We start from the raw sequence: 115,343 nt of genomic DNA on the forward strand, positions 1-115,343 counted from the left end.
GGTCACCGACACGGGCCGCCTCGTCATCCACTGGCGCGGCGAGAAGATCGTCGACGTCGACCCGCGCACCGTCGCGGTCGACGGCCCCGTGTACAACCGGCCTATGCAGCGCCCCGAATGGCTGGATGCGCTCAACGCGGATTCCGCGCGCGCCCTGCCCCGCGCATCCGACGATTCTGAACTGCGCGCCCAGGCGCTGCGGGTACTCGGCGGGCCGAACCAGGCCGACGCGAGCCTCATCACCAATCAGTACGACTACTACGTCATCGGCAACACGGCGCTCGCGATGCCCGACGACGCGGGCATGATCCGCATCGACGAAGAGAGCGGGCTCGGCGTCGCCCTCGCCACCGACGCGAACGGCCGCTACTGCCAGCTCGACCCCTACGCGGGCGCGCAGCTCGCGCTCGCCGAGGCGTACCGCAACGTCGCGGCCACCGGCGCGAACCCGCGCGCGGTCAGCGACTGCCTCAACTTCGGCAGCCCCGAGAACCCCGAGGTGATGTGGCAGTTCGCTCGCGCCGTCGAGGGCCTCGCCGACGGCTGCCTCGAGCTCGGCATTCCGGTGACCGGCGGCAACGTGTCGTTCTACAACCAGACCGGCGACGTGCCGATTCACCCGACCCCCGTCGTCGCCGTCATGGGCGTCATCGACCACGTCGACCGCCGCCTGCCGTCGGGCTGGCAGGACGAGGGCGAGAACCTCTACCTGCTGGGCGTCACGCGCGACGAGCTCGACGGCTCGGCCTGGGCCGGCGTCGTGCACGAGCACCTCGGCGGGGTGCCCCCGCGCGTCGACCTCGCAGCCGAGAAGAACCTCGCCGGACTCATGGCCGCTGCCGCCGAGGAGGGCCTCGTCACGAGCGCCCACGACCTCAGCGACGGCGGGCTCATCGCGACGCTCGCCGAAGGAGTGCTGCGCTTTGGCGTCGGCGCCCGCGTGTGGCTGACCGAGCTGATGGAGCGCGACGGGATCGACGCGACCGCTGCGCTCTTCGCCGAATCAGGCGCCCGGATGCTCGTTTCCGTCGCGAGGGAAGACGACGTTAAGTTCCGCGGGCTCTGCGAGGGTCGCCTCGTCACCGTCACCCGTATCGGCGTTACCGACGGCGAGATCGACGGACTCGACGTGCAAGACCGCTTCACGCTGTCGCACGCTGAGCTGGCCGCCGCGCACCGCCACACGCTGCCCGAGCGCTTCGGCGCCGTCGTCGGGGGTTAACCCCCGGAATACCCAGCGGATGCCGTGACGTCACCGGGTCGAGAAAGCCTCGCCGGTAGGCTCGCGGCGTGACGAGCGAGAACGCCACGCCCTCTTCGGCTGCTCCCGAGCCCGCTTTTGCTGACCCCCGCGCGGCCGATGCCGCCGCGCCCGTGGTCCCGGCCGCGCGTGGCCTGAGCGAGGCCGAGGCCCGCGACCGCTTCGCGCAGGGGCTCGGCAACGCGATGCCGTCGAGCACCGGCCGCTCGTTTTGGCGCATCATGCAGGCGAACCTCTTCACCCTGTTCAACGGGGTGGTCGGGGGCTGCTTCATCCTCTTGCTCGTTCTCGGCTATTGGCAGGATGCGCTGTTCGGCGTCTTCGTCATCGCGAACGTGCTCATCGGGGTCGGGCAGGAGTTTCGCGCGAAGCTCACGCTGAGCAGGCTGGCGGTGCTGAATGCGCCGAACGCGACGGTGCTGCGCGATGGCGCGCCCACGAGCATCCCGATCGCGCGCATCGTCATGGATGACGTGCTCGTGCTCGGCGCCGGCGACCAGGTCGCCGCCGACGCTGTCGTCATCGAGGCGCACGGGCTCGAGGTTGACGAGTCGCTGCTCACCGGAGAGGCCGACGCCATCAACGCGCCCGTCGACCGCGAACTGCTGAGCGGCTCGACCGTCGTCGGCGGCCGCGGGCTCGCCCGGGTGATTCGCGTCGGCGCCAACTCGTACGCCGCCAAGATCACGGCCGAGGCGAAGCAGTTCAGCCTCGTCAACTCTGAGCTGCGGCAGGCGCTCGCCCGCGTCATCACGTGGATCAGCTGGCTGCTCGTGCCCGTCGGCCTCATCGCCATCAACGGGCAGATGCAGGCGCTCGGCGGGTGGGCCGTGGCGATCGAGACCGGCGCGTGGCGTGAGGCCAGCGTCGGGGCGATCGCCGGCCTCATCGCGATGATCCCGCAGGGTCTCGTCTTCATGACGAGCGTGTCGCTCGCCGTCGGCGCCGTGAAGTTGTCGCAGAAGCAGGTGCTCGTGCAAGAGCTCGCCGCCGTCGAGGGGCTCGCCCGCGTCGACATCCTCTGCCTCGACAAGACCGGCACCCTCACCGAGGGGCAGCTCGTGCTCGACGAGGTCGAGCCGGTGGGCCGAGCGCTCGCCGCGTCTGACCCCGACCTGCCCGCGTCGGGGCTCGACTGGCGACTCGCCCTTGCCGCCGTCGGCGCCGACCCCCAGGCGAACGCCACCGCCGCTGCGCTGCGCGAGCCGTACCCCGGCGCCGGCACCCCCGAGCCGGTCGCCCGCATCGACTTCTCCTCCCACCGCAAGTGGAGCGCCCTGCAGCTCGACGACGCGCGCGCCGCCGGCACGTGGGTCATCGGCGCCCCCGACATCGTGCTCGCCGACTCGGCGAGCGCCGAGCTGACGGCCGACACGCTCGGGCGCACGACGGCGCTCGCCGAAGCGGGCCGCCGCGTTCTCGTGCTGGCCCGCACCGAGCATCCGCTCGCCCCCGTCGACGACGGCGTGCAGCCGGCCCTGCCGGCGCAGCTCGCGCCGATCGCGATCGTGTCGTTCCGCGAGAAGGTGCGCGACGACGCCCCCGAGACGCTGCGCTTCTTCGCCGAGCAGGGCGTCGAGCTCTGCGTCATCTCGGGCGACGACCCGCGCACCGTCGCCGCGGTCGCCCGCGAGGCGGGCGTCGCGTTCGACGGCGAGGCGATGGATGCGCGCAAGCTTCCCGACGACCCCGCCGCCCTCGATGAGGTCATGGCCCACACCCGCGTCTTCGGCCGCGTCGTGCCCGAGCAGAAAAAGCAGATGGTGCTGTCGCTGCAGCGCCTCGGCCGGACCGTCGCGATGACCGGCGACGGAGTGAACGACGCCCTCGCGCTGAAGTACGCCGACATGGGGATCGCGATGGGCTCGGGCTCGGCGGCGACCCGCGCGGTGGCGCGCCTCGTGCTGCTCGACGGGCAGTTCTCGCGCCTGCCCCGCATTCTCGCCGAGGGGCGCCAGGTGATCGCGAACGTCGAGCGGCTGGCGAAGCTGTTCCTGTCGAAGACCACCTACGCGGTGATGTTCGCGGTCGTGTTCGGCGTGCTGCTGTGGGAGTTCCCGCTGCTGCCCCGCCAGTTCTCGGTGACCGATGGGCTCACGATCGGTCTGCCCGCGATCGTCTTCGCGCTGCTGACCAACACGCGTGTGTACCGGCCGGGATTCTTGACGCGGGCCGCGCGGTTCTGCGTGCCGAAGGGCCTCACGGTCGGGGTCGTGCTGATCTCGGTCGTCGGCTGGGCGCGCTTCACCGGCGACTACTCGCTCGCGCAGATTCAGACGGCGGCGACGATCACCCTGACGCTGACGGCGCTCTGGGTGCTGGTGACGCTCGCGCGACCATTCACCTGGCTGACCGCGCTCATTGTCGCGGGCTCGTACGTGGGGCTCGCCGTCGTGCTGTTCGCGCCGCCCGCCGTCGAGTTCCTGCAGTTCGAGATGCCGGATGCGCGCCTCGCCGCCGTCGCAATCGGCGCGTCCCTGGTCGGCAACCTCGTGATCGAGATCTTCCACCGCCGCGTGCCGTCGTAAAGGCCGCGGTCGCGGCGGTCTACCGGCCTGCGCGAGGTGCTGAAGGCGTGAAGTCGCGACCATTCCTGCCCGCCGCGTGCCGCGCATCCGTGCGCCGCCGGGCCAGATGTCCGCCAGACCGACAGTTCGTGGCGACTAGCGGCGCGTTCGCCGCGCCACGCCAAGCCACAACCCACCCTGTCGGTCTGGCGGACAGCCGTTCGACTGACAGCGGTCGGGCCGACAGCGATCCCACTGAGCCGCCCCCGCGCATCCGCTGCCATTGACGCTCACGAGCAGCTCGTGACGTATTGCAGGAAACCGGCCCTGCGCTGCCAGAAAACACCTGGGACTTACCGCCCCTGCCCGTCCCCTTTCCTGCACAGCGTCACGGGCGCAGCCGGAAGGGCCCTGCCTGCAGCAGCGCCGTTGCGGTCGGCCGGTAGCCTCGCACCCGCCCGGGGCACACAGCGCGCGCCCCGAACACAGAGAACGGGCCCCGCTACCACCGCGCGGGGCCCGAACTGTTTTCCGGGGAGGGCAGGCCCAGGCATGCCCGCCCACCCCGGAAGTGGGTGCGACGAGGGCGCTAGTGCGCCGTCGCCTTCTCGGCGCCGACTCCGGTGAGGGAGCGCACCTCCATCTCGGTCTGCTTGTCGCTCGACTCGCGGCGACGCTCGAGCACGCTGCCGAGCCAGCCGAGCAGGAACGCCAGCGGGATCGACACGATGCCGGGGTTCGACAGCGGGAAGATTGCGAAATCGGCTCCGGGAATCATCGAGCGCTCGCCACCCGAGACGACGGGCGACAGGGCGATCAGCACGATCGCCGTCGTCAGGCCGCCGTACATGCTCCAGAGGGCACCGCGGGTGGTGAAGCCCTTCCAGAACAGCGAGTAGACGATCGTCGGCAGGTTCGCCGAGGCCGCCACCGCGAAGGCGAGCGCCACGAGGAACGCGACGTTCTGACCGTTCGCGCCGATGCCGCCGACGATCGCGACGAGGCCGATGACGACCACCGTGATGCGGGCGACCTTGACCTCCTGCTGCGGCGAGGCCTTGCCCTTCTTGATGACCGAGGCGTAGACGTCGTGCGAGAACGAGGCCGCCGCGGTGATCGTGAGGCCGGCGACGACCGCGAGGATCGTCGCGAAAGCGACCGCCGAGATGATGCCGAGCAGCACCGGCCCGCCCAGCTCGAACGCCAGCAGCGGTGCCGCCGAGTTCGCGCCACCCGGCGCGGCAGCGATGGCTTCCGGCCCAATGAGGGCGGCGGCGCCGTAGCCGAGCACGAGGGTGAAGACGTAGAAGATGCCGATCAGCCAGATCGCCCAGACGACGCTCTTGCGGGCCTCCTTCGCGGTCGGAACCGTGTAGAAGCGCATGAGCACGTGCGGCAGGGCGGCCGTGCCGAGCACCAGTGCGAGTCCCAGCGACAGGAAGTCGAGGCGCGTCACATCGCTCAGCCCGTACTGCAGGCCGGGTTCGAGAATCGCGGGGTTTCCGGTGGTGGCGACCGCCGCATCCAAGAGAGCCGGGAAGCTGAAGCCGTTGATGGCGAGCACCCACACGGTCATGACTCCGGCGCCGGCGATCAGCAGCACCGCCTTGATGATCTGCACCCAGGTGGTGCCCTTCATGCCTCCGACGAGCACGTACAGAATCATCAGGGCGCCGACGACGGCGATGACGACCGACTGGCCGATGCGCTCGTCGATGCCGAGCAGCAGCGACACGAGTCCGCCCGCACCGGCCATCTGGGCGAGCAGGTAGAAGAAGCTGACGACGAGCGTCGAGATGGCTGCGGCGATGCGCACGGGGCGCTGCCGCAGGCGGAAGGCGAGCACGTCGCCCATCGTGAACTTGCCCGTGTTGCGCAAGAGCTCAGCGACGACGAGCAGTGCGACGACCCACGCGACGAGGAACCCGATCGAGTACAGGAAGCCGTCGTAGCCGTTGATCGCGATCGCGCCGACGATGCCGAGGAAGGAGGCTGCCGACAGGTAGTCGCCCGCGATCGCCGAGCCGTTCTGCCCGCCCGTGAACGAGCGGCCGGCGGCGTAGTAGTCGCTCGCCGTCTTGTTGTTACGGCTCGCGCGGAAGACGATGACCATCGTCACGGCAACGAACGCGCCGAAAATCGCGATGTTCAGAATCGGGTCGCCAGGCGAGGTGGATGCGGTGCTCGCCTGAACGAGGATCGCGGCGCTCATGCGCGTGCTCCGTTCGCGCCAGCGCCCGCGCCGGCCAGCACGGGCTCAAGCTCGGCGCGGATCTCGGCCGCCGCCGGGTCGAGGTGCTTGTTGGCGTACCAGACGTAGAGCATCGTGACGGCGAAGGTGGTCGCGACCTGCGCGAGACCCCACACCATGCCGAGGTTCATCGAACCGGCGACGGGCGTCGCGAAGACCTGGGGTGCGTAACCCGCGGTCAGCACGTAGGCCAGGTACCAGGCGAGGCAGAGCCCCGTGGCGGGCAGCACAAACAGCCGGTGCCGGCGCTTCAGCGCACGGAAGCGGGGCGAGTTCTGCACGGTGCGCAGCGCCTCAATGTCGGGTTCGGCGTCGGAGGCGACGTCGGGTCGGTCGTCCGGGGCGGCACTGCCCATGGAGTCTCCCATCTGCCACGACGGCGACCTCGTCGTCACCGTCTCGTGATCGCCTACTTTCGGCCAGTGGACCGGTCTGTCGGAAGCGAGCGCGCGCATCCTGTCGACGAGCGGTAGCGAGCGTGCGATAAGCGGCACCCGCGACCGTTCGTCGTCGCCTATCGTCGACTCTCATGAGCCCGTCAGCGTTGATCGCCTTCCTCGGCGGCGCGCTGCTCGGGGCGCTCGGCGTGCTGCTGCTCGCCGCGGGCTGGCGCGCGATTCGCGGGGGGCGGGCGCTCGCGACCCCGGCCGAGCGGGCGACCTACGAGACCCTGCACCTCGCCTCGCGCGCGGCCGGACACCTGCGCGGAGGCCTTGCCGCCGGCGACCCGGCCCGCGCGGCGAAGGCGCTGAGGCAGCTGCTCGACGCCGACGCGCTCGCGCTCGCCGACCCACACGGAGTGGTCGCGCTCGACGGCCCCACCTCGCTGCAGGCCGCGGCCGAGCGGCTGGCCCGCGCCGCCGCCGACGCGGGCTCGACGCAGTTGCTCACGGCCGACGCCTCGATCGACGGGCGGGATGCGGTGGCCGCCCCCATCCGCCTCCCCGGTCGCGAGGGCGCGGGTTCGGTCGCCGGGTCGCTTGTGGCCTTCGCCTCGCCCGTTCGCCCGCCGCTCGTGCGGGCGGCCGAGGAGGCCGCCAGTTGGGTGGCCGCGCAGCTCGAGCTCGCCGAATTGGACGCCAGCCGCGCCGCCCTCGCCGAGGCCGAGGTGAAGGCCCTGCGGGCGCAAATCAGCCCGCACTTCATCTACAACGCATTGACGGCGATCGCCTCGACGATCACGACCGAGCCGGCACGCGCCCGCGAACTGGTGCTCGAGTTCGCCGACTTCACGCGGTACTCGTTCCGGCGGGCGGGCGACTTCACGGCGCTCGCCGACGAGCTGCAGTCGATCGACTCGTACCTGCAGCTCGAGCGGGCCCGCTTCGGCGAGCGCCTCGCCGTGCAGCTGCGCATCGCGCCCGAGGTGCTGCCGACGGTGATCCCGTTTCTGAGCCTGCAGCCCCTCGTCGAGAACGCGGTGCGGCACGGCCTCGAGCCGAAGGAGGGCGGCGGCACCATCACCATCACGGCCGACGCCGAGGGCGCCTTCACGGTGGTGCGCATCGACGACGACGGGGTCGGCACCGACCCCGAGGCGCTCAGGGCCGCGCTCGCCGGCCGCCCCACCGTCGACCACGTGGGGCTGCGCAACGTGGATGCGCGACTGCGCCAGGTCTACGGCGACGACTGCGGCCTCGTCGTCGAGACGCAGGTGGGCGCGGGCACGCTGATCGTGATGCGGGTGCCGCGCTCGCAACCCGAGAACGACGTGCAGGGGGTGCGGCGATGAGCGGCGATGCTCCGGGCCCTGGCGCGGCCGGCGCGGCCGGCCCAACCGAGGCGATCAGCGCCGCTCGCCCCCCGCGCACGCTCCGCCTGCTCGTCGCCGATGACGAGCGCCCCGCCCTCGACGAGCTGCTCGCCTTGCTCGGGGCCGACCCCCGCGTCGGCGAGCTTGTGCCCGCGTCGACGGGCTCGCAGGCGCTGCGCATTCTGAGCGATGACGACGGCATCGACGCCGCCGTGCTCGACATTCACATGCCCGGGCTGTCGGGGCTCGACCTCGCCCGCGCCCTGACCCGCTTCGAGCGGCGGCCGCCCGTCGTCTTCGTCACCGCCGACGACGAGAGCGCCGTCGACGCCTTCGACCTCGAGGCCGTCGACTACGTTCTGAAGCCGGTGCGCACCGAGCGCCTCGCCCGCGCGATCGGGCGCCTCGTCGACGCCGTCGCCGATTCGCGCGCCGGGTCGCGCACCGATCCGCGCGCAGGCGAAGCGCCCACGACGGATGCGCGCGGCGTGTCCCCGACGGCGACGAGCGCCGATGTCGGGGCCGGCACCGCGCATCCGGCCGACGATGTCATCGCCGTGACGCTCGGAACGACGACGCGCATGGTGCGCCGCGACGCGATTCAGTACGCGGAGGCGCAGGGCGACTACGTGCGACTGCACACCGCCGAGGGCGGCTTTCTCGTGCGGGTGCCGCTCGGCGAGCTCGAGGAGCGCTGGGCGAGCGCCGGCTTCGTGCGTGTGCACCGCTCGTACCTCGTCGCGCTCGCGCACGTCACGCGGCTGCAGTTGGCGGGGGCCGGGTCGACCGTGACGGTGGGCGCCACCGCGCTGCCGGTGAGTCGGCGGGCACTGCCGGGGCTGCGCGAGCGGCTCGACGACATGAGGGTGCGGCGGGCGTGAGCGACGACCGTGCTTCCGAGAGTGCGCCTGCGCCCGGCGCTCCCGATGCGACGCCCGCGTCGGCGAACCCGGCCACACCGCCGAGGGCGGCGCGCGTACGCGTCGCGGCCCCGCGCGCCGGTGAGCCGCTCGCGCCCCGCGCGGCCGAGCCCCTCACCGGCGGCGCCCCGGCGAGCGCCGAGCGGGTGCTCGTCGCGAGCCTGATTCGCAGCCAGTTGCGTGTCGCGATCGTCTGCGCCCTCGGCTTCGCCTCCGCGCTCGCCGCCGTCGCGTTCGTTGCCGCCCTGCCCGCGCTCAACGACGAGACGATCGCCGGGGTTCCGGTGGGCTGGCTCGTGCTCGCGTTCGGCGCGTACCCGCCGCTCGTCGCGATCGCCGCGCTCGCCGTGACGGCCGCGAATCGCGCCGAAGACCAGTACCGCGCCCTCGCCGAGCGCGACGAGGACGACGCGTGAGCGACGCGAGCGTGCTGCACGCGCTGGCTGTCGCAGCCACGCGCATCCCCGACGCGGCCGGCGCCGCCGCGGCGGCGACGTCCGTGAGCGACGCGACCCCCGCATCCTTCGGATACGCGGCGATCATCATCGTGACCCTCACGACCGTGCTCGTCGGGGCGCTCGCGGTGCGCCTGTCGCGCACGACGCGCGACTTCTACGTCGCCTCGCGGACGGTGCCGCCGTGGCTGAACGCCTCGGCGATCGGCGGCGAGTATCTGTCGGCGGCGAGCGTGCTCGGGGTCGCCGGGCTGATTCTGCTGCAGGGCGCGGGCGGGCTGTGGTTTCCGATTGGGTACGCGGCCGGCTACCTGATGCTGCTGCTGTTTGTCGCCGCCCCGCTGCGCCGCTCGGGCGCGTACACGGTGCCCGACTTCACGGGCGCGCGGCTGCGCTCGCGCTCGGTGCGCCGGGCAACGAGCGTGCTCGTCATCGTGATCGGCTGGTTTTACATCGTGCCGCAGCTGCAGGGTGCCGCGCTCACGGTCTCGATCGCGACGGGGCTGCCGCCGTGGGCCGGGTCGGTCGCGGTGGCCCTCATCGTCGGCGTGATCGTCGCCGCCGGAGGCATGCGCTCGATCACTTTCGTGCAGGCGTTCCAGTTCTGGCTGAAGCTGACGGCGGTCGCACTGCCCGCGATCGTGATGCTCGTCGTAGTGGGCGGCCGCGACCTCGGGGTCGCCGCCGCGACTGCCTTCCCCGCCGCGCTCGGCCCCGCCGCCGTGAACCCGTACGCGACCGCGTCGCTCGCGATCGCCCTGCTGCTCGGAACCCTCGGCCTGCCCCACGTGCTCGTGCGCTTCACGACGAACCCCGACGGAGCCGCCGCCCGCCGCACCACCCTCATCACGGTCGCACTGCTGGTCACGTTCTACGTGTTTCCGACGACGATCGGGATGCTCGGGCGCGTCTTCGCCCCGGATCTCGCGACAGCCGAGCAGGCCGACTCCGTCGCCCTGCTCTTGCCGGGTCGCCTCGTCGACGGGCTCGCCGGTGACCTGCTGGGCGCGCTCATCGTCGCCGGGGCGTTCGGGGCGTTTCTGTCGACCTCGTCGGGGCTCGTGGTCTCGCTCGCCGGCGTCATCAGTCAGGAGGTCGCGGGCGGCACCGTGCGCGGGTTCCGAGTGGCGGCGCTCGCCTCGACGCTGGTGCCGCTTCTGGTCGTGCTGATGATCGAGCCGGCCGGGCTCGCTGGCAGCGTGGGGCTCGTGTTCGCGTTCACCGCCTCGACGCTCAGCCCGCTGCTCGTGCTCGGCGTCTGGTGGCGCGGGCTCACGGCCCGCGGAGCGCTCGCGGGGATGCTGACGGGCGCTGTCGCGTGCGCCGTTGCGGTCGGGCTCGGGGTGCTGCGGGTGCCCGGGGCGGGCGCGAGTGGTGACGGTGGCGACGGGTCAGGGGGGCTCGGCGAAGCCCTGATGGGCGCGGCTCCGCTCGCGGCTGACTGGGCCCCCTGGCTGCAGGCCGCCCTCGCCGCCCCGGCGGCCTGGACGATCCCGCTCGCCGTACTCGTCACTGTGCTGGTGTCGCGCTACGGCGGGGGCAGCCCGCCCGTCGACGTCGACCGCATCCTCGCCCGCCTGCACCTGCCCGAGCGCCGCCGCCCGAAGCCGCAGTAAGCCCGCGCCCACGCACGTCACACGCGTGCGCCGTGACGTATTGCAGGAAACCAGCCGTGCGCATCCACCTACAACCGCGCAATTCCGCGGTGGGCGTCTCTCGTTTCCTGCAATACGTCACGCCATCGGTGGGAACGCGCCCCGCGCATCCGACATTCAGCGGCGCCGACGCGGCAGGCGCAGCCGCCGCTGGGCGAGCAGGATGCCGACGAAGATCAGGGCCGCGCCGACCGGCTCGTTCCAGACGAGCACCTCGCCGAGGATGAGGATGCCGAGCGCGACCCCCACGACGGGCGAGATGTAGGTGACTGTTGCGGCGCGGGTGGCACCCCAGGCGCGGACGACGTTCTGGTTCCACGCGTAGGCGAGGCCCGTGCCGAAGACGCCGAGCAGCACGATGCTGCCGACGATCCAGATGTCGAGGGTGATGGGGTCGCGGCCGATGATCGGCGTCAGTGCGAGCATGATGACGGCGGCGATGCCGACGTTGAGCAGCGCGAGCATGACGCCCGAGAGCCCCGTGCCCTGCAGGAACCGGCGCAGGTACGCGAGGCTGAACCCGTAGCAGGCGGTCGCGCCCAGCAGCGCGAGCTGCGGCACGAGCCCGCCGCGCAGGTCGACGCCCGCCCACGGCGCGATGATGACGAGCACTCCGGCGAGGCCGACGACGAGGCCGAGCACCTGCTCGCGGGTGAGCCGCTCGACCCGAATCACGAGCCCCGCCATCAGCGCCGTCATGAGCGGCGTCGTCGCGTTGTAGACGCTTGCGAGCCCGCTCGACACCGACTGCTGCGCCCAGCCGAACAGCAGGTACGGGAAGACGCACAGGGTCAGCGCGACCACCGTCATGTGCGCCCAGATGCGCCAATTGCGCGGCAGTCGCTCGCGGGTGACGAGCGCGATGATGCCGAGAGTGAGGGCGCCGAAGACGGTTCGTCCGGTCGCGATCTGGGCGGGGCTCAACCCCTCGAGCCCGACCGCGATAAACAGGAAGCTCGCGCCCCACACGACGCCCGCGGCCGTGAACTGCAGCGCAATGCGCAGGTCGCCGGATGCACGCCCCGCCCCCGCCGGCTGCGCCGACTCGGCGGGCTCGGCCGGCCCCAGCGCGCCCGCCGCCGTCGCCGGTGCCGGCAGGGTCTCGGGCTGCGGGTCTTTCGGCTTCCCAGCTGGACGCGTGTCGCTCACACGCTGACGCTACTGCCGCGCGGGGCCCGCGACACACCGTCGGGCCGGGAGCGCGGCGTGTTGACCGAAACTCGCACCTGCGCCCGGCCTGCGCCTCTACTCGCCGTGCGGCGTCTGCCCGGCGATCTGCTCGTGGTGGTGGATCACCTCGGCGACGATGAACGTCAGAAACTTCTCGGCGAAGGCCGGATCGAGCTCGGCCTCTTCGGCGAGCGCGCGTAGCCGCGCGATCTGCACGCGCTCCCGCTCGGGGTCGCTCGGCGCCATACCGGTGGCCGCCTTCAGGCGCCCGACCGACTGCGTGCACTTGAAGCGCTCGGCGAGCAGGTGCACGAGGGCTGCGTCAATGTTGTCGATGCTTTTGCGAAGCGAGGCGAGTTCGGCACGGGCGGCGTCGTCCATACGCCGAGCCTAATCGCCCCTACCGCGCGGGCGGCACCGTGCGGAACCCGATCACCTTGTGTGTTCCGTCGCAGTACGGGCGGATGCTCGACGTCCCGCATCGACACAACGCCACGACGCGTCGTTCATCGCGTCGCGCTCCGCCGCCCGGGTTCTCGGCGTCGTCGACCTCGATCGCGATGTCGCCCCGCACGAGGAACGGCCCGTTAGGGCAGGCGAATACCTCGACGTGCTTGCGCGCCGGCTCACCCACCGTCACGCACCCGGCGGCGCTTCGACGGGATGCGCTTCTTCGGCCCCGAAACGAGCCCCCGGTGGGTGCGCGGCGGGGTCCGCAGGCCGCTGCGGCCCTCCGTCCAGGCGGCGAGCATGTGATCGGCGGCCCTGCCCTCGACGGCGAGACACGCGGCAGCGCCGAACAGTACGTCGGCGAGCAGCTCGGGCTCTTGCTCGACCAGCCCGCCCGCGAGGTCGCGTCCGGCGATCTGCTCGTGAACAGCATCCGCTTCGACGTGCTCGTCGTAGTAGTCGACGACGTCGTCGCCGTAACCGAGGCGGCGAAGGCCGGCGGCGATGCGCTGGCACGGCAGCGACGACGTCATCTCATAGGCGGCGAGGTGGCCGAGGAGTGCGCCGCGCAGGCGCCGGTGCAGGCCGAACATGCTCATGGTGTTGAGCGCGCACAGCGTGTGGGCGTCGATGACGTCGAGGTAGCTGCCGTAGTTCGAGTCGAGACCGGCGGCCTCCATCGCGCGGGCGTACAGCTGTTGGTGCATGCGCTCGGCGCGGCCGGCACCGTACTCATCCGACTGCACTTCGACGAGGGCCGACTTGGCACGGCCGCGTAACCGCGGAATCGCCCAGCTGTGCGGGTCGGCTTCCTTCAGCGTGTAGAGCGAGCGCGCGATCAGGAATTCGCGCGCCTGCTCGGGCGTCGCCTCCGAGCGGATGTAGTGGCTGAGCCTCTGCTCGTCGCCCTCCGCCGTGAGTGCGAACAGCGCTTGTGCGACATTCTCGGCATCCGTCTGTGCGGGGGGCGCGGGCACGTGGACGCTGTCCCGCAGCGCGGCCTCCATCGCGTGCTCGATGCTGGCGCGACAGGCCAGCAGCCCGGGCTGCCACTCCCACCGCTCATCGACGTCGGCGATGCCGCCGTAGTGCAGCTCGTACAGCCAGAACAGCGCGAGCTGCAGGTCGCCGTCGCTGAGCACGTCGACGCTCGCGCCGATGGCGCGGTCAATCTGGGCGGGAAGGTCGGAGACGATGGGCGGCTGGTCAACGGGCGAGCGCAGCACGACGGCGAGCGCGGCGGTCACGGGGCCGCGCGGCGAGCTGAGGCTCATGGGGCGTGTGAGACCCGACCCGCGGTTGTCGGCTCCGGGCCGCGACGCGTCGTCGGCCGTGCGGGAGTCCATGGGGGGTGCGATAGTCATCCGGCGACCTTAGGACGGCTGGGCCGTGCCTGTGGAGGGGTTGACAGACGCACCGACCGTCCGGTCTGCTATCGCGACATGCAGCCAGACACGTCCCTTCCGACGGCCCTCGACACCGGGCCGACCGAGGTTCCGCGCGGCGGGTCGACCCGCCCGATCGCCGACATCTCCATCGTGATCCCCGCCCGTAACGACGCCCGGATGCTCGCCCACTGTCTCGCGGCCATCGCCCGTCAGACGGTCGGGCCGCGTGAGGTGATCGTGGTCGACAACGACAGCAGCGACGGCACCGCGATCGTCGCGCGGCAGGCGAGCGCGCGCGTGATCACGCAGCGCGAGCACGGCATCCCGATTTCGAGCGCGACCGGCTTCGATGCCGCGACGGGCCGATTTATCGCCCGCCTCGACGCCGACAGCGAACCGCACGAGCGCTGGATCGAGACGGCCGTCGAATTGTTCGCCGCGCATCCTGAGGCCGTCGCCGTCACTGGATCAGGGGTGCTGCGCGAGGACGACGGCGAGCGCCACCCGCACCGCAGTCGCGGCTACCTCGACCCGTACTTCGCGCTGGTGCGCGCCGCCATCGCGCACGAGCCCGTGTTCGGTTCGGCGTTCGCGATGCGGCGCTTCGCGTGGGAGCGCGTCAGCGGCGCCGTCTGCCGGCACGACGCGCGGGTTCACGACGACATGGATCTCAGCATCCACCTGCCCCCGCAGGTCACCGTGATTCGGGATGCTCGACTCACCATTCCGATTTCGGCGCGCCCCATGCATTCCCCGCGCGGCATGGGTCGGCGTGCGTGGCGCGGGCTGTACACGCTCGCAAAGCACTACCCCCGCGAGTTTCCGCTCAACCGGTGGATGCGCCGCATCGCCGCCCACGCGACGGCGCGGCGCGCGGGCGAGCAGCAGGGAGGCTAGTCGAGCAGGTCGTGCCGCACGACGATCGCGTCGCGGCCGGGGCCCACGCCGATGGCCGAGATGCGCGCGCCGCTCATCGCCTCGATGGCGAGCACGTAGTCTTGCGCGTTCTTCGGCAGATCCTCGAAGCTGCGAGCGCCCGAGATGTCTTCCGACCAGCCGGGGAACTCTTCGTAGATCGGCGTCGCGTGGTGGAAGTCGCTCTGCGAGACCGGCAGCTCGTCGAAGCGCTGGCCGTCAACGTCGTAGGCGACGCAGACGGGGATGCGCTCGAGGCCGGTCAGCACGTCGAGCTTCGTCATGACGAAGTCGGTGACGCCGTTGATGCGCGCCGTGTAGCGGGCGATGGGGGCGTCGTACCAGCCGCAGCGACGGGGGCGCCCCGTGGTGGTGCCGAACTCGAAGCCGGTCTTGCGCAGGAACTCGCCCGACTCGTCGAACAGCTCGGTCGGGAAGGGGCCGGCGCCGACGCGGGTCGTGTACGCCTTGACGATGCCGATGACGCGGTCGATGCGGTTCGGGCCGATGCCGGAGCCGGTGGCGGCGCCGCCGGCGGTCGCGTTCGAGGAGGTGACGAACGGATACGTGCCGTGGTCAACATCCAGCATCGTGGCCTGACCGCCCTCGAACAGCACCGTCTCGCCGCGCTCGAGCGCCTCGTGCAACACGAGTGCTGTGTCGGCGACCATGGGCCGCAGGCGCTCGGCGTACGACAGCAGGTCGTCGACGATCTCGTCGACCGAGATCGCCCGGCGGTTGAACACCTTCACGAGCAGGTGGTTCTTCTGGTCGAGGGCCGCCTCAACCTTCTGGCGCAGGATGTTCTCGTCGAACAGATCCTGAATGCGGATGCCCACCCGGTTGATCTTGTCGGCGTACGTCGGCCCGATGCCGCGCCCCGTCGTGCCGATCTGGCGCTTGCCGAGGAAGCGCTCGGTCACCTTGTCGAGGGTGCGGTGGTAGTGCGTGATGACGTGCGCGTTGGCGCTGATCAGCAGCTTCGACACGTCGACGCCGCGGGCGCTGAGCGCCTCGAGCTCGCCGAAGAGCACCTCGATGTCGATGACAACGCCGTTGGCGATGACCGGGGTGACTCCGTCGGTCAGGATTCCGCTCGGCAGCAGGTGCAGCGCGTACTTCTCGTCGCCGATGACGACGGTGTGGCCGGCGTTGTTGCCGCCGTTGAACTTGACGACATAGTCGATGCGCCCGGCGAGCAGGTCGGTGGCCTTGCCCTTTCCTTCATCGCCCCACTGGGCGCCGATGATGACAGCGGCAGGCATGGCTGGTCCCTTTCAATAGACGGGGATGACTCCTGAGTCTATCGGGGATGCTCGGGGTCGCCGGGGCGGCAACTACGGCTGCGGGCACAGAGGCAAGAGCGTTTCGATTAGCTCATCATCGAGTTCGAGGTAGGGGGTCCATCCGCCACCGCTCTCAATGAAGAACTGTTCGGAGGGTGGATCACTGAGAGTCACACCTTGTGCCTCTATGCAGGCATGCGTGGCCACGGCCGCCGCGTATCCCGCGCGCAGCAAGTCAAGGCTCAACGAATACCCGTCAATTACGGCATCCTGGCCACTGGCGGCACTGCATCGTGCATCAGACTCTCCAAAGGCCGTCTCCTGCCCCTCGGGGAACCCGAAAATGGTGCCGCTGTCGGTCTCGCGAGACTCCCAACCTTCATCGATCATGCAACGCACATAAGACTCGCTGGCTCGCAGCCACTCAGGCGAACCGCCCCCTAACTCCGATACTCGCGCGTTGTCGATTGAAGGGTTCGTATGACCAGCTGATGGCGCTGTGGGATTGACGTCGCCCTCATTCGGGGCGGTGGAACATGACGCTAAGGCGAGCGCCGTGGCCGTGAGCAGCAGGACGAGCCGAGTACGCGCGGGTGCGGAGAGAGAGACGTTCACGGCATCGACGCTGCAATCGCAACAGTTGCGCTAAGGAGCGCGATCAGGACCGCAACCACAACTCCCCGCACCGATTGGTTTCGCCCCCGCGATCGCAGCGCGGTGACAACACTCACCCCGCCGACAAGCAGAGTGCCGACTACACACACCGCCGTGAGAATCACGTAATCGGGCTGCGGGGGCGTCGGATCCACCAGCGCGATCGGCAATCGCGTCGAACCGAGTGCGGCAAGTCCCGCGATGAGCGCGACCCCGACTCCGAGCGGAATCAACTTCTGCCGTTTGGGCACTGCCTCAACCACACTGTCCGAAACCACGACTCCACCGTCCGCTCGCTTGCACGGCCACATGTAAAGCCCACGGCCTGTCTTGAGCAATCAACATAAGCTCTTCCAGGCTCATGCGCGATAACGAATTTGAGTCAATGTCCAGGCACGGGGGCACATTTTTCATCGACGCAAACTGCATTGATGAACCTTTGGGTGGACGTAAAGAGCCACATGTACCCAAGCGAGGCCGCGTCATACTCGACGTAAATGCGTTTTTTCGAAGGGTGGGTTCTGGTGAGAACAGTTGCCATCGTCGTTCTTGCTGCCCTCGGCGCCGCAGTACTGGCGGGGTGCGTACCACCGCGAGATCAGGAACGGCTCCCCCCACCCTCGGCTATCGACTTGCCAGCCGTAAGTCCCGAGGTCGCGCTCGCAGAACTGAAAGCGTCTCTAGAACGAGCGATCACAGCCCGGCACCGCGGAATCGAGTTCCCAGAGGTGGAAACGGTGCGCTTGATCCTGCCGGAGGAGTGGGCCCCCACAATGAGAGGCTGTTTGGACTCTGAAGGGTTCACAGTCACAGAAACCCCAGATGGAGGGATCGTCTATCCAGAGATCCCCGAAGCACAAGCAGCCTCACTGGAACTGGCACGCTACGTGTGCGCACTGAAGCACCCGGTTGACCCGCGATACTCGGGTGAACTTACGGAATATCAGCAACAGTACTTGTACGAGTATTTCGTTTACGACTTGGTCCCATGTCTACGTTCTGAAGGTCAGGACATCTCTACACCGCCTGGCTTGCAACGGTTCCTCGAGACGTGGAACACGGAAGACGCATGGTCTCCGTATGGCGAAGTCAATGCGGGCTCGGATAGCGATTGGTACGCGCTCAATGAGACATGCCCCCAAAATCCAGAAGACCCATTCGGCTGAGAACCGCGAGCCTCATCGCGTTCCATGGACGCCGCGGCTTATCGAGTGAGCTCGATCACGCCTGCCGCCTGCTACCCGTAGTAGATGGGTTGCGGGCAGGTCTCGCGGAGGTTTTCGATCTGGCTGCTGCTAATGAGCCCGGCCTCAAAGAGAGCGATATGGGGACTCCAGTCGCCATTCGCATCAGTGAAGGCCTGCAGAGACGGACGGTCGTCTACAGCGAAGCCTTCATCAGCAAGACAGTCCGCGGCTTCGATAGCCAGCGCGTACCATTCGCCCCATTGTTCTGTCGTGAATGACTGGCGGTCCGGGGCCAAGCCCTCGCCGCATTCCTCGGAGTCTCGAACATAGACATCCATTTGATCTGCAGGGATTTCCGCCGCGACAGCGTTGTCCGGCGCAACGACGACATCCCATCCGCGCTCGGTCAGGCAGGCAGCCCGGAGTTCAGCAGCGTGCCGCTCGGAGGTAGCAACCGGCGCGGGCACAGTGTCGTCGCTCGCCGAGCAGCCCGTGACTCCCGCGAGCAGGAGCACACACGAGATAGCGAGTGTGCCGCGAATCCACTTCGTGGCGTGGGTGGCTAGCATCAGACGCCTCTTCATCAGTCGCACGGTACGCGAGATAGGAAACCCTGTCCATACGATTCCTCAGCTACTCGCTGAGCGTTATCCACGCCAGACCCCGCGAGTGCGAGTCGATCTGGACGCCTTGCGGCTAACCTGAGCGAATGCCAGAGCCGTCGCCCCGCATCGAATCTTCAGCTTCACCGCGACGCTCGCGGGGCGCCCGCGTCAGCGGCATCGCCCTCGGCGTAGTTCTCGTGTTGGCACTCGGTGCTGGCGTTGGCTGGGCAGTTGCCACGGCATTTTCCCCGCCCGAGGAGGTTCTCGACGCTCGTCCCTTCACGACCGTCGAGATCGTCGAGGGCGAAGTGGGGTCGTCGCTCGCCTTGAACTCGGTTGCCCAGTGGACGTCTCAGCCGCTCGGCGTGAATCAGGCGGCAGGGGTCATCACGTCGGTGTCGCTCACCCAGGGCGATGAGGTCGACGCCGGCGCGGTGTTGTTCGAGGTCGCGCTCCGGCCCGTCGTCATCATCGAAGGGCCCACTCCGTCATTCCGCCCGCTCGGTCCGTCTACCGCTGGGCCTGACGTCGAACAACTCCAGAAGTTTCTGCAGGGCGCAGGGTTTCTTGCATTCGAACCCGACGGCCGCTTCGGTGCCGCCACGGCCGAAGCAGTTCGGCAGTGGCAACGCAGCCTCGGCCTCACTGCGACAGGGACCGTCGAGACGGGCGATGTGATCGTCGTGCCAGCTCTGCCGACACGCATCACGTTCGATGCCGAGGTTGTGCAACCTGGTTCGACACTGACGGGAGGTGAGCGCCTGATTTCAGTGCTTCCTGTCGCGCCGCAATTCAGCATCCCCGTGACGGAAACGCAGGCCACGCAGATTCCTGCCGGAACCCGGGTGCTGATTTCGAGCCCCTCCGGAGCAGAATGGACGGCGTTTGCCACCAGTCAGGCAGCCGACGAGTTTGGCACCATCGTCGTGTCGCTCGAAGGTGACGACGGCGCGTCGATCTGCGCCGACGCGTGCGGCGAACTGCCGGTCACCGAGCAGAGCCTGCTGCGCTCGCAGATCATCACCGTCGAGTCGGCCTCCGGGCTCACCGTGCCGACCGCAGCGCTGAGGGCGACGGCGAACGCGGGCACCGTCGTCGTCGACGAGGCCGGCGGCACCTACCCGGTCGAGGTGCGGGCGAGCGCCCACGGGGTCGCCGTCATCGAGTCGAGCGACCCGGCCGTCGGTGTCGGGCTGCGCGTGCGCGTTCCGGCCGGTAGTGAGTAGGGGTTCGGCGTGAGTGAAGTCGGCACGCTGCCCCGACCGGCGAGACACGGCGCGCTGCTCGCCGCCGACGACGTCACCTTCGGCTACGACCGTGCGGCGCCCCTGCTCGACGGCTGGTCGCAGAGATTCGATGCCGGCGAGGTGGTCGCCATCACCGGGCCGTCCGGTCGCGGAAAGTCGACACTGCTCTACCTGCTCGGGCTCATGCTGAAGCCCTCCGCCGGCCACATCCTTGTCGACGGCGTGCCGGCGCAGGCCCTGCCCGACCGTGAGCGGGCACGCCTGCGCGCTGGCCGGTTCGGCTTCGTCTTCCAAGACGCAGCACTGGATGCAACGCGCACCGTGCTCGACAACGTATGCGAGACGGCGCTGTATCGGGGCGACGATCCGCGCGAAGCCCGGATGCGCGCATCCGCCCTCATGGAACGCTTCGGCGTGCAGTTGCGCGCCGCCGCAAAACCCGGCCAGGTGTCGGGCGGGCAGGCGCAACGCATCGCGCTGTGTCGGGCCTTGCTACATGCGCCGCGGATTCTGCTCGCCGACGAGCCCACCGGCAACCTCGACCCCGACTCGTCGCGAGTGGTCATGGGCGCCTTCCGCGAGCACGCCGCCAGCGGCGCCGCCGTGGTTGTCGTGACGCACGACCCGAGCATCGTCGCCCAGTGTGACCGGACGGTCGAACTGTGAGGGCGCGCTTGCGCGTCGTCGGCGCGATCCTGCGTGAAGCGGCGGCCAGCGCCTGGGCGCAACCGGTCGCCTCGCTTGTCTCGGTCGTCATCGTCGCCGCGATGTGTGCAAGCGTGCTGCTCACCACCGGTCGCACGGTCGGTGCCGAAGACGCGGTGCTGTCGACCATCGATTCGACGGGCACCCGATCCATCGTCGTGCGCGCGGAAGCCGCGTCGGGGCTTGACTCAACGGTGCTCGACCGGCTCGCCAACGTCGACGGCATTGAGGCCGCACTCGCTTTCGGGCCCGCCATCGACACTCGCGCGACCGCGTTCGCCGGTGGCGCGCCCGTACCCGTGCGCACGCTGTGGGGTGGCGGCCTTGTGGATGCTCGTGGCGCGCCCGCGATTATTTCGCCTGCGTGGGCATCCCCCGTCGCGATCGACGGCCTGGGCCTGCTCGACGGCACCGGAGGAGTCGCCTCTGACGACGGACGCGACTACAGCATCGTCGGCGAGCTCGCTGTGCCCGACTACCTGGCCTTCCTCGAGCCCCTCGTCATCGCTCCGCAGCCTGACGACAGCGTCGGGGCGGTGAGCGTGCTGGTCGTCATCGCCGACACCCCCGACCTTGTCGGCGCGGTTGCCGCCGCGACTGGATCGTTGCTCGCTGTTGATGACCCGACCACTGTGACGCTGACAACCAGCGAGGGGATTGCGCAGTTGAGGGCCATCATCGAGGGGCAACTGGGTACGTTCGGGCGCGAACTGGTGCTCGTGATCTTCGGCATCAGCGCCCTACTTGTCGCCGCGATTCTTTACGGCTTTACCTTGCTGCGCCGCAAAGATTACGGGCGCCGGCGCGCGCTCGGCGCATCCCGCAGTCTCATCGTCACCCTCGTGCTGCTGCAAATGACAATGGTCGCGATCGTCGGCGCTGCCTTCGGCACCGGCGCGGCACTAACTACGCTCGCCGCCACCGGCGATCCTCTGCCAGGCGCTGACTTCGCCGGCGCGGTCGCGGTTCTCGCCGTCGTCGTTGCCGTCATCGCTGCGCTGTTGCCCGCGACCGTCGCCGCACGACGGGAGCCGATCCGCGAGTTGCGGGTTCCGTGACGGCGTCCTCCCTCCTCGTATTCATTCTGCTTGTGGCGCCGTCGAGCCTTGAGGAGTTGGTAGGTGAGTGCTACTCTGCCAATCGACGGGTGGACAAAGCGGTCCACCATAAGCCGAGAACGACAAAAGTTCGCAGAATGCGGGTTCATGATCATGTCCAGGATGTCAATTCGAAACTTGATGATTGGCGGAGCCGCGGCGCTCGCCCTAGCGGTCAGCGCTGCGACCCCAGCTTCCGCGGCCGACTCACGCAGCGGCACCCAGAATTGCTTGAGCCACCAGCAGTACGGGATCACCAGCACCCTTTCAGCGACGAACGCCCCTACTGCTACAACACCTACAACACACGGATATTCGAATGGCCTGATCCGCATTGTCTACGGTGTCGGCGCTAAGGGAACGTCAAATCCTGGCGTTAGTAGCGGCGGCTGGAATGTGCAAGTTTCTAGCATCTACTTCATCTTGTCCGCCAACGGGACTTGCGGGCCGAAGGTCAACTAAGTGAAGCGCCGGGTACTTGCGAGCGGAGCCGCTCTCGTCGCAGTAGGACTGCTCGCGGCCTGCTCGGGAAGCGCCCCCCAAGGTGACTCATCACCCCCAAGCGAAACTTCAGCACCCCGGAACGCGGATGAAGCCTCCCAACGAATGGGGGACTGTCTTCGTTCCCGCGGGTGGGACGTGCAAGACGACGGCGGCGCTAACTCGATCATGGTGCCGCCAGAGCAAACCACCGTTTTCAACGAAGACTTTGCCGAGTGCGGGAATGAGACGGGAGTGAACTCCCCCGGGGAGACGTACGATGCGGCGTTCGCGCTGAAGCAATACGAGCGAACTTCGCTCTTTCGTGATTGTCTATTGGAAAACGGGATTAACCCTCCCGAACTCCCGACTTATCAACGATATGAGGAAGACCTACTAGGAGGCGGCGTCATATTCGATCTTGCGTCGCTTTCGGGGCTTGCGGCAAGCGACCCTTTGCGTGAGATTTGCGCAGATCCGTTGATAACTTGGGGAAGGGAATGAGTCAACAGTCCTCACACACTGCGCGCAGCGTCCAAAGCTAAAGACTCGCAGGGACGTCCGTCGTCTCGGACTCTTCATGCGTTTAGCGCATTCCGGGGCCGAAACGCCATCTGACGCCAAGGCTCAGGTCGGGCTGTGGCTTGACATCGAGCATTCTCGTAGTGCAACACACCTCGCCCCGCGATTTGCGGCGCCAACATCGCAAACGCCCAAAGGTCGACGTGAGAGGGCCGAAATCAATGCGGTACGTACCGCGTTTCGTAATCAAGAAATCGCGGCGGTTCCAGAAATTTAGCGGCCTCGCTCAAGCAATCGCGAAGAACCGGCCTGGCCATACCCTTTCCGGCAGCGGCAGCGGCCACGGGCCGCGTGCTGTTTCTCCGTCAAGGCGCCGCACTAAACGACATAGCTAGCGCACTGAAAACTGCACGAAGCCGGTTTGTGAGAGGTTGGCGTTCACGCTTCAGCCCACTGCCCGCGGGCGGGCACGGGGTTGGCGCGGGCGAGGCTGCCGGCCTCGAGGCCGAGGCGCTGCTCGGCGGCGGCGAACACGATGGCGTTCGCCTCGTCGACGTCAACGATGCCCATGGCGTGGTGCTGCACGGCGACGCCGTCCGCGACGGCGGTGAGCATCCGCGCATCCTCATCGGGGTGGGCGCTCGTCGCGGCGCCTGCGGCGACCGCGCGCGCGATCTGGTCAGCGAGGATGCGCTCACAGTCGCGATGGTGGCGATCGAGCGCGGCGGCGAGCGCGGGCGTGCGGGGGGCTTCGCTCCAGGCGTCGATCCACACGATGTAGTGGTTTTCGGGGGTGGCCGAGAGCCATCCGGCGAGGGCGGCGACCGGGTCGAGGCCGTCGAGCAGGGCGTGGTCGCTCGCGAGCTCGGCGGTGACCGCGTAGTCGAAGGCGGCGGCGACGAGCTCATCGCGCCCGGCGAAGTAGTGGCGGATGAGGCCGTGGGCGATGCCCGCCTCGGCGCCGACGTCGCGCAGGGTCACGCCGGCGAAGCCCTTCTGGGCGACAACGACGAGGGTCGCGCGCAGGATCTGCTCGCGCCGCTCATCCGATGTCTTGCGCTCGGCCATGGGTCGAGCATAGGCGGTGGCACATGATCTTGTCCGGGTGGATAACGGGATGCTAGTGTGTAGTCCACTTGGACAATAACGCACGAAAGGTTTCTGATCGTGAACGCGCAGCAGCGAGAGGCACGGCGTGCCCGCCTGCTCGTCCCGAGCGTGGTCGGCGCCATGGTGACGCTGTCGGCGGCGTCGTTCGTGATCTTCCCGCTGATCCCGTCGCTGCAAGACGACCTCGGGGTCTCCACCGCGCAGATCGGCTATCTCGCCGCCGCCGGCTTCGGCGCGGCCCTCGTCGCCGAACTCATCGTCGCACCCGCCGCCGACCGCGGGCACGCGCGACTCATGGCGATCATCGGCGTCGTGATGGTCGCCGGGTCGCTCGCGCTCAGCGCCCTCGCGACGAGCGGACTTCAGCTGATCGCCGGGCGCGCCGTCGGCGGCTTCGGCTTCGGCATCTTCGTCATCGCGGCGAGCGCCCTGCTCGTGCGGCACGATCACAAGCGCAGCGGTGAGCTGCTCGGGCGTCTCGGAGCCGGCGAGCTCGCCGGCATCGCGCTCGGGCCGCTGGCGTCGGGGTTGGCGCTGGCCATCGCCGGGCCAAGTGTGATCCTCGCCGTGTCGGCGGGGGTCGTCATGCTCGCGCTCATGCCGGTGCTGCTCGGGTTCCGAGAGGCGGCGCACGCCGGGGAGGCTCGCGGCGGCGCGACGGACGCCGAACCGTCGCGAAGCCGCACCGGTTTCGATGGCGACCACGCGCAACCCGAGACCGGGGGCATCGCCGCCGGCGTGCTCGGATTCGACGTGACCGACGCCGACCGCACCCAGCGGTTCGGCTCGGCGGCACCGCGCACGGGGCTCGACCTGCTGCGCTCGCCGCGCATCGTCGGCATCGTGCTGCTGTACGCCGCGGTGATGATTCCGACGGGGGCATATGACGGCATTTGGCCGCGCTACATGGCCGACATCGGTGCCGACCCCGTGCTGATCGCGGCGAGCTACGCGATCTTCGCCGTGCCGTACGTGCTGCTCGCGGGCTGGGCCGGGCGCCTCGCCGACCGGCGTGGCGGAGTGTCAGCGTTCTGGCGCGGGCTCGTGATTCTGCTGCCGATCGTCGGGCTCTACGCGGTGGTCGGCAACCCGTTCCTCGCGACCGGCATGGGCTTCGTCGAGTCGACCGGGCAGGCGCTCGCCTTCGTCGGCGCGGCGGCGGCGATGGCCCACGCGGTCGACCCGGCGCGAGCCGGCACAGCGCAGGGGCTGCTGCGCGGCATCGGGCTCGCGGCGGCGACGGTCGCAGCAGCCGCGTCGGGTGTCGCCTACGAGTTCGGCGGGCAGGCGCTGCTGTTCGGCGGCACCGCGGTAGTCGTGGGCGTCGTCGCCGGGGTCGGGCTGCTGCTCGCGCGTTCGCGTCGCGGGCGCGACTGACGATCGGCCTCGAGCCGCACAGTATCGCCGCGAATGGTCAGTTGTGGGGCCCTCCTCGAGTCGAAACCCCCACAACTGCCCACTCGGGGCGCGATCGACCCCTGGAGATGCGGATCGCGGTCGGCACAGTCGCCCGCGCTGAGCGAACCCGCAGTTCGGCGCGGCACGCTTTCCCCATGGGACGACAGCGGCCGGGGCGCGACGCGCGCACCTCGGGCGACTCGGCGACCGCGCCCGGTCAGCTCGACGACCGCAGCGGCAAGACCTGCGCCTCCTGCGGACGCCGCATCGAGTGGCGCGCCAAGTGGGCCCGCGACTGGGCGAGCGTGAAGTACTGCAGCGACGCGTGCCGCGCCCGCGGAGTTCGCGAGGTTGATCGCGAACTCGAGGCGAGCATCCGCGAATTACTGGATGCTCGGGCCGCGTCCGCGACAATCTGCCCGTCCGAGGCGGCGCGCGCCGTCGCCGCCGCCCGCGGACTGCCGGGCAACGAGCCGTGGCGCGAGCTCATGGAGCCTGCCCGGCGTGCGGCCCGGCGCCTCGTCGCGGCCGGCGAAGTGGAGATCACGCAGGGCGGGAAGGTGGTCGACCCGTCGACGGCGAAGGGGCCGATTCGGGTGCGGAAGGCGCGCTGAGAGCGGCGGCGAGCATCCCGAATCAGGGCGACGCGCGGCGGACACGATCGCGCCGCCGCATCCGGAACCAGCGCTAGCGAATGCGCGTCTGCTGGTGCACGGCGACGCGCCAGCGGCCCTCGCTGTAGACGTAGGTGGTGGCGAGCCGGCGCTCGAAGATCTGCTCGCCGCGCTGGGCCCGCACCCGGTAGACCAGGGTGGCCGCGCGGTCTCCGAGGCGCACGACGCGGTGCTCGCTCATCTCGTACGACTCCCACGACTGGCCGTCGAGAGCGGCGATGGCGGCGTCGCGCTCGATGACGCTGTCTTCGACGATGATCACGCCGTCGGGCGTCATCGCCCGGAGGTAGAAGGTGCCGCCGTCGCCGCGGCAGACGGCGTCCCACCCCTCGTGCTCGGCGTGGATCAGCTGGGCGGGCAGGTCGTCGGTGATCGCCGTCATGCGGCTAGTTCATCGGGTCGACGCGGGTGCGTCAAGCCTTGTGCGCCCGCACCCACTCGTGCATAACGATCGCGGCGGCGGCGGATGCGTTGATCGAGCGGGTCGACCCGTACTGCGTGATTTCGACAGCCTCGTCGGCCGCGGCGAGCGCCTCGGGGCTGAGTCCGGGGCCCTCCTGACCGAACAGCAGGATGCACCGCTCGGGAAGGGGAGCGGCGTCAACCGGGCGGGATCCGGGCACGTTGTCGACGGCCACGATCGGCAGATCGGATGCGCGGGCGAACGCGACGAGGTCGTCGATCGTCTCGTGGTGACGCACGTGCTGGTAGCGGTCGGTGACCATGGCGCCGCGGCGGTTCCAGCGGCGGCGGCCGACGATGTGCACTTCGGCGGCGAGGAAGGCGTTCGCGCTGCGCACGATCGAGCCGATGTTGAGGTCGTGCTGCCAGTTCTCGATCGCCACGTGGAACGGGTGCCGGCGGGTGTCGAGGTCGGCGACGATCGCCTCCATCCGCCAGTAGCGGTAGCGATCGATGACGTTGCGGGTGTCGCCGTGGGTGAGCAGCTCGGGGTCGAAGTGCGGGTCGGTGGGGTGAGGCAGCGGGTGCGGGCCCACGCCGTGGGTGGTGTGCTCGGGGGTGGGGGTGGGGGTGGGGGTGGGGGTGGGTTCGGTGGGCGGGTCGGCGTCGTCGCGGGCCGGGAAGGCTTCGCGATTTGCTGCGTGCTCGGGCGTCGCGGGCAGGTCGGCGGGCATGTGATCAGAGTAGGCGCGCAACACCCGCTGGCCGACCGCGGTCGCGCCTCGTATATGCACCCGCAGGATGCTCGATCGCCTCGCGCGTTCGGTGCGGCTCCTCCACAAAACACCTGGTCAGGAATTGGTTCACAGGAACATAAAGCGCCCCGATGGACAACCCCGCAATGTCGGTGGTCCCTGGTCTACTTCTCTCATGACCAGCCCCGACCCGCAGCGCGAGAGCGACGACACGTCTCGCCCGAGCGCGGGTGCTGGTGCCGGCGAGGGCGCGGGTGCGGGTACTAGCGCGGGCGCGGGCACTCGTGCCGGCGCGGGAGACTCTGCAGGTGACGCGAACACCACGGCCGCGACGACGACCGTCGAGCTGATCAACGTGACCGACGGGGCGACGAACGAACTCCTTGACGCGATCCTCGCGACCGAGCGGGTGGTCGCGAGCGTTCACGCGATGCGCGCGACGGCGATCGACCAACTGTTCACGCACATCCTGACCCGCGAGAACCTGATTGACGCTGCGGCCGGTCGCCCCGTTCCGACCCCCGGCACCGCCGACGGCTGGAACGCCGAGACCCGCGCCCGCCGCGTCGCCGCGAGCGAACTCGCCTGTGCAATGCGCATCAGCGAGCGCCAGGCCTCCGAGCTCATCGAGCAGAGCCGCGCGCTCGCGACGCGCCTCCCGGCGACCCGGGCGGCACTCGCCGAGGGGCGCATCGCCCTCGGTCATGCCGTCGCGATGGTCGACGAGGCCGCGACGATCTCGACCGTCGTCGACGACCGTGATCGGATGCTCGCTGAATCCCGTCACGGCGACGCGGCTGACGCGCTTCCCACCGCTACCGAGGTCGTCGCCGAGTTTGAGCAGCAGGCTCTGCGTCACGCCGAAGTGACGAGCCCGGGTCGGTTCCGGCAACGAGCGCGGCGACTGCGCGAGCGGCTCGAACCCCTGACCCGCGAGCGCCGCTGCGCCGAACGCATTGCCGAGCGCGGCGTCTGGGTCGAGCCCGCGCGCGACGGCATGGCGTACCTCACCGCATACCTGCCCGCCGCCGACGCCTGGGCCGCCTACAACCGCATCAGCGACATCGCGAACCAGCTGGGGCGCACCGATCGGCGCAGCGACAGCATCGCGCGGGCCGACGACCACGCCACCGCCGCTGCTGACAGCGACAGCGACAGCGACAGCGACAGCCGAACCCTGCCTCAGCGGCGGGCCGACGTGCTGCGCGACCTGCTGTTCGACGGCGCGATGCCGGCCTCAGGAACCGGCACGGGCATTCGCCCCACCGTGCTCGTGACCGTGCCGGTTCTGACGCTGCTCGGCCGCGACACTGACGAGGTCGCGAGCATCGAGGGCCACGGACCGATCCCTGACGCCGAAGCGCGCCGCCTGGCCGCAGCGGCACCCAGCTTTATCCGCATACTCACCCACCCCGAAACCGGCGCCACGCTCTCAGTGGGTCGCGACCGCTACGTGGTGCCACGCGACATGCGCATGTGGTTGCGCGTTCGCGACGAGTACTGCCGGTTCCCCGGCTGCGGGCGGGCCGCATCCCACAGCGACGTCGACCACACGCGCGACTGGCAGCACGGCGGAACAACATCCGCCGACAACCTCGCGCACCTCTGCCCCAGCCACCACCGCCTGAAACATCACACCCGCTGGCGGGTGCAACACGACGGCGGCGGCACCCTGCTCTGGACGTCCCCATCCGGCCGCAGCTACCGCAGCGAACCGGCACAGGCGCTGCCGTCGGGGTAGGCAAGGCCGTCGGGGTAGGCAACGCCGTCGGACTATGCGCTGCGGTAGGCCAAGGCGATGCTCACGACCCACCAAACGCTGTCCGCTCGACACTCGCGGTCCACATCAGCGACGCACCGAACGACTGTCCACATCTGCAGCCCGGCGCAGTTCGGAAGAGTGCGAGCGCGTTAGCGTCAGCGCTCCTCGACCACCCGTGATGTGCATGAACCGATGTGCATCAGACAAAGGAGCGCGCGTGATGTAACCGATCAAAGGTCAGCGCCGGCGGGTAGCCGGCATCGCGCATGCCGGTGCCGTATTTGTCAGCATCTTGCTGATCGGAGGGTGCGCCGCCACACCCTTCGACGCACTCACGTCAGACCCCCTCGCCCAGTACGACGGCACCGGTCGAACGGCTAAGACAGCCATGAGCGAGTACACAGAGACGCTCGACCACGTGATGACGTTGGTCGAGCCCACCGAGATGATCGCGCCCTTGCCGCGCTGGTCGCGATCATCTCGGCAGTTGGCGTGCCTGAATGATCATTCGCGAACCATGGTGCTCAACGCCCACGGCGGCGTCCTCGCGCCTTCCGCGAATCCCGAAGCGATTCTCGAACGCATTGCCGACGACTACGAGAAACGCACACAGTGGGTCGTCACGCGCTCAACGGAAGCCACGCCGGGCCGACTGGAGTTCATCAAACTGGAGAACGACAGCGGGATGCGCGCGTACGTGTCTGTCCGAGTCGACACAGCCCAGGCACAGCTCGAGACCCTCGGACACACGGCGTGTTTCAGCCAGCCTCGCGTCACCATCGACCAGTCGAGGTGATGGCCGTGTCGGGCACAACTCGCCTGTTAACCTCGGCGCATGGCGGAGGACGCAGACGGGGCTCAGATCGAGCGGGACCCGTCGCTCGTGCCGAGCCCCGAGCATCCGCACCGCCTGTTTCAGGGTGACAACCTGCCCCTCCTCCAGGCCCTCCCCGACGAGAGTGTCGACCTCGCCTACCTCGACCCTCCGTTCAACACGGGCCGCACCCAGCTGCGCCGCGTCACCCGCCACGAGCGCGACCCCGACGGCGCGCGCACCGGATACGCCGGCACCAGCTACACGATGCACGTCGACAGCGAAGCCCAGTACGCCGACACCTTCGACGACTACGAAGCCTTCCTCGCCCCCCGGCTCGCCGAGGCGCACCGCCTGCTCGCCCCCACGGGCACCCTCTACCTGCACCTCGACTACCGCGAGGCGCACTACGCGAAGGTCGCCCTCGACGGGCTCTTCGGCCGCGACTGCTTCCTCAACGAGCTGATCTGGGCCTACGACTACGGCGCCAAGGCGCGCCGCCGCTGGCCGACCAAGCACGACACGATCCTCGTGTACGTGAAAGACCCGAAGCGGTACCACTTCGACTCCGAGGCGGTCGACCGCGAGCCGTACATGGCTCCGGGGCTTGTCACGCCCGAGAAGGCCGCCCGCGGCAAGCTCCCCACCGACGTGTGGTGGCACACGATCGTCACCACCTCCGGCCGCGAGAAGACGGGGTACCCGACGCAGAAGCCCGAAGGAATCCTGCGTCGCATCGTCACCGCCTCCAGCCGCGAGGGCGACGTTGTGCTCGACCCCTTCGCCGGCTCCGGCACGACGGCCGCCGTCGCCCGCGCACTGGGCCGACGCAGCCTCAGCATCGATCAAAGCGAGGATGCGCTTCGCACCATCGAGAAACGGCTTGGCATCACGCGCGAAACCTGGCCCGACTAGCCTTGACCCATGAGCAACCGCCGCGACGTTGAATGCTGGCTGACCGACATGGACGGAGTGCTCGTCCACGAGAACCACGCCCTGCCGGGAGCCGCCGAGCTGATCCAGCAGTGGCGTGACACCGGAACCCCGTTCCTCGTGCTCACCAACAACTCGATCTTCACCCCGCGCGACCTGGCCGCGCGCCTGCGCTCGTCGGGCATCGACGTTCCCGAAGAGTCGATCTGGACCAGTGCGCTCGCCACCGCCGACTTCTGCAAGAGCCAGATGCCCGGCGGCAGCGCCTTCGTCATCGGTGAGGCCGGCATCACGACCGCCCTCCACGAGGCGGGCTTCATCATGACCGAGACGAACCCCGACTACGTCGTCGTCGGCGAGACCCGCAACTACTCGTTCGACGCGATCACGAAGGCGATCCGCCTCATCAATAACGGCGCCCGCTTCATCGCCACGAACCCCGACGCGACCGGCCCGAGCGCTGACGGCGTACTGCCGGCGACCGGCGCCATCAGCGCGCTCATCACGAAGGCCACCGGCAAAGAGCCCTACGTGGTCGGCAAGCCGAACCCGATGATGTTTCGCTCGGCGATGAACCGCATCGGCGCGCACAGCGAAAACACCGGCATGATCGGCGACCGCATGGACACCGACATCGTCGCCGGCATCGAGGCCGGCCTGCACACGGTGCTCGTCATGACCGGCATCAGCGATCAGCGCGAGATCGACCGCTACCCCTTCCGCCCGAGCGAGGTGCTCGAGGGCGTGCACGAGCTCGTCGCGCCGGGGCCCGTCGAAGTCGAGATGTAGCGGGGTCTCACCCAGAGTTACGGCGTCGACCCCGCAGTCGGGGCATCCGCCGACGGCGGCGCCAGCGTGAGGTTGCCGGTCAGCGGTTCGCCGCTCGACCGCGAGATGAAGCAGAAGAACTCGCGGTACCCCTCAGCCCACTCCTCGGGCGTGACCGGATACGCGGTCTGAATCTGAATGTCGTCGAACGCCCCGGCCTGGCCGTAGTCGATGACCTGGGGCGACGAGCAGGCGAGCGTCAGCGGAGCCGAGATCGCCTCCGGCCCCGGATACTCCTCCGGAGCCTCTGCGATCGGCGCGCGCAGCACCAGCTGGGCCGCGTGCGGCTCGGCGCAGTCGACGACGGTGAACTGCTCCTCCCACGGCGACACCCACGGCTCGATGCACTCCCCGCCGCGCAGCAGCGACCACTGCCACTCGCCGGCGGGCAGCGGAACGCCGTCGGGCACGCCCTCAAGGGGGTCGGGCTCCGGCTCCGGTTCGGGCTCAGGCGTGGGCTCCGGCTCGGCGGTCGGCGTCGGCTCGGGCTCGGCCGCCGTCCACTCCGGAATCCGCGTGCCGAGCAAGAACAGGCCGATCAGCAGCAGAATCGCGCCCAGCACGCCGGCCGTCCACAGCAGCGGCGTCGGTACGCCGCCCCCGGATGCCCGGGGCGCGTCCCCGGGGACGCCTCCCGCCCCGCTCATCGCGGCCCCCGACACGGCGCCCGGCGCGATGCCGCCCGCCGGGTACGCCCCGGCGGGCGCGGGCGCGGGGCTCGGCGCGGGAAGCAGCAGCGGCTCGGGCTCGTACTCACGGAAGTTGCTTTCAGCGAAAACCTCGGCGAGGACGTCGCCATCAACGTCGCCTCCGATGGGCGCGTCGCCGACGCCGGGAGGGGCGGGAGCGCGCATCAGCTCGGTCGCGGCGTCACCCGGCACCTCGGCGGCGGGCATCGCCTCGGTCGGCAGAGGCTCGTTCATGACCGGCATCGCCTCGGTCGCGACATCTTCGATGCGCGGGGGGACGGCCGGGTAACTCGGAGCTGCGCTCGGGTCGGTCGGCGGCTCCGTCGGCAACGTCGGCGACTGCGACGTGAAGGGCAAGGTGCCCGCCGGGTAGCTCGGCGGCTCAGCCGGTGGGATGAGCGCAGGCGGCGGCTGCAAGGCGGGCGGCGGAAGGACCGGCTCGACGAGCGGCGACGGCGGCGGCGCACTCGGCGGGGCCGGCCGCGAGATCAGCTCGGTGAACGTGGGATCGGTGGGCGGCTCGTCCTGCGCGCGCTGCCCCGGGATCCACGGAGCGAGGGGCGGAGCGGGCGATGCAGGCGGGGCCGTGGGCGGGGCCGCAGGCGACGCCGGATCCGTCGGCGACGTGCGGCGCGCATCCTCATCATCACCCGTCGAGGCGGCGTCATCGTCGCCGCCGAACGGCCAGCGACCCTCGTTCTCGGTCATGCCAGCCCGAGATCCTCGAGTCCGATGGCGGCGCGGTAGGCGTACCCGGCCTCTTCGATGACCTCGCGGGCTCCGGTCGCGCGGTCGACGACGACCGCGACGGCGACGACCTCGGCGCCGACCTTCTCGAGCGCGCGCGCGGCGGTGAGCGGTGACCCCCCGGTGGTCGACGTGTCTTCGAGCACGACGACGCGCTTGCCGGCCAGGTCGGGGCCCTCGACCTGCTTGCCACGGCCGTGGTCTTTCGGCTCTTTGCGCACGACGAACGCGTCGTACGTGCGGCCCATCGCGGCGCCCTGGTGTAGCACGGCGGCGGCGATCGGGTCGGCGCCCATCGTGAGCCCGCCGACGGCGACGATGCCGTCGAACTCGTCGATGAGCGGCACCATCACCCGGCCGATGAGCGGCGCGACGCGGTAGTCGAGGCTGACCTTGCGCAGGTCGATGTAGTACGAGGCCTTCTTGCCGCTCGTGAGCGTGAAGTCGCCGTGGAAGACGGCCTCGTCACGGATAAAGTCGATCAGCTGCTGGCGTGCTTCAGTCACAAGCTCAACTCTAACTAGGCTCATTCCATGCGCATCGCGCGAGTGCCGGTGGCACTGACCCGACACACCATCGCGCATGCAGGCCTCAGCCCACTCCAACGGCCACGCGCTATCGTCTGGTCATGCGACCCCTCGCCGGATTAACCGGCACGTGTGTGAGCGCCGAAGCGAGAGTGGCCCGCGCGTGACTGTGGACATCTTGATCAACGCCGCGCTTGTACTGGTGTTTGTTCTCATCGGCGGCGTCTTCGCCGCGACCGAGATGGCTCTCGTGACGCTGCGTGAATCGCAGGTCAAAGTGCTGTCGACGCGCGGCCGCCGGGGCGAACGCGTCGCCGCCCTCGCGACCAATCCGAATCGATTCCTCTCAGCCGTGCAGATCGGTGTCACCGTCGCCGGGTTCGCGTCTGCGGCGTTCGGCGCTACATCTCTCTCGCCCGCCGTCACTCCCCTGCTCGTCGGACTCGGACTCGAGGAGCGCGCTGCCGAGATCGTCGCGACCCTGCTTCTCACCCTGGTGATCGCTTATTTGTCGCTGGTGCTTGGCGAATTGGCCCCCAAGCGGCTGGCGTTGCAGAAGAACGCGCAGTTCGCGTACGTGGTCGCGCCGGTGCTCGATGGTTTTGCGCACCTCATGAGGCCGGTCATCTGGCTCCTGTCCACCTCCACCAACGCTGTCGTGCGACTGTTGGGAGGCGACCCTCATCAAAAGGCAGACGCCATCTCAGAAGAAGAGTTCCGCGACATCGTGGCCAGCCACGAGGGTCTGCCCGACGACGAGCGTCGCATCCTCGACGACGTGCTGTCGCTGCGGGAGCGGCAGCTCAGTGAGGTCATGCAGCCGCGCCCTGAGGTCATCGCGCTTGACGGCGACGAGCCGATCGCGGCAGCCGTCTCACGCGCGCGACGGTTGCCGTTCTCGCGGTACCCCGTCCGCGAAAGCTCCATGGATGACCTCACCGGCTTCGTGCACGTTCGGGATCTCCTCGAGGCCGTCGCGGAGAACCCCGACTCGACCGTGCAGTCGATCGCCCGCCCGGTGAAATGCTTCCCTTCGACGGCTCGCGTGCTGCCGACACTGACGCAGATGCGGGCCGACGGTGACCACATTGCGATCGTCATCGATGAATATGGCGGCACGGATGGAATCATCACGCTGGAGGATTTGGTCGAAGAGGTAGTCGGCGAAATCTTTGATGAGTACGACACCGCGCGGGACGCAGTCGGCGGGGCAACCGACATCGTTGACGGTCGTCTGAATCTGCAGGATTTCGAGGAGGCAACCGGAGTCTCGTTAATCCGAGGCTCTTCAGACACCATTGCAGGATTCGTCGTCGAACAGCTTGGCCGGCTGGCCGCGGTGGGCGATGTTGTCGAGGTCGACGGTGCGACGCTCCAGGTTGTGACGATGGATAAGCGACGGATTGCTGCGCTTCGAGTCATAGCGGCGCCCCCCGCGGAACGGGACGACACATGATCGCGCGACCGCCCACGGCGGCCACCATCGTGCCGTCGCCGCGGCCCTAGGCTCATTCCATGCGCATCGCGACCTGGAACGTGAACTCGATCCGCACCCGGCACGGCCGCGTCGTCGACTACCTGGTGAACGCCGACATCGACGTGCTCGCGATGCAAGAGATCAAGTGCAAGCCCGAACAGTTCCCGCTCGACGGCTTCGAGCCCGCCGGCTACGAGGTCATCGCGCACGGGCTCAACCAGTGGAACGGCGTCGCCATCGCGAGCCGCCTGCCGATGACCGACGTCGAAACGCACTTCGCCGGGCAGCCCGGGTTTCTCAAGGGCCACGAGGGCGACGACGCGCCGCTCGAGGCGCGCGCGCTCGGCGTAACCGTCGCAGGCCTGCGCCTCTGGAGCCTCTACGTGCCGAACGGCCGCGCCCTCGACGACCCGCACATGCAGTACAAGCTGCGCTTTTTGCGCGCGCTCGCCGACGACGCGAGGCGCACCCTTGAGGCCGACCCCGCGCATCCGCTCGCCCTCATGGGCGACTTCAACGTCGCCCCGCTCGACGACGACATGGGCGACCCGAGCTTCGTGCCGGGCGTCTCGACTCACATCTCCCCGGCCGAGCGCGAGGCGTTTGCCGCGCTGGAAGAGGCGGGACTCAGCGACGTCGTGCGCCCGCACCAGCCCGCGGGCTACACGTTCTGGGACTACAAGCAGCTGCGATTCCCCCGCAATGAGGGGATGCGCATCGACTTCATTCTCGGATCGCGCGGCTTCGCCGATCGCGTCGAGAGCGCCCACATTGCGCGCGACGAGCGCAAGGGGGACTCGCCGAGCGACCACGTGCCCGTGGTCGTCGACCTCGTGGATGACGACGAGGACGACGACGACCGGCCGATGATCTTCTAGAGCCAACGCATAGTCCCAGGCTCTACGCTCGGCGCGTGCAACTCGACGACATCATCGTCTCCGTCATGGAGACCCTCGGCGTCTTCGGCGCCGGCCTGCTGGTGGCGCTCGAGAATCTCTTCCCGCCGATCCCGAGCGAGGTGATCCTGCCGCTCGCGGGCTTCACCGCGAGCCGCGGTGCGTTCACGGTCACGGCCGTCATCATCGCCACCACCATCGGCTCGGTCGTCGGCGCCTTCGCCCTCTACTGGCTCGGCCGCCGTCTCGGTGCCGAACGCCTGGCGCGCATCGCCGACAAGGTTCCGCTGATGCGCGGCGACGACATTCGCACCTCGGTGCACTGGTTCGAGAAGCGCCGCGGCGCCGTCGCCGTCTTCTTCGGCCGTTTCGTGCCGCTCGTGCGCAGCCTCATCTCGATTCCGGCGGGCGTCGCGCGCATGAACGTGTGGCTATTCCTCGGGCTCACGACCCTCGGCAGCGGCATCTGGAACACGATCTTCGTCGTCCTCGGCTACATCCTCGGCGCGAACTGGCGCGTCGTCGAAGAGGCGGCGTCGCAGTACGGCGAGGTGCTGCTCGTGATCCTCATCGGCCTCGTCGTCGTGCTGATTGCGCTCGGCATCCGCCGGCGCCGGCGCGAGCGTCAGGCGCGCGGCGAGCATTAGGGCGCGAGGAACGCCGCGATCACGACGAGCGCCGGCACCGACAGCGCCGTCGACAGCAGCACGGCATCGCGCGCGAGCACGGTGCCGCGATCGAACCGCGTCGCGTAGACGAACACGTTCTGCGCGGTCGGCAGCGCCGCGAGCGTCACGACCGTGAACAGTGCGACCCCGTCGAGCCCGAGCACCAGCGCGCCGACCGCCCAGGCGACCACGGGCATGACGGTCACCTTGAGCGCGGTCGCGAGAACAACATCCCGTCGCGCGGTGCCGGGTTCGAGCACGCGTCGCCCGTGCAGCGACATTCCGAAGAGCAACAGCACGGTCGGGACGGCGGCCGCGCCGATCAGGCGGAACGGCTCGAGCACCGGGTCGGGCAGCTCAAGCCCCGTGACCGACACGACGACGCCGAGGGCCGCGCCGATGATGATCGGGTTGCGCATCGGCTGACTCAGGATGCGCCCGAGCGACACCCGTCCACTCGTCGACAGGTCGAGAATCGTCAGCGCGACCGGCCCCGCGACGATCAGCTGAAACAGGATGACGGGGGCAACGAGAGCCGGATCGCCCAACACGTAGGCGGCCACCGGCAAGCCGATGTTGTTCGCGTTCGTGTAGCCCGAGGCGAGGGCGCCGACCGTGGTCTCAGGAATCGCGCGCCGCCAGACGAGCCGCGCTACCAGCGCATAGAGCACGAAGCAGGCGACCGCGGCGGCGATCGATACGGGGAGCAGGGCCGAGAACAGCTGCGCGGTGTCGGCGCTCGCGAGCACCGTGAAGAGCAGCGCCGGCGACAGCACGAAGAACGCCAAGCGGCCGAGCACCGGCTGGGCCGTGTCGGGCAGCACGCCGACGCGGGCGACCACGTACCCGACGAGCACGACGGCCCCGATGATGGCGAACCCCGTCAGCACTCCGAGCACGGGGTTCAGTCTCGCGCACGCGGGGTGGGCGGATGCGCGGGGCTGGGCGCCGGGCGCCGGGCGGATGCTCGCGCTGGTCGGCCGCGGAGCATCCGGATGCGCGGGGCTGAGTAGCGACTACTCATACCGGTTTCGCGCGCCCCGGCGAACACTGGCATCACGGCGCCGCACGAGCGCGCGTCCACCCCGCAGCAGCACCCTTCAGCACCACCCTTCACACCCCAGGAGTAGCCATGACCACCGCACCCCGCATCCTGCTCGCCGGCGTCACTCTCGCCGCCGCACTTAGCCTCAGCGCCTGCGCGAACCCGCTCGACGGCATCGTCGAGGGCGTCGTGAACCAGGGCGTCGAAAACGTCATCGAGGGCGCGATCGAGGGCGAGAGCGGTGGTGACGTCGACGTGTCGCTGCCCGGCAGCGGCGCGAGCCTGCCCGTCAGCTGGCCAGCCGATGTGCCCACCCCAGAGGGCGACGTGCTGTTCTCGTCGGCCGTCGACGGCACGTGGGGAGCCACCATCGTCGTCGCGGATGCGAGCGTCGTCGACGGCATCTACGCCGAGCTTGAGGGCTCCGGCTGGACGATGGTCAGCGAGTCGTCGATCGACGTTCTGAGTTCGCGCAGCTACGAGAACGACACCTACACCGTCAGCGTCAGCTCGGTTCCCGACAGCGAGACCGGTGCGGTGAATGTGACGTACGCCATCGCGTCGAAGTAGGGGCCGCGCGGGTCGAGCACCAGCCGGCAGACCGGCGTGGCGGCGCGGCGTGACAGCGCGGCGCGGCCGTGCGGCGCGTCACCGCGGCGCGTCAGCGCATCACAGGAAGTCGCGCAGCTCGTCCTCAAGCTCGGCCCGCCCGCCCACGCCCAGCTTGCGGTAGACACTCGCGAGGTGGTTGTCGACCGTGCGCACCGACACCCCGAGGCGCTCGGCGATCTCGCGGCTGCGCTCCCTGCGGGCCGCGGCGCGCGCGATGACCCACTCGCGCTCGGTGAGGCCGGTCTGCTCGCGGGCGTCGCGCCCGCGGCGCGGAGTGACCACGGTCAGCGCGAGCTCGGTGGCGAGCACGCGCGCGCGGCGCTCGAGCATGCGTTCGCCCCCGGCCCAGTCGAGCGCGGCGCGCACGGTGTCGAGCGCGAGCGCGTCCAGCCCCATCGATTGGATGCGCGGCGCCAACTCGATCGCGGCGCTCGCGTTGGCGTCGCGCCAGGCTGCGGCGGTCTCCGCGAGCGTCGTGACCAGCGTGCATCCGGAATAGGCGGCCATGCCCGCGAGCGGGTCGGCGAACGCGGCCGCGCCGCCCGCGCGGATGCCGACCGACGCGGTGAGCGCGGTGAGGAGGAGGTGGCCGAGCTCGGCGCCGCGCGCGACGGCGGCCCCGATCTCGCCGATCGCGCGGGCCGGGTCGTCGGCGGCGAGCCAGGCGCGGGCTTCGGCGGCCTGCAGCGTCACCTTGACGTCGTCGAGGTGGGCGGCGTCGAGTTGGGCGAGCAGCGCCTCGGCCTCGGTGGGCTCGCCGAGCTGCGCGGCGACGGTCGCCGCGAGGGCGATGGCGGGCCCGAGCAGTCCGGTGAAGTCGCGCCAGCGCAGCTGCTCGATCGCGAGGCGGGCGAGCGGCTCGGCGTCGTGCAGGCGACCCGCGTGCAGGTGGATGAGGGCGAGCGCGTACGACCAGAGCCCCGCCGAGTCGGCGAACGGGTCGAGCCTGCGCGCCTCGGCGAAGGCGCGGGCCTCGGCGATGCGTCCGTCGCCCACGTCGATGAGGAAAGCATTCAGGTCGAGCAGGCTGTCGGCAAACGGCAGCACGTCGGCGTGCTGCGCGGCGAGCGGGCGGCCCGCGGCGACGGCGGCAGCCGCCTCGGCGGTGCGGCCCGACATGGTGGCGATCATCGCCTGGCCGATCGCGGCGTTGAGCGCGGCGGGGCCAGCGGGCACTCCGGGTGCAGCGGCGTCGAGGCCCGGACCGGCGCTGGCGCTGGGGCTGGCGGCACGGTCCGCGCTTGCACCCACCGGCACAGCACCGGTGTCGCCCGCCATCAGGCGCCACTTCGCGAGGTCGGGCTCGACGAGCGCGCGGCCCTCGGCGTCGAGATCAGCGAGCACGGACGTGAGTCGTTCGGCAGCGTCGCGCGGGGCGGTGCGGCGCAGGGCGGTGTGCTGAGCCCAGCGCAGCTGCACGGCGGCGCGAAGTCCGGGGTCGGGGTGGTCAGGCGCGACATCGCCGGCCGCGAGCGCCGCATCGTCCGCAGCGGCAAACGCGGCATCCGCCTCGTCGAGTTCACCCAACGCAGACAGGGCCGCGCCGAGCGCGAGGTGGGCCCGCGCGCGCGTGGCGAGCGCAGCATCCTCGCCGACGCGGTCGATCGCCCGACGCGCGGCGCGGACGGCGCGCTCGTGATCGCCGACAGCGTGCGCGTACCCCGATGCCCACACAAGGTCGTCGAGCGCCAGCGCATCGCCGGCGTCGTCGCGCAGGCAGAGGGCGGTGAAGCGCAGTTCGGGGGCGCCGAGCGCGAGCAGCCGATCGGCCGCGTCGCGGCGGCGGGCGGCGCGGGCGGCGGAGTCGAGACCGGCGAGCAGCGCCTCGGCGAACACGGGGTGGGCGAGCTGCAGGTAGCCGGCGTCGTCGGTTCCGCTCGACGCGACGATGCCGGCCGACACCAGGGCGTCGAGGGCGTCGCGCTCGTCGTCGCGCGTTGCCGCGGGCGGCCACGGCTGGGCGACGGCGAGCAGTTCGGCGAGCGCCCGCTCCCGCTCACCCAGCTCGGCGATACGGCCGGCGACCGTGTCGATGATGTGACCGGGAAGGCGCGCGGCGTCGACCTCGACGCCGAAGGGACCAGCGCTCACCCGGCCAGCGCGCTCGGCGGCCATCACGAGCTCGCGCAGGAAGAGGGGGTTGCCGCGCGTGGTCTCGTAGAGGCGTTGCAGACTTTCGGGGCGCGGGTCGGCGCCGAGGCGGCGGCGCAGCAGCTCGCGGGTCTCGTCCAGGCTGAGGCCGGTCGTCTCGGTGACGGTGACGAGGTCCTCGTGCAGCAGACGGGCGATCGGGCCCGACAGCGCATGCTCGTCGCGCGCCGTCATCAGGCACGGCACGCCGAACACGCGCACCAGTTGGTAGAGCGCGGCGGCCGAGGCGTCGTCGAGCAGCGGGGCGTCGTCGACGACGAGCAGGTACGACTCGGCGTGCCGACCGACGAGGGCCATGAGCTCGTGCAGGCGCGCCCCGACGTCGTCGATGTCGGCGAAGCGGCTCGAGCCGAGCAGCGGGGCGAGGGCCCCGAGGGGCACGTGCTGCAGCTCAGCCAGGGCGATGACGGGCACGATCGTGCGGCCCCGCTCGCCGAGAGTGTGCGAAACGGCGGCGGCGATGGTCGTCTTGCCGATGCCGCTCGGGCCGCGCAGCATCTGTGCGCGTGCGGGCCGGGCGCTGAGCGCCGTCACGAGCGCGTCAACGTGCGCCGAGCGGGAGATGACCGGCCACGATCTCATCGACGCGTTTCCCCCCGGGTACAGGTGAACGGATGCCCGCCGTCGGCGTGCGGGACGGCCCGCGATCGCGGGTCTGGGGGGACGCTAACAGAGCGTTCTGACGAGAATTCAGCACGCGGCCCGCCGGACGAGGGGCTGAGTGCCGTTTTCGTGTTCACGAGCGATCTTTGGTGACGATTTATTGCACTGTGGATGGCTCTACGCACGATCAATGCGCAATCGGCAACCAAAGACGACGGTTGCGCGCCTACCCTCGAAGAAGGGCGCCCGTGCGCCCGAACGACGACCACAGCACGCTCACTCGACGGGAGGGACACCATGACCGACACCGCGCAGCACACCAGCGCCGGCACCATCATCGGAGAGCCCGAGGTCGTCGAAGACGCCCGCCACAGCGCCGCCGCTGCAGGCACCTCCGGCAGCACCACCGCCGAGCGCCCCTCGCTCACCGCCACCGAGATCGCCGCCCACCCCGCGTGGCTCGCCCTCAAGGCCGCCGCCGTCGCGATCCGCCCGCACCAGGTGCACGACGGCTCGATCCCCGATCAGGATGCGCACCCCGCGGCGCGAACGCACGTCGCGACGATCGCGACGGCGCTTCGGGAACTGGCCCCGAGCATCCCGCACGACGAGGCGTACCTGCTCGCCGCCGCGAGCGATTTCGAGCGGTGGGCCGACGGCGGATTCGACGTGCCCGACTTCTTCGACGCCCTCGACGCGTTCGCGCCGGCCGCGAACCGATACGACGGCGCCGCGCACCTCGCCGTGTTCCCGATGTACACGCAGAACGGCTCGAGCGACCGGCTCGTCGAGGCCGTCGTGTTCGAGGTGATCTGGCCCGACTTCATCGCCGAGCTCGAGGCGAGCGCGTACCGCAACCCGCTCTATCTCGGCATCCGTTTCGCCGACTTCACGCCGGGCTACGACACGAACTCGGCGACGCTCTTCCCCGAGTCGGTCGCCGTCACGCCGCGTGTTCCCGCTGGAGCGCCCGAGGGCACGGCCGCCCAGCTGCCGACGTTCACCTGGGGCGCGATCTTCGCCGACCGCGAGGCCGCCCGCTACCGCCGCGTCGTGCGCGCCGCCGCCGAGATCACGAAGCTCGACCTCCCCGCCGATGCCGCCGCGATGCTCGACGACCAGGGCCTCACCGAGCGCACCTTCGTAATGTGGGACATGATTCACGACCGCTCGCACATGCGCGGCGACCTGCCGTTCGATCCGTTCATGATCAAGCAGCGCATGCCGTACTTCTTGTACTCGCTCGAAGAGCTGCGCTGCGATCTGACGGCCTTCCGCGAGTCGGTCGCGCTCGAGCGCTCCGAGGACACCGACGAGGTCACCCGCCACCACGCGCGCTGCGTGCAGTACGCGGTGATCTTCGACCGCATCTTCCGCTTCGCGCTGACGGGCAGCCGCACGCGCAACTACGACGGCGTGGGCGGCCAGCTGCTGTTCGCGTGGATGCACCAGAAGGGCGTGCTGCACTGGACAGACACCCAGCTCGCCATCGACTGGGACGCCGTGCCCGATGTGGTCGTCTCGCTGTCTGACGCAATCAACGAGCTTTACTGGCGCTCGATCGACCGACCGAAGGGTGCGCACTGGCTCGCCGCCTACGAGCTCGTGTCGTCGGTGCTGACCCCGCACCCGGCGTCGCGCTGGGCCGCCGGGCTGCCGCGCGAGGTACTCGAAGGCCCGCTGAAGGGCTGGACCGACCTCGTCATGGACGACGAGTTCCCGCTGTCCATGTTCTACGAAGCTCTGCAGAAGAAGATGGCGGGCGTGATCGAATCGACCGCCGGCATCACCGGCACGAGCGCGTGAGCAGCGCGGCCGGGCGCACCGTCATCGTGGGCGGGGCGGGCGGCTCCGCGGGCCGCGAGGTCTGCGCCGCCCTCACGGCGGCCGGCGCCCACGTCGTGGCCGTCACCTCCCGGCCCGACGCGCTCGAGGAGATCGCGGCGGCCGAGACGCACGCGATCGACCTGGGCGACGCATCCGCGGTTGAGGGGCTGGCGCGCGACGTGCGCGAGCGCCGCGGCGGCATCGACGGCTTCATCCACCTGGTGGGCGGCTGGCGGCCGGGCGTCGCCGACGACGACTGGGCGTGGCTCGAACACCGGGTGCTGACGACGCTGCGGGTGACCTCGCGCGCGCTGCGCGACGACCTCGGCGCCTCCGATGCGGGGCGCCTCGCGATCGTCAGCTCGGCGTCGGTCGCGGCGCCACGCTGGGGCATGGCGAACTACGTGACGCTGAAGGCGGCGGCCGAAACCTGGGTGCAGGCGATCGCGAACGGCTGGCGGGTGACCGGCAAGCCGGCCGCGGCCGTGACCTTCGTCGTCGGGGCGCTCGACGAGGAGGGCGTGGTCGACGCGCTCGCGCAATCGGTCGTGCACCTGTGGGAACTGCCGGGCGACGCGCTGAACGGCGTCGTCGCGCGCCTCGACGACGGCGAGTAGCCGCGCGGGCTGTGGGCCGCGGGGCGAGCGCCCACGGGGCGCACGATCCGTCGCGCGACGGATGACGCACATCCACCCCGCGGGCTAGCGTCATGAGGTGACCACGACGACCGAGCAACGGCGAGACGACGCGCTGAGCGCTGCCGACACGACCGACGCCGACGGCCGGTGGCGCCGCCCGCGCCCGTCGCTGCGCGAGCTGCGGCCCGACGGCATTCTCGCCCTGGTCGTCGCCGTGGGCGGTGTGGTCATGGTGCTGCTGTACGCCAGCATCGGCTTCTTCGACGAGCCGCCCGTGCCGTGGCACGCCGCCGCGATGATCGTCGGCTTCTCGGGGCCGCTCGTGTTCCGCCGCATCGCGCCCATCACGGTGACCGTTGTCGTCTCGGTCGTCTACATCGTGGGCGTCTACAACCAGGTGCCCGAGGTGCTGTTCAGCAACATCGCGATCTTCTCGGCGATGTACTCGATTGGCGCCTGGAGCACCTCTCGGCGGGCCGCCCTGGTCTCGCGCACGCTCATCGTGATCGGCATGTTCGGCTGGCTGTTTCTCGAAATCGCCCGCGCCGCCTTCGACACGAGCCTCGCCCCCGACGACTCGGGCATCGGGCTCATCGCACCCGGCGTCGCGGGCGGCCTCATCGCGGTCGTCACGAACGTGCTCTATTTCGCCGGGGCGTGGGCGTTCGGCGACCGCGCCTGGAATGCCGCCCGCGAGCGCGCCGAACTGCACGCCCGCACGCTCGAGCTCGCCGCCGAGCGCGAACGCACCGCCGCGCAGGCCGTCGCCCTCGACCGCGTGCGCATCGGCCGTGAGCTGCACGACGTCGTCGCCCACCACGTGTCGGTCATGGGCATTCAGGCCGGGGCCGCCCGCCGCGCCCTCGAGACCCGCGGCGCCGACGGTGCCGCCACGGCGATCGGCTCGCTCGGCTCGATCGAGCAGTCGGCGCGCCAGGCGGTCGACGAGCTGCACCGGCTGGTGACGACCCTGCGCGATTCCGATCAGGCTCAGGATGCGCGGGGCGCGTCGGGCGCGCCCGGCGCCGTCTCCGCGGGCTCGGCCGGCGACGGCCCCAGCACGCGCGGAACCGCCCACCTGGGCGAGCTGGTGCGCGAGCTGGAGGCGGCCGGACGCCCGGCCGCGCTGCAACTCATCGGCGACCCCGCGCCCCTCAGCCCCGTCGTCGACACCACCCTGTACCGGGTGGCACAGGAGGCCGTGACGAACGCCCTGAAGCACGCCGGCGCGAGTGCCCGCGTCGACCTGCGGCTGCGTTTCACCCCCGACGCCGTCGAACTCGACGTCGCCGACACGGGCGTCGGTGCCCGCGCCGCGGCCGTGCAGCCCCGCGGCGGTTCGGGCGGCCTCGGCCAGCAGGGCATGCGCGAGCGCCTCGCCGCCGTCGGCGGCACCCTTGAGGCCGGCCCGCGCTCGCGCGGCGGCTACCTGGTGCGCGCCCGCGTACCGCTGATCGTCGACGAGGTGCCCGACGAGACACCCGGCGCCGCGACGGCCACCCCCGCAGAGGAGACACCGTGAGCATCCGCGTCTTGCTCGTCGACGACCACGCCCTCGTGCGCTCCGGCTTCCGCGCCATCCTCGAGAGCGAGCCCGACATCGTGATCGCCGGCGAGGCCTCCACCGGCGAGGAGGCCATCGCTGCCGCGAGCACCCTGGACCTCGACGTCATCTGCATGGACGTGCAGATGCCCGGAATTGACGGCCTCGAGGCCACCCGTCGCATCACCGCCGAGCCGGACGGCGGCCCGGGCGTGCTCGTGCTCACCACCTTCGACCGCGACGACTACCTCTTCGCCGCGCTCGACGCGGGCGCCGCCGGCTTCCTCCTGAAGAACGCGAGCCCCGAGAAGCTCGTCGAGGCCGTGCGCGTCGTCGCGGCGGGCGACGCGCTGCTCGCCCCCGACGTGACGCGTCGCGTAATCGCACGCGCCGTCACCGAGCGGGAGGCGGGCGCCTCGGCAACGCTCGCGGGCGGCGGTACCGCACCGCGCGCATCCGTCGAACCGGATGCTCGACTCACCGATCTCACGGAACGCGAGCACGAGGTACTCACCCTGCTCGCCCGGGGCCTCGCGAACGCCGAGATCGCGCGCGAACTGTGGCTCGGCGAGGCGACCGTGAAGACCCACGTGTCGAAGATTCTGCAGAAGCTCGGCCTGCGCGACCGGGTGCACGCCGTGGTGTTCGCCTACGAGAACGGTGTCGCCGTTCCGGGTGACGCGTAGGCGCGCGACACCCGTCTCAGCCGCGCGACGGATGAGACGGGTGTCGCGACCATCCTTCGGGCGGATGCGCGGGCATCCGACCCCTTCGTAGCGTTGAGCCCAACGAAAGGGGCGACACATGCTTCAGCTCGACGGCATCACCAAATCGTTCGGTGACCGGCTCGCGGTCGACGACGTCAGCTTCACGGTCGGCGGAGGCCGACTGACCGGCTTCGTCGGCGGCAACGGGGCCGGCAAGACGACGACCATGCGCATCATCCTCGGCGTGCTCGGCTCCGACGCCGGAACCGTGAACCTCAACGGCGCACCGCTGGATGCGGCCGGCCGCCGCCGCTTCGGCTACATGCCCGAAGAGCGCGGCCTCTACCCGAAGATGCGGGTGCACGAGCAGCTCGTCTACCTCGCGCGCCTGCGGGGGGTGCGCGCGGCCGACGCCGCCGCCCGGGCCGACGAACTTATCGACCGCCTCGAGCTCACCGAGCGCCGCAACGACCCGGTCGAGAAGCTGTCGCTCGGCAACCAGCAGCGCGCGCAGATCGCCGCAGCCCTCGTGCACGACCCCGACGTGCTCGTGCTCGACGAGCCGTTCTCGGGCCTCGACCCGATGGCGGTTGAGACGGTGTTGGGCGTGCTCAGCGAGTTCGCCGCGCGCGGCGTGCCCGTGCTGTTTTCCAGCCACCAGCTGGATGTTGTCGAACGGCTCTGCGACGACATCGTCGTGATCGGCGGCGGGCGTATTCTCGCCGCTGGCAGTCGCGATGACTTGCGCGAGCGCAATGCCGGCTCGCGCTGGGAGCTCACCGTCGATGGCGACGCGGGCTGGGTGCGCACCGCGACGGGCGTGCAGGTCATCGAGTTCGACGGCGACCACGTGGTGTTCGACGCCGACCCCGCCTCCGCGCAGGCCGTGCTGCAGCGCGCTACGAGCACCGACAGCGTGCAGCGCTTCGGGCGCCGCCGCCCCACCCTGACCGAAATCTTCCGAGAGGTCGTGCAGTGATGAATGCCGCCAGCTTCCGTGAATCCGTCTTCCTCGTCGCCGGGCGCGAGGTCACCCAGCGCCTGCGCTCGAAGTCGTTCATCATCTCGACACTGATCCTGTTTGCGATCGTGCTCGGATCGATCCTCGTGACGGGCTTCATCGCGCGCACGGCATCAGATACGCCGGTCGCCGCGGTGGGCGCCGCGAGCGACGTCGTGGCCGACTTGCCTGGCTACGAACTCGTCGAGGCCGACACGATCGCCGACGCCGAGCAGCTCGTGCGCGACGGTGAGGTCGACGCGGCCGTCGTGTCGCTCGAAGGAGACGCGGCCGTGCCTTTCGAAGTCGTGGCCCTCGACGAAGCCCCGGGCGGCATCGTTGCCGCGCTCTCGATCGCACCCGACATTCGCCTGCTGGAAGAGCCGAGCCTGCCGTACGGCCTGTTGTCGCTCGTGGCGTTCGGCTTCGGGCTCGTCTTCCTGATGTCAGCGATCACCTTCGGCGGCACCATCGCGCAGAGCGTGGTCGAAGAAAAGCAGACGCGCGTCGTCGAGATCCTGCTGTCGGCCATCTCGGCCCGCGCGCTGCTCGCGGGGAAGGTCGTCGGCAACTCGATCCTCGCCTTCGGCCAGATCATCGCCATCGCGGGGCTCGCCGCGCTTGGGCTCGTGTTGACGGGCCAAGACGTGCTGGCCGCCGACCTCGGCCCGGCCGTCGGCTGGTTCATCGCGCTGTTCGCCGTGGGGTTCGTGCTCTTGGCCGCCATGTTCGCGTCGAGCGCGTCGCTCGTCTCGCGCATGGAGGACACCGGCGCCGTGCTCACCCCCGTGACGTACCTCGTGATGATCCCGTACTTCCTGGTGGTGTTCTTCTTCGACAACTCCGTGGCGCTCACGACCATGTCGTACGTGCCGTTCTCGGCGCCCGTGGCGATGCCGATGCGCATCTTCCTCGAGCAAGCGCAGTGGTGGGAGCCGCTGCTGTCACTCGCGGTGCTCGCCGTGACGGCGGTGATCGTCGTTGCCCTCGGTGCGCGCATCTACGAAAACTCGCTGCTGCGCACTGGAGCCCGCGTGAAGCTCAGCGAGGCGCTGAAGGGCTAGGTGCGGCGGGTCGATCGACCGATAATCGCGCGAATCGGGATGCGCGGGGCGGGGCCGTCACGGACGGCGCGCCCCGCGCATCCGCGTTTCTGCGCACGAAAATTGCGCGATCGGGGCGGTCGGCGCTGTCTGGGTGCGCGCATCCGGGTGGGAGAATGGGCGCGTGAGCCGACTGCATGACACCTCCCGCCGTGGATTCGCCAGCGACAACTACGCGGGGGTGCACCCCGAGGTGCTCGCCGCGATCGCCGACGCGAACGACGGCCACCAGATCGCCTACGGCGAAGACGACTACACGGCGAAGCTCGCCGAGGTGGTGCGCGCCGAGTTCGGTGAGCAGGCCGAGGTGTTTCCCGTGTTCAACGGCACCGGTGCCAACGTGCTGTCGCTGACTGCGCTCATGCCGCGCTGGGGCGCCGTGATCGCGAGCGGCGTTGCGCACATTCACACCGACGAGGGTGGGGCGCCTGAGCGGGTCAGTGGCCTGAAACTGTTCACGGTGCCCACCGACAACGGCAAGCTCACGCCCGAGCTCATCGACACCGAGGCGTGGGGCTGGGGCGACGAGCACCGCGCACAGCCGCTCGCCGTCAGCATCACCAACACCACCGAGGTCGGCACTGTCTACACCCCCGACGAGGTGCGCGCCATCGCCGAGCACGCGCACGCCAACGGCATGGCGCTGCACCTCGACGGTGCCCGCGTCTGGAACGCCGCCGCGTCGCTTGGCACCTCGCTCTCGGCGTTCACCGCGGAGGCGGGCGTCGACGTGCTGTCGCTCGGCGGCACGAAGAACGGGCTGCTCGGCGCTGAGGCGATCGTCGTCATCAACCCCGAGCGCGCGCCCGGGCTCACCTACCTGCGCAAGATGAACATGCAGCTGGCCAGCAAGATGCGCTTCATCTCGGCGCAGCTGCTCACCCTGTTCGAAGACGACCTCGGGCTGCGATCGGCGCGGCACGCCAACGCGATGGCCGCGCGCCTGCGGGCCGGGCTTGAGCGGATGGTCGACGGCGGCGAGGTGCCGGCCGGCTCGCTGGGCTTTAGCCACGACACGCAGGCGAACGCCGTGTTCGCGCTGCTCGACAACGCGGTCGCCGACCGCATTCGCGAGAAGTTCCGCTTCTACGACTGGGATCGCGCCCGCGGCGAGGTGCGCTGGATGTGCGCCTTCGACACGAGCGCCGACGACATTGACGCGTTCCTACGCGTCGTGCACCACGAGCTGACCCGGTAGGGGGCGCCGCGGGGGCGGGCACCCTCACTCAGCGGGCCTCCCACAACCTGGCCCACTGGTGCGCGGTGATGCGAGATACGGGGCGTGATGGGTCGATCTCCAGGCGCACGCATCGCTCGCGCGCTCGTCGGCGGGTCAGCCGCTCAACGCGGGCGGTCGCCGTGACCGCATCTCCGGGAACGGCGAAGATCGCCGCGGCCCAGCGCTGAAACTGAACGCGTTCCTTGTGAGGAACAAGCGGAATACTGCGGCGATCGATCACGAGCAGCGCCGCATCGACAGCGGGGCGCGGGCGAAACGCCGTCGACGGAATCCGTCGATGCACAGCGAAGTCGAACCAGGGCCACCAGCTGACGGTGAGCAGGCTGGCACCGCCGATGCCGGCGCGCCGGCGGGCCACCTCCCACTGCACGATGAGCGCAGCGCGAGTCCACGCGGGTTCGGAGAGCAGTCGTCGAAGGGCGGCCGTCGTCAGATGAAACGGCAGGTTCGCGACCATGACGTGCGGGCTCCGCGGCAGCGGGGTCGTCAGCAGGTCATCGTGGCGAACGGTAACGCTGGCGCCGACGCGACGTCGAAGCGCGGAGATGCGTCGGGGATCGAGCTCGACGGCAGTCAGGGGTCGCCCGAGCCGCGCGAGGGGAACCGTAATGCGCCCAGTCCCGGCGGCGAGTTCGACGATGGCGCCGCGCCGATCGATGATTGCTGCGACGACATCGCGCACGACCGCGGTATCGACGAGATCGTTTTGACCCAGGTCATGGGTGCGCTGAGGGGGTCGCTCGCGGTCGGTTCGAGCGCGTGCATTGGGGTGGCGGGGGCGATGGCGAGAACGAGGCATGGTTGCTCCACAAGTCCGAAGGTGTGGCGCACGGCACAGAGAGGCCGGCGCAGAGACCAAAGAACGGTCGAGCAACGCGGAGTCGCTTCGGGTGCGAAGCGGTCGTCAGTGGGGAGGTCGCGTGCTCGCCGTTAGCGGCGGCGCAACCGAATCAACATGAACGATGCCATACAGCCCACGGTAGCAGGCGCCGATAGGTGTCCAAGGTGCGCGCAGCATCCTTTGGCCGCGACCTAAGGCATTGACATTCATCAATGTTTTGCCTCAGGATAATCCTATTCATAGACGACCATCGATATAAGGAGGTGCGTGATGTCGAACCTCGACGGCTGTTGCGGCAGCGGACCGTGCTGCTGAGCTGAGCAGCAGCACCGAAGTATCGCGTCAGCACGCTCCAAGCGTCGCGGCGCACACTGGCCGGGTGAGCACTGAATCACCCGGCCAGCAGCGCATTCTGCGCCCCGGCGAGCCCGGCTACGAGCAGGCCGACGACGCCCGCCGGTCGGCCCCCGTGCGCGGACGGGCCGCGGCCGTGCGCGAGGCGATTCGCCAGCGCCCCGGGCTCGACAAGGCCTACCGCACCGGCGTCAAGGTCGTCGGCGGCACGACCGTCGGGCTCGGCGTTGTGCTCATGCCGCTGCCCGGCCCCGGCACGCTCATCGCGCTCGGCGGCCTCGCCATTCTCGGCACCGAGAGCGAGAAGGCGCGCAAGCTCAATGATCACGCCGTGCGCGCCGCCAAGGCGGCCGCGGCCGCGGCGACCCGGCGACGGGATGCGCGGCGAGCGGCCCGCGAACAGCGCCCGTACCGCGCGCAGTAGTCGCGCCGGGGCCGCGCCACCGTCGGGCGCGAGGGGCGCTACGGGCGCAGCAGCACCTTGATCGCCTCGCGCTCGTCCATCAGGCGATAGCCCTCTACGACCTCGTCGAGCGGCAGCTCCCGGTCGAAGACGCGACCGGGCTGGATCGTGCCGTCGAGAACGAGCGGCAGCAGAGCATCCACGTAGTTGCGCACGGGGGCGATGCCCCCGGCGACGCCGACGTTGCGCGAAAACAGCGTGCGAATCGGCAGCTCGGCGCCGCCGTGCGGCACCCCCACGTAACCGACGCGGCCGCCGGGGCGGGCGGCGCGGATGGCCTGATCCATCGACTCGGCCGTGCCGACGCACTCGAGCACGCTGTCGGCGCCGAGACCGTCGGTGAGCCGCATGATCGCCTCGATGCCCGCGTCGCCGCGCTCGGCGACGATGTCAGTCGCGCCGAACTCGCGGGCCAGCGCCTGCCGGTCGGCGTGGCGCGACATGGCGATGATGCGTGCGGCGCCCAACTGCTGGGCGGCGATGACGCCGCAGAGGCCGACGGCTCCGTCGCCAACGACGACGACCGTTGAGCCGCGCGCGACCCCCGCCGAGACGGCGGCGTGCCAGCCCGTGCCCATCACGTCGCTGAGGGTGAGGAGGTGCGGCACCATCGCGTCGTCGATTGGGCCGGGCACGACCGTGAGGCTGCCGTCGGCGGTCGGCACGCGCACGAACTCGCCCTGGGCGCCGTCAGCGAAGTGGCCGTCGCGGTCGTCGCGGCCCCACCAGTTGCTGTTCTGGCACGAGGGGCTCACGCCGTTCTGGCAGTGCGCGCACGTCATGTCGCAGTCGTAGAACGGCGCGATGACGAAGTCGCCGGGTGCGACGCCGGTGACGCCGTCGCCGACCTCCTCGACGACGCCCACGAATTCGTGGCCGATGCGCTTCGGCTCGGCCGTTTCGGTCACGCCGCGGTACGGCCACAGGTCGCTGCCGCAGATGCAGGCGGCGACGACCCGCACGATCGCGTCACGGCCGGTGCCGGCGAGCGTCGGGCGGGGAGCTTCTTCGAGGCGGATATCGCGGGTTCCGTGGATGACCGTGGCACGCATGCGGGGAACGCTATCGGCGCGGCGTGGGCGGTTACTGGGTGCGGGCTTCGCGGTCGAGCAGGCTCTGCTTGATGGCGAGACCGTAGCGGAACCCGCCGAGCCCCCCGCCCGTGCGCAGCACGCGGTGGCACGGCACGAAGAGCGCGGCGGCGTTCATGGCGCAGGCGGAGGCCGCGGGGCGCGCTGCTGCAGGGCGTCCGGCGAGGGCGGCCAGCTCGGCGTACGTCACGGGGTCGCCCGGGCGGATGCCGCGCATGGCCCGCCACGTCGCCTCGAGGAACTCGCCCGAGCGCTGGCGCACCGCGACCGCGTCGGGGGCGGTGACGTCGCCGTCGTAGAAGGCCTCGACGGCGGCGAGGGCGGCGGCGAGGGTGGCGCGGCTGGCGTCCGATCCGAGCTCGCCGGCCGCGAGTGCATCGGCATCGGCGGGGCGCAGGCTGCGATGGATGAGGGGGACCAGCTCGGCGACGCCCGCCGTCCAGCCGGAGGCGATGACGGCATCCTCGCCCGCGATGGCGGTGAAGGGGCCGTCGGGCGTGTCGATCGTGCGGGCGCTCGCGGCGGTGCGGGTTGCGGCGGTCATGGGGTGTCCTTTCGGGGTGGTTCAGGATGCGCGGGCGCGCCCTCGAGGGCGGCCCGCCACAGGTGCGCGGCCGCGTACGAGCGCCAGGGCGCCCAGCCGTCGGCCTCGGCGGCGAGCAGGCGGAACGCGGCGGGGCGGGGGAGGTCTCCGGGCACGACGCCGGCCGCGCGGGCGCCGGCGAGCAGGGCGACGTCGCCGGGGATCCACGCGTCGGGTGTGCCGGTGACGCGCATGGCGACGTAGCGGGCCGTCCAGGGCCCAAGCCCGGGGAGGGCTTCGAGGCGTGCGGCGAGAGCACTCGGGTCGTCGCCGAGGTCGAGGGCGAGCTCACCCGAGGCGAGGGCCGTGGCGACGCGGGCAACCGTGTCGACCTGGCGGGCGGGAAGCCGGAGGGGGCGGGCCGGGTCGGAGGGATCGTGCTGTGCGAGCAGCGCGGCGATCGCCGCCGGGGTGGGGAAGAGGCGGTCGAGGCCGGGCACTCCCGTGTCGACGGGCTCTCCGACTGCCGCCGCCAGGCGCCCGAGGTGCGTGCGTGCCGCGGCCACCGAGATCTGCTGGCCGACGATGGTGCGCACGAGCAGCTCAGGCGGATCCGCCGTGCCCGGCACCCGGATGCCCGGCGTCACCGCCACGAGCGGCGCGAGCCGGGGGTCGCGGGCGAGCGCCTCATCGACGGCGAGGGGGTCGGAATCGAGGTCGAGCATCCGTCTCGCCCGCGCAACGCCGACGGCGACGTCGGCGAGCGAAGTGAGCGCGAGGCGCAGGCTGAGCGCCCAGGGGACGGGCTCCGCGGGGGATGCGCCGGGGGCTCGTGACGAGCCCGACGCGCGCGTTGCCGTGACGTCGATGACGGCGGGGCCGTGGGGCAGGGCGACCGTGCGGGCGAATCGCAGGAGCCCGGCGGCGAGGTCGAGGTCAGCCAGCTCGACCCCGGCGATGGCGCGCGCGGCGAGGTAGGTGAAGACGCCGGGGGCGTCGAACGGGGCGCGCACGGGGAGGGTGAGCGTGACGGAGACCAGCGGGCCCGCGGTGGTGGTGCCGTCGCCGCCGTCAGCGAGGTGGACGGCTGCCCCTCCCCCACTCCCCCGGGCTGCAGCCCGCGCCCGCAGCTCGCTCGGCGTCACCGCGAACACCTCGCGCACCGTGTCGGTGAACTGGCGCACCGAGCCGAATCCGGCGGCGAACGCGACGTCGGCGAGCGGCAGCGGGGTGCCGACGATGAGCGCTCGAGCCAGCTGGGCGCGGCGGGCGCGCGCGAGGGCCAGCGGGCCGGCCCCGAGCTCGGCGGTCAGCAGCCGGGTGAGGTGCCGCGGGCTGTAGCCGAGCCGCGCGGCCAGGCCCCCGACGCCCTCGCGGTCGACGACGCCATCGGTGATGAGGCGCATCGCGCGGCCCGCCACGTCGCCGCGCCAGTCCCACTCTGGGCTGCCCGGCGTTGCCTCCGGCAGGCACCGCTTGCACGCCCGGTAGCCCGCCTCGTGCGCGGCGGCTGACGTGGCGAAGAACGCCACGCCCGTCTCCCGCGGCGTGCGCGCCGGGCACGAGGGGCGGCAGTAGATGCCGGTCGAAGCGACGGCCGTGACGAACTGCCCGTCGAAGCGGGCGTCGCGCGAGGCGATCGCCCGGTAGCGCTCCGCGAAACCCGGATGCCCGTGGCGCCACCGCGCGCCCGTCGCGTTCGCGCGCGGGCGGCTGCGTGCGCGCGATGCGGGCGCGCTGGTCGGGGTCACGCGCACCATTCCATCGCGCATCCAGCCCCGCGTCTAGCGGGAATCGGACATGGCGATGTGCACGATGGAACAGCGCACGCTGGGAACTCGCGTCAGTCGCTGATCGCCGGTGATGAGCGCTGCGCTCAGGTCCTCGGCGAGGGCAATGTACGCCGCGTCGTACGCGGACACGTTGTGAGCCAACTCGAGCACGCGAGGCAAGAGCGGAATGGTTGGCCATGCGTCCAGAGCCCAGTCGACCAGGGTCTGCGTGTGGTCGTCGAGCTGCTGACGCGAGATCTTCCCCGCCAGCATGAGTCCGCGCAGGGCGTGCACCGTCTCGATGAGGGCGTGCTCGGGAACGACCCAGTGCAGGTCGTCCCGCATTCGTTGCAGCGCCACATCGGTGGAGTCCGCGTCGTCATCGACGAGCACGGCCACGAGCACGGACGCATCGAGAACGATCACGCGCCGCGCGCTTCTCGGACCTGCTGGATCATCTCGACGATGAGGTCGAGCCCCACGCTTGGCCGGTCACGGTTCGCGTCAGAACGGCGTTCGTCGAGCCACTCGCGTCGACGCGCGTTCGCCGCTTCGCGCTCGACCACCTCGCGCAGCAATTCCTGCAGCGAGGTGTTGCGTCGCTTGGCCTCTCGCGCGAGGACATCGCGCGACGCTTCCGAGACATTACGAATTTGAATGGCGACCATGCGCCCATGGTGACACACATGCATGCATTTATGCATGCATCCTCACGCACTAATCACGCCCTACAGCGTCGGCACGTCCTCCATGCGGTCCACCGTCAACGCACCCTTCTCAGGGTCGACGTGCACGCGCACGACGTCGCCGTCCGTGATCTGGTTCGACAGAATCGCCCGCGCCAGCCGGTCGTCGATCTCGTGCTGCATGAGCCGGCGCAGCGGGCGCGCCCCGTAGATCGGGTCGTAGCCGCGTTCCGCGAGCCAGCCGCGCGCATCCGGGGTGACGGCAAGCTGCAGGCGGCGCTGCGCGAGCCGCTGCTCGAGCCGGTCGACCTGCAGCGACACGATCTGGCCGAGGTCATCCGTCGACAGCGTCGAGAACACGACGATGTCGTCGAGGCGGTTCACGAACTCGGGCTTGAACGCCTGGCGCACCATGTCGTTCACGGCGGCCACCTTCGTGTCCCAGTCGAGCGTCGGGTCGATCAACGCCTGCGAGCCGAGGTTCGAGGTGAGGATCAGGATCGTGTTGCGGAAGTCGACCGTGCGCCCCTGCCCATCGGTGAGCCGCCCGTCGTCGAGCACCTGCAGCAGCAGGTCGAACACCTCGGGGTGCGCCTTCTCGACCTCGTCGAGCAAGATCACCGAATACGGGCGCCGCCGCACGGCCTCCGTCAGCTGGCCGCCCTGCTCGTAGCCGACATAGCCGGGAGGGGCGCCGATGAGCCGCGACACGGCGAACTTCTCGCCGTACTCGCTCATGTCGATGCGAATCATCGCCTTCTCGTCGTCGAACAGGTAGTCGGCGAGTGCCTTCGCGAGCTCCGTCTTGCCGACGCCGGTCGGGCCGAGGAACAGGAACGAACCCGTCGGCCGGTCGGGGTCGGAGATGCCCGCGCGCGTGCGGCGCACCGCCTCGCTGACAGCGACGACCGCATCCCGCTGACCGATGATGCGCTTGCCGAGCTCGCCCTCGAGGTTCAACAGCTTCTCGGTCTCGCCCTGCGTGAGCTTGTCGACGGGGATGCCCGTCCACGCGGCCACGACGCTCGCGATGTCCTCATCGGTCACCTGGTCGTTGACCATGCGCGGGCGCTGCTCGATGTGTTCGGCATCGAGCAGCTGCTTTTCGATCTTCTTGATCGTCTCGTGTTCGAGGCGCGAGGCCTCTTCGTAGCGGCCGTCGCGAATCGCGAGGTCGAGCTGGATGCGGGCGCTGTTGAGGCGCTCCTTCAGATCACCGACCGCGTTCAGGGCGAGCTTCTCGGCCGCCCACGCGCGCTCGAGCTCGTCACGGGCGGCGCTCTTCTGCGCGAGTTCTGCGCGCAGCGTCTCGAGGCGCGCCTTCGACGCGTCGTCTTTCTCCTTCTTCAGCGCCAGCTCTTCGATTTCAAGGCGTGTGACGGCGCGCTTCAGTTCGTCGAGCTCGACGGGGCTCGACTCGATCTCCATCTTCAGTCGGCTGGCCGCCTCGTCGACGAGGTCGATCGCCTTGTCGGGCAGCTGGCGGCTCGTGATGTAGCGGTTCGAGAGCGTCGCGGCCGCGACGAGCGCGCTGTCCGCGATCGCCACCTTGTGATGCGCCTCGTAGCGTTCCTTGAGCCCGCGCAGAATCGCGACCGTGTCTTCGACGGTGGGCTCGCCCACATACACCTGCTGGAAGCGACGCTCAAGCGCCGCATCCTTTTCGATGTGCTCGCGGTACTCGTTGAGCGTCGTCGCGCCGATGAGTCGCAGCTCACCGCGGGCCAGCATGGGCTTCAGCATGTTGGCGGCCGCGACCGAGCCCTCGCCGCCGCCCGCGCCCATGAGCGTGTGCAGCTCGTCGATGAAGGTGATGACGCGGCCGTCTGACTCGTCGATCTCTTTCAGCACGGCCTTCAGCCGCTCTTCGAACTCGCCGCGGTACTTCGCACCGGCGACGAGGGCCGCCAGGTCGAGCGAGACCAGTTGCTTGTCTTTCAGCGAGTCGGGCACGTCGCCGGCGACGATGCGCTGGGCGAGGCCTTCGACGACGGCCGTCTTGCCGACGCCCGGTTCGCCGATCAGCACGGGGTTGTTCTTGGTGCGCCGGCTCAGCACCTGGCTGACGCGGCGAATTTCGGCGTCGCGGCCGATGACGGGGTCGAGTTTTCCGGCGGCCGCGATCGCGGTGAGGTTGACGCCGTACTGCTCGAGGGCTGACTTCTCGCGGCCGCCGTTGCTCGACGGCGCGCCCTGCATGTTCGCCATGTGCGAGTGTGCCTTTCGTGAAGACGTGGGTGGCGCGACAATGTTGAGTCGCGTTGACTCAAGTTTACGCCTCGCTTCCTGAATGCGCCATGGCTGGCCACCCCGCTTTCTGGGGACCACCCGAACCGCGCGCATTCGGCTCGCGCCGATGGTGCACTCACGAGACGATCAGACGACACCGATTGGATGCTCGAATGACTTCCATTGGCATCATCGGTTCCGGAAACATCGGCTCGCAGCTGGCTCGCGCCTTCACGGCGCTCGGCCACGACGTCGTCATCGCCAACTCGCGCGGCCCCGCCTCGCTGACGGAACTCGTCAACGAGATCACCGCGAGCCCCGCGCTCGGTCGGATCACGGCGTCGACCGTGACCGAGGCCGCCAAGGCCGGCGAGATCGTCGTGCTCACGATCCCACTCGGCAAGGTGCCGACGCTGCCCCGCGACCTGTTCGACGGGCGCATCGTCATCGACACGGGCAACTACTACCCCCAGCGCGACGGCGAGATTGCGGCCCTCGAGGCCGAGACCGTGACCACCGTCGAGTGGACGGCCCAGCACTTCGACGGCGGCACCTTCGTCAAGGCGTTCAACCACATCCCCGCCGTTGAGATCACGACACACGCGCAGCCCGCGGGCACCGATCACCGTCGCGCGCTCACCGTGCATGCCGACGACGAGGCCGCCAAGCAGCGGGTCTCGGCCCTGATCGACGCGATCGGGTTCGACCCCGTCGACGGCGGAACCCTGGCCGACAGCTGGCGCATTCAGCGCGACACCCCGGGCTACGGGCCGCGCCTCACCGCCGACGAGCTGGCGGCGAAGCTCGCAGAGGCGAAGCGCTACCGCGACATGTAGCGGCACGCCGCCTCGCGGTCAGCACCCCTCTCAGCGCCTCGTCGAGGCCGTCACCGTGAACTTGCGCGTGCGCGCGAGCTGTCGGGTCGGCCCGACGAGGCGTTCGAGCGTTGGACGGTAGGCGAGCGACGAGTTCCAGACGCAGCGCAGCTCGCCGCCGGGGCGCAGCACCCGCGCCGCCTCGCCGATCAGCCGGTGGGCGATGCCCGTCGCGACGGCGCCGCCCACGTGAAACGGCGGATTCAGCAGCACGAGGTCGACGCTCGCGTCGGCAAGGCTCGCGGCCCCGTCGTCGTGCCGCACCTCGATGGCCTCGGCTCCGTTCGCGGCCGCGGTGTGCCGTGCGCTCTCGACCGCGACCGCCGACACGTCCGACGCGATGATGTGCGCGCCGGGCAGGCGCCGGGCGAGCGCGACGGCGAGCACCCCCGAGCCGCACGCGAGATCGAGGGCGAGCCGCGCATCCGGTAGACCGTCGAGCGCGCCGAGCAGCGCGCGCGTTCCGATATCGATGCTCGCGCCCGCGAAGGTGCCGGCGACGGCGACGATGTCGACGCCGAGCTCGCTGTCGTGCGTGCGAGTGGGCTCGGCCGGGGCGACACCGGACCGCGGGCCCGTGGCCGTCAGCAGTCGTGCTTTGCCGCGGGCGAGAGACACGTCGACCCGCGCGAAGGCGCCCTCGAGTACGGCGTTCTGGCGCGGCGTCATGTGCTTCAGCATGTTGCCCGCGACGACGACGGCGGCCGGGTCGACGACTCGCGCGACGGCCCGGGCGATCGCGTCGAGGCGCTCCAGCGAGCGGGGCAGACGCAGCAGCACGAGGCTCGCGCCCTCTGCCACCTCGTCCAACGACCGGGCCTCGACGGTGATCTCGGCACCCAGCCGGGCGAGATTCGCCGCCGTCGCGTTCCGCGCCGCGACCGAATCCTGATGAACGGATGCGCGGCGCACGCCGAGCGCATTCAGCCCGGCCACCAGCGCGCCGTGGGCGTCGTCGATCACGGCGATGCGCGCATCCGGATCACGCATCAGCGACGGGTGACGCGCGACGACCTCGTCGAGCAGGTAGCGATCGGCGGCGTCGAACGCGCGCAGGCCGGATGTCGCCGCGTCGGCATGCGGCTGCAGCCGGGCGAACACCGCATCAAGCGGGCTGTCGACCGGGTGGGCGGGTGAGTCGGTCACGCGGGTCCTCCGCGGGGAGTCTAGGCGCGACCGCATCGTCGACCTGCAAACGGGGGCCTCACGAACTGGGGTACGCGTCGCGTCGAGTGAACGCCGTTCACAGGAGTACTGTCGCGCCATGAGGCGTGAGCGGTCGGCGCGGCCCGATCGCGATGCGGGGGCGCAGTATTCGGCGCCGCATCCCGCCCAGCGCCTGCTCGTGGCTCCGCGGTGGATGCACCACGTCACCGCCGTCGGAATGGCCTCGCTCACGATTGGCCTCGGCGTCGCGTCGCTGATCATCATTCCCCCGGCCGGCACAGGTGCCGCGGTCTGGTGGCCGGCCGCCGGCACCGGGGTGCTATTCGCGCTGTTGTTCCGTGGGCCGGTGTGGATCCCGCTGAGCGTTATCGCCTTAACGGGCGTGCTCGCCAACCTTGCGGCCGGTCGACCCCTGTCGTTCGCCATCGCCGCGCTTGTGATTCTCACCGTCGAGGCCAGCGTCGTGCTCGCAATAGTTGGCCGGCACGGCGAACACGCGCGACTCAACGGTGTGCGCGGGCTGGGCCGGCTGTTTGTCGCCTGCGTCGCGGGGGCCCTCAGCCTCGCACTGCTGGGATCGACCTCGCTGTTCGTGCTGGCCGGGGCGCCGATCGTGTCGACCGCGATCGCCCTCACGCTCTCTCACCTCTCGGCGCTGCTGCTGATGGTGCCGATTGCGCTCGTTCCGCTGTCTCGGCGGGTGCTACGGGTCAAGCCCATTCGCATCATGGAAGGTGTGGCGCAGTTCACGGCCACACTCACGGTCGCAACGATCTTGTTCTCGCCGGTGTTACCCGTGCCCTTGCTGTTTTTGCTGTTCCCTTTGTTCGCCTGGGCGGCCACGCGCTTTCGCCCGCTCTACGTCGTTGTGCAGCTTGCCGCCATCGCGCTGCTGATTCCCTCGCTGTTCTTGCTCGTCGGCGGACCGTACCTATCCATCACGAATGTGCCCACCCCCGGGCTGCTCGTCCAGCTATTCATGATTTCGGCCGCGATCACGACCCTGTTTCTCGCCGTCGGTCGCAGCGAGCGCGAGGCGCTGCTCGATGAGCGTGAGCGGCGGGCGGTGCTACTACGGGGCGGCTTTATCGGTGCACAGGTTGGATTCCTCGTCGCACGACGCACCCCGAAAGGCGAGCTGAACATCGTCGACTCGAACGAGGTCGGTCGCCAGATGGCACAGGGCGGGTGGCTCGAGCCGATCATCGACGCCTGGCTGCACCACCCCCAAAACGACCTCACACAGGAGGTCACGCTCGACACGGGGCGTAGCTACCAGGTGTTCGCCAGCGTGACCGGCCACGCGCTGCACGAAGACGACGTCGCGTCGGCCGTGGGCATCCAGCTCGTCGAGATCACTGACACCATCGCCGCGCGCGATGCGCTCGCCCGCACCCTCGAACGCGAGCGCGCCGTCACGCTCGAGCTGCGCGAGCTAGCGCGCCAGAAAGACGTCTTCGTGTCGGCCGTCAGCCACGAACTGCGCACGCCGATCACGAGCATCCTGGGCTTTGCCGAGGAAATCGACGACACAGGCCCTGACGAGACCAAACAGGCCGCCGAAATCATCATCCGCAACTCACGCCGCCTCGCCGCCATGGTCGAGCAGTTGTTGGAGCTCGGCCGCCTCGCGAGCCCCGAAACGCACCTGCACCTGGGCTCAGCGCGCCTCGATGCTCTCGTCGGCGAAGCGGTAGAAGAACAGTCCGTCGCCGCCGAACGCGCCGGGCTCATGGTCGATACCGACCTCCACGCCGACGGGCGCGAGGTTCTCATCGAGCCCCTGAGCCTCGGGCGCGTGCTGACGAATCTGCTGTCGAACGCCATCAAGTTCACGCCCCGCGGTGGCATCGTGCGGGTGAGCACGAACGCCCACGGGCCCCGCGCGATCATCATGGTTGACGACTCCGGCGTGGGAATCAGCCCCGACGAACGCCACCGCGTCTTCGACCGCTTCTACCGATCGGCCAGCGAAGAAAAGCTGGCCACGCCCGGCACCGGTCTCGGCCTGCCGATCGTCAAGGCCCTCGTCGAGTCGGCCGGCGGCACGATCACGATCGACGACTCGCCGATCGGAGGCACCCGTTTCATCGTCGAGCTGCCCCTCGCGTCGAGCGGCCCGATGACCGGCTCGATTCAGCTGCGACGGAACGGTCGCCAGACCACCAGCTGATTCGATTTTTGGATGCGCGTCCCGGCCTTGATCGAGACGACCTCACCCTCAGCACCCGCCGCGAACACGCGGCGACCGGGGCTCTTCAGCAGCTCGTCGGCGAGCGCCGCCTCCAGCTCGCGCACGCGCGAGCGCAGGTGCTGCACCTCGTTCTCGAGCTCGAGGATGCGGCGAATGCCCTCGAGATTCAACCCCTCTGCCGAGAGTCTCGCGATCTCGCGCAGCTGCACGACGTCGCGCATCGAGTAGCGGCGACTCTGCCCGGCGGTGCGGGTGGGCGAGACGAGGCCGAGGCGGTCGTACTGCCGCAGGGTCTGCGGGTGCATCCCGGCGAGCTCGGCGGCGACCGCAATCGCGAACATCGGGGTGTTCTCGTCCACGGTCGTCATTCTCGCCTCCTTCGGCCGCCTCGGCACGCGCGGCTAACCGCGCGCCCGCAGGATCAGGTCGTCGCGGGGGTTCTCATCGGGCAGAGTCTTCGCGAAGGCCTCGAGCTTCTTCTGCGCCTCGGCGCTCAGGTGTGACGGCACCGCGACCTGCACGGTCGCCAGCAGGTCGCCCGTGCCCTTCGCGCTCGTGACCCCGCGGCCCTTCACGCGCAGCACGCGGCCGCTCGGCGTGCCGGGCGCGACCTTCAGTCGCACCGGTTCGCCGCCGAGCGTCGGCACCTCGATCGTGGCGCCGAGGGCTGCCTCGACGAAGGTCACCGGCACGTCGACGCGCAGGTTCAGCCCATCGCGCTCGAAGACGGGGTGCGGGCGCACACGCACGGTCAACACGAGGTCGCCCGGCTCACCGCCGGTCATGCTGGCCTCGCCCTTGCCCTTGAGGCGAATCTTCTGGCCGTCGGCGACGCCCGCGGGCACCTTGACGGTCAGCGGTCGGCCGCCCTGGCGCTCGAGCGTCACCGTGTCACCCGACACCGCCGTCATGAACTCGAGGCTGACCTCGGCCGTCTGGTCGCGACCCTTCTGCGGCCCCCCGCGGAATCCGGTCGACGCCCCGCCGGGGAAGCCGCCGCCCCCGCCGAACAGGCCGCCGAAGATGTCCTCGAAACCGCCCTGAGACGCGCGTCCGCGCGAGGGCCCGCCGAACATCCCCCCAAAGACGTCCTCGAAGCCGCCGGGCGAGCCGCCCGCCGAAAAGCGGGCACCCGAGCCCATGGCGCGCAACTGGTCGTATTCGGCCCGCTGCTGCGGGTCGCTCAACACCGCGTACGCCTCGCTGATGCTCTTGAACCGCGCCTCGGCGGCAGCATCACCCGGGTTGGAATCGGGGTGATACTGCCGCGCGAGCGTGCGGTAGACCTTCTTCAGCTCGGCGTCGCTGACGTCCTTCTGCACGCCGAGCGTGGCGTAGAAGTCTTTCTCGAACCAGTCGTTGCTGGCCACAGAGCCTCCTAGCCTTCGGGGGTGAAGACGGCCACCTTCGCGGGTCGAACCAGCCGATCGCCGAGGGCGTAGCCGACCTCGATGACGTCGCCGACCACGTTCGCGGTGACGTCGGGCTTCGGCAGCTGCACGATCGCCTCGTGGAAGTTCGGGTCGAACGGCTCGCCCAACTCTCCGATGCGCCGCAGGCCGTACTTCTCGAAGCCGCCGCGCAGCTTCTGCGCCACCAGCTCGAGCGGGCTGCCCTCGAGGTCACCGTGCTGTTGGGCACGGTCGAGGTCGTCGATGGCGGGCAGCAGGCTGCGGATCACCTCGGCGATGACGGCCTCGCGGTTCGCGGCGCGGTCGCGCTCGACGCGGGTGCGGAAGTTCGCGAGCTCCGCCTCCGCGCGCGCGGCGCGGTCGCGGTACTCGGCGATCTCGGCCTGACCGGCCTCCGAGAGGATGTGGTCGATGTCAGCGTCGAGGCTGTTGCCCGACTCTGAGACCTCCACGTCGGCATCCTCGGCCGCGATCAGATCGTCGACCGTTTCCGCGTCGGTCGGGGCGCCATCCTCGGCGAGCGGAGTGGTGTCCTCGGGGACACCGGCCGCCTCACCGTGGTCGACACCCGTGTCGTCGGGCTCGCCGCCGTTCTTCTTGCGCTTTTTCGCCGACATCGGTCTACTTCTTGTCCTTGTCGTCTTCGTCGTCGACGATCTCGGCGTCGACCACGTCCTCGTCGTCCTTCGACGGCTCGGCGTTTTCGGATGCGCCCTCTGCGCCGGCAGCGTCGGCCTGCGACGCGGCGTAGATCGCCTCGCCCAGCTTCGTCTGCGAGGCGTTGAGCTTGTCGAAGGCGGTCTTCACGGCCTCGTCATCGTCACCGGCGAGCGCCGTCTTGAGCGCGTCGACGTCAGCCTGAACCTCGGTCTTCACGTCGTCGGGCAGCTTGTCCTCGTTCTCCTTGATGAGCTTGTCGATCGAGTAGGCGAGCTGTTCGGCGTTGTTGCGCACCTCGGCGGCCTCACGGCGCTTCTTGTCTTCCTCGGCGTGCTCTTCGGCCTCGCGCACCATGCGCTCGATGTCGTCCTTCGGCAGCGACGAGCCACCGGTGATCGTCATCGACTGCTCCTTGCCGGTGCCCTTGTCCTTCGCGCTCACGTGCACGATGCCGTTCGCGTCGATGTCGAAGGTGACCTCGATCTGCGGGATTCCGCGCGGCGCCGGCGCGATGCCGGTCAGCTCGAACGTGCCGAGGTTCTTGTTGTCGCGGGTGAACTCGCGCTCGCCCTGGAACACCTGAATCGCGACCGACGGCTGGTTGTCGTCGGCGGTCGTGAACGTCTCCGAGCGCTTCGTCGGAATCGCGGTGTTGCGCTCGATGAGCTTCGTCATGATGCCGCCCTTGGTCTCGATGCCGAGGCTCAAGGGGGTGACGTCGATGAGCAGCACGTCCTTGCGCTCACCCTTCAGCACGCCGGCCTGCAGGGCGGCCCCCACGGCGACGACCTCATCCGGGTTCACGCCCTTGTTGGGCTCCTGGCCGCCGGTGAGCTTCTTCACCATTTCGGCCACGGCGGGCATGCGGGTCGAGCCACCGACAAGCACGACGTGGGCGATGTCGCCAACCTTGACGCCGGCCTCGCGGATCACGTCTTCGAACGGCTTCTTGGTGCGCTCGAGCAGGTCGCTCGTGAGCTCTTCGAACTTGGCGCGGCTGAGCGTCTCGTCGAGGTTCGCCGGGCCGTTCTCGGTGAGCGAGAGGTACGGCAGCTGGATGCTCGTCGAGGTCGAGCTCGACAGCTCCTTCTTCGCCTGCTCGGCTGCCTCCTTGAGGCGTTGCTTGGCGATCTTGTCGCCCGAGACGTCGACGCCGGTCGAGTCCTTGAAGCGCTTGGCGAGGTAGTCGACGACGCGCTCGTCCCAGTCGTCACCGCCGAGGCGGTTGTCACCGGCGGTCGAGCGCACCTGGATGGTCGAGAAGTCGTCGTCCTTGCCCACCTCGAGCAGGCTGACGTCGAACGTGCCGCCACCGAGGTCGAAGACGAGGATCAGCTCGTCCTCCTTGCCCTTGTCGAGGCCGTAGGCGAGGGCGGCCGCGGTGGGCTCGTTGATGATGCGCAGCACGTTGAGGCCGGCGATCTCGCCGGCGTCCTTCGTGGCCTGACGCTCGGCGTCGTTGAAGTAGGCGGGAACGGTGATGACCGCGTCGGTGACGGGCTCGCCCAGGTACTGCTCGGCGTCGCGCTTCAGCTTCGCGAGAATACGCGCCGACAGCTCCTGCGGCGTGTACTTCTTGTCGTCGATTTCCTTCTTCCAGTCGGTGCCCATGTGGCGCTTGACGGAAGCGATGGTGCGGTCGACGTTCGTGACGGCCTGGCGCTTCGCAGTCTCGCCGACGAGCACCTCCCCGTCCTTCGTGAAGGCGACGACCGAGGGGGTCGTGCGGAAACCTTCTGCGTTGGCGATGACGGTGGGTTCGCCACCTTCGAGGACGGAGACGACGGAGTTGGTGGTTCCGAGGTCGATGCCGACGGCACGAGCCATGGTGGTGCTCCTTCTGGTTGTTCTGTCTGATCAGGGAGATCGAGATCGTGAAGCGTGTGATCGGGAAGATCGTGGGGCGCGAGTGATCCCAGGGTCGAGATCAAAGGTTGAGTCGCGCAATATCAAGTTTGAGATTCGGGATGCACGCTGTCAAGTTCGCGGGCCAAAACTTGCGTCACGCTGACTCAACTCTCAGCTATTCCGCTGGCGGTGGGCGCAACCCTAGACTCGGCCGCGACGGCGTGAGACCGCCAGGAAGCAGGCCGATGATGCCCTCCACCCCCACCGCATCTCCCGCCACCCCCGTCGCGCGCTCGCGTCGTACCGCCTGGCGCGGGCCACTGGCCATCGCGGGTGTCGCGCTCCTCGCTGTTGGCGCAGCCGGATGCACACCCACCGGCGAACTCGACGATGCGGCTCTGCAAGCGGCAGTCGAGGCCTATCTCGCCGAGAACCCGATCGCGGGCGAGGCCGGTGAGCCTGGCGCTGACGGAGCGGACGGGATTGACGGGGCCGACGGCGCCGACGGGGCCGATGGCGCGCCCGGCCCGCGGGGCCCGGCCGGCAGCGTGGGTGCGACCGGTGCGACCGGCCCGCAGGGTGCCACGGGCTCACCCGGACCGCGAGGTCCGCAGGGCGAAATGGGACCCCAGGGAGAAACCGGCCCGCAGGGCGAAGCTGGCCCGCAGGGTGAGGCAGGCCCTCAGGGCCCTCAAGGCGTCCCCGGCCCGCAGGGCCCTCAGGGCGAAATCGGGCCGCAAGGGCCCGCGGGCAGCGCGTGGGAGACGTACGTGAACACCGAGAGGCTTACCGGTGATGCGTGGCAGGGAGGCCAAGAGTTCCGGTACGAACTGAGCTGCAACGCGGGTGACCTCGCCCTGACCGGCGGGTGGGAGACGACCAGCGAGTCTCCGGCGACGGCGTTTTCAGTGACGCGTTCGCAGGTAGTCGCTGAGACGTTCACCGTCGGGTTCACGTCCACTTCAACCGTTTTCGGTGTGGTCACCACTGTCCGCGTGCTGTGTGCCGACCTCACTCCGTGACGCACGCGCGGCCCGTCGGCAACCCCGCGTTTACCGCGCGGCAGTAGCGTGAGCACATGAGCGAGAAGCCGCTCGACGATGGCGTCGAGAACTCCCACCCCGCTGCTCCCCCCACCGTGGCCCGCACGGGCGCCGTCGGCGTTGCGCCGACGGTCGGCGGCCCGGCCGACGCCCGCGTGCCCCGCCGCCAGGTCTGGTCGTGGGCCCTGTGGGACTGGGCGACGCAGCCGTTCAACACGGTCATCCTCACCTTCGTCTTCGCGTCGCTGTACCTGACGTCCGAGGCGTTCATCGACCCGCAAATCGTCGCGCTCGGTGAGGATGCGCCCGAGTTCCGTCGCGCGATCGACCAGCTGGCGGCCGACTACGGCGTCGCCACGCTCATCGCGGGCCTGCTCATCGCCGGTATCGCCCCCGTGCTCGGCCAGCGCTCCGACGCCGCCGGCAACCGCAAGCTCTGGCTCGGCATCGGCACCGGCCTCCTGATCGCCTGCACCGCTGGCCTCTTCTTCGTCGAGGCCATGCCCGCCTTCTTCTGGTGGGGCGCGATGCTCATCGCGGTCGGCTCGGTCTTCGGCGAGATCGCGGGCGTTAACTACAACGCCATGCTGCGTCAGGTGTCGACCCCGGCAACCATCGGGCGCATCAGCGGCCTCGGCTGGGGCTTCGGCTACCTCGGCGGCATCGTCGCGATGATCCTCGTGGTCGTCGCCCAGACGTTCGACTTCTTCGGCCTGCCGCTCGACAACGGCATGCCGTTCCGCGTGATCGCCCTCGGCTGCGCCCTCTGGACCCTGATCTTCGCGATCCCGATCTTCGTCACGGTGCCCGAGGCGCCGCCGGCTCCGGGGCGCGAGCGCGTCAACTTCTTCCGCTCCTACGTCGAACTGTTCCGCAGCGTGGTCGACCTGTTCCGCACCGCGCGCCAGACCTTCTGGTTCCTGCTCGCGGCGGCCGTCTACCGCGACGGGCTCGCCGGCGTGTTCACCTTCGGCGCGATCCTCGCCTCCGTGGCCTACGGCTTCAGCAACCAGGAGGTCATCATCTTCGGCATCGCGGCGAACCTCATCGCGGGCGTCTCGACGATCATCGCCGGCCGATTCGACGACCGCTTCGGCGCGCGGAAGGTCATCCTCTTCGCGCTTGCCGGACTCAGCGTTGCGGGCGTGCTCGTGTTCCTGCTCGAACCGGCCGGCGTGATCGTGTTCTGGGTGTTCGGCCTCGCGCTCACCGCGTTCGTCGGCCCCGTGCAGGCCTCGAGTCGCTCCCTGCTCGCCCGCGTCACGCCGGTCGGCCGCGAGGGTGAGATCTTCGGCCTCTACGCGACGACGGGCCGCGCGGCGAGCTTCCTCGCTCCGGCGGCGTGGGCCGGATTCATCGGCCTCGCTGCCGCGCTCGGCTCGACCAACGCCACGCTCTGGGGCGTGCTCGGCATCGTGCTCATCCTCATCGTCGGCTTCGTGCTCATGCTGTTCGTGCGGCCCGAAGCCCCGGCGGCGCACACCCCGCACGCGTAAGGCCAGCGATTCGGATGCGCGGGGCGCGTGACGAACGCGCGTCGCGCATCCAGGATTCGGGGCGCACAATATCGGCGTGACGATGTACCCGCCTGCGCCGGTCGACAAGCTCGACGAGGACAACCCGAACCGCCCCGGCTGGCAGCCCGACCCCGAGCGCGACGGCTGGGAGCGCTGGTGGGACGGTCAGCAGTTCACCCGCTGGACGCACAAGAGCCCGCGGCCCGGCGCCGCCTTCGACCCGAACTGGAAGCGGGCCTTCTGGCCCGGCCCCAACCTGGATGCGCGCATCGCCCGCTACGGGCTCGTCGCGACGCTCGTCACCTTCTTCGTGCAGGCGTGGATCACCACCGCCGAAGTGGTCGGGCTGGGCTTCGCCGACGTGCCGACCATCGTCGGCTCGATCGTGATCGCCTCGATCGCGGCCGTGGTGACGATCATCTTCGGCTACCGCGGCATGAAGCGCGCCGACCGGCTCGGCGGCCGGGCGTCGGCCGTGGCGGCACTCACGGTGGCGGTCGTGCTGGGAGCGACGCCGCTGTCGTTCCTGCTGGCGTACGCGCTGATGGGGTTCCAGCTGTACTGAGTGCGGTCTGTTGCGCTCAGAGTCGTCGTGCCAGGCTGAGCGCATGACTGACGCCTCCGCCGCCGCCTCACCCACGACCGCCGAGAAGGCCGCCGCCCTCGCGGCTCTGCACGTGTCCGGCAATCCGCTCATCGTCGTGAACGTGTGGGACGCGATGACCGCCCGCATCGTCGCCAAGACGCCGGGAGTGAAGGCCCTCGCGAGCGCCAGCCACTCGGTCGCGAACTCCCTCGGTGTGGAAGACGGCGAGGGCATGACCGTTGACATGGCACTCGACGCCGCCCGCCGCATCACGAGCGCGACCACGCTGCCCGTCAGCATCGACTTCGAGCGCGGCTACGCGGCCGACGCCGCGGGCGTGCGCGACAACATCGCTCGACTCATCGAGGCGGGCGCTGCCGGTCTCAACATCGAAGACTCGCTCGCCGGCGCCACGAGCGAGCGCCGCCCCCTCGCCGAGGCCGCCGAGCGCGTCGCCGCCGTTCGGGCGGCGGCCGACGCGGCGGGCGTGCCGCTCGCGATCAACGCCCGCACCGACACCCTCGCCGGCAGTCCCGACAATTGGGACGAGGCGATTGACCGCGCCAACGCTTACGTCGACGCGGGCGCCACGAGCATTTTCATGCTGGGCCTCCGCGACGAGCAGATGGTGGCTGACGCCGTTGCCGCCGTGCGCGCGCCGATTGCCGTGTTTGCGCATCCCGGCTACCTGCCGCTTGCCCGCCTTGCCGAGCTGGGCGTGGGGCGCGTGTCGTTCGGGCCGCAGATTCTCGGGCTCACGCTGAGCCACCTGGCCGACGCGGCCGCGCAGCTGACGGCGCGCGGCGAGTACCCGGCCGAGCTGTCGTATCGCTACGGCCTGTAATTCGGGGTTCGGCCAGCCTCGCGTCGCCGTCGGCGGGCACCCGGGCCGCGCTCGGGCGGCACCGCCACAATGGTCGGGTGACGAACGACCGATACCCGGGCACCCCCGGCGACGACCTCGACGAGCTCGACGACCCCAACGCACCCGGTTGGCAGCCCGACCCCGAGCGGCCCGGCTACGAGCGCTGGTACGACGGCCAGGCGCTGATCGGCCCGGCGAAGAAAGAGCCCGACCCGTTCTCGGCGTTTAGCCCGTCGGTCGCGCGCTCGCTGCGCCCCGGCCCCAATCGGGATGCGCGCATCGCCCGCTGGGGCATCCTCGCGACGCTCGCGGGGTTCGGTCTGCAGCAGGTGGTCGGCGGCGGCTTTCTCACCGGGCCCGGCGTCGAGCGGCTTGACCTGATCCTGATCGCGCTCGCCGTAGCCGCGGCGGCCGCCATCGCGACCGTCGTGTTCGCGCTGCGCGCCCTGAAGCGCGCGCCGAAGCTCGGCGGGCGCGGTATCGCCACCGTCGCGCTCGTCATCGCGCTGCTGCTGGGATTGGCACCGACGCTGCTGCTCATCGCGATCCTGATCGGCGGCGGGGTCTAGCGCCGCCCACGCGTCCGACAGTGCGTCGAGGCACCCCCGCAGCGGCCAGTCAGTGCACTCACACAGCGCCGCGTCAGCGCACCCGCACGACGGCGGCGCTCCACGCCGGCAGCGTGAGCGCAACGGGGCCCGGCTGATTCGGCGGCGCCATCCGGGTCTCGCCCGTCGTCGCCAGCAGGACACGCGCAGTGCGCTCGTTCGGCGTCTGCAGGTCAAACCTGGTCTCGGTCGCGAAGCTCACGAGTACGCTGACCAGCCCGCCGACGCCGTCGAACGCTCCCGCACCCCGATCGAGTCGGAACGACCCGAGCGGTTGCCCACCCCGGAGGTCGGCGACGGCCACAGCCGACGTGTGCGCGAACCGCGGGTCGGTGAGTTCGGGCGTTGCCCGCCGCAGGGCGATGAGTTCGCGGTGCAGGGTGAGCAGCCGCCGATGGCGGGCGGTGCCCTCGCGATCGGGCGCGAGCTCCGACCAGTCGAGCCGCGAGCGCGTGAACGTCTCGGGGTCTTGCGGGTTCGGCACGACCGACTCGTCCCAGCCCATCTTCACGAACTCGGCGAGCCGCCCCTCGGCGGTGGCCGTCCCGAGCTCGGGCTCGGGGTGCGAGGTGAAGAACTGCCAGGGCGTGTGCGCGCCCCACTCCTCGCCCATGAACAGCATCGGCGTCGAGGCCGAGGTGAGGTTCAGCACCGCGAGCACGGCGAGCTGCTCGTCGGTCAGGGTCTGCGACAGCCGGTCGCCGACCGCGCGGTTGCCGATTTGGTCGTGGTTCTGCGCGCAGGTGACGAGCCGCCAAAACGGCACCTCGGGCGGGATCGGCACCCCGTGGTCACGCTCGCGGAAGCTCGAGTACGTGCCGTCGTGGAAGAAGCCGCTCCCCGACGTCTTCGCAAGCGCACCCGGGTCGGCGAAGTCGGCGTAGTAGCCCGCCGTCTCACCCGAGACGGCGACGTGCATTGCGTGGTGATGGTCGTCGCTCCACTGCGCGGTGAGCCCGTAGCCGCCGGCCTCGCGCGGCAGGATCAGCCGCGGGTCGTTCATGTCGCTCTCGGCGATCAGCGACAGGGGGCGGCGCAGGTGCGCGCTCCGTGCATCCGTCTCGATGGCCATGGCCTCGAGAATGTGGTCGTCGGGGTCGTCGATCAGCGCGTGCACGGCGTCGAGCCGCAGCCCGTCGACGTGGAAGTCGTCGAACCACATCGCGAGGTTGTCGAGGATGAACCGGCGCACCTCAGCGGTATCAACCGCGACCGAGTCGCCCCACGTGTTCGCCGACCCGTCACGCAGGTACGGGCCGAAGCGCGGCAGGTAATTGCCCGACGGCCCCAGGTGGTTGTAGACGACGTCTTGCACGACGCCGAGACCGCGCGCGTGGCACGCGTCGACGAAGCGCCGGTAGGCGGCCGGCCCGCCGGAGCCCTCGTGCACGGTGTACCAGGCGACCCCGTCGTAGCCCCAGTTGTGGGTGCCGTTGAAGCCGTTGACGGGCAGCAGCTCGACGAGGTCAACGCCGAGTTCGACGAGGTGGTCGAGCCGACCGATCGCCGCGTCGAGGGTGCCCTCGGGCGTGAACGTGCCGAGGTGTAGCTCGTAGATGACGCTGCCGGCGAGCTGGCGGCCCGTCCAGTGCGCGTCGCGCCAGTTGTAGGCGGCCGGGTCGTCGACCGCGCTCAGGCCATGCACGCCGTCGGGCTGTCGGCGCGAGGCCGGGTCGGGCAGCGGAGTCTCGTCGCCGTCAAGCACAAAGCCGTAGCGGTCACCGACGCGCAGCGCCTGTTCGAGGGCGAACCAGCCGCCCGGCCGCGCATCCATCTCGATGCGCTCGGTCGCGCCGTCGCGCTCCCGATGCAGGCGAACGACGGAGCTCCAAGGCGCCCACACACGCACCGCGCGATCGCGGGCCCCCGCTCCGCCCGCCACGCCGTGCCAGCCGTCGGCCGTGGCCGCACTCATCGCTCCTCCTCCAGCAGCAGGGCCACCGGGTAGGGACGCAGCAGGTCGTCGAGCCGCAGCTCGCCGCCGTCGTAGCGGCGCCCGGTGAAGGCGTCGACGATGGGGCGGTGCGGCAGGACGATCACCGTGTCGCCGAAGCCGCCGCGGGCATCCAGCCCGACGGGCAGGCGCGTCGCGATCGCGACGGCGCCGCCGCGGTCGACGGCGATCGCGTGCCGGGCCGCTTCGCCGATGACGGGCAGCGGCGCGTAGCGGGTGAAGAGTTCGGGTCGGTCCCGCCGGGCACGGGCCGCACGGCTCGTGACGAGCAGCTTCGCGGCGCCCGCCTCATCGACGTCGGGCAGCCAGCCCTCATCGAGCCGGGCGAGCAGGGCGCGACGCTCGTCGTAGTCGACGGGGCGCCGGTTGTCGGGGTCGACGAGGCTCGTCTCCCACAGCTCGCTGCCCTGGTAGATGTCGGGCACGCCGGGGCCGGTCAGCTGCAGCAGCTTCGCGGCGAGGCCGTTCGACCAGCCCGCCTGCGCGACCGCGGCGACGAAGTCATCGACAAGGTCGGTGAGCTCTCCGCCGCCGAGCACGGTGTCGATGGCGGCGTGCATCCGCTCTTCGAACGCGGTGTTCGGCTCGGTCCAGGTGGTCGAGGTGCCCGCCTCGCGCGAGGCCTTCTCGGCGTAGGCGTGGGCGCGGTCGGCCTCGACGGGCCAGGCGCCGACGAGGCTCTCCCACAGGAGGTTCTCGAACGGGCCGTCACCGATGGGGGCGCCCTCGCGCAGCGCGGCGAGCACCGACGCCCACGCCTCGGGCACCTCCGACAGCACGTGGATGCGCGCGCGGGTGTCTTCGCCGCGCTTCGTGTCGTGCGTGCTGAGCGTCGTCAGCGACGCCGGGTAGGCCGCCTGACGCAGTGCCTGGCGGCGGTGAAACTCGTCGACGTCGACCGCGAACTCGCCCGGGTCGGCGCCCACCTCGGTGAGCGAGGCGAGCCGGCTGACCCGATAGAAGGCGGTGTCTTCGACGCCCTTCGCCATGATCATGCCGCTGGTCTGCTGGAAGCGCCGGGCGACCGGCTGGGCCGGGTCTGCGAGTAGGGGCTCGAGCGCCGTGATTGCCGCGTCGAGATCGGGGCGCGAGGCCCGCGCCGCCGCCACCGCCTCGGCCAGGTGCTCGGCACCGACCGGCAGGTACGAGCGGTAGACGGGGAAGCAGGCGAGCAATTCCGCGAGCGCGTCTGCCGCATCCTGAATCGGATGCTCGCCCTCGTCGGGCGCCGGCAGCTCGCGTTCCAGCCGCAGCACCTCGCTCTTCAGAATCGTGTCGGCCACGTGTCGCTTCGTGCGGCGAATGAGCGCGTGCCAGTCGAGCGGGTTGTCATCGCCGCGCAAGTGCGCGTCAAGCGAACCCAGTGCGGCGCGGCCGGCGGGGTCGACGAGCACGCGGTCGATCGAAGCCAGGGCGTCGTAGCCGGTCGTGCCGGCAGCCTGCCACGAGACGGGCAGCTGCTCGTCGCCCTCGAGAATCTTCTCGACCCACACGGGCGCGTGCTCGGTCGCCGCGGCCAACTGGTCGAGGTAGCCGCTCGGGTCGAGCAGGCCGTCGGGGTGGTCGACGCGGATGCCGTCGGCCAGCCCGTCGCGCACCCAGCGGATGATCTCGCGATGGCTCTCATCGAACACCGTCGGGTCTTCGACGCGGATCGCGGCGAGCGTGTTGACGGCGAAGAAGCGCCGGTAGTTCAGCTCGGCGTCGGCGCGGCGCCAGTGCATGAGTTCGTAGTGCTGCGCGTCGAGCACGGCCTGAATCACGGTGGGCGCGCTGGGGTCGCTGTCGGGCGTCGGCAGGGTTCCCTCGGCGAGCGGATACAGCGTCTCGTAGACGCGAACGGCGGGCCCCGGCTCTGCCTGCGAAGGGTCGCCGTCGGGCAGCAGCGTGACGTTGCCGTCAGCGATCACCCGCTCGAGCTCGTCGCCGAGCACCGGCAGCCGAACCCGGCCACCCCCGAAGGCCCAGTCGACGTCGAACCACGCGGCCGCCTCGCCCTCGGCTCCGTCGCGTAGCAGCAGCCACCACTGGCGGTTCTGCGCCGGATCGGCCACGCCGACGTGGTTCGGCACGATGTCAACGAGCACGCCGAGGTGTTCCGCGCGGGCGGCGTGCACGGCGCGCTCGAACGCCTCCGCTCCCCCGCGCTCGGCGTCGACGGTGCCGTGGTCGACGACGTCGTAGCCGTGCGTCGAGCCACGGGTCGCCTGCAGCAGCGGCGAGAGGTAGAGCCAGTCGGCCCCGAGCGCGCGCACGTAGTCGGCGAGCGCCGCCACCCGGTCGAGGTCGAAGTCGGCCGACACCTGCAGTCGGTAGGTCGAGGCGGGCAGGCGCGCAGAGCGCGCCGCCGCCGTCACAGCGCCCCCGACGCCGACGACGGGCTCACCGTGTCGATCGCGGCGGTCGCGAGCGATGCGGCGACCGCGTCATCGACGACCAGTTCCGGTTCGATCCACTCGCGCAAGACCACCAGGCTGATGGCCTCGAGCGGCATCGTCGCCCCGGCGTCGAGCACCGCGGCCTCGCCCGCGATACCGCTCGTGTCGATGAGCCGCTCCCAGCGCGTTCCGTAGTCCGACGACGGCAGCGTCACCTCAACCTGCTCGGTGTGGGCCGAGAAGTAGATCAGGAACGAGCGGTCGACGATGCGCTCGCCCCGTGCATCCCGTCCGCGAATGCCGCGCCCGTTCAGGTACGCGCCGATCGAGCGGCCGAAGCCCGACTCCCAGTCCTCCGGGTCCATGGCCGAGCCGTCGGGGCGCAGCCACGCGGCATCGGGCATGGGCTCGCCGGCCCCGCGACGCACCGGGCGCCCGTCGAAGAAGCGCGTGCGGCGGAAGGTGGGGTGTTCGCGCCTGAGTCGCGTGAGCGAGCCGACGAACTCGATGAGCGACGCATCCGCGTTCGCCCAGTCGATCCACGACAGGGCCGAGTCGTGCGCGTACACGTTGTTGTTGCCGCGCTGGGTGCGGCCGAGCTCGTCGCCGTGCGCGATCATCGGCACGCCCTGACTGAGCAAAAGAGTGGCCAAGAAGTTGCGCTGCTGGCGGGCACGCAGCGCGTTGATGATGGGGTTCGCGCTCGGCCCCTCCTCGCCCAGGTTGTACGAGCGGTTGTGGCTTTCGCCGTCGTTGTTGTTCTCGCCGTTCGCCTCGTTGTGCTTCTCGTTGTACGACACGAGGTCGCGCAGCGTGAACCCGTCGTGCGCGGTCACGAAGTTGATGCTCGCGACGGGGCGACGGCCTGAGTGCTCGTAGAGGTCGGCAGAGCCGGTGATGCGGCTCGCGAACTCGCCGAGCGTGCCGGTCTCGCCGCGCCAGAAGTCGCGCACCGTGTCGCGGTACTTGCCGTTCCACTCCGTCCACTGGGGCGGGAAGTTGCCGACCTGGTAGCCGCCCGGCCCGATGTCCCACGGCTCGGCGATGAGCTTCACCTGCGACACGATCGGGTCTTGCTGCACGAGGTCGAAGAACGCGCTCAGCCGGTCGACGTCGTAGAACTCGCGGGCAAGGGTGGCGGCGAGGTCGAAGCGGAACCCGTCGACGCGCATCTCAGTCACCCAGTAGCGCAGCGAGTCCATGATCAGCTGCAGCGAGTGCGGGTGGCGCACGTTCAGGCTGTTGCCGGTGCCCGTGTAGTCCATGTAGTGCTGCTCGTCGCCCTCGACCAGTCGGTAGTAGGCGGCGTTATCGATGCCTTTGAAGCTCAGAATCGGGCCCATGTGGTTGCCCTCGGCGGTGTGGTTGTAGACCACGTCGAGAATCACCTCGATGCCGGCGGCGTGCAGCGCCTTCACCATCGACTTGAACTCTTGTACCTGCTGGCCGCGGTCACCGACTGACGAGTAGTCGTTGTGCGGCGCGAGAAAGCCGATGGTGTTGTAGCCCCAGTAGTTGCGCTTGCCCTGGTCGACGAGGTGCTTGTCGTGCACGAACTGGTGCACCGGCATGAGTTCGATGGCGGTCACGCCCATCTTTTTCAGGTGCTCGATGGTGACCGGATGCGCGATCGCGGCATACGTGCCCCGAATCGCTTCCGGAATGTCGGGGTGGGTCATCGTGAGGCCCTTGACGTGGGCCTCGTAGATCACGCTCTCGGCGTACGGGGTGCGCGGGTGGCGGTCGCCGGCCCAGTCGAAGAACGGGTTGACGACGACGCCGAGCATGGCGTGCGGGCCCGAGTCGTCATGATTTGCGGCGGCGGGGTCGCTGAAGCGATACGGGAAGAGCGACTCGTCCCAGTCGATTTCGCCGTGGACGGCCTTGGCGTACGGGTCGAGCAGTAGCTTGTTGGGGTTGCAGCGCAGGCCCTTCTCGGGCTCGTACTGGCCGTGCACGCGGTAGCCGTACAGCTGCCCGGGCTGCACGCTCGGCAGGTAGGCGTGCCAGACGAAGGCGTCGACCTCGATCAGGTCGACGCGGGTTTCGACACGGCTGCCGTCGGCGGCCTCGTCGATCAGGCAGAGCTCGACGCGGTCGGCGACCTCGCTGAAGAGCGCAAAGTTGGTGCCGGTGCCGTCGAACGTGGCACCGAGGGGGTAGGGGCTTCCGGGCCAGGTCTGCATGCGGGGGCTCCTCGCTGGTGGTGGTGAGCACCAGGCTATGGGGTCGCCCGAGGCGTCAGACCCCCAAGACCCAGGCGATCATCAGCATTGTGACGATCGCTCCGGCGATGAAGTTCAGCAGCAGGAAGCGTTTCCAGCCGCGGTTGGCGTCTTCCGCGTTCTCGTCGGTGACGTTCCACCACTGCGCGGTCGAGATCGCATAGGGCAGGGCGGCGAGCGCGGCGAGCGGCCCCGGCCAGTCGGTGCCGATCAGCAGCAAGCCCGCCAGAACGTAGGCAACCACGGCGAGGCGAGTCGTGGCTCGGGCGCCAATGACGGTCGCGATCGAGGCGAGCCCGCCTTCGCGGTCGGCGATGACATCCTGCACGGCGCCGAAGGCGTGGCTCGCGATGCCCCACAAGAAGAACGACACGAGAATGAGCCAGAGGGCCGGCGTGAACTCGGCGCCCGCCAGCACGAGCCCGTACACGGCAGGGCTCACGAAGTGCGTGCTCGAGGTGATCGAGTCGAGCACCGGCTTCTCTTTGAAGCGCAGCCCCTTCATCGAGTAGGCGATGACCGCGAAGACGCTGACGGCAAGCACGAGCCAACTGAGCGGGTCGCCGATCGCCACGAGGTAGACGAGGAACGGCACGTTCGTGACGAGCGCCGCGATGAGCGTGGTGCGGTGCAGCGAAGTGTCGAGCAGGGCACCCTCGACGCCGCCCTTGCGCGGGTTGCGCAGGTCGGACTCATAGTCGTACACGTCGTTGATGCCGTACATCGCGAGGTTGTACGGAATCAGAAAGTAGATCGTGCCGATCACGAGCGCCAGGTCGATCTCGCGCGTCGTGAGCAGGTAGGCCGCCGCGAAGGGGAAGGCCGTGTTGATCCAGCTGAGCGGGCGCGAACTGAGGGTCAGTTGCCCGAGCGTGTTCACGAGTCCTTATTCTGCCCGGAGCCGGAGCCGTCCACCGTCGCCGCGCGCGCATCCGTCGCCGGCGACGCCGTCGCGCCGCCCGCGCGAGCGTGGCGTTTCGGCAACAGCTCCCACACGGCGGGCAGCAGCACGAGCGCCGCCACCGTGTACGCGAAGTCTTCGATGGGGGCGACGCCAATGCGGATTCCCGAGATCAGCGAATCGTCGTAGGCGACGAGGCCGGTGCCAATGATGACGTTGTCGAAGATCGCGGTCAGGGCGAGCATCAGGATGCTCGCGAGGCCGACCGCGCGCCAATTCGGTGAGCGTCGCGCGAGTACCGCGGCCACGCCGACGAGCGCGACGACGGCCAAGAAGACGATGTTCAAGAGCGTGTACGTCACGAGGCCACCGCCTCGCCGCGCGCCGCGCGACGCCAGCGCCCGCCGAGCCAGTCGCTCGCCGCAACGTACGCGTTCATCGTGTTGTAGCAGAGCAGCGTCAGGAAGAAGACCTCTTCGATGGGCAGCTCGGGGCCCACGAGCACGCCCGTCATGAAGTTCGTCACACCGCGGAAGAAGATGCCGAGGTGGATTCCGAAGACGTCCCACACGAGGAAGAACGCGACCCCCAGGGGCAGCACGATCGCGGCGCGCCGCCAGTCGCGCCAGAAGAACAGCCCGAAGCGTCGATCGATCATGACCATGCCCGTGATCGAGATCACGAGCGCAATCAGGTAGCTGAAGCCGATCATGATGAGGCGGCTAGACGCGGGCGACCGTCGGCACGAGGGGCTCGGGCAGGGGCTCGGTCGAGGTGTCGCCGCGCAGGCGCTTCACCAGCACCTCGGCGCTGATGAGGCACATGGGCAGACCAATGCCGGGAATCGTCGAGTAGCCCGCGTAGTAGAGCCCGCGCACCTTCTTCGACACGTTGCCAGCCCGGAAGAACGCCGACTGCTTCAGCACGTGCGCGGGCCCGAGCGCCGTGCCGCGCCACGCGTTGACGTCTTCGGCGAAGTTGCCGGGGCCGTAGGTGCGACGCACGACAATGCGATCGGCCAGGTCGGGAATGCCCGCCCACTCGCTGATCTGCTCGATGATGCGGTCGGCGTAGGTCTCGAGCGGGGTGTCGCCGTCGCCGTCGACGTCGCCGCGGCCGAACGACAGATCGGCCGGCGCCGGAACAAGCACGAACACGTTCTCGTGCCCCTCGGGCGCAACCGACGGATCGACGCCCGACGGCTTGCAGATGTAGAGCGACGCGGGGTCGGGCCACGACGGGCTCTCGCCGAAGATCTTCTCGAAGTTCTCGCGCCAGTCAGCGGCGAACAGCAGGGTGTGGTGCTCAAGCTGCGGCAGCTCACCCTCGATGCCGAGGTACATGAGCAGCGCGCTCGGCCCGGCCGTCGCTTTCTGCCAGTACGACTCGGGGTAGGTCTGGCGCTCGACCGGCAGCATCGTCGTCTCGACGTGGTGCAGGTCGGCCGCGGCGACGACGATGTCGGCGTCGAGCCGTTCGCCGTCCTCGAGGACGACGCCCCGAGCATCCCCCGTTGCCTCATCGATCAGGATGCGCGAGACGGGCGCATTCAGCCGCAGCGTCGCGCCCTGCTCCTCCGCGACGGCGGCGACGCGCTCGATGAGCTTCGCAAAGCCGCCCATCGGGTAGAGCACGCCGTCAGAGAGGTCGAGGTGCGACATCAGGTGATACATCGCCGGAGTCAGGAACGGCGACGAGCCGAGGAAAACCGCCGGGTAGCCGAGAATCTGGCGCAGCCGCAGGTCGCGGAAGCGCGCGCCGACGAAACTGTCGAGGTTCTGGACGAGCAGCTTCACGAGCTTTCCCGCGCGCTTCAGCACGTCGCCGCGCATGATCGGGCCGAGCGACTCGAAGCTCGTGTAGAGGAACCGCTTCTTCGCCATGACGTAGGTGTCTTCGGCCGAGTCGAGGTAGCGCTCGAGCTTCGCGCCCGCGCCCGTCTCGATCGACTCGAACAGCGCCACGTTGTCGTCGCGGTTCGCGGCGATGTCGGTGGGCCGGTCGAAGCCCTCGGTGATGACCCGGTAGCCGGGGTCGAGCTGAATCAGCTCGAGCTGCTCGGCGGTCGAGGTGCCGCACAGCTTGAAGAAGTGGTCGAACACCTCGGGCATGAGATACCAGCTGGGCCCGGTGTCGAAGCGGAAGCCGTCGACCGACCACGAGCCGGCGCGACCGCCGAACTGGTCGCGCTTTTCGACGAGGGTGACGTCGTGGCCGTCGCGGGCGAGCAGCGCGGCCGACGACAGGCCGGCGATGCCGCCGCCGATCACAATGACGCGGCTCATGCGGACGCTCCGATCGCGTTCGCTGCGACCGGTCGCGGCGCGCGTGGGGTGCGCCCCGCAGCCGCTTCGGCGAGCAGGCGCGCCTTCACGGCGGTGGGCACGCTGATGCGTGCGCGGATGAGGGTGTCGGCGGGCGTCTTGCGGATGCGCGTGGCGAGTTCCTGAAAGAGGCTTTGGGCGAGCGCGACCGCGCGCCGGCTGCCGGCGGGGAGGTCGGGAATCACGGCGGCCGAAACCCGCAGGTCGGCATCGATGTCGTCGAGCAAGCGGTGCTTCTCCTGTTCCGTGAACTGGTCGACGCGGACTCCGGGGAAGTAACTGCGCCCGAGCGTCTCGACGTCGGCCGCGAGATCACGCAGGAAGTTGACCTTCTGGAAGGCGGCGCCGAGGGCGCGAGCTCCGCGCACCATGCGCTCATTCTGCTGGTCGCTGATCGGCTGATCCTGAAGGAATGCCCGCAGACACATGAGGCCCACGACCTCGGCCGAGCCGTAGACGTAGAGCTCGAAGCTTTCTTGGTCGTGCTCGGTGTCGGTCAGGTCCATGCGCATCGAGTGGAAGAACGGCGCGGTGAGCTCTTCTCCGAAGCCCACCTCGCGTGCCGTGCGGGCGAAGGCGTGCACGACGAGGTTCGTCGAGTAGCCGGTCGCCATGGCGCGGTGGGTCTCGGCCTCGAACTCGTCGAGGTAGGTGCCGGCGGCAGACGAGTCCAGGCCTGCCTCGGCGACACCGCCATCGACGATTTCGTCGGCGACCCGCACGAGCGCGTAAATGTTTTCGACGTGTTGGCGCACGCGCGGTTCGAGCAGCTTCGACGCGAGCGCGAACGACGTCGAGTAGCGGCGGATCACCCGCCCGGCGATTTCGTCGGCGACACGGTCGTACAGGCTGAGGCGCGTGAGCGTCATCGGGGGGTCACTTCACTCGGTCGAGCACCTCGGTGGCCACCGGGTGCAGTTCGTCGCGCAGGGCGGCGGGAATGTGCGGTTCGGCGAGGCGCGAGAGCGCGCGCTGGGCGTAGTCGCGGGCGAGATTCTCGGCGAAGGCGCGGGCACCGCACACCGCCAGCAGCTCGCGGGCTTCTTCGGCCTCGGTCTCGTCAAGGTCGTGCTTGCCGATCAACTCGCCGAGGCGTGCCCATGCCGGCGTCGAGCTGGCGAACGCGACCATGACCGTGCGCTTGCCCTCGCGGAGGTCACCGATCGTGGTCTTGCCGGTCGCCCCCCACTCGCCAAAGACTCCGAGCACGTCGTCGATGACCTGGTAGGCGATGCCGATCTCGCGACCGAAGTCGCCCAGCGTCTCGACGGCCTTGTCGGATGCGCCGGCGAGGATCGCCCCGGCCTGCAACGGCGTCTCAAACGAGTAGACCGCCGTCTTCAAGCGCTCCATCGTGAGGATGTCGTCGACGAGCGGCATCTCGGGCTCGATCGAAAAGTCGACGTCGATGAGCTCGCCCGCGGCCGAGGCGAACATCGCCTCGTCGAGCACGTCGGCGAGGCGGTCGCGCACCTCGGCGCTCGCGCCCGAGCGGTCGAGCAGACGGTACGAGTTGAACAGCGCCAGGTCGCCCGCGATGACGGCGGCCGAGACCCCGCGGTGCTCGGCGATTTCTTCAGGGGCTCCGAGCGTGACGGCGTGGTCGCGGTAGGAGCCTGAGATGTTCGGAATGCCCCGGCGCACAAAGTCGCGGTCGATGACGTCGTCGTGCACGATCAGCGCCGTGTGCAGCAGCTCAAACGCGGCGCCCACGTAGGCCGCGGCATCGAGATCGCGCCCGCCCAGCCCGCAGTAGGCCGCCATCACCATGCGGGGGCGGAATCGCTTGCCCCCCTGCGTGTTGCGCTCGAGTAGGCCCCACAGGTGCAGATAGTGCTGGCCCAGGGGTTCTGCACGCTTCTTGGATAGGGTGAAGAAGCGCTCCAGCACAGCGTCGACGAGGGCCGCCCGCTCCTGGGCGATGTCCACTGCGTCGTGTCGTTTCACCCCAGCAGACTAGCGCGGCACCATGACCGAAACCCCCGAACTCGTCGTCCTTCTCGCCGACGACGGAACCCCCGTCGGCACCGCCGAAAAGGCGACCGTGCACACCCACGAGACCCCGCTGCACCAGGCGTTTTCGTGCCACGTGTTCGACGAGCACGGCCGCGTACTGGTCACCCGCCGGGCGCTGGGCAAGAAGACCTGGCCGGGTGTGTGGACGAACAGCTTCTGCGGGCACCCCGCTCCGGGCGAAGACCTGGCCGAGGCGATCGCCCGCCGCGCCGAGCGCGAGCTCGGGCTGACCCTCACCGAGGTGCGGGTCGCCCTGCCCGACTTCCGGTATCGCGCGATCGACGCCTCAGGTGTCGTCGAGAACGAGATCTGCCCGGTATTCACCGCGCGTGCCACGAGCGATCCGCGCCCGGCGGCCGATGAGGTCGCCGAGTGGGCATGGGTCGACCCGGCAGCGCTCAAGGGCGCTGTCGAGGCGACGCCGTTCGCCTACTCACCCTGGATCGGCTGGCAGCTCGCCGCGTGGCAAGGCTCCTACGCGCCCGTCTCCTGACTCTGCACGGGAATAGCTCCCGTCAGCGGGTGCTCGTCGGGCGCGACGCGGGGCAAGCGCACCACCGCGGTCGTGCCCGACTGGCCGTCTGACTCGAGCCGCACCTCGCCGCCGAGCCGCCTCTCGATGAGCGCCTTGACGATCGGTAGCCCGAGGCCCGTGCCCGGCACATCTCGGTGTGCTGTGTCGGCGACGCGGTAGAAGCGCTCCCACACCCGCTCGATCTCGCTCGGGGGGATTCCCGGGCCCTGGTCGCCGATACGCAGCTCGAGCCCATTGGCGTACTCGGCGACACTCACGGTGATGGTGCCGCCGACCGGCGAAAACTTCACCGCGTTCGACAGCAGGTTCGAGATGACGCGCTCGAGATCGAGAGCGGTCGTCGTGATCACGCGCGGCGCATCCGTGAAGTCCTTGACGATCGTGAGCGCCTTCGCGGGCGCGAGCCCCGCGGCGTCATCGCACGCCATGCAGACCAGTTCCGAGACGTTGACGGGTTCGGCGGGTCGGCGCTGCGGCGCGACAGTGGTCAGGCGGCTGAGCTCGAGTACGTCGTCAATGACCGCCGCGAGGCGGCGGGCGTTGCGGTCGATGATCGCCGCTGCCTGACGTTCGGCATCGGGCAGGGCGCTGTCAGCGAGCTCCTCAACGAAGCCCAGAATTGCCGTGACGGGGGTGCGCAACTCGTGGCTGACCGAGGCGATGAATGCGTCCTTTTGGCGGTTGAGGTCGCGCAGCTGTTCGGCCGTCTCCAACGCCTCGCGCTCGCGGGCGTCGCGCGCAGTCACGTCAATCAACACGATCGTCAAGATTTCGGTGCCGGTGGGGCCCGTGTGCACCGTGACATCGGCCTCGAATTGGCCCCGGTCACCCAGATTGAGGTCAATGCGGCCCGATTCGGATTCTCGGATCGCCTCGTCGAGAGCAGGAGGGCCCAGCACGGGTCCGGTTCCGCGGAGCCGGCGTCGATCACCCCGCTGCGGCACACTGTCGCCGAGTGCGCGTTCGGCGGCCGGAGTGACCTCGAGTACGCGCAGGGTGTCGCCGCGAACGATTTCGGCGATCACGAGGCCGGTGTCGATGTTGAGCAGGCCGCTGCGCAGCACCGTCTCGCGCGCCGCCAACTCGGCCGCGGCAGCGCCCCAATCGGCCCGGGCCGCGGCAACCAGGATGCTCGCGCACGCGTGCACGATCAGGGACAGCTGCACGATCATGACGTCGAGACGCGGTTCGCCCGGCACGAGCTCGGCATACGATCCCCAGCCGTAGGCGGTGACCGTGGTCGCCACGATGCCCAGCATCCCGAGTTGAATCGCGACCTGGCCGATCGGCATGCGGAACGCCGCCCACAACAGCACGGCGATCGTCGTGAAGCCCAAAGGAACAGGGTTGCCCGGCCAGTACGCAGCGAACAGCACGCCGACGAACACCACCGACAGCAACACGGCCTCGAAGGGGCGGCCGACTGCGCGCCAGCGCCAATCGACGAGCGTGATCGGGGTCAGCACGAGAAGAGCGCTCGCGTGCGAGGGGTACAGGGCGAACACCGTCGCGACGGGGTCAGCGCCAGCGAACATCCAGGCGGTTGCCGCGCCCACGATCGTGACGACCAGGGCACCCACTGCGACCGCGAGGATGAAGCGACCCGCCGAGCGGACGGACCGAATCGTCGCGTAGCGACCGCCGGCCGTGGCGATCCACCCCACGGCCAAGGCCGTGCCCGCGTTCGCGAGGGCGTAGCCGAGATCAAGCGACACCGGCCTGCCGACGGCGAAGTTGGCGAGAAATACCGCGATGAAAATGCCGACGGTCACGAGCATCCGACGGCGGGCCATGATCACGGCCGCGGCACCCAGCGCGGCGGCGGGCCACCAGTACGCGACGACGGCGTTCGGCGGCCGGAACTCGATCGACCACCAACTGACGAGGCCGACAGCGACGATCAGGGCGACGACAACCGTCGCGTGCACCCGGCGGGGGGCGTCATGGACGCGGGCCGCGAGGTCAGAGCGGGCCATGGTGACTCAATTCGTGACAGGGGTTCACTCCTAGTGGAGTGTCCTGATCGTAATCCCCCCGGGGGCATTGTCGATACGGACGAAAGTCCCCCCGTCAGGGGGCTGAGACGGCCTGCTCACCGGCGCCCAGCGGCACGGTGAGGCGCGCGACCGTGCCGCGGCGGTGCGGCCCGGGCAGCAGCTCGATGTCGCCGCCCAGGCGCTCCTCGACGAGTGCGCGCACGATCGGCAGGCCGAGGCCCGTTCCCGGGGCGTCGCGGTGCGACTCGTCCTGCACGCGATAGAAGCGTTCCCACACGAGCGGCAGTTGATCGGCGGGGATGCCCGGGCCATCGTCGGTGATCGTCAACTCGGCACTCGTGTCGTTGCCGGTCAAGACCACCCGAACGTGCCCGCTCAGAGGGCTGAACTTCACGGCGTTCGAGAGCAGGTTGGCGATGACCCGCTGAACGTCTTGGCGAATGACGCGCGCGACGACCGGCTCGGTGGGCAGGGTCACCACGATGTCGATGGCCCGCTGGGGGAAGAGCCCGCGAGCGTCTTCCGCGGCCTGCTCGACCAAATCACGGAGGTCGACGGCAACCGGCGTGCGGCTGATGGAGGTGGAACCGGTCAGACGGCTGAGCTCGAGCACGTCCTCGATGACGTCCGCCAGCCGGCGAGCGTTGCGGTCAATGACGGTGGCGGCCTGCAGCGCCTCGTGCGACAGGGGCTCATCGACGAGCTGCTCGGAGAACCCCATAATCGCCGTCACGGGGGTGCGCAGTTCGTGGCTGACCGCGGCGATGAAGTCGTCTTTCTGCCGGTTGAGGTCGTGCAGGCGGGCGAGCGACTGCACCGCAGCGTCTTCACGCTCTTGGCGGCGCGTGACATCGCTGATGACGACGGTCACAATCGCGCTTCCCCGCCCGAGGGCGCGCACCGAAACGGAGGCGTCGAAGCGTCGATTGCCGCGCTGCAGCTCGACCTCTCCCGGTTGCTGCTTGCGCAGCAGGGCGTCAAGCTCGCGATTGCCGAGCACGGGTTGCGACGGCGCGAGCAGGATTCCCTCCGTGAACCACGCCACCGGCGCTTTGGTCAGGCCAAACGCGTCGAGAGCCACCTGGTTGATGCCGCGAATCACCAGGCGCGATTGATCGGTGAGCTCGGCGATCACGATGCCCGAGTCGGCGTTGACGATGCCGTCGCGCAACAGCTCCTCCTGCGCCTCGACGCGCACCAGCGCGCGACCCCAGTCGTTGCGAGCCCCCGACACGAAGAGGGCGGCGAGAGCGTGCACGATGAGGAAGCCCTGCAGCAACAGCACGGTCGTCCGCTCACCCGATGCGATAAACGGGGCAAAGGGTCCGCCGCCGAGGACGGTGAGGATCGTGGCGGCCGTGGCGAGAACGAGCAATTCCGTGGCCACGACAACGGTCGGTAAGCGGAATGCCGCCCACAGCACGGCGGCGAGCGGCAAGTAGCTCGTCGGCAACTCGTTGCCCGGCGTGAACACAAACCACGTCAGGGCGATCAGGGTGATCACCTGAACGACGACCTCGACGACGGAGACGCGGCCGTGATGCGTACGCGGTGACAGCAAGAAAAGGGGCAGGACGACGACGAGCGCCGAGAAGTGCGATGCCACCAGCGAGAAGAACGCGACCTCGAGCGGCTGGCCCGCCACCGTGAAGGCCGTGACCGCACCGATCACCCCGATCACGGTCGCACCCGCCGCGCAGGCGACCAGGAACCGTGCGATGTCGCGCACTCCGTCGAGGCGGGCGGCGGAGGTGCCGCGCGTCAGCACCCAGGCGACCACCCAGACCTCAACGGCGTTCGCGATGCCGTAGCCAATGGTGAGGCCCCACTCGCGACCTCCGAGAACGTTCGCGGCCATGGCGACGATCAGCACCCCGAGGGCCGCCGCGATGCGCGTGCCGCGGGAGGCGAGCACCGCCGCCACACCCAAACCCGCGGCGGGCCACCAGGCCGCGATCGCGGCGCCGGCGGGGCGCAATTCGACCGAGTAGAAGCTCACGAGGCCCGCCGCGAAGAGCAGGATCGCGATCACAGATCGGCGCACGGCGGGCGAGGCCGACCACACCATCGATGTGAAGCCCACGCGCACCCTCCCCATTACGGGGGGTCTCCCCGTTGTCGGCCCCGTTCTGAGACTAAGGTGTGAAAAGAAAAGAGGGAATGATGGCGCGCATTCTGATCGTTGAAGACGAGCCCGACGTTCTCCTCCTACTCGAAAACCGAGTACGGGGCGCCGGGCACGACGTCGTGAGCGCCACCAACGGCGAAGAAGGCCTCACGCTGGTCGCCACCGAAAAGCCCGACCTGGTCGTTCTCGACTGGATGATGCCACGCCGCGACGGAATCGATGTTTGCGAAGAGATTCGTGCATCCGACCCCGAGCACCAGATCAAGGTGCTGATGCTGACGGCGCGTTCGCAGCAGAGCGACGTCGACCGGGCAATGGCCGCCGGCGCCGACGACTACATCGTGAAGCCGTTCAGTTCGCGCGACCTGATTGAGCGCATCCAGGCCCTCATCGAGGGCCGCGCCGCGTAGCGGCGACTCACGTCGGATGCTCGCCCTCGGCGAGCGGCTCGCCTACTGTTCGCGCGCGATCTCGGTGCGATGGAAGTTCTGGAACGACCGCGACGCGGTCGGACCGCGCTGCCCCTGGTACCGGTTGAGGTACGCGCCCGTGCCGTAGGGGTTCTCGGCGGGTGACGACAGGCGGAAGAAGCAGAGCTGCCCGATCTTCATGCCCGGCCACAGCTTGATCGGCAGCGTGGCGACGTTGCTGAGCTCGAGCGTGACGTGGCCCGTGAAACCCGGGTCGATGAAGCCGGCCGTCGAGTGGGTGAGCAGACCCAGGCGGCCCAGCGAGCTCTTGCCCTCGAGTCGTGCCGCGATGTCGTCGGGCAGGGTGACCTGTTCGTAGGTGGCACCCAGCACGAACTCGCCCGGGTGCAGAATGAACGGCTCGCCCGGCTTGCTGTCGACGAGACGCGTCAGCTCGGGCTGGTCTTCAGCCGGGTCAATGAACGGGTACTTGTGGTTGTCGAACAGCCGAAACATGCTGTCGAGCCGCACATCGATGCTCGACGGCTGCACCATCGAGAGGTCGAGCGGGTCGAGGCCGACGCGGCCCGAGTCGAGTTCTGCCCGAATGTCGCGATCGCTCAGCAGCATGGGGCCAGCCTAGCGAGCAATGGGTAGACTGAGAGGGCACCGCGGGGATGTAGTTCAATGGCAGAACTTCAGCTTCCCAAGCTGATAGCGCGGGTTCGATTCCCGTCATCCCCTCCACCGACCGCACGCCTTCGAGCGCCCCCCACGGGGGGTGCCCTCTTATTGGGGGTTCGCGGGCTCTCGCCCCGCAGCCACATGCGTCACTACGATCGCGAATACGTTTCACGGGTAAAACCCGTCAACGCGACATCCCCGAGACTCGTCCCCCACTCCTCTCCAACTACCCAACGGATTGAGAGTGGCTTCCTGGACTCGGTCAACCCCTGTCCGCTTGGGAGTACCTCGTGCCGTCACTTCTCGCACCCAGTGTTCGTACCCGCCTCATCGCCGGCACTTCTGTCGTCGCGATCGCTGCGGCATCCATCGTCACTTTCGACCCGCAGCCAGCATTTGCCGCGCCATCAACCGTGACCCAGACGTTCAGCTACACCGGCACGGTGCAGAACTTCACGGTTCCGAGCGGCGTCACGGCCCTGACCGTCACGTTGCAAGGCGGGCAGGGAGGTAACGGTGGGGCAGACGCGACGCCTGCTCCCGCGCTCGGCACCTACTTCGGGGTGGTGACGGGGACCATCGCGGTGACGCCCGGGGATGTGCTTCAGGTCGCCGTTGGCTCCGGAGGTGCGACTGGTCGTTCGTCGTCAAACTCGACCGCCCCGACAGCATTCGGTGGAACGAACCCGCTCAGCGGCTACGACGGAGGCAACGGAGGCCAGGCCGGGACCCGCGGGTCGTCGGGGCAGGGTGGCGCGGGCGGCGCCGCGAGTGTGCTTGTCGTCGATGGCCAAGACATCGTCGCAGCGGGCGGCGGTGGCAATGGTGGTTCAGGTCAGTTCGCGCCGACTCGCGGACGCAACGCCGACGGCACTTTCGTCGCCCGAACCGATGTGACCTCCACGAACGGCCAGGTGGGCATCAACGCTGCCGTGGCCTGCGCTCAATCGACATGCTCCAACGACGATGGCGGCGGCTCCGGTGGTGGCGGCGCCGGCGCCCAGGGTGGCGCTCAGGGTCGCATCGAGTTTGGTGCCGGGTCGTCCAACGAGTGGTTTGGCTACGGCGGCTCCGTCGGCGAGAACTCCGTCGCGACCTTCACAAGCCTGCTGACCTCGTACGGGTACGCAGCGCAGAACAGTGGAAACGGGTCAATCACCATTTCGTACGAGACGGGCAGCCCGGGCGCGCCGACCGCCGTTCAAGGTTCCCCCGGAGTGAACCTGGTCAATCTCTCGTGGGCGGCACCCGCTGCCACCGGTGGGGCAGCGATTTCCGACTACGCGGTTCGATACAGCAGCGACAACGGCGCCAACTGGAGCGCTCCCGTTCTGACCGGAAGCACGGCTCGCTCAACGGTCGTGACCGGACTGACGAATGACACGGCCTATGTCTTCCAAGTTGCCGCCATCAGCAGTCTGGGCACCGGCGACTACTCGCCCGCCTCAGCGCCGATCACCCCACGCGGACTCCCGTCGGCGCCGACGATCACCGCCGTCGAACCGCGAGACGGCGCGCTGGCTCTCGCAGTGACGCCTCCCGCATCCGGCGCAACGGCCACTGGCTACGAGTACCGGATCGACGGAGGCTCCTGGCTGCCCGCGTCCGGCGCATCGTCACCGATCGCCATTCCCGGCCTCGTCAACGGCGTGACCTACTCCGTCGAACTCCGCGCCACCAGTATCGTCGGCAGCGGCGCGGCCAGTGCTCCCGCGACGGGGACGCCCTTTGCCGTCCCCGGAGCCCCAACGATCGACGGCGCCAGTGCCACTCGAGCGGAGATCACCCTCAGCGTGACGCCCGGTTTCAACGGGGGAACGCCGATCACGGACTACGAGGTTCAGCTCAACGGTGCGGAATGGACGCCCGTCGGCACGTCGATCACCCCCCTTCGGCTCACCGGCCTTGCAGACGGCACCTCCTATGAGGTGACGGTCCGCGCGGTCAACAGTGCGGGAGCGGGCGCCGCGTCGGCACCGATCACCATCGCCACGCCGGGGGTTCCCGGCCCCCTCGCAAACGTGACGGGGGCTGCTGGCGACTCGCGCGCCATCGTGAACTTCACGACAGGTGGTAACGGCGGGTCCGCCATTACGCGCGTGGAGTACTCCCTCGACGGTTCCTCCTGGACGCCAACGACGACGACAGGGCCAGTCACCATCAGCGGGCTCACCAACGGCACACCCGAGCTGGTCCGCCTGCGATCGGTGAACGCCATCGGAGCGGGACCGATCTCGTCCGTCGTAGTGACCCCGGCCACGGTGCCGTCAGCTCCGACCATTATCGAGGGCTCGGTCGCGGGACTCGATGGCGCTCTCGAGGTGTCCTTCACCGCTCCGCCGTCGGATGGCGGCGAACCGATCACCGGATACGAGTACTCAACAGATGCTGGCGTGACGTGGCAGCCCCGCGCCGACGGCGGTTCGGTGGCGAGTCCCCTCACGATCACCACGCAATCCTCAGACGGCAGCACGCCGCTTGAGAACGGCGAGACTTACTACGTTCAGCTCCGTGCGCTCAATGCCGCCGGAGCGGGCCCGGCCTCGTCCGTAGCCCCCGGCGTACCGGTACAAGCGGCATCTGCCCCGGCGATCACTGCGGTGACCTCACAACCCAGTTCGGTGGCCGTGTCGTTTACCCCCGGCTCAAACGGTGGGTCTGCGGTGATTCGGTACGAGTACAGCATCAACGGCGGCGGCACCTGGACGTCGACCGGCAGCCTGTCGACCGAATTCACGATCGGCGGTCTGACGGACGGTCAACCGGTTTCTGTCCGCGTTCGCGCCGTCACCGCGGTTGGCGACGGATCCCCGTCGGCCGCGGTGTCGGGAACGCCGGCGTCTGCGCCCACCGCACCGACCCTCACGTCGGTCGTACGTGGAGACCGATCACTGACCGTCACCGTCGCTCCGGCAGACAATGGCGGCTCACCCATCACGCGCTGGGAGTACAGCACCGACGGCGGGGCCACGTGGGCGACCGCACCCGGTGCCGGCCCCAGCCACGTCCTGATCGCGCCGTCGGCTGATCTCGGTGCGCGTTTGCAGAACGGCCAGGGTTACTCGGTGCAGGTGCGTGGAGTGAACGTTGTCGGCGCGAGCGCCGCATCCCTCCCCCTCTATTCCGCTCCGGCCACGTCGCCACCCGCGCCCAGCGTGTCGGCGACGGCGGGTGACTCGTCGGTGACCGTTGCCTTCGCTTTCGCGGATGACGGCGGGTCACCGCTTACCCGTATCGAGTACTCCGTCGATGGCGGCGCAACCTGGATCGACTCGAGCACGGTCGTTGGACCAATCGTTCTCACTGGCCTGACGAACGGGCAACCCGTCAGCGTCTCCGTTCGCGGAGTCAACGCGATCGGCAACGGCACCCCGTCAGGGCCTGCGACCGCGACGCCCCGAACGATTCCCGATGCCCCGACTGATGTCGTTGCCGTCTCGAACACGGCATCCGCCGATGTGTCATGGACTCCGCCGTCTTTCACCGGCGGTGCCGACATCACGAGTTACCTGGCGACCGCGTACGAATCGGTCTCCTCGACAACGCCCGTGGCGACGTGTACGTCAGACTCGACGAACTGTTCGATCCCGGGCCTCGCAAACGGTGTGACGTACTACGTGTCTGTCGTAGCGAGCAACGCTGCGGGCGACAGTGTCGCGTCCACCCCCCGCGTGGCGGTGACTCCGTTGCAGCGTCCTGCCGCACCGACCCTGTCTTCCCTGACCTCCGGTGATCGAGCGCTGAGCGCAGCGTTCTCGGCGGGCGCTGTGGGGGGTGGGACGTTCCTCCGCTACGAATACTCCGTCGACTCGGGGTCGAACTGGTTTGCCCTCACGAGCGCGTCCAACCCGGCCACCATCACAAACCTCACGAACGGCACGAGCTACACCGTCCGACTTCGCGCGGTCACCACGGCTGGTCCGAGCCCTGCCTCGAACAGCCTGACGGGAACCCCCTTCGGCTTCCCCAGCGCGCCGACCTCGATTGAGGCGGATGCGCGCAACGGATCGATTGTCGTCTCGTGGGCGCCCGCCAATGCAAACGGCGGCACAATCCTGAACTACACGGCGACCGCTTTCACCGCCGCCTCGGGCGGTTCGACGGTCACCACGTGCACCGCGACCACCTTGAGCTGCACTCTGACGGGTCTCTCGAATGGCACGACCTACTACGTCTCGGTACAGACGCAAAACACTGTCTCGATGTACTCCGTGCGATCCGACCGCGTGGCGGCCACGCCATCCCTGTTGCCCTCGGCGCCCCGCTCGGTCACGGCAACGGCCGGTGACGCACTTGTCTCACTGAGCTGGACACCGCCGATGGGGCAGGGGGCGAGCGCGCTCACCGGGTACTCGGTTCTGTGTTCCATGAACGGCGCCTCGTTCACCTCGTGTGGAAGCACAACGGGCACGACGTTCGACGTGACAGGGCTGCAAAACGGAGCGTCGTACCGATTCCAAATCGTCGCGAACAACTCCAGCGGGGCTGGCCCGGCCAGTGCGAGCACCTCCCCCGTGACCCCGCTCGCGCCGGGCATCGTTCCGACGTTCGACAGCACCGTCGCGACGGCAACCGGCTTCACCGTGCGAATCACGAATTTCGACGCGGCTGCCGACTACGTGATGACAGCGCCGAGCGGCGTCACGGCGACGCGCTCGGGAGAGCTCATCACCGTTTCCGGTCTCACGCCGGGCGCCAGTGCGTCGATCGGCGTGAGTGTCTCTACACCGACGTCGCTCCCGGCCAGCGCCTCAGTGTCGGGGGCTGCCCTGCTTGCGGGCGTGGTGCCGGCGCTCTCTCTCGCGACACCCATCAACGGGGGGTTCCAATTCACGATCACCAACCTCGACCCGGACGCCACATACGTCATCGAGGTGGCCGATGCGACCGTTTCTCGTTCGGGGGCCATCGTGACCGTCACGGGGCTGGTCACCGGTGGATCGGCCGAAGCGCTGGTCACCGTTCAGAAGTCGGGCTACACCACCGTTTCAGCGACCCGCACCGGCTCGGCCCTCGTCGAGGGCGTCGCCCCGACGTTCGGCCCCGTGACCTCGACGGCAGATGGCTTTACGGTCGAGATCACAAATTACGATTCCAGCGCGCTGTACAGCCTGTCGATCGGTGACGAGTTCCTTACCCTCGCGGCGCCCACGGTGACTCGTGCGGGATCACTGCTGACGATCACGGGACTGTCCCCGGCAGCATCTGCGACCGTTACCGTGACCGCGCAAGCGCCTAGCGCTCTGCCGGCGAGCAGCGATGTGACGGGAACCGCGCTTGCCGCCGGGGTAACTCCCGAGTGGGAAGCGCCCGAGCCCATGATCGGTGGTTTCCGCGTCGTGGTTGCTAACTTCGACCCCGAGGAGCGGTACGTGCTCTCAGTAACCGCAGGAACGGCCCTGATGGTCGGAGACACCATTTACGTCACGGGGCTCGCGGATGGCGAGCTCGCCGAACTCACCATGACCGCGCAACGCGACGGCTATGCAGACAGAAGCGCGACCGTGACAGGCGCCGCTCTGGGAACGCCTGTGGCTCCCGAATGGGATGCGCCCGAGCCGATGTCTGGCGGGTTCCGCGTTGTGATTCAGAACTTCGACCCCGATGCGCGGTACATCCTTTCCGTGACCCGAGGAACAGCTCTCATGGTGGGTGACACCATCTACGTCATGGGCCTCGCCGACGGTGAGGTCGCCGAACTCACCATGACCCTGCAGCGCGACGGCTACGCAGACGTTAGCGTCACCGTAACGGGCCAGGCCCTGAGCGGTAACGGCGGCGGCGGTGATGGCGGCGGCAACGGCGGCGGCGACAACGGAACCGTCGGCAACGCCGAGCCCGTTCCGGCTGACGTGGCCGACCGCTCGGCCGACTTGGCACACACAGGCGCATCGTCAACGACTCTGCGAGACGGCCTCGCGGGAGGCGCCCTGTTGTTCCTCCTCGGCGCACTCGCGATCGCGGTGTCACGGCGCTCGTGGAACCGTGCTCGAACGTCACGGCGTTTCGACGGGCGCTAGCCCTCGTCACGAGAGCAGCCGCTGACGGCCCCCGCCAACCCGGCGGGGGCCGTCAGCGTTTCGGACCTCTTCCCGGAGCCCGCCCTCAACAGAACCGCACGAAGGTACGGATCGGCCCCGACGACACCTCGGCGCCTTCCGTGAAGCCGAGTGCCTCGTAGAAGGCCGCTGCCTCGGCTCATCGTCGGTAATCAGCACGACCTGGCGTACATGCGCGTGTCGCGCAAGCGCCGCCTCGAGCAGCGCGCTTCCGATTCCACGGCCCTGCGCATCCGGCCGCACCAGGATGTCCTGGATGTAAGCGATGGTCGCGTCGTCAGATATGACGCGCACGAAGCCAACGAGCAGTCCAGCATCATCGCGAGCTGCGGCGTTGAACGATGACTGCGCGACGGCGCGACGGCGCATGCCGGGGTCGCGCGTGTAGGCCGTCCAGCCGACGGCGGTGTACAGCGCCAGTAGCTCGTCGCCGGTCGGCGTGTCGTTTTCGGCACTGCGCGGGGATGTCACCCCTCCATCGTCACCCACCACCGCTCTCAGCAAGCTGTCAGCAAACCGTTTGTGCAGCGACGCCGAACACTGTGCGAGAGGAGGCGCACATGTCGTCGATATCGCAGACACTGCCGGGCGGGGGCCCGAACACTGTCACCACGCGCGCACCGGGCGGGGGCCCGACGTTCGCCGTCGCATCGACGACGACCACGACCATCGTCGTGCTGTTGATCGCGCCCGCTCTCATCTGGGGGATCCTGCTGCTCGCGGGCCTCGTCTTCGACCTCGCGGAGCTGGGGAGCTTCGCCAACCCGGTCGTCGGCGCACTCGGCATCGTGAGCATCGTCGGACTCGTCAGCGCTTCGGGGGTTGCGCTCACGAGCCGCGTCGCCGCGCGGCGGCCCGCCCGTACATCGGGTCGGCCGGGCCGCCGCGCGCTCATCCTCTCGGCTCTCGCCGTCACCGTTGCGCTCGTCGGGGGCGGGATGCTCGCCGCCGGCTTCGCGACGTGGGCTCCGGCGGCTGCCGGGCAGCCCGCAGCGCCCGCGGCCGAACAACCCGCGGTTCCCGCGGCCCCGGCTGACGCGCCTGCCACGGAACAGCCGGCCAACGCGCCCCTGTTCAGCGTCGACCACACCGACCACTAACCGGCATTAACCTCGCGCCCGATCACGGGCTCGACGTCAGCCATGAAGCGGCGCACGTCGTCGTCGACGATGATGTCGCTCGGTCGCAGTGGCCGCACGAGGTGCAGCCCCTCGAGCGAGCGGATGCGCGACAGCGCCACGTAGGTCTGCCCCGGTGCGAACGCGCGCGGCCCCAGGTCAACAACAGCGCGGTCGTAGGTCTGCCCCTGCGACTTGTGAATGGTGACGGCCCACGCAAGCCGCAGCGGAAACTGTGTGAACTCGCCGATCACGTCTTTGGTCACGCGCTTCTGCGCGGCCGAGTAGGTGTAGCGGTATTTCTCCCACGTCGCGGGGTGCACCTCGTGGCTCTCACCATCAACCTCGACGAACACGGTGCGGCCGATGCGCTCAACCGTGCCGAGCGTGCCGTTCACCCAGCGGGGCGCGCCATCGCCCTGGGTGTCGTTGCGCAGAAACATGACCTGCGCTCCGACCTTCAGTTGCAGCGACTCGTCAGCCGGGTAGCCGCCCGCTCCCCCGAACTCGCCGACCACTTCGGCCTTCGCGGTCTTCAGCGCGCCATCGAGTCGCGCCAGCTCGCGGCCGTTGATGCGTGACACCGTCGCATTGGTGCTCGCGAGCGTCAGGATGCCGTCATCGGGCGCAGGGCGCGCGCCCGCCTCGTTGAGCGCGCGGCCGATCTCGGGCGTCACCTCGCCATGCCGCACGGCCGACAGCATCTGCCGGAACGCCTCATCGCGCTGACGGTGGATGGTCTGCAGCTCGACAATGCGCAGATCGGCCTCCTGCCAGACGCGCGCGTCGAAGAACCAGATCGAGCGGTAGTGGTCGGCGTAGTACGCCCGCTCGCCGGCATCACGGCCCGGCACCGGCGCCAGCTGGTATGGGTCGCCGAACAGCACCACCTGCGCGCCGCCGAACGGCTCGCGCGGGCGCGCCCGGGCGCTGCGCAGCCGCCGGTCAATCGCATCCATCAGGTCGGCGCTCACCATCGACACCTCGTCGATGACGATCGTGTCGACGCCGCCGAGTAGTCGGCGAAGGTGCGGGGCGTCGTCGAGATCGGCGTCAGCGATCAGCCCGATCGGCAGGCGAAAGAGCGAGTGAATCGTCTGGCCGCCGACGTTCAGCGCGGCCACCCCGGTCGGCGCGCAGACGACGACGGTGCGCTCGGTCTGTTCGAGAAAGGCCTCGAGCAGTGTCGACTTGCCCGTACCCGCACGGCCGGTGACGAACACGTGCTCACGGGTCGACTCGATCAGCTCGATAACGGCGCGCTGCTCGTCGGCGAGGGTCGGCGCACCCGGGCGAGCGTGGGCACGATCGGGCACGGCACCTCCGAAGCTTGGGGGCTTTTAGCGTAGCCGTGGCCCCGCCCGACACCGACCGGTCACCCTAGGCTGAGCGCATGGCGCGCGGACTGCTCATCGGGGGAGGAGTCGCCGCGCTCGTATCGGGCCTCGCAGCCGCCGCTCTCGTCGTCGCCGTCACGATGACCGAGACGCCCGAGGCGCACGTCGAGCGCTACCTCGAGGCATTGGCGGCCGACCAGCTGCCCGCCGCCGCCGCACTCTCCGGGCTGGAGCCGGGCGATGCCCTCCCCCTCGGCGACGAGGGAGAGCCCACCGTGCTGCGCGTCGTGGCCGCGCAGCCGCGCGACGGCGGACGCGTTGCCGTCACCGCCCTGTACGGCGGAGACAACGACGCGGCGACCGTGATCTTTCTGCTCGAGCCGGCCGAGCGGCTCGCGGGCATCATCCCGCAGTGGCGTTTCGTTGAGCCGCCAGTGACGCGCATCCCGGTCGGGGTTGACCAGCACACCGAGCTGCTGGTGTCCGGGCGCGCGCTGGTCACGCCGGGGCCGGGCGAGACCGCGATCGCAACCGCGTTCATCCCCGCCCGTGTCTCGGTCGCGAACGCTGAGCCGTTCCTCGATGCGGCGAGCACACGCATCCGCCCCCGATCGGTGGCGCCGCCGCCGGTGATCCTGACCGCCACCCCGTCCGAGCGCCTCGTGCGCGAGGTCGAACGGCAGCTCACCGAGGTGCTCGACACCTGCGCCACGCAGGAAGTGCTGCAACCGTCGGGCTGCCCGTTCGGGCGAGCGGTCACCGGCGATCGCGTCATCGATCGGCCAGCATGGATGCGCGTGGACGCGCCCCAGGTGTCGCTCACGCTCTCGGCGAATCCGGGCCGCTTCTCACTCGACGGCTCCGCCACCATGCGCGTCGAGGTCGAGGTGCAGTCGCTCTTCGACGGAACCGTGAGCCGTCTGACCGAGGACGTGGTCGCCGACGTCAGCGGCATCGTCGTGCTCGGGCCCGACGGGCCGGTCGTCACCGTCTACCCGTAGCGAGTAGCGATAGGCGCTAGCCGCCCGCTAGCTCGGGCGGTTGTCTGACTCGGCGCGCTTGGCGAGCATGTCGTTCCAGGCCGCGAGCTCGGCGTCGCCGTCGCGGTCGGCCTGCCGGTCGCGCCGCTTCGTCTCTTTCTTGTCGGCGCGCGACCACATCCACACGACGAGCATCGCGAGCGCCAGGGTCGGAATCTCGCCGACGCTCCAGGCGATGCCGCCACCGCGCTGCTGGTCGGCGAGCGGCGTGATGCCCCAGTCGCGACCCATCGCGCCGTACCACTCGGGCAGCAGCAGCCCCGTGCCCGACAGCAGGAAGAGGCCGAAGAAGGCGTGGAACGCCATCGTCGCCATGAGGATCAGCAGCCGGATCGGGTACGGCGGCCGGTACGGGGCCGGGTCTTCGCCGATCAGCGAGTTGACGAAGAGGTACCCCGACAAGAGGAAGTGGATGATCATCCACTGGTGCCCGATGTGGTCGGTGACGGCCCAGCCGAAGATCGGCGAGTAGTAGAAGACGAGTAGTGAGATCGCGAAGACGACCGCGGCGACAATGGGGTGGCCGACAATCCCTGCCCACTTCGAGTGCACGATCGCGAGAATCCACTCGCGGGGGCCGCGGGAACCGTCTTTGCGCGCGTGAATGGCGCGGGCCGCGAGCGTCACGGGCGCCGCGAGCACGAGCATCACCGGGATGCCCATCGACAGGATCATGTGCCCGAGCATGTGGATGCTGAACAGGTACTTCTCGTAGACCGCGAGCCCCGAGCTGGTCACGATGAACAGCGTGATCATGCCCGAGATCCAGAGGATCGTGCGGTGAATCGGCCAGCGGTCGCCGCGGCGGTTCAGGCGCACGACGCCTGCCACGTAGAAGAACAGGCCGAAGCCCGCGAGCAGCGCCCACAGCAGGTTGAGATCCCACTCGGTGAACAGTCGCCACCAGGTGTACTCGGGCGGCAGGGGAGCGCCGGTCAGCAACTCGGCCGGCGTCGGGTCAGACAGCTCGGTGACGGGCACCTCGGGCGCCGGCGTCGCCGTGCGGCCGAGGGCCGAGGCGAGGCCCATCGCGACACCCATGACGGCGAGTTCGACCGTCACGATCGTCCAGAAGCCGAACGCGGGGCGCGGCGAGGTCTCGACGCGGGCGATGACGCGGGTGCGGTAGGCGGCGCCGAATGCCCCGAGCGCGACGAGGGCCGTGACCTTGGCGATCACGAGCATCCCGTATTCGCTGCCGAGCCCCGCGAGCGAGCCGATGCGCAGCTGAGCGCTGACGAGCCCCGACGCGGCGACGACGACGAACGCGATCAGCGCGAGGGTCGAGTAGCGCTTCAGCACCGTCGGTAGCTGCTCGGCGAGCGGGCGGCGCAGCAGCACGAGCGCGAGCAGGCCACCCACCCAGACCGCGGCGAACACACTGTGCAGGAAGACCGCCGTGACGGCCGCGTCGTGGTCGGCCGTGCCGCCGGCGTGCCCGGTCTGGGCAACCGGCCACAGGGCGGCGACCGCAAGCAGGCCCACGCCCACGACGAGCGCGGGGTGGCGCAGCACAAAGCACAGCACGGTGACGACGGCGGCCATCAGGGTGGTGGCGAGCCACGCCTGACCGAGTTCAACCTCGCCGAAGAAGCGGCCAAGGATTCGCCCGAACTCGGGCTCGAGGCTGACGGGCTGGGTGAAGACGCTCAAGAAGGTCAGGAAGCCGGTGACGGCACTCGCGACCGTCCATACGGCGGCCGACGCCGCGGCGATGTCGAGGGCGCGGTTGTACGCCTCGCTCTGCAGGTTCAACGCGATGACGGCCAGCAGCAGCGCGCCGATGGCGCCGGCCGCACCGAGGTTCACGAGCGCCTTGCCAACGGGCAGGCCCCAGCGCACGACCGCACCCGGGTCGGCGAAGGCGGGGGCCGCGGCACCGCCGCCGATGACGAGGCCGGTGATGAGGGCGACGATCGTGCCGGCGAGCAGCGCGGCGATTCCGAGACCCGCCCACGGCGCGCGCCGCATCAGCGGCGACGGCGGGATGCTCGCGGGGGCGTCAGAGACAGACGCGGTCGGCTGTGAGGCGGGCACTGCATCCCCCTTTCTCGGTCGACCGGGATGCGCGGGTAGTCACCAAAAGATTAGGCGAGCGGCGCTTCATGCCCGCCGAGAGCCGGAGCACCGCACGCGCCGCGAAACGCGAACGAGGCGCCCCCGCCTGAGCGGGAGCGCCTCGCGCGATCGGCTGCGTGCCACGAGGGCACCGTGCCGAGAAGCCGGTAAAGCTACTTGACGGCAGCCTTCAGCTTGCTACCGGCGCTGACCTTCACGCCGTTCGACGCGGCGATCTGGATGGTCTCGCCGGTCTGCGGGTTGCGGCCCGTGCGAGCGGCACGCGAGGTGCGCTCGAACGAGAGCCAGCCCGGGATGGAGACCTTGGTGCCCTGGGCGACGGCGCCGGAGACGGTCGAGAACAGACCATCGAGGACGCGGTTGACGTCAGCCTGGCTCAGGCCCGACTCAGCAGCCACAGCGGCAACGAGCTCGGAACGGTTCATTGTGTCCTCCTCGGACCTCAGGATTGTTCAGATAGACCCCGCGAATTCACGAGAATTCGCGGGAATCGCCCCTGAAACTACCAGCTTGACTTCGTGATGCCGGGCAATTCGCCGCGGTGCGCCATGTCGCGGAAGCGCACACGGGAAATGCCGTACTTGGTGAGGACACCGCGGGGACGGCCGTCGATGGCGTCACGCGAGCGCACGCGCACCGGCGACGCGTCGCGCGGAAGCTTCTGCAGACCCTTGCGGGCGGCCTCACGCGACTCGTCGGTGCCGTTCGGGTCGATGAGGGCCTTCTTCAGCTCGAGACGCTTTGCGGCGTACCGCTCGACAACTACCTTGCGCTGCTCATTGCGCGCGATCTTGCTCTTCTTCGCCATGGTTAGCGCTCCTCGCGGAATTCGACGTGCTTGCGGACGACCGGGTCGTACTTCTTCAGCACGAGACGGTCGGGGTCGTTGCGGCGGTTCTTGCGGGTCACGTAGGTGTACCCGGTGCCGGCCGTCGACCGAAGCTTGATGATGGGACGGACGTCCTGCTGCTTGGCCATTAGATCTTCTCCCCGCGAGCAATGAGGTCCTTGACGACCGACTCGATACCGCGCGCGTCGATCACCTTGATGCCCTTGGCCGACAGCGTGAGGGTCACGTTGCGGCGCAGCGAGGGCACGTAGTAGGTCTTCTTCTGGATGTTCGGATCGAACCGACGCTTCGTGCGGCGGTGCGAGTGCGAGATGTTGTGCCCAAAGCCGGGTACGGCTCCGGTCACCTGGCAGACGGCTGCCATGGGTCCTCCAACTATTCGGCTACCGTACGGCGATTGCCGTACCCAAGGTCACTTGTCGGCACGCGAGACCCGCCGGGTCCGCTCCAGTAGCTGGTTGAGCGGGGCGAGATGCGCACAAGAAGCCAGGCTCGCGCCTGACACAAGGGCCTAGCTTACGCGCTGGGGGCCGATTCCGACAAACGCGAGCACGCGGGGCAGAGCCCAAAGATGTCGACCACGTGCTCGGCGCGGGTGTAGCCGTGCTCGGCGGCGATGCGGCGCGCCCACTCTTCCACCGGGTCGGCCTCGATCTCTTCCGTTGCGCCGCAGCGCCGGCAGATGAGGTGGTGGTGGTGGGTATCGGGGGTGCAGGCGCGGTACAGCGCCTCGCCGTCTTGCGTGAGCGAGTCGGCCTCACCCTCGTCGGTGAGGTCGGTGAGGGCGCGATAGACGGTGGCGAGCCCGATCGTCGAGCCGCCGTCGCGCAGCTGCCCGTGCAGGGCTTGGGCGCTGATGAAGCCGTCCGATTCGCTGAGCGCCGTGCGCACAGCTTCGCGCTGCCAGGTGTTTCGCTTCATGACCCCACCAGGGTACGCGGGGTCGGGGACGGCTGGGGCCGCGGCGCCAGCGACGGCCGCGAGGGCAGCATCCGCCCGATCGCCACCGCGAGGCCGACGACGATCGCGACGACGACCGTGATCGCGCCGCCCGGCGCGATCGACCATTCGCGGGATGCGATGACACCGATCACAGCGGATGCGGCGCCGATCACCGGTGCGAGCAGCAACACGGCGTTTGTTGACGAGACCAGCTGGCGCGCGGCCACCGCCGGCCCCACGATGAGGGCGATCGCGAGGATCGCGCCGATCGCCGGCATGATCACGACCACGGTGCCGGCGATGAGGGCGACGATCGTCGCCTCGGCGACCCAGGGCCGGTAGCCGGCGGCGCGGTAGCCGAGCTCGTCGACCGTCGAGAAGACGAGGTGTCGACCCCGCGTGGCGATGACAAGAGCGGCGATGGCGAACATGACGGCGGTGAGCGTGATCTCACCCCAGCCGACCGTGAGAATCGAGCCGACCAGGTAGCTCTCGACCGAGATCGGTAGCGACGGGTTCGCCGACTGCAGCAGGGCACCGAGGGCGAAGCCGAAGGTCAGCACCACGCCGGCGGCGACCTGCGCGCCCTGCTCGCGCACGCGCGAGATGAGCGTCATGAGGGCGACGAGCAGCACACTGAACACAGCGGCGCCGAGCACGACGCTAATGCCGAGCACGGCGGCGACCACTGCGCCGGGGAAGGTGGCGTGCGTCAGCGCCGTCGTGAAGAAGGCGCGGCGGCGCAGCACGACGAAGGTGCCAACGAGGCCGGCGACGCCGCCGGCGAGCACCGCCTCGATGAGGGCGCGCTCGAAGAAGCCGAATTCCATCAGCGCACCGCCTCGGGGGCGGTGACCGATGCGCGCGACGCGGGGCGTGCATCCGCCGCCGGCCGCGTGCGCGGACCGTGCCGGTGCAGCGCGCTCGCGGCGAGCACGAGCCCGTAGATCACGACCAGGGTCGTGATCACCGACGCGCCGCCGGCCAGCGGGATGCCGTAATCGACGGATGCGCGGAATCCGATCAGGAGGCCCGCGTAGCCGGCGAGGGCGGCCGTCGCGATCGAGATCGTGACCATCCAGCCGATGCGGTGCGTCAGCAGCCGCGCGGCGGCCCCCGGCACGACGAGCAGGCCGAGGGCGAGCAAGTTGCCCACGGCGGCCGTCGCGGCGACGATCAGCACCGCCACCGAGACGGCGAGCACGAGGTCGGTCGCGAGCACGTGGTGGCCGCTCGCGCGGGCGGCGAGCGGGTCGTGCGCGCGAAAGAGCTGCGTGCGCCAGACCAGCGCGATGGCGACGGTCGCCGCCGCGCCGATCACGAGGGTGAGCGTGACGTCGGCATCGGTGACCGTGAGCAGTCGACCGAACAGCAGCTCTTGTAGCTGGCCGACGTAGTCCGACTGGCGCGAGACCACGATGACCCCGATGCCGAACATCAGGGTCAGCACGACGGCGATCGCCGAGTCGCTCGCGAGCGCGCGGCGGCTCAGCAGGGTGAACGCCACGGCGGCGATGGCGGCGGCGACGAGACCGCCGGGCACGAGTCCGTCGCGCCCGGCGACAGCAAAGCCCACCACGATGCCCGGAAAGACAGCGTGCACGAGACCGTCACCCACGAACTGCAGCCCCCGCAAGGTCACCATGACGCTCGCGAGCCCCAGGGCGACGGCGAGGGCGAGCATGACGAGCAGCGGGCGCTGCATGAAGGGCAGCGCGAAGGGGCCCACCAGCCAGTCGACGATGGTCACGGCGATCAGGCGTGGCCGTCGTGGGGCGGCACGACCACGGTGTGTTCGTCGACCTCGACCTGGTGGCCCGCAAACACGGCCTCGAGGTTGTCGAGGGTCAGCACGTCGTCGCGGGGGCCAGCGGCGACCTGCGTGCCGTTGACGAGCAGCACGCTGTCGCAGACGGCGCGGGCGAGGTCGAGGTCGTGGGTCGAGATGACGAAGGCGACGCCGTCGTTCTTCAGCTCGCGCACGATGTCGAGCAGGGTGTCACGGTTGGTCTGGTCGAGCCCGTTGAACGGCTCGTCGAGCACCAGCAGGCGCGGCTGTGACACGAGCGCGCGGGCCAACAGGCCCCGCTGCTGCTGCCCGCCCGAGAGTCGCCCGAAGCGGGTGCGGTGCTCGTCGGCGAGGCCCACCCGCTCGAGCGCGGCGTGCACGGCGGCGCGATCGCGGCGACCGGGCCAGCGCCAGCCGAGCTGCCGGTAGCGGCCCATCATGACGACCTGGTCGAGCGTCACCGGAAACTCGGGGTCAAGCCCCGCCGTCTGCGGCACGTAGCCGACCCGGCGGCGCGCCTGTGCGGGAGTGCCGCCGAGCACGGCGAGCGTGCCCGCGGCGAGCGTGGTCAGGCCAAGCAGGCCAAGAATGAACGTCGACTTGCCGGCGCCGTTCGGCCCGATGACGGCGAGCGCCTCACCGGGCGCGACGTCGAGGGTGACCTCGCTCAGCGCCGGCGCGTTCTTGCCGTACGCGAAGGCGGCGGCTCGCGCGGTGACGGCGGGGGTACCGGTGTCGGATGCGCGACGCGCCTCGCCGGGAATGGCGACGGCCGGCACCCCTGCGGGGGCGCCGGCCGGTCGCGCGTTTTCGAGGCTCACGCCCCTCATTCTGCCAAGTCGGCGGGAACCGGAGCGATCTGGCCGCCCCACGCGGTGACGAGCACCGTCACGTTGTGGATCATCGAGCCGATGTAGGTCTCACCGGGCGATCCGGCGGGGCCGAGCGAGTCGCCATACAGGCCGTCTTCGCCACTGAACACCTGCACCCCGGCCTCACTCGCGATGGTTTCGGCGGCGGCGGGCGACAGCGTCGTCTCGCTGAAGACCGCGGTGGCGCCGGCGTCGCGCACGCGGTCAACGAGGCTGTCGATGTCGGCGGCGCTCACCTCGGCGTTGTCGTCGAAGCTCGGAATGATCGCGCCGACATAGGTGACGTCGTAGGCGTCGACGAAGTAGCCGAAGGCCTCGTGGTTGGTCACGAGCGTGCGCGCTGCGGGGTCGACCGCCGAGATGCTCTCGGTGATCCACGCGTCAAGCTGCTCGAGCTCGGCAATGTACGCGGCGGCGTTCGCCTCGTAGCTGTCGGCGTTGTCGGCGTCGGCCGCGGCCAGGCCGTCGGCGATCGCCTGCACCATGGCGGCGGCGTTGGATGCGCTCGTCCAGATGTGCGGGTCGCCCCCGTCGTGCGCGTGGTCGTGGTCGTCACCCTCGGAGTGGAGCTCTTCCTCCGTCGACGCGGCGGCGACGTCTTCCTCGTGAGCGTGGTCGTCACCCTCGTGGGCGTGCGCGTCCTCGCCCTCGTGAACGTGCGCATCCTCACTGTGCGCGTCCTCACCCTCGTGGCCATGCGCTTCCTCTGCGGCGAATTCGATGAGGCCGACCTGCTCGCTCGCGTCGACGGTCTCACCCGCGAAGCCCGATGACGCGACCGCGTCGTCGAGCCACTCTTCGAGGCCAGCACCGTTGATGACGAGTACGTCGGCGGCGGCGAGGGCCTGCAGGTCGGCGGCGGTCGGATCGAAGCTGTGCGTGCTCTGGTTTGGCTGGATGAGCGCGGTCACCTCGGCGAGCTCGCCCGCCACGCGCTCGGCGAACTCGGCCGTGTGGGTGGTGCTCGCAACGATCGTCAGGGCGGGCTCGACGGCGGCGGGGGTGTCAGCGTCGGCGGCCGGCTCGGCCGTCGCGCAGCCGGCGAGGCCGAGGGCGAGCACACTCGAGGCGAGCAGGGCGGGAAGCGCGCGACGGGTGCGGCGCGAGGTCGAAAACGACGTCATGACGGACTCTCTAAGGAGGGGTCGATGGGACTCCCCGAGCGTACGTCTTACTGATAACGATTGTCAAAACGGTTCTCATTAAGAACCGGATGCGCGCACTCAGTCGAGCAGGAGCGCCGGCTCTTCGATGATCGACGCGACGTCCGCCAGGAAGCGGCTTGCAACATCCCCGTCAACGACGCGGTGGTCGAAGCTCGCGCCGAGCGTCGTGACGAAGCGCGGCCGCACCTCGCCGTCGACGACCCACGGCTTCTGCTTGATCGTGCCGAGCGCGACGATCGCGACCTCGCCCGGGTTCAAGATCGGCGTGCCGGTGTCCATACCGAAGACGCCGATGTTCGTGATCGTGATCGTGCCGTCGGCCATGTCGGCCGGCTGCAGCTTGCCGTCGCGCGCCGTGATCGTGAGCTGCTCGATCGCCTGGGCGAGCTCGCGCAGGCTCAGGTCTTGCGCGTTCTTGACGTTCGGCACGACGAGCCCGCGCGGGGTCGCCGCCGCGAAACCGAAGTTCACGAAGTGGTGAACGATGATCTCGGTGTCGGTCCAGGTCGAGTTGACCGTCGGGTTGCGCCGCACCGCCCAGATCATCGCCTTCGCCATGACCAGCAGCGGCGACACCTTGATGCCCGCGAAGTCGGGGCTCGCCTTCAGGCGCTTGACGAACTCCATGGTGCGGGTCGCATCGACGTCGACAAACACGCTGACGTGGGGCGCGCTGAAGGCGCTGCGCACCATGCCCGCCGCGATCGCCTTGCGCACGCCCTTGACGGGGATGCGATCTTCGCGCGCCGTCGGCTGCTCAGGCGTCGTGATGTTGCGGAACACGCTCGCCTGCTGCGCGTGCCGAATGACGTCGTCGCGCGTCACCTCGCCACCGATACCGGTGCCGATCACCTCGGCGAGGTTCACGTCGAGGTCTTTGGCGAGCTTCCTAATCGGAGGCTTCGCGAGCACGGGGGAGGCGTCGGCCACCGGAAGCGAGCGCGGCTTGGGCGCCGCCGCTGCCGCCTCGGCCTGGGGGGCGTGGTCCGTCACGCCGACGCCCGCCGCACGGCGGCGGCGCGAGGCTACGTGCCCGCCCTTTGATCCGTAGCCGACGAGCACGGCACCCGAACCGGAATCGGCGCCCTCGGCGGCCGCGACCGTTCCCTGGGTGTCGGCGACAGCATCCGCCGTTTCCGTCTGCGCCGCGGTCGGGGCCGGCGTGGCCGCCTCGCCCGCGCCGCGCACGCGGATGATGGGTGTGCCGACCTCGACCGTGTCGCCCTCGCCGACAAGCAACTCGTCGACCGTGCCCTCGAAGGGGCTGGGCAACTCGACGAGCGACTTCGCCGTTTCGATCTCAACGATCACCTGGTTGACAGCGACCGCGTCGCCGGGGGCGACCTTCCACTCGACGATCTCGGCCTCGGTGAGACCCTCACCGACGTCGGGGAGCGGGAACTCTGATGCGGTCATCGTGTCCTCCAGGGCGCTCAGTAGGCGAGGCTGCGGTCGACGGCATCGAGAATGCGGTCGACGTCGGGCAGGTACGCGCCCTCGAGCTTCGCGGGCGGGAAGGGGGTGTCGAAGCCCGACACGCGAATGACGGGCGCTTCGAGCGAGTAGAAGGCGCGCTCGGCGACCGTGGCGGCCACCTCCGAGCCGATGCTGACGTTGCCGGGCGCCTCCTGAGAGACGACGAGGCGGCCCGTGCGGCGCACCGACTCGAGCAGGGGGCCGTAGTCGATGGGGGAGAGCGAGCGCAGGTCGACCACCTCGATGCTCGTGCCCTCCTCGTCGGCGAGCTGGGCGGCATCCATCAGCATGCTGACCATCGCACCGTGACCGACGACCGTGACGTCGGTGCCGGGCCGCACAATGCGGCTCGCGTGCAGGGTGCTGCCTGCCGCCGCGGTGTCGACCTCGCCCTTCGGCCAGTAGCGGCTCTTCGGCTCGAAGAACAGCACGGGGTCGGGGCTTTCGATCGCTTGTTGGATCATCCAGTAGGCGTCGTGCGGGGTCGCGGGGCTCACGAGGCGCAGGCCCGCCGTGTGGGCGAAGTACGCTTCGGGGCTCTCCTGGTGGTGCTCGACCGCGCCGATGTGGCCGCCGTACGGCACGCGGATGACGACTGGCAGGGTGAGGGTGCCCTCGTGGCGGGCGGTCAGCTTCGCCAGCTGGGTCGTGATCTGGTCGAACGCCGGGAAGATGAAGCCGTCGAACTGAATCTCGACGACCGGCCGGTAGCAGCGCATGGCGAGCCCGATCGCGCTGCCCACGATGCCCGACTCAGCGAGCGGGGTGTCGAGCACCCGGTTCGCCCCGAAGCGCTGCTGCAGACCCTCGGTCACGCGGAACACACCACCGAGCCGCCCAATGTCTTCGCCCATCAAGAGCACGCGGTCGTTGGCGTCCATCGCGGCGGCGAGCCCCGCGTTCAGGGCCTTCGCCATCGTCATCGTCTCGGTCATGCCTCGCCTCCGAACGACGCCTCGTAGCGCGCGAGCCACTCGGCCTGCTCGGTCATGAGCGGATGCTCGGCGCCGTACACGTGCCGGAACATGCTCTCCGCGGGCGGCGGCTCCATCGCGAGCGTCTGCCGGCGGGCGTCGGCCGCGAGGTCGTTGCCCTCGGTCGCCACCTCGGCGAAGAACTCTTCAGATGCGCCGCGGACGCGGAGGAAGGTCTCGTAGCGCGCGATCGGGTCGCGCGCTTTCCAGTAGGCGACCTCGTCGTCGGTGCGGTACTTCGTCGGGTCATCACTGGTCGTGTGCGCGCCCATGCGGTAGGTGAGCGCCTCGATGAAGCGGGGTCCCTGGCCGCTGCGGGCAGCATCCAACGATTCGGCGGTGGCGGCATAGCTGATCAGCACGTCGTTGCCGTCGATCTGCACGCTCGGAATGCCGAAGCCGCGCGGGCGGTGGAAAAGCGGGGTCTTCGACTGCACACTCACCGGCACCGAGATCGCCCAGTGATTGTTCTGCAGAAAGAACACCTGCGGCGTCTCGTAGCTCTGGGCGAAGACGTAGGCCTCGTTGACGTCGCCTTGACTGGTTGCGCCGTCGCCGAAGTAGACGAGCACGGCGGCGTCGCGCTCGGGGTCGCCCGTGCCGACGAGCCCGTCGAAGCGCAGGCCCATCGCATATCCGGTCGCGTGCAGAGCCTGCGAGCCGATCACGAGCGTGTAGAGGTGGAAGTTGCCGGTCTCGGCCGGGTTCCAGCCGCCGTGGGTGAGCCCGCGCAACATCGCGATGATGCGCGTGAGGTCGAGGCCCCGCAGACGCCCGACGGCGTGCTCGCGGTAGGCGGGGAAGATGTGGTCCTGCGCGCGGGCCGCGAAACCCGAACCCACCTGGGCGGCCTCCTGCCCGAGACTGGGGATCCACAGTGCGAGCTGGCCCTGGCGCTGCAGGTTGCCGGCCTCGATGTCGAATCGGCGGGTGACCGCCATCTGTCGGTAGAACTCGCTCAGGGTGCCGTCGTCAAGCGCGTCGATGCGGGCGCGATACGGCTCGGTCGCCTCGGTGTAGCCGAGGGTTCCGTCGGGCGCGAGCAACTGCAGGGTCTCGGCCGTGTAGGACATGGGTTCCACTCTAGGCGGGGCTGAGGGCCCCCGATCAGAGGTCGCGGACAACCTCGCCCGCGACGCGCAGGAGGATCGGCACAGACTCATGCTCGGCGACGGATATGCGAATACCGTCGCCGGGGAACGCTCGGCCGATGATGCCCGCCCGCTCAAAGCGCTCGGCGACCGCCGCCGTCTTCTCGCCGGTGGGCAGCCACACGAAGTTGCCCTCGCTCGGCGGCACGGTCCAGCCCTGCTCGCGCAGGGCCTGCTCAACACGGTCGCGGCGGGTGACGAGTTCGTCGAGCTGGGTGAGCAGCTCGGCCTCGTGGTCGAGCGCCGCGAGCACGGCCCGCTGCGCCACCTCGGTGACCGAGAGCGGGATCTGCGTGCTGCGCGCGGCGTCGATCACGGCGCGGTCACCGACCGCGTAGCCGGCGCGCAGGCCGGCGAGTCCGTAGGCCTTCGAGAAGGTGCGCAGGATCACCAGGTTCGGATATCGGCCGATCAGCTCGTCGCCGTTCACGGCCGCCGGGTCGCGCACGAACTCGGCGTACGCCTCGTCGAGCACGACGAGCAGCGTGGGCGGCACGATGCGCATGAAGGCGGCGAACTCGTCGGCGGTCACCACCGTGCCGGTCGGGTTGTTGGGCGAGCAAACGAGCAGGATGCGCGTGCGCTCGGTGATCGCGGCCGCCATCGCCGCCAGGTCGTGGCGGAAGTCGTCGGTGAGGGGCACCGGAACCGCCGTCGCCCCGGCGATGGTGGTGAGCAGCGGGTACGCCTCGAAGCTGCGCCACGCGTAGATCGCCTCATCGCCCGGCCCACAGGCCGCCTGAATCAGCTGCAGCAGGATCGACACCGAACCCGCTCCCACGATGACCTCGTCGGGGCTCACCCCGTGACGCTCGGCGAGGCGCTCGCGCACGGCGAGCGCCGTCGCGTCGGGGTAGCGGTTCGGGGTGGCGTCGGCGATCGCCGCGAGGATCGCCGGGTGCACCGGGAAGGGGTTCTCGTTGCTCGACAACTTGAAGGCGGTCGCGTCGGCCTGCCGCCCCTGTTTGTAGGCAGGCAGGGCGACGATCTCGGGCCGCAGTCGCACGGGCGGCGTCGACGATTGAGGATGCTCGGGCGCGCTCACGCGATCAGCGTACGCGGGCGCGCCCCGCCCATCCGCTGAGCGCGGGCACGGAATGGGTGGACGCGGCTCGCACCGCGCCACCACAATGGTGCGCATGGCCCGATTTATCATCCGCTTGCTCATCAATTCGGTCGCGCTCTGGCTGACGACCCTGATCGTGGCGGGCGTCAGCGTCGTCGCCTACGGCGACGGCGACACCCTCGAGGTGGTCGTGACCTACCTGATCGTCGGTCTGATCTTCGGCCTGGTGAACGGCATCATCGGCAACCTGATCCGCATCGTGGCGTTCCCGCTGTACATCCTCACCCTCGGGCTCATCGCGCTGATCGTGAACGGGCTGTTGCTGCTGCTCGTTGACGGCATTTCTGACCTGCTCGGCTTTGGCCTGGTCGTCGACGGCTTCTGGTGGGGCGTGCTCGGCGCCCTGGTGCTCGGCCTCTTGAGCTGGCTGATCGGCGTGCTCGTGCGCCCGATCGTCGGCAAGAACCGTTAGCCGGGCAGCGCTCTAGCGGTCAGCGCGCCCGCGACCGCCCGACTCATCATCCCCGTCGAGGATGCGCTCGCCGCGGTACATGGTTGCCGTTCCCTGCACCGGATCACTCGGTAGCCGATCGCGTGCGTGGGTAATCGCGTAGTCATCGGCAGCGTCCACGAGCCGTGCTGTCGGAACGTACGCGTCGGCGGCATGCGGCGCGAAGAGTTCGCCGGCACCGCCAGGGAAGGCGCGCGCCTCGATGACGGTGGCTCGCGTCCCCGCATCATGCTCCCCGGTTATGGACGGGATGATGTCGTCCGTGTGCTCGATCACTATCGCCGGGTAGTCCCCCGAGATCGGCACATCGGACACCGGACCACCTGCGGTGACGAGCCCCGCCGTGCGGTACTGACCGCTTTCAGCGAGGTACGCCGCAACGAGCGCGCCCTGCGAGTGGCCGGTGAACACCACCTCGCTCTGAGCGGTCGCGCCGGCCTCTTCCAAACCGACGACAACCGCCTTCAGGGACGAGGCATCTAAGTGGGCGGTCAGGGCGAGGTTGCTGGCCATATCGAACGGGTTGACGCCTCCAAATTCGGCTTTCGGGTCGGTACCGGCGATGTACACCTCGTAGCGCGGCCCGTTGTCTCCCGCATAGGTCTCGATCCGCACCTGACTGCCGGCGCCGTCAGGCACCCGGGCGTGCCGATCGGCGACCGATGTCGGCGCCGTGACGGGTTGGGTGAAGACCGGTGGCGCCATTTTCGAAACCTGGTGTGGTTGTGTTCCGGCTGGCGACGGCACGGTTTGCTGGGTCACCCGCACGCCGGCAACTCCCGATGCGCCCGTGGCGACCGCGACGCCGCTCGCCACAACAGACAAGAATTCGAGGTTGACGAGGTCAAGGCCGCCCTCGCCCACTGACGCCGCTAGATGCGGCGGAACGCCGATTGCACCCAGTGCGAGCGAACCAATGTTGTTCGCCAGCCAGCCGACCAGCGCAGCCCCCTCCGGGGTGGCCGCGCTGCGGCCCAATTCCTCGAGGCCCCGTTCGGCGAGAGCGAGAAGCTTTTCCTGCTCCTTGTCCGGCAAGAGCGCGAACCCCACCGCACTCACCAGTGATGGCCCAATGAGGGGCACTGCGGCCGCGGCTAGCAGAGGCACCCCCACCATCCCGACGAGGGCGGCGATCTGGCTGGAAACGCGCTGCATGGTCGCCTGCACTGCGCCGTCAGCCGCGTCGAACAACTGGTGCGCGGCTTCGAGCGCGACAGCGATCTGGATGAGGCCCTGTCGTGCGGACTCAGCGTCAGCAAGGGCTCGATCGATCGCGATGACGACAGATTCACTGTGCACGAGCCCGCCTGTGCGACGCCCTCGTGCGGCAGCCTCCGCGCTGCGCGCGGCCGCGTCGCGGTAACGAACTTCTATCGACGTCAACACATCGGAGTGCACCACGGTCAGGCCGTCGTGCGGGTTGCCGTCAACGCCTCTCATCGACCCGGCTCCATCGTCCCGGGCTCGGCGTCGGTAGCGAGCCCTCGACACGACCACGCCGCGCTTTCAAATCCGTGTTGTGCCTCCGTGATCATGGCGATTCGGGAATTCACGAACGCATCGAATGCGAATCGCACAATTCCCGAAAAGCCCGCGAGAGTCTCGGGCCCTGGGATGCTCTGCTCCACCTCCGCCATGATCTCAGCGGCAGAGAAAAGCTGGGCAGCCGCGTAGTGCAGATCGCTCGCGGATTCGCCGGAGGAGAAGGTGGTGAGCATGGGGCGCACTGTGCCCGCGTGACGCGTGCCGGGCATCCGGAATCGGGGCCGCCAACGAACACCGAACCGGCCAGCACGGCTGGGGAGGAGTGTCCCTTTGCGCAATTCGCGACAGAATGGGCGAGTGGACAGCGGGGAGGGCGACGAGCAGACGGCACGCCCGCCGTTTCGCATCTGCTTCGTGTGTACCGGCAACATCTGTCGCTCGCCCATGGCCGAAGCGGTGATGAAGCGCATCATCCGCGATCGCGGGTGGGAGGGTCAGGTCGTCGTCGAGTCGGCCGGCACCGGCGAATGGCACGTGGGCGAACCCGCCGACCCCCGCACCCTCGAGGCCCTCGCCCGTCGCGGCTACGACGCCGACGAACACCGCGCCCGCCAGTTCGACCCCGTCTGGTTTCAGACCCACGATCTGGTCGTGGGCTTCGACCGCGGACACGAACGCATTCTGCGCAGCTGGGCTCCGAGCGACGACGCGCGCGCGAGCGTGCAGATCATCACCGATGTCGACCCCGAGGGCGCCGGCATCGACGTGCCCGACCCCTACTACTCCGACGCTGAGCTCTTCGACCACGTGCTCGCCGTCATCGAGCGCGCGTGCCGCGCACTCGCCACTCAACTCGAACCCGCACTACGACAGGGAGCCCGATGACCGCCCTCAGCCCGCAACCCCTCAGCCCGCTCGACGGCCGTTACCGCCGCCAGACCGGCACCCTTGACCAGCATCTTTCAGAGGCGGGCCTCAACCGCGCGCGTATCCACGTCGAGGTCGAGTGGCTCATTCACCTCACCGACCGCGAACTGTTGGGGGCCCGCCGTCTCACCGACTCAGAAAAGTCGCTGCTGCGGGCACTGCCCGAGAACTTTGGCGACGCCGACGTGGCCGCCCTCGCAGAACGCGAAGCCGTCACCCGGCACGACGTCAAGGCGGTCGAGTATCACGTGCGCGACCACCTGGCCGTGATCGGCCTTGGCGAGATCGCCGAACTGACGCACGTTGCCTGCACGAGCGAAGACATCAACAACCTGGCGTACGCCATCACCATCCGTGACGCCGTTGCCGCCGAATGGATGCCCGCCGTACGCGCCGTCATCGAGGCGCTCCGCGAGCGGGCGCTCAGCTGGCGCGACGTGCCGATGCTGTCGCACACGCACGGGCAGCCCGCCACCCCGACGACCATGGGGAAGGAGCTGGCCGTCGTCGTGCACCGCCTCGAGCGTCTCGTCGCCAGCGTCGACGAGATCGAATACCTCGGCAAGTTCTCGGGGGCGACGGGGACCTTCGCGGCGCACGTCGCGGCCGATCCCGATCACGACTGGCCCGCATCCTCGAAAGAATTCGTCGAGTCGCTCGGGCTCACCTGGAACCCGCTGACCACCCAGATCGAGTCGCACGACTGGCAGGCGCAGCTGTACCAGCGGGTCGCGCACGTGGGCCGCGTACTGCACAACCTCTGCACCGACGTCTGGACCTACATCTCGATGGGCTACTTCCGGCAGATCCCGCAGCCGGGCGCGACCGGCTCGTCGACCATGCCGCACAAGATCAATCCCATCCGCTTCGAGAACGCCGAAGCGAACTTCGAACTGTCAGCGGCCCTCCTCGACTCGCTCGCCGCGACGCTGGTCACCTCGCGCCTCCAGCGCGACCTGACCGACTCCTCCGCGCAGCGCAACATCGGCGTCGCCCTCGGCCACGCGCTGCTCGCGCTCGACAACGTGCTCAAGGGGCTCGGCGAAATCGCCCTCGATGAGGAGGCCCTCGCCCGCGACCTCAACAGCAACTGGGAGGTGCTTGGCGAGGCGATTCAGACGGTCATTCGCGCGGAAGTGACGGCGGGGAATTCGCAGATCAGCGACCCGTATGCGCTTCTGAAAGAGCTCACGCGCGGTCACCGGGTCGGCGGCGACGAGCTGCGCGCGTTCGTCGATGGGCTCGACATCTCTGACGAGGCGAAGGCGCGACTGCGTAAATTGACCCCCGCCACGTACACGGGTCTCGCGAGCGATCTCACCGCGTTCATCGCGCGCTAGCGTGCCGCTGCCGGCGCGCGCGCCGGTGAGGCGGCGTCGGGTGGCGTGTTAGTCGTGCGGGTTCTGCTCGGCCTGCCACCGCTCGCCGTCGGCCGGCTTGTTGGGCGTCACGGCCAGCATGAGCATGGCAAGCACCATGAGGTCGATGACGAACGTCACACCCAGGAAGATGAGCGACAGAAACAGGTCGCGGGTCACCATGAAGGTGACGAGGCCGACGAACACGGCGACCACGGCGGCGAGGCCGACGAGCTCACCGGGGCGCAGCTTCTCGCGGCGCGAGGGGTTCTCGGTCATGATGCGGTCTCTCCTGAGGGGGTGTCGGCCGTTTTCCCGCTGAAACCGGCGATGACGAGGTAGACGCCGACGATGACGGCGTAGGCGCCGAAGAAGCCGACGGCGCTGACCGAGTCGCCCACGGCAACGAGGATCAGCGCGAGGATGATGGTGGCCCCGCCGACAGTGATGCCGTCGCGGCTGTAGGGGGAGCGCCCGCGGTGGCGCAGGCCCCACACAAACTCAAACGCACCGGCGAAGACGCCGTACGCGCCGAGAGCCAGCAGCAGGAAGGCCAAGAGATCGCCGTCGAGGAAGCCGACGAGGGCGAAGGCCGCCGCCGAGACGACGGCGGTGATGACCGCGAGCCCGCGGTGCAGAGCGCGCAACGGTTCGCCGCCGGCAAGCCGCGTGCTGGTGATGGTGAGCACGATGGCACTCGCGACGCCGAAGGCGCCGAGGGCGATGAGGCCGAGGCTCGCCGAGTGGTCGGGGGTGAACGTGATCAGCACGCCGACGACGATGGCCGGGATCGCCCGGGCAATCGGGGCGAGCCAGGCGTTCGTCGACGCCGTCGCACCGCGGTCAGCGGCGCGCGCGTCAGAGGAAGCGGTCACCATACTCCCAGCGTACGGCCCGTGAGCCGTGAGGCTCCTGCATCGCACGGGATGCGCGGCGAACTACACGCGGGGCATGTCGGCGAAGCGGGACAGGTGGCCCTGGAATGCGACGGTGATCGTGTCGGTCGGGCCGTTACGGTGCTTCGCGACGATGAGATCGGCCTCGCCGGGTCGTGCGCTTTCTTTGTCGTAGGCGCTGTCGCGGTGCAGGAGGATCACCATGTCGGCGTCTTGCTCAAGCGAACCCGACTCGCGCAGGTCGCTGATGGCCGGCTTCTTGTCGGAGCGCTGCTCGGGGCCACGGTTCAGCTGTGACAGCGCGACAACCGGCACCTGCAACTCTTTCGCCATGAGCTTCAGCGCACGCGAGAACTCGCTGACTTCTTGCTGCCGCGACTCAACGCGCTTGCCGCTGGTCATCAGCTGCAGGTAGTCAATGACGACCATCTTGAGCCCGACCGTCTGCTTGAGGCGCCGGCACTTCGCGCGAATCTCAACGAGGGTCATGTTGGGGCTGTCGTCGATGTAGAGCGGGGCATCGGCGATGCGGCCGCGGGTGGCGGCGATTGCCGTCCAGTCGCGGCCTTCGAGCGTGCCCTTGCGCATCGCGTGCAACGGGATGGACGCCTCGGCTGACAGCAGGCGCATGGCGATCTCGCTGCGCCCCATTTCGAGCGAGAAGACAATCGTGGGCTGCTGGTGCTTGATCGCAGCCGCACGGGCGAGGTCAAGGGCGAGCGTCGACTTACCGAGCGCCGGACGAGCGGCGATGAGGATGAGCTGGCCACCGTGCAGGCCGTTGGTGAGCTGGTCAAGATCGGCGAAGCCGGTCGGCACGCCCGTCATCTTGCCGTCGAGCCCCTTAGCGGCCTCGATCTCGTCAATCGCTTCCCCGACCGCCTGCGTCAGCGGAACGTAGTCTTCGGTCTGCGCACCACCGGCCACGTTGTAGATCTCGGCCTGAGCGTTGTTGACGAGGTCGGTGACCTCGCCCTCGGAGGCGTACCCCATCTGCACGATGCGGGTACCCGCCTCGACGAGTCGGCGTAGCACCGCCTTCTCGGCCACGAGCGAGGCATAGAACCCGGCGTTTGCCGCCGTCGGCACGAGCCCGGTCAGCGTGTGCAGGTAGTCGGCGCCACCGGCGCGGGTCAAGTTGCCCGACTTGGTGAGCTCGTCGGCGACCGCGATCACGTCGGTGGGCTCGCCGTGCGCGTAGAGGTTCATGACCGCGTCGAAGATGATCTCGTGCTTCGGCACGTAGAAGTCGACACCGCGAACGACCTCGACGACGTCGGCGACCGCGTCTTTGCTCAGCAGCA

General features: G+C 69.6%; 105 protein-coding genes and 1 tRNA gene (2 of these 106 cut by a window edge). 45 read left to right on the forward strand and 61 right to left on the reverse strand.

Annotated features, from left to right (window positions below):
- Both purL and EV141_RS07745 read left to right on the forward strand, forming a co-directional pair.
- On the forward strand, nt 1-1,222 hold the 3' portion of the coding sequence (gene purL / locus EV141_RS07740; protein ID WP_130485411.1) for a phosphoribosylformylglycinamidine synthase subunit PurL. Its footprint begins 1,097 nt before the window's first position; the window shows 1,222 of its 2,319 coding nt (coding positions 1,098-2,319); its start codon lies beyond the left edge, outside the window; its stop codon occupies nt 1,220-1,222.
- Nucleotides 1,223-1,290: 68 nt separating this feature from the next.
- Nucleotides 1,291-3,789, forward strand: coding sequence for an HAD-IC family P-type ATPase (locus EV141_RS07745; protein WP_241969167.1), 2,499 nt, complete (start codon nt 1,291-1,293; stop codon nt 3,787-3,789).
- Between the two features lie 568 nt (nt 3,790-4,357).
- Here EV141_RS07745 and EV141_RS07750 read toward each other — a convergent pair.
- Together EV141_RS07750 and EV141_RS07755 are read right to left on the reverse strand one after the other, a co-directional pair.
- Nucleotides 4,358-5,980 carry a solute symporter family protein gene (locus EV141_RS07750; protein ID WP_130485412.1) on the reverse strand — a complete coding sequence of 541 codons (1,623 nt, stop codon included), beginning with the start codon at nt 5,978-5,980 and terminating at the stop codon, nt 4,358-4,360.
- Nucleotides 5,977-6,414 carry a DUF485 domain-containing protein gene (locus EV141_RS07755; RefSeq protein WP_241969168.1) on the reverse strand — a complete coding sequence of 146 codons (438 nt, stop codon included), beginning with the start codon at nt 6,412-6,414 and terminating at the stop codon, nt 5,977-5,979. The genes EV141_RS07750 and EV141_RS07755 overlap by 4 nt, the downstream gene beginning before the upstream one ends.
- A gap of 134 nt (nt 6,415-6,548) precedes the next feature.
- Here EV141_RS07755 and EV141_RS07760 point away from each other — a divergent pair, with 134 nt between their 5' ends.
- The 4 genes from EV141_RS07760 to EV141_RS07775 all read left to right on the forward strand — a co-directional run bounded on the left by EV141_RS07760 (nt 6,549) and on the right by EV141_RS07775 (nt 10,763).
- Entirely contained in the window at nt 6,549-7,751 is a 1,203-nt protein-coding gene (locus EV141_RS07760; RefSeq protein ID WP_130485414.1) for a sensor histidine kinase, read from the forward strand.
- Nucleotides 7,748-8,653 (forward strand): LytR/AlgR family response regulator transcription factor, encoded by a 906-nt coding sequence (locus tag EV141_RS07765; RefSeq protein WP_130485415.1) that lies wholly within the window; start codon nt 7,748-7,750, stop codon nt 8,651-8,653. The genes EV141_RS07760 and EV141_RS07765 overlap by 4 nt, the downstream gene beginning before the upstream one ends.
- Nucleotides 8,650-9,108 carry a heavy metal transporter gene (locus EV141_RS07770; protein ID WP_130485416.1) on the forward strand — a complete coding sequence of 153 codons (459 nt, stop codon included), beginning with the start codon at nt 8,650-8,652 and terminating at the stop codon, nt 9,106-9,108. Before EV141_RS07765 ends, EV141_RS07770 begins: the two co-directional genes overlap by 4 nt.
- Nucleotides 9,109-9,191: 83 nt before the next feature.
- Nucleotides 9,192-10,763 (forward strand): sodium/solute symporter, encoded by a 1,572-nt coding sequence (locus EV141_RS07775; RefSeq protein WP_130485781.1) that lies wholly within the window; start codon nt 9,192-9,194, stop codon nt 10,761-10,763.
- A gap of 156 nt (nt 10,764-10,919) precedes the next feature.
- On the opposite strand, the gene EV141_RS07780 is transcribed toward EV141_RS07775, so the two are convergent.
- From EV141_RS07780 to EV141_RS07795, 4 genes are all read right to left on the reverse strand, one after another.
- Nucleotides 10,920-11,951 carry a DMT family transporter gene (locus EV141_RS07780; RefSeq protein ID WP_311768261.1) on the reverse strand — a complete coding sequence of 344 codons (1,032 nt, stop codon included), beginning with the start codon at nt 11,949-11,951 and terminating at the stop codon, nt 10,920-10,922.
- Between the two features lie 96 nt (nt 11,952-12,047).
- Nucleotides 12,048-12,353, reverse strand: a complete 306-nt coding sequence (locus tag EV141_RS07785) for a chorismate mutase (RefSeq protein ID WP_130485417.1) — start codon at nt 12,351-12,353, stop codon at nt 12,048-12,050.
- A 19-nt stretch (nt 12,354-12,372) separates the two neighbouring features.
- The gene (locus EV141_RS07790) at nt 12,373-12,612 is read right to left on the reverse strand and encodes a CDGSH iron-sulfur domain-containing protein (RefSeq protein ID WP_130485418.1); all 240 of its coding nucleotides are present in this window, start codon (nt 12,610-12,612) and stop codon (nt 12,373-12,375) included.
- Entirely contained in the window at nt 12,599-13,786 is a 1,188-nt protein-coding gene (locus tag EV141_RS07795) for an iron-containing redox enzyme family protein (protein WP_241969169.1), read from the reverse strand. The genes EV141_RS07790 and EV141_RS07795 overlap by 14 nt, the downstream gene beginning before the upstream one ends.
- 78 nt (nt 13,787-13,864) lie before the next feature.
- Here EV141_RS07795 and EV141_RS07800 point away from each other — a divergent pair, with 78 nt between their 5' ends.
- The gene (locus EV141_RS07800; protein WP_130485419.1) at nt 13,865-14,707 is read left to right on the forward strand and encodes a glycosyltransferase family A protein; all 843 of its coding nucleotides are present in this window, start codon (nt 13,865-13,867) and stop codon (nt 14,705-14,707) included.
- On the opposite strand, the gene EV141_RS07805 is transcribed toward EV141_RS07800, so the two are convergent.
- From EV141_RS07805 to EV141_RS07815, 3 genes are all read right to left on the reverse strand, one after another.
- The gene (locus EV141_RS07805; protein ID WP_130485420.1) at nt 14,704-15,990 is read right to left on the reverse strand and encodes an adenylosuccinate synthase; all 1,287 of its coding nucleotides are present in this window, start codon (nt 15,988-15,990) and stop codon (nt 14,704-14,706) included. The two genes, EV141_RS07800 and EV141_RS07805, sit on opposite strands and share 4 nt — an antisense overlap.
- 72 nt (nt 15,991-16,062) lie before the next feature.
- Nucleotides 16,063-16,401: a hypothetical protein gene (locus EV141_RS07810; protein WP_130485421.1), complete on the reverse strand. Its 339-nt coding sequence runs from the start codon at nt 16,399-16,401 to the stop codon at nt 16,063-16,065.
- A 1,501-nt stretch (nt 16,402-17,902) separates the two neighbouring features.
- The gene (locus tag EV141_RS07815; protein ID WP_130485422.1) at nt 17,903-18,436 is read right to left on the reverse strand and encodes a hypothetical protein; all 534 of its coding nucleotides are present in this window, start codon (nt 18,434-18,436) and stop codon (nt 17,903-17,905) included.
- Nucleotides 18,437-18,561: 125 nt separating this feature from the next.
- Here EV141_RS07815 and EV141_RS07820 point away from each other — a divergent pair, with 125 nt between their 5' ends.
- The 4 genes from EV141_RS07820 to EV141_RS07835 all read left to right on the forward strand — a co-directional run bounded on the left by EV141_RS07820 (nt 18,562) and on the right by EV141_RS07835 (nt 22,490).
- Complete coding sequence (locus EV141_RS07820; RefSeq protein ID WP_130485423.1) at nt 18,562-19,683, forward strand: peptidoglycan-binding domain-containing protein; 1,122 nt, start codon at nt 18,562-18,564, stop codon at nt 19,681-19,683.
- Between the two features lie 9 nt (nt 19,684-19,692).
- Nucleotides 19,693-20,370: an ABC transporter ATP-binding protein gene (locus EV141_RS07825; RefSeq protein ID WP_241969170.1), complete on the forward strand. Its 678-nt coding sequence runs from the start codon at nt 19,693-19,695 to the stop codon at nt 20,368-20,370.
- The gene (locus tag EV141_RS07830; protein WP_241969171.1) at nt 20,367-21,467 is read left to right on the forward strand and encodes an ABC transporter permease family protein; all 1,101 of its coding nucleotides are present in this window, start codon (nt 20,367-20,369) and stop codon (nt 21,465-21,467) included. Before EV141_RS07825 ends, EV141_RS07830 begins: the two co-directional genes overlap by 4 nt.
- A 678-nt stretch (nt 21,468-22,145) precedes the next feature.
- A complete protein-coding gene (locus EV141_RS07835; RefSeq protein WP_130485424.1) occupies nt 22,146-22,490 on the forward strand; it encodes a hypothetical protein in 345 nt (114 codons plus the stop codon).
- A 456-nt stretch (nt 22,491-22,946) separates the two neighbouring features.
- Here the strand turns inward: EV141_RS07835 and EV141_RS07840 are convergent, their stop codons facing one another.
- Nucleotides 22,947-23,576: a TetR/AcrR family transcriptional regulator gene (locus EV141_RS07840; RefSeq protein ID WP_130485425.1), complete on the reverse strand. Its 630-nt coding sequence runs from the start codon at nt 23,574-23,576 to the stop codon at nt 22,947-22,949.
- A gap of 99 nt (nt 23,577-23,675) precedes the next feature.
- Between EV141_RS07840 and EV141_RS07845 the strand changes: the two genes are divergently transcribed.
- Both EV141_RS07845 and EV141_RS07850 read left to right on the forward strand, forming a co-directional pair.
- Nucleotides 23,676-24,995 carry an MFS transporter gene (locus tag EV141_RS07845; RefSeq protein ID WP_130485426.1) on the forward strand — a complete coding sequence of 440 codons (1,320 nt, stop codon included), beginning with the start codon at nt 23,676-23,678 and terminating at the stop codon, nt 24,993-24,995.
- Between the two features lie 176 nt (nt 24,996-25,171).
- Entirely contained in the window at nt 25,172-25,630 is a 459-nt protein-coding gene (locus EV141_RS07850; protein ID WP_130485427.1) for a DUF2256 and DUF3253 domain-containing protein, read from the forward strand.
- Between the two features lie 73 nt (nt 25,631-25,703).
- Here EV141_RS07850 and EV141_RS07855 read toward each other — a convergent pair whose 3' ends face one another.
- Entirely contained in the window at nt 25,704-26,072 is a 369-nt protein-coding gene (locus EV141_RS07855; protein ID WP_130485428.1) for a nuclear transport factor 2 family protein, read from the reverse strand.
- 31 nt (nt 26,073-26,103) lie between these two features.
- Nucleotides 26,104-26,826, reverse strand: a complete 723-nt coding sequence (locus tag EV141_RS07860; RefSeq protein WP_130485429.1) for a TrmH family RNA methyltransferase — start codon at nt 26,824-26,826, stop codon at nt 26,104-26,106.
- A gap of 196 nt (nt 26,827-27,022) precedes the next feature.
- Here EV141_RS07860 and EV141_RS07870 point away from each other — a divergent pair, with 196 nt between their 5' ends.
- The 4 genes from EV141_RS07870 to EV141_RS07885 all read left to right on the forward strand — a co-directional run bounded on the left by EV141_RS07870 (nt 27,023) and on the right by EV141_RS07885 (nt 31,145).
- A complete protein-coding gene (locus EV141_RS07870; protein WP_157985531.1) occupies nt 27,023-28,588 on the forward strand; it encodes an HNH endonuclease signature motif containing protein in 1,566 nt (521 codons plus the stop codon).
- Between the two features lie 409 nt (nt 28,589-28,997).
- Nucleotides 28,998-29,405, forward strand: coding sequence for a hypothetical protein (locus EV141_RS07875; RefSeq protein WP_130485432.1), 408 nt, complete (start codon nt 28,998-29,000; stop codon nt 29,403-29,405).
- A 39-nt stretch (nt 29,406-29,444) separates the two neighbouring features.
- Complete coding sequence (locus EV141_RS07880) at nt 29,445-30,338, forward strand: DNA-methyltransferase (protein WP_130485433.1); 894 nt, start codon at nt 29,445-29,447, stop codon at nt 30,336-30,338.
- A gap of 9 nt (nt 30,339-30,347) precedes the next feature.
- Nucleotides 30,348-31,145: an HAD-IIA family hydrolase gene (locus EV141_RS07885; protein WP_130485434.1), complete on the forward strand. Its 798-nt coding sequence runs from the start codon at nt 30,348-30,350 to the stop codon at nt 31,143-31,145.
- A gap of 17 nt (nt 31,146-31,162) precedes the next feature.
- Here the strand turns inward: EV141_RS07885 and EV141_RS07890 are convergent, their stop codons facing one another.
- Complete coding sequence (locus EV141_RS07890) at nt 31,163-32,581, reverse strand: septum formation family protein (RefSeq protein WP_130485435.1); 1,419 nt, start codon at nt 32,579-32,581, stop codon at nt 31,163-31,165.
- On the reverse strand, nt 32,578-33,126 hold the full coding sequence (gene pyrE / locus EV141_RS07895; protein ID WP_185740150.1) for an orotate phosphoribosyltransferase: 549 nt from the start codon (nt 33,124-33,126) through the stop codon (nt 32,578-32,580). The genes EV141_RS07890 and pyrE overlap by 4 nt, the downstream gene beginning before the upstream one ends.
- 184 nt (nt 33,127-33,310) lie before the next feature.
- Between pyrE and EV141_RS07900 the strand changes: the two genes are divergently transcribed.
- Genes EV141_RS07900 through EV141_RS07910 form a run of 3 tightly spaced genes read left to right on the forward strand, consistent with a single transcriptional unit; the run spans nt 33,311 to nt 36,167 of the window.
- Nucleotides 33,311-34,603 (forward strand): hemolysin family protein, encoded by a 1,293-nt coding sequence (locus EV141_RS07900; RefSeq protein ID WP_241969205.1) that lies wholly within the window; start codon nt 33,311-33,313, stop codon nt 34,601-34,603.
- 59 nt (nt 34,604-34,662) lie between these two features.
- Nucleotides 34,663-35,502 carry an exodeoxyribonuclease III gene (locus EV141_RS07905; protein ID WP_130485438.1) on the forward strand — a complete coding sequence of 280 codons (840 nt, stop codon included), beginning with the start codon at nt 34,663-34,665 and terminating at the stop codon, nt 35,500-35,502.
- Nucleotides 35,503-35,537: 35 nt separating this feature from the next.
- Complete coding sequence (locus tag EV141_RS07910; protein WP_241969172.1) at nt 35,538-36,167, forward strand: DedA family protein; 630 nt, start codon at nt 35,538-35,540, stop codon at nt 36,165-36,167.
- On the opposite strand, the gene EV141_RS07915 is transcribed toward EV141_RS07910, so the two are convergent.
- The gene (locus tag EV141_RS07915; protein ID WP_130485439.1) at nt 36,164-37,087 is read right to left on the reverse strand and encodes an AEC family transporter; all 924 of its coding nucleotides are present in this window, start codon (nt 37,085-37,087) and stop codon (nt 36,164-36,166) included. The genes EV141_RS07910 and EV141_RS07915 overlap by 4 nt on opposite strands.
- A 233-nt stretch (nt 37,088-37,320) precedes the next feature.
- Here EV141_RS07915 and EV141_RS07920 point away from each other — a divergent pair, with 233 nt between their 5' ends.
- Nucleotides 37,321-37,803: a hypothetical protein gene (locus EV141_RS07920; protein ID WP_130485440.1), complete on the forward strand. Its 483-nt coding sequence runs from the start codon at nt 37,321-37,323 to the stop codon at nt 37,801-37,803.
- A gap of 99 nt (nt 37,804-37,902) precedes the next feature.
- Here EV141_RS07920 and EV141_RS07925 read toward each other — a convergent pair whose 3' ends face one another.
- A complete protein-coding gene (locus EV141_RS07925) occupies nt 37,903-40,578 on the reverse strand; it encodes a helix-turn-helix transcriptional regulator (protein ID WP_130485441.1) in 2,676 nt (891 codons plus the stop codon).
- Nucleotides 40,579-40,896: 318 nt separating this feature from the next.
- On the opposite strand from EV141_RS07925, the gene EV141_RS07930 reads away from it, so the two are divergent.
- The 7 genes from EV141_RS07930 to EV141_RS07960 all read left to right on the forward strand — a co-directional run bounded on the left by EV141_RS07930 (nt 40,897) and on the right by EV141_RS07960 (nt 48,615).
- On the forward strand, nt 40,897-42,405 hold the full coding sequence (locus tag EV141_RS07930) for a DUF6421 family protein (RefSeq protein ID WP_130485442.1): 1,509 nt from the start codon (nt 40,897-40,899) through the stop codon (nt 42,403-42,405).
- Complete coding sequence (locus EV141_RS07935; protein WP_130485443.1) at nt 42,402-43,043, forward strand: SDR family NAD(P)-dependent oxidoreductase; 642 nt, start codon at nt 42,402-42,404, stop codon at nt 43,041-43,043. Before EV141_RS07930 ends, EV141_RS07935 begins: the two co-directional genes overlap by 4 nt.
- Before the next feature lie 97 nt (nt 43,044-43,140).
- Nucleotides 43,141-44,586 (forward strand): sensor histidine kinase, encoded by a 1,446-nt coding sequence (locus EV141_RS07940; RefSeq protein ID WP_241969173.1) that lies wholly within the window; start codon nt 43,141-43,143, stop codon nt 44,584-44,586.
- Entirely contained in the window at nt 44,583-45,293 is a 711-nt protein-coding gene (locus EV141_RS07945; protein WP_130485444.1) for a response regulator, read from the forward strand. The genes EV141_RS07940 and EV141_RS07945 overlap by 4 nt, the downstream gene beginning before the upstream one ends.
- 118 nt (nt 45,294-45,411) lie before the next feature.
- The gene (locus tag EV141_RS07950; RefSeq protein WP_130485445.1) at nt 45,412-46,293 is read left to right on the forward strand and encodes an ABC transporter ATP-binding protein; all 882 of its coding nucleotides are present in this window, start codon (nt 45,412-45,414) and stop codon (nt 46,291-46,293) included.
- On the forward strand, nt 46,293-47,378 hold the full coding sequence (locus EV141_RS07955; protein ID WP_130485446.1) for an ABC transporter permease: 1,086 nt from the start codon (nt 46,293-46,295) through the stop codon (nt 47,376-47,378). Before EV141_RS07950 ends, EV141_RS07955 begins: the two co-directional genes overlap by 1 nt.
- A 163-nt stretch (nt 47,379-47,541) precedes the next feature.
- Nucleotides 47,542-48,615, forward strand: a complete 1,074-nt coding sequence (locus tag EV141_RS07960) for a threonine aldolase family protein (RefSeq protein ID WP_130485447.1) — start codon at nt 47,542-47,544, stop codon at nt 48,613-48,615.
- 28 nt (nt 48,616-48,643) lie between these two features.
- Here the strand turns inward: EV141_RS07960 and erm are convergent, their stop codons facing one another.
- Nucleotides 48,644-49,372, reverse strand: a complete 729-nt coding sequence (erm, locus tag EV141_RS07965; protein WP_375880260.1) for a 23S ribosomal RNA methyltransferase Erm — start codon at nt 49,370-49,372, stop codon at nt 48,644-48,646.
- Nucleotides 49,373-49,877: 505 nt separating this feature from the next.
- Between erm and EV141_RS07970 the strand changes: the two genes are divergently transcribed.
- The gene (locus tag EV141_RS07970) at nt 49,878-50,276 is read left to right on the forward strand and encodes a PGPGW domain-containing protein (protein ID WP_198675525.1); all 399 of its coding nucleotides are present in this window, start codon (nt 49,878-49,880) and stop codon (nt 50,274-50,276) included.
- Nucleotides 50,277-50,314: 38 nt separating this feature from the next.
- Here EV141_RS07970 and EV141_RS07975 read toward each other — a convergent pair whose 3' ends face one another.
- From EV141_RS07975 to EV141_RS08000, 6 genes are read right to left on the reverse strand one after another with little or no spacing between them, the layout of a single operon-like run.
- Nucleotides 50,315-51,367, reverse strand: a complete 1,053-nt coding sequence (locus EV141_RS07975) for a zinc-dependent alcohol dehydrogenase family protein (protein ID WP_130485449.1) — start codon at nt 51,365-51,367, stop codon at nt 50,315-50,317.
- A gap of 31 nt (nt 51,368-51,398) precedes the next feature.
- Nucleotides 51,399-51,950 carry a methylated-DNA--[protein]-cysteine S-methyltransferase gene (locus tag EV141_RS07980; RefSeq protein WP_130485450.1) on the reverse strand — a complete coding sequence of 184 codons (552 nt, stop codon included), beginning with the start codon at nt 51,948-51,950 and terminating at the stop codon, nt 51,399-51,401.
- Entirely contained in the window at nt 51,947-53,689 is a 1,743-nt protein-coding gene (locus EV141_RS07985) for a DNA-3-methyladenine glycosylase 2 family protein (protein WP_130485789.1), read from the reverse strand. Before EV141_RS07985 ends, EV141_RS07980 begins: the two co-directional genes overlap by 4 nt.
- Nucleotides 53,690-53,713: 24 nt before the next feature.
- On the reverse strand, nt 53,714-54,127 hold the full coding sequence (locus EV141_RS07990; RefSeq protein WP_130485451.1) for a type II toxin-antitoxin system VapC family toxin: 414 nt from the start codon (nt 54,125-54,127) through the stop codon (nt 53,714-53,716).
- Nucleotides 54,124-54,369, reverse strand: coding sequence for a hypothetical protein (locus EV141_RS07995; RefSeq protein WP_130485452.1), 246 nt, complete (start codon nt 54,367-54,369; stop codon nt 54,124-54,126). Before EV141_RS07995 ends, EV141_RS07990 begins: the two co-directional genes overlap by 4 nt.
- A gap of 60 nt (nt 54,370-54,429) precedes the next feature.
- On the reverse strand, nt 54,430-56,595 hold the full coding sequence (locus EV141_RS08000) for an ATP-dependent Clp protease ATP-binding subunit (protein WP_130485453.1): 2,166 nt from the start codon (nt 56,593-56,595) through the stop codon (nt 54,430-54,432).
- A 194-nt stretch (nt 56,596-56,789) separates the two neighbouring features.
- Between EV141_RS08000 and EV141_RS08005 the strand changes: the two genes are divergently transcribed.
- On the forward strand, nt 56,790-57,452 hold the full coding sequence (locus EV141_RS08005) for an NADPH-dependent F420 reductase (RefSeq protein ID WP_241969174.1): 663 nt from the start codon (nt 56,790-56,792) through the stop codon (nt 57,450-57,452).
- Nucleotides 57,453-57,482: 30 nt separating this feature from the next.
- Here EV141_RS08005 and EV141_RS08010 read toward each other — a convergent pair whose 3' ends face one another.
- Nucleotides 57,483-58,637, reverse strand: coding sequence for a class I SAM-dependent methyltransferase (locus EV141_RS08010; protein ID WP_241969175.1), 1,155 nt, complete (start codon nt 58,635-58,637; stop codon nt 57,483-57,485).
- A 118-nt stretch (nt 58,638-58,755) separates the two neighbouring features.
- Between EV141_RS08010 and EV141_RS08015 the strand changes: the two genes are divergently transcribed.
- On the forward strand, nt 58,756-60,831 hold the full coding sequence (locus EV141_RS08015; protein WP_130485456.1) for a sensor histidine kinase: 2,076 nt from the start codon (nt 58,756-58,758) through the stop codon (nt 60,829-60,831).
- On the opposite strand, the gene EV141_RS08020 is transcribed toward EV141_RS08015, so the two are convergent.
- The 4 genes from EV141_RS08020 to dnaK are packed head-to-tail and all read right to left on the reverse strand — an operon-like array spanning nt 60,795 to nt 64,751.
- Entirely contained in the window at nt 60,795-61,220 is a 426-nt protein-coding gene (locus tag EV141_RS08020; protein WP_185740149.1) for a heat shock protein transcriptional repressor HspR, read from the reverse strand. The genes EV141_RS08015 and EV141_RS08020 overlap by 37 nt on opposite strands.
- A 33-nt stretch (nt 61,221-61,253) precedes the next feature.
- Entirely contained in the window at nt 61,254-62,222 is a 969-nt protein-coding gene (locus EV141_RS08025; RefSeq protein ID WP_130485457.1) for a DnaJ C-terminal domain-containing protein, read from the reverse strand.
- A gap of 8 nt (nt 62,223-62,230) precedes the next feature.
- Complete coding sequence (locus EV141_RS08030) at nt 62,231-62,881, reverse strand: nucleotide exchange factor GrpE (protein WP_130485458.1); 651 nt, start codon at nt 62,879-62,881, stop codon at nt 62,231-62,233.
- 4 nt (nt 62,882-62,885) lie between these two features.
- Complete coding sequence (gene dnaK, locus EV141_RS08035) at nt 62,886-64,751, reverse strand: molecular chaperone DnaK (protein ID WP_130485459.1); 1,866 nt, start codon at nt 64,749-64,751, stop codon at nt 62,886-62,888.
- Between the two features lie 269 nt (nt 64,752-65,020).
- On the opposite strand from dnaK, the gene EV141_RS12500 reads away from it, so the two are divergent.
- The 5 genes from EV141_RS12500 to EV141_RS08060 all read left to right on the forward strand — a co-directional run bounded on the left by EV141_RS12500 (nt 65,021) and on the right by EV141_RS08060 (nt 69,352).
- The gene (locus tag EV141_RS12500) at nt 65,021-65,794 is read left to right on the forward strand and encodes a collagen-like protein (protein ID WP_221625041.1); all 774 of its coding nucleotides are present in this window, start codon (nt 65,021-65,023) and stop codon (nt 65,792-65,794) included.
- 56 nt (nt 65,795-65,850) lie between these two features.
- Entirely contained in the window at nt 65,851-67,311 is a 1,461-nt protein-coding gene (locus EV141_RS08045; protein WP_130485461.1) for an MFS transporter, read from the forward strand.
- A 76-nt stretch (nt 67,312-67,387) separates the two neighbouring features.
- Nucleotides 67,388-67,897 (forward strand): DUF2510 domain-containing protein, encoded by a 510-nt coding sequence (locus EV141_RS08050; protein ID WP_198675526.1) that lies wholly within the window; start codon nt 67,388-67,390, stop codon nt 67,895-67,897.
- Nucleotides 67,898-67,940: 43 nt separating this feature from the next.
- Nucleotides 67,941-68,762: an isocitrate lyase/PEP mutase family protein gene (locus EV141_RS08055; protein ID WP_130485462.1), complete on the forward strand. Its 822-nt coding sequence runs from the start codon at nt 67,941-67,943 to the stop codon at nt 68,760-68,762.
- A gap of 77 nt (nt 68,763-68,839) precedes the next feature.
- Nucleotides 68,840-69,352 carry a DUF2510 domain-containing protein gene (locus tag EV141_RS08060; RefSeq protein WP_130485463.1) on the forward strand — a complete coding sequence of 171 codons (513 nt, stop codon included), beginning with the start codon at nt 68,840-68,842 and terminating at the stop codon, nt 69,350-69,352.
- Nucleotides 69,353-69,425: 73 nt separating this feature from the next.
- Here the strand turns inward: EV141_RS08060 and treZ are convergent, their stop codons facing one another.
- Genes treZ through EV141_RS08100 form a run of 9 tightly spaced genes read right to left on the reverse strand, consistent with a single transcriptional unit; the run spans nt 69,426 to nt 81,120 of the window.
- A complete protein-coding gene (treZ, locus tag EV141_RS08065; RefSeq protein WP_130485464.1) occupies nt 69,426-71,306 on the reverse strand; it encodes a malto-oligosyltrehalose trehalohydrolase in 1,881 nt (626 codons plus the stop codon).
- Complete coding sequence (gene treY, locus EV141_RS08070; protein WP_130485465.1) at nt 71,303-73,702, reverse strand: malto-oligosyltrehalose synthase; 2,400 nt, start codon at nt 73,700-73,702, stop codon at nt 71,303-71,305. Before treY ends, treZ begins: the two co-directional genes overlap by 4 nt.
- Complete coding sequence (gene glgX / locus EV141_RS08075) at nt 73,699-75,909, reverse strand: glycogen debranching protein GlgX (RefSeq protein ID WP_130485466.1); 2,211 nt, start codon at nt 75,907-75,909, stop codon at nt 73,699-73,701. Before glgX ends, treY begins: the two co-directional genes overlap by 4 nt.
- A 55-nt stretch (nt 75,910-75,964) precedes the next feature.
- Nucleotides 75,965-76,828: a prenyltransferase gene (locus EV141_RS08080; protein ID WP_130485467.1), complete on the reverse strand. Its 864-nt coding sequence runs from the start codon at nt 76,826-76,828 to the stop codon at nt 75,965-75,967.
- Entirely contained in the window at nt 76,825-77,211 is a 387-nt protein-coding gene (locus EV141_RS08085) for a lycopene cyclase domain-containing protein (protein WP_130485468.1), read from the reverse strand. Before EV141_RS08085 ends, EV141_RS08080 begins: the two co-directional genes overlap by 4 nt.
- Nucleotides 77,208-77,561, reverse strand: a complete 354-nt coding sequence (locus EV141_RS08090; protein ID WP_185740148.1) for a lycopene cyclase domain-containing protein — start codon at nt 77,559-77,561, stop codon at nt 77,208-77,210. The genes EV141_RS08085 and EV141_RS08090 overlap by 4 nt, the downstream gene beginning before the upstream one ends.
- Before the next feature lie 10 nt (nt 77,562-77,571).
- Nucleotides 77,572-79,134, reverse strand: a complete 1,563-nt coding sequence (crtI, locus tag EV141_RS12360) for a phytoene desaturase family protein (RefSeq protein ID WP_185740147.1) — start codon at nt 79,132-79,134, stop codon at nt 77,572-77,574.
- Nucleotides 79,131-80,042: a phytoene/squalene synthase family protein gene (locus tag EV141_RS12365; protein ID WP_185740146.1), complete on the reverse strand. Its 912-nt coding sequence runs from the start codon at nt 80,040-80,042 to the stop codon at nt 79,131-79,133. The genes crtI and EV141_RS12365 overlap by 4 nt, the downstream gene beginning before the upstream one ends.
- A gap of 7 nt (nt 80,043-80,049) precedes the next feature.
- The gene (locus tag EV141_RS08100) at nt 80,050-81,120 is read right to left on the reverse strand and encodes a polyprenyl synthetase family protein (RefSeq protein ID WP_241969176.1); all 1,071 of its coding nucleotides are present in this window, start codon (nt 81,118-81,120) and stop codon (nt 80,050-80,052) included.
- A gap of 22 nt (nt 81,121-81,142) precedes the next feature.
- Between EV141_RS08100 and idi the strand changes: the two genes are divergently transcribed.
- The gene (gene idi / locus EV141_RS08105; RefSeq protein WP_130485469.1) at nt 81,143-81,682 is read left to right on the forward strand and encodes an isopentenyl-diphosphate Delta-isomerase; all 540 of its coding nucleotides are present in this window, start codon (nt 81,143-81,145) and stop codon (nt 81,680-81,682) included.
- On the opposite strand, the gene EV141_RS08110 is transcribed toward idi, so the two are convergent.
- The gene (locus EV141_RS08110; protein WP_130485470.1) at nt 81,664-83,700 is read right to left on the reverse strand and encodes a sensor histidine kinase; all 2,037 of its coding nucleotides are present in this window, start codon (nt 83,698-83,700) and stop codon (nt 81,664-81,666) included. The two genes, idi and EV141_RS08110, sit on opposite strands and share 19 nt — an antisense overlap.
- A gap of 94 nt (nt 83,701-83,794) precedes the next feature.
- The gene (locus tag EV141_RS08115; protein WP_185740145.1) at nt 83,795-85,804 is read right to left on the reverse strand and encodes an ATP-binding protein; all 2,010 of its coding nucleotides are present in this window, start codon (nt 85,802-85,804) and stop codon (nt 83,795-83,797) included.
- Nucleotides 85,805-85,884: 80 nt separating this feature from the next.
- Here EV141_RS08115 and EV141_RS08120 point away from each other — a divergent pair, with 80 nt between their 5' ends.
- Entirely contained in the window at nt 85,885-86,259 is a 375-nt protein-coding gene (locus tag EV141_RS08120) for a response regulator transcription factor (protein WP_185740144.1), read from the forward strand.
- Between the two features lie 42 nt (nt 86,260-86,301).
- Here EV141_RS08120 and dcd read toward each other — a convergent pair whose 3' ends face one another.
- Nucleotides 86,302-86,889, reverse strand: coding sequence for a dCTP deaminase (dcd, locus tag EV141_RS08125; protein WP_130485473.1), 588 nt, complete (start codon nt 86,887-86,889; stop codon nt 86,302-86,304).
- A 43-nt stretch (nt 86,890-86,932) separates the two neighbouring features.
- Here dcd and EV141_RS08130 point away from each other — a divergent pair.
- Nucleotides 86,933-87,006 (forward strand) — tRNA-Gly (locus tag EV141_RS08130).
- Nucleotides 87,007-87,233: 227 nt separating this feature from the next.
- Complete coding sequence (locus EV141_RS08135; protein ID WP_130485474.1) at nt 87,234-92,963, forward strand: beta strand repeat-containing protein; 5,730 nt, start codon at nt 87,234-87,236, stop codon at nt 92,961-92,963.
- A gap of 6 nt (nt 92,964-92,969) precedes the next feature.
- Here the strand turns inward: EV141_RS08135 and EV141_RS08140 are convergent, their stop codons facing one another.
- Nucleotides 92,970-93,371, reverse strand: coding sequence for a GNAT family N-acetyltransferase (locus EV141_RS08140; RefSeq protein ID WP_241969207.1), 402 nt, complete (start codon nt 93,369-93,371; stop codon nt 92,970-92,972).
- A 191-nt stretch (nt 93,372-93,562) separates the two neighbouring features.
- Between EV141_RS08140 and EV141_RS12370 the strand changes: the two genes are divergently transcribed.
- Nucleotides 93,563-94,102, forward strand: a complete 540-nt coding sequence (locus EV141_RS12370; protein ID WP_185740143.1) for a hypothetical protein — start codon at nt 93,563-93,565, stop codon at nt 94,100-94,102.
- On the opposite strand, the gene EV141_RS08150 is transcribed toward EV141_RS12370, so the two are convergent.
- Entirely contained in the window at nt 94,099-95,436 is a 1,338-nt protein-coding gene (locus EV141_RS08150; protein ID WP_130485475.1) for an ATP-dependent DNA helicase, read from the reverse strand. The genes EV141_RS12370 and EV141_RS08150 overlap by 4 nt on opposite strands.
- Nucleotides 95,437-95,513: 77 nt before the next feature.
- Between EV141_RS08150 and EV141_RS08155 the strand changes: the two genes are divergently transcribed.
- Nucleotides 95,514-96,458, forward strand: a complete 945-nt coding sequence (locus tag EV141_RS08155; RefSeq protein WP_130485476.1) for a hypothetical protein — start codon at nt 95,514-95,516, stop codon at nt 96,456-96,458.
- 27 nt (nt 96,459-96,485) lie between these two features.
- Here the strand turns inward: EV141_RS08155 and EV141_RS08160 are convergent, their stop codons facing one another.
- The 14 genes from EV141_RS08160 to EV141_RS08225 form a co-directional block, all read right to left on the reverse strand.
- Nucleotides 96,486-98,534 carry a bifunctional copper resistance protein CopD/cytochrome c oxidase assembly protein gene (locus EV141_RS08160; protein WP_311768253.1) on the reverse strand — a complete coding sequence of 683 codons (2,049 nt, stop codon included), beginning with the start codon at nt 98,532-98,534 and terminating at the stop codon, nt 96,486-96,488.
- A gap of 194 nt (nt 98,535-98,728) precedes the next feature.
- On the reverse strand, nt 98,729-99,001 hold the full coding sequence (locus EV141_RS08165; protein WP_130485477.1) for an HU family DNA-binding protein: 273 nt from the start codon (nt 98,999-99,001) through the stop codon (nt 98,729-98,731).
- A 77-nt stretch (nt 99,002-99,078) separates the two neighbouring features.
- Nucleotides 99,079-99,384 (reverse strand): 30S ribosomal protein S14, encoded by a 306-nt coding sequence (gene rpsN / locus EV141_RS08170; RefSeq protein ID WP_130485478.1) that lies wholly within the window; start codon nt 99,382-99,384, stop codon nt 99,079-99,081.
- A gap of 2 nt (nt 99,385-99,386) precedes the next feature.
- A complete protein-coding gene (gene rpmG, locus EV141_RS08175; protein ID WP_096419968.1) occupies nt 99,387-99,554 on the reverse strand; it encodes a 50S ribosomal protein L33 in 168 nt (55 codons plus the stop codon).
- The gene (gene rpmB / locus EV141_RS08180; RefSeq protein ID WP_130485479.1) at nt 99,554-99,790 is read right to left on the reverse strand and encodes a 50S ribosomal protein L28; all 237 of its coding nucleotides are present in this window, start codon (nt 99,788-99,790) and stop codon (nt 99,554-99,556) included. The genes rpmG and rpmB overlap by 1 nt, the downstream gene beginning before the upstream one ends.
- Before the next feature lie 152 nt (nt 99,791-99,942).
- Nucleotides 99,943-100,347: a Fur family transcriptional regulator gene (locus EV141_RS08185; protein ID WP_130485480.1), complete on the reverse strand. Its 405-nt coding sequence runs from the start codon at nt 100,345-100,347 to the stop codon at nt 99,943-99,945.
- Nucleotides 100,344-101,198 (reverse strand): metal ABC transporter permease, encoded by an 855-nt coding sequence (locus EV141_RS08190; protein ID WP_130485481.1) that lies wholly within the window; start codon nt 101,196-101,198, stop codon nt 100,344-100,346. Before EV141_RS08190 ends, EV141_RS08185 begins: the two co-directional genes overlap by 4 nt.
- Nucleotides 101,198-102,118 (reverse strand): metal ABC transporter permease, encoded by a 921-nt coding sequence (locus EV141_RS08195; protein ID WP_241969177.1) that lies wholly within the window; start codon nt 102,116-102,118, stop codon nt 101,198-101,200. Before EV141_RS08195 ends, EV141_RS08190 begins: the two co-directional genes overlap by 1 nt.
- 5 nt (nt 102,119-102,123) lie before the next feature.
- Nucleotides 102,124-102,978 carry a metal ABC transporter ATP-binding protein gene (locus EV141_RS08200; RefSeq protein ID WP_241969178.1) on the reverse strand — a complete coding sequence of 285 codons (855 nt, stop codon included), beginning with the start codon at nt 102,976-102,978 and terminating at the stop codon, nt 102,124-102,126.
- Between the two features lie 5 nt (nt 102,979-102,983).
- Entirely contained in the window at nt 102,984-104,153 is a 1,170-nt protein-coding gene (locus EV141_RS08205) for a metal ABC transporter substrate-binding protein (protein ID WP_130485483.1), read from the reverse strand.
- Nucleotides 104,154-104,252: 99 nt separating this feature from the next.
- Nucleotides 104,253-105,611, reverse strand: coding sequence for a dihydrolipoamide acetyltransferase family protein (locus EV141_RS08210; protein ID WP_130485484.1), 1,359 nt, complete (start codon nt 105,609-105,611; stop codon nt 104,253-104,255).
- Nucleotides 105,612-105,628: 17 nt separating this feature from the next.
- The gene (locus EV141_RS08215) at nt 105,629-106,606 is read right to left on the reverse strand and encodes an alpha-ketoacid dehydrogenase subunit beta (protein ID WP_130485485.1); all 978 of its coding nucleotides are present in this window, start codon (nt 106,604-106,606) and stop codon (nt 105,629-105,631) included.
- Nucleotides 106,603-107,718, reverse strand: coding sequence for a thiamine pyrophosphate-dependent dehydrogenase E1 component subunit alpha (locus EV141_RS08220; protein WP_130485486.1), 1,116 nt, complete (start codon nt 107,716-107,718; stop codon nt 106,603-106,605). Before EV141_RS08220 ends, EV141_RS08215 begins: the two co-directional genes overlap by 4 nt.
- 34 nt (nt 107,719-107,752) lie before the next feature.
- Nucleotides 107,753-108,841, reverse strand: a complete 1,089-nt coding sequence (locus EV141_RS08225; RefSeq protein ID WP_241969179.1) for a histidinol-phosphate transaminase — start codon at nt 108,839-108,841, stop codon at nt 107,753-107,755.
- Nucleotides 108,842-108,935: 94 nt separating this feature from the next.
- Between EV141_RS08225 and EV141_RS08230 the strand changes: the two genes are divergently transcribed.
- Nucleotides 108,936-109,334, forward strand: coding sequence for a phage holin family protein (locus EV141_RS08230; protein ID WP_130485488.1), 399 nt, complete (start codon nt 108,936-108,938; stop codon nt 109,332-109,334).
- 12 nt (nt 109,335-109,346) lie between these two features.
- Here EV141_RS08230 and EV141_RS08235 read toward each other — a convergent pair whose 3' ends face one another.
- Both EV141_RS08235 and EV141_RS08240 read right to left on the reverse strand, forming a co-directional pair.
- Complete coding sequence (locus EV141_RS08235) at nt 109,347-110,813, reverse strand: alpha/beta hydrolase family protein (RefSeq protein ID WP_130485489.1); 1,467 nt, start codon at nt 110,811-110,813, stop codon at nt 109,347-109,349.
- Nucleotides 110,810-111,091: a hypothetical protein gene (locus EV141_RS08240; protein ID WP_130485490.1), complete on the reverse strand. Its 282-nt coding sequence runs from the start codon at nt 111,089-111,091 to the stop codon at nt 110,810-110,812. The genes EV141_RS08235 and EV141_RS08240 overlap by 4 nt, the downstream gene beginning before the upstream one ends.
- A gap of 124 nt (nt 111,092-111,215) precedes the next feature.
- Here EV141_RS08240 and EV141_RS08245 point away from each other — a divergent pair, with 124 nt between their 5' ends.
- Nucleotides 111,216-111,743, forward strand: coding sequence for a low molecular weight protein-tyrosine-phosphatase (locus tag EV141_RS08245; RefSeq protein ID WP_241969180.1), 528 nt, complete (start codon nt 111,216-111,218; stop codon nt 111,741-111,743).
- Nucleotides 111,740-113,125 (forward strand): adenylosuccinate lyase, encoded by a 1,386-nt coding sequence (gene purB / locus EV141_RS08250; protein WP_130485491.1) that lies wholly within the window; start codon nt 111,740-111,742, stop codon nt 113,123-113,125. The genes EV141_RS08245 and purB overlap by 4 nt, the downstream gene beginning before the upstream one ends.
- A 48-nt stretch (nt 113,126-113,173) precedes the next feature.
- Here purB and EV141_RS08255 read toward each other — a convergent pair whose 3' ends face one another.
- The 3 genes in view from EV141_RS08255 to dnaB are tightly spaced (at most 60 nt apart) and all read right to left on the reverse strand, a layout consistent with a single transcriptional unit that may run on beyond the window.
- Nucleotides 113,174-113,422: a hypothetical protein gene (locus EV141_RS08255; RefSeq protein ID WP_130485492.1), complete on the reverse strand. Its 249-nt coding sequence runs from the start codon at nt 113,420-113,422 to the stop codon at nt 113,174-113,176.
- The gene (locus EV141_RS08260) at nt 113,419-114,021 is read right to left on the reverse strand and encodes a hypothetical protein (protein WP_130485493.1); all 603 of its coding nucleotides are present in this window, start codon (nt 114,019-114,021) and stop codon (nt 113,419-113,421) included. Before EV141_RS08260 ends, EV141_RS08255 begins: the two co-directional genes overlap by 4 nt.
- Nucleotides 114,022-114,081: 60 nt before the next feature.
- Nucleotides 114,082-115,343, reverse strand: the 3' portion of a protein-coding gene (gene dnaB, locus EV141_RS08265; protein WP_375880243.1) for a replicative DNA helicase. 124 nt of this gene lie beyond the right edge of the window; only the last 1,262 of its 1,386 coding nucleotides appear in the window; its start codon lies off the right edge, out of view; it ends in the stop codon at nt 114,082-114,084.

The organism is Microcella putealis, from assembly GCF_004216575.1.
Taxonomy (GTDB): Bacteria; Actinomycetota; Actinomycetes; order Actinomycetales; family Microbacteriaceae; genus Microcella; species Microcella putealis.

Coding starts and splice junctions, on each gene's coding strand:
- EV141_RS07750 (WP_130485412.1), bottom strand. CDS start 5,980: ATGAGCGCCGCGATCCTCGTTCAGGCGAGCACCGCATCCACCTCGCCT.
- EV141_RS07760 (WP_130485414.1), top strand. CDS start 6,549: ATGAGCCCGTCAGCGTTGATCGCCTTCCTCGGCGGCGCGCTGCTCGGG.
- EV141_RS07765 (WP_130485415.1), top strand. CDS start 7,748: ATGAGCGGCGATGCTCCGGGCCCTGGCGCGGCCGGCGCGGCCGGCCCA.
- EV141_RS07785 (WP_130485417.1), bottom strand. CDS start 12,353: ATGGACGACGCCGCCCGTGCCGAACTCGCCTCGCTTCGCAAAAGCATC.
- EV141_RS07795 (WP_241969169.1), bottom strand. CDS start 13,786: ATGACTATCGCACCCCCCATGGACTCCCGCACGGCCGACGACGCGTCG.
- EV141_RS07800 (WP_130485419.1), top strand. CDS start 13,865: ATGCAGCCAGACACGTCCCTTCCGACGGCCCTCGACACCGGGCCGACC.
- EV141_RS07805 (WP_130485420.1), bottom strand. CDS start 15,990: ATGCCTGCCGCTGTCATCATCGGCGCCCAGTGGGGCGATGAAGGAAAG.
- EV141_RS07810 (WP_130485421.1), bottom strand. CDS start 16,401: ATGATCGATGAAGGTTGGGAGTCTCGCGAGACCGACAGCGGCACCATT.
- EV141_RS07815 (WP_130485422.1), bottom strand. CDS start 18,436: ATGAAGAGGCGTCTGATGCTAGCCACCCACGCCACGAAGTGGATTCGC.
- EV141_RS07820 (WP_130485423.1), top strand. CDS start 18,562: ATGCCAGAGCCGTCGCCCCGCATCGAATCTTCAGCTTCACCGCGACGC.
- EV141_RS07840 (WP_130485425.1), bottom strand. CDS start 23,576: ATGGCCGAGCGCAAGACATCGGATGAGCGGCGCGAGCAGATCCTGCGC.
- EV141_RS07850 (WP_130485427.1), top strand. CDS start 25,172: ATGGGACGACAGCGGCCGGGGCGCGACGCGCGCACCTCGGGCGACTCG.
- EV141_RS07855 (WP_130485428.1), bottom strand. CDS start 26,072: ATGACGGCGATCACCGACGACCTGCCCGCCCAGCTGATCCACGCCGAG.
- EV141_RS07860 (WP_130485429.1), bottom strand. CDS start 26,826: ATGCCCGCCGACCTGCCCGCGACGCCCGAGCACGCAGCAAATCGCGAA.
- EV141_RS07870 (WP_157985531.1), top strand. CDS start 27,023: ATGACCAGCCCCGACCCGCAGCGCGAGAGCGACGACACGTCTCGCCCG.
- EV141_RS07875 (WP_130485432.1), top strand. CDS start 28,998: ATGAGCGAGTACACAGAGACGCTCGACCACGTGATGACGTTGGTCGAG.
- EV141_RS07880 (WP_130485433.1), top strand. CDS start 29,445: ATGGCGGAGGACGCAGACGGGGCTCAGATCGAGCGGGACCCGTCGCTC.
- EV141_RS07885 (WP_130485434.1), top strand. CDS start 30,348: ATGAGCAACCGCCGCGACGTTGAATGCTGGCTGACCGACATGGACGGA.
- EV141_RS07890 (WP_130485435.1), bottom strand. CDS start 32,581: ATGACCGAGAACGAGGGTCGCTGGCCGTTCGGCGGCGACGATGACGCC.
- EV141_RS07905 (WP_130485438.1), top strand. CDS start 34,663: ATGCGCATCGCGACCTGGAACGTGAACTCGATCCGCACCCGGCACGGC.
- EV141_RS07920 (WP_130485440.1), top strand. CDS start 37,321: ATGACCACCGCACCCCGCATCCTGCTCGCCGGCGTCACTCTCGCCGCC.
- EV141_RS07925 (WP_130485441.1), bottom strand. CDS start 40,578: ATGAGATCGTGGCCGGTCATCTCCCGCTCGGCGCACGTTGACGCGCTC.
- EV141_RS07930 (WP_130485442.1), top strand. CDS start 40,897: ATGACCGACACCGCGCAGCACACCAGCGCCGGCACCATCATCGGAGAG.
- EV141_RS07950 (WP_130485445.1), top strand. CDS start 45,412: ATGCTTCAGCTCGACGGCATCACCAAATCGTTCGGTGACCGGCTCGCG.
- EV141_RS07955 (WP_130485446.1), top strand. CDS start 46,293: ATGAATGCCGCCAGCTTCCGTGAATCCGTCTTCCTCGTCGCCGGGCGC.
- EV141_RS07975 (WP_130485449.1), bottom strand. CDS start 51,367: ATGCGTGCCACGGTCATCCACGGAACCCGCGATATCCGCCTCGAAGAA.
- EV141_RS07980 (WP_130485450.1), bottom strand. CDS start 51,950: ATGACCGCCGCAACCCGCACCGCCGCGAGCGCCCGCACGATCGACACG.
- EV141_RS07985 (WP_130485789.1), bottom strand. CDS start 53,689: ATGGTGCGCGTGACCCCGACCAGCGCGCCCGCATCGCGCGCACGCAGC.
- EV141_RS07995 (WP_130485452.1), bottom strand. CDS start 54,369: ATGGTCGCCATTCAAATTCGTAATGTCTCGGAAGCGTCGCGCGATGTC.
- EV141_RS08000 (WP_130485453.1), bottom strand. CDS start 56,595: ATGGCGAACATGCAGGGCGCGCCGTCGAGCAACGGCGGCCGCGAGAAG.
- EV141_RS08005 (WP_241969174.1), top strand. CDS start 56,790: ATGACTTCCATTGGCATCATCGGTTCCGGAAACATCGGCTCGCAGCTG.
- EV141_RS08015 (WP_130485456.1), top strand. CDS start 58,756: ATGAGGCGTGAGCGGTCGGCGCGGCCCGATCGCGATGCGGGGGCGCAG.
- EV141_RS08020 (WP_185740149.1), bottom strand. CDS start 61,220: ATGACGACCGTGGACGAGAACACCCCGATGTTCGCGATTGCGGTCGCC.
- EV141_RS08030 (WP_130485458.1), bottom strand. CDS start 62,881: ATGTCGGCGAAAAAGCGCAAGAAGAACGGCGGCGAGCCCGACGACACG.
- dnaK (WP_130485459.1), bottom strand. CDS start 64,751: ATGGCTCGTGCCGTCGGCATCGACCTCGGAACCACCAACTCCGTCGTC.
- EV141_RS12500 (WP_221625041.1), top strand. CDS start 65,021: ATGCCCTCCACCCCCACCGCATCTCCCGCCACCCCCGTCGCGCGCTCG.
- EV141_RS08045 (WP_130485461.1), top strand. CDS start 65,851: ATGAGCGAGAAGCCGCTCGACGATGGCGTCGAGAACTCCCACCCCGCT.
- EV141_RS08055 (WP_130485462.1), top strand. CDS start 67,941: ATGACTGACGCCTCCGCCGCCGCCTCACCCACGACCGCCGAGAAGGCC.
- treZ (WP_130485464.1), bottom strand. CDS start 71,306: ATGAGTGCGGCCACGGCCGACGGCTGGCACGGCGTGGCGGGCGGAGCG.
- glgX (WP_130485466.1), bottom strand. CDS start 75,909: ATGCAGACCTGGCCCGGAAGCCCCTACCCCCTCGGTGCCACGTTCGAC.
- EV141_RS08090 (WP_185740148.1), bottom strand. CDS start 77,561: ATGATCGGCTTCAGCTACCTGATTGCGCTCGTGATCTCGATCACGGGC.
- crtI (WP_185740147.1), bottom strand. CDS start 79,134: ATGAGCCGCGTCATTGTGATCGGCGGCGGCATCGCCGGCCTGTCGTCG.
- EV141_RS12365 (WP_185740146.1), bottom strand. CDS start 80,042: ATGACGCTCACGCGCCTCAGCCTGTACGACCGTGTCGCCGACGAAATC.
- idi (WP_130485469.1), top strand. CDS start 81,143: ATGACCGAAACCCCCGAACTCGTCGTCCTTCTCGCCGACGACGGAACC.
- EV141_RS08110 (WP_130485470.1), bottom strand. CDS start 83,700: ATGGCCCGCTCTGACCTCGCGGCCCGCGTCCATGACGCCCCCCGCCGG.
- EV141_RS08120 (WP_185740144.1), top strand. CDS start 85,885: ATGGCGCGCATTCTGATCGTTGAAGACGAGCCCGACGTTCTCCTCCTA.
- dcd (WP_130485473.1), bottom strand. CDS start 86,889: ATGCTGCTGAGCGATCGCGACATTCGGGCAGAACTCGACTCGGGCCGC.
- EV141_RS08140 (WP_241969207.1), bottom strand. CDS start 93,371: ATGCGCCGTCGCGCCGTCGCGCAGTCATCGTTCAACGCCGCAGCTCGC.
- EV141_RS12370 (WP_185740143.1), top strand. CDS start 93,563: ATGTCGTCGATATCGCAGACACTGCCGGGCGGGGGCCCGAACACTGTC.
- EV141_RS08155 (WP_130485476.1), top strand. CDS start 95,514: ATGGCGCGCGGACTGCTCATCGGGGGAGGAGTCGCCGCGCTCGTATCG.
- EV141_RS08165 (WP_130485477.1), bottom strand. CDS start 99,001: ATGAACCGTTCCGAGCTCGTTGCCGCTGTGGCTGCTGAGTCGGGCCTG.
- rpsN (WP_130485478.1), bottom strand. CDS start 99,384: ATGGCGAAGAAGAGCAAGATCGCGCGCAATGAGCAGCGCAAGGTAGTT.
- rpmG (WP_096419968.1), bottom strand. CDS start 99,554: ATGGCCAAGCAGCAGGACGTCCGTCCCATCATCAAGCTTCGGTCGACG.
- rpmB (WP_130485479.1), bottom strand. CDS start 99,790: ATGGCAGCCGTCTGCCAGGTGACCGGAGCCGTACCCGGCTTTGGGCAC.
- EV141_RS08185 (WP_130485480.1), bottom strand. CDS start 100,347: ATGAAGCGAAACACCTGGCAGCGCGAAGCTGTGCGCACGGCGCTCAGC.
- EV141_RS08190 (WP_130485481.1), bottom strand. CDS start 101,198: ATGGAATTCGGCTTCTTCGAGCGCGCCCTCATCGAGGCGGTGCTCGCC.
- EV141_RS08205 (WP_130485483.1), bottom strand. CDS start 104,153: ATGACGTCGTTTTCGACCTCGCGCCGCACCCGTCGCGCGCTTCCCGCC.
- EV141_RS08210 (WP_130485484.1), bottom strand. CDS start 105,611: ATGACCGCATCAGAGTTCCCGCTCCCCGACGTCGGTGAGGGTCTCACC.
- EV141_RS08215 (WP_130485485.1), bottom strand. CDS start 106,606: ATGACCGAGACGATGACGATGGCGAAGGCCCTGAACGCGGGGCTCGCC.
- EV141_RS08220 (WP_130485486.1), bottom strand. CDS start 107,718: ATGTCCTACACGGCCGAGACCCTGCAGTTGCTCGCGCCCGACGGAACC.
- EV141_RS08230 (WP_130485488.1), top strand. CDS start 108,936: ATGGCCCGATTTATCATCCGCTTGCTCATCAATTCGGTCGCGCTCTGG.
- EV141_RS08235 (WP_130485489.1), bottom strand. CDS start 110,813: ATGAGAGGCGTTGACGGCAACCCGCACGACGGCCTGACCGTGGTGCAC.
- EV141_RS08240 (WP_130485490.1), bottom strand. CDS start 111,091: ATGCTCACCACCTTCTCCTCCGGCGAATCCGCGAGCGATCTGCACTAC.
- purB (WP_130485491.1), top strand. CDS start 111,740: ATGACCGCCCTCAGCCCGCAACCCCTCAGCCCGCTCGACGGCCGTTAC.
- EV141_RS08255 (WP_130485492.1), bottom strand. CDS start 113,422: ATGACCGAGAACCCCTCGCGCCGCGAGAAGCTGCGCCCCGGTGAGCTC.
- EV141_RS08260 (WP_130485493.1), bottom strand. CDS start 114,021: ATGGTGACCGCTTCCTCTGACGCGCGCGCCGCTGACCGCGGTGCGACG.